This is a genomic window from Aeribacillus sp. FSL K6-1305 (genome assembly GCF_038050115.1).
In the GTDB taxonomy this organism is placed as follows: Bacteria; Bacillota; Bacilli; order Bacillales; family Aeribacillaceae; genus Aeribacillus; species Aeribacillus composti.
The window spans coordinates 1,110,172-1,225,514 of sequence record NZ_JBBOQV010000002.1; the positions used below are offsets into that span (position 1 = coordinate 1,110,172).

Sequence of the window (115,343 nt, forward strand, 5' to 3'; positions counted from 1 at the left end):
TTTAATGTTTTTTCATAAAGAGAGGATAGATTTTCAAGTGTTTGAATTAAAACTGGATTATGTGTAGCCAAAATAATCGAACGATGGAATTCGATATCGGCCTCTGTTGAAATGTCTCCTTCTTCTAAAGATTCATTTTCCATTGTTTTTAAAATTCGTTTCATTTGCTCTAGCTGTTCAGGTGTACGTCGGAGTGCTGCTAAATATGCTGCTTCCGGCTCCAAAATTTTTCTCATTTCAAATAAATATTTAATGCTGTCCACATCATCGCTCTCAATTCGAATACGCTGTAATAATGATGAATTTGTTGATTCTTCTACATAACTCCCGCCGCCTTGACGCGAGGAAATGACACCTGCTGCACGCAGCATACTTAAAGCCTCGCGAATAGGTACTCTACTTACACCGAATTGAGCAGCCAACTCCATTTCTGTCGGCAGCTTAGAGCCTGGTGGAAATTTTCCGATTTCAATTTGTTTCAATAATTCACGAGATATCATTTGTGAAACTTTTTCTTTTTTGGCCATGACTTCCTCTCCTTTCGTAGTTCTAAAATAGGGAATGGACGAAAATTGTATAACAAATTTATTGATTTATATAACAAATTTATAATAATTTTTCAGTAATTTTTTTGAAATTTTAATTTACAACACGCTATTTTATGATTATAACTCAACTTTCGCAGCTCAATTTTGGTAAATAAGCCTTGATATAATTAGGCAAAACTACAATCCATTTACGTAATTGACTTTCGATGAATTTTTTAATCTTTTGATTTACATTTTGAAGTGCATCTTCAAGAATTTCAATGAGTAGTTGAAGTGCAAAGGCCCAATCTAGTTCATCGATTTCATCACAAAGTTCATAAAAAATGCCGCCTAATGTTCGATAATCTGTACTTACTCGGTTTTGCCAAGACAAAACAATGTACCTTGTAAACACAATAGTGGTATGGCTGATCATGGAATCATAAGATCTTCCTTGGAACTCTTTTTGGAGTTTCAATAAGGATTTGACTGTTTTGAAGAATACTTCAATATCCCAACGTATCCCATAAATACGAATGATTTCTTGATCCGATAAAGTACAGTCTGTACTCAAAATAGCTAGCCACTGTCTCTTTTTATTACGATTACGGACAAATACCACTTTAACAGGTACGCCATTTGCCATCGTTGTGTGAATAGAGCGCAAAATACCCTTTTGATGTTGTGATGGTTTAGCTGTTTGGTATAGTTTTTTTAGGCTCACCCATTCACCGTTCACTTGATATCTTTGTTTTGTATCCTTCACCATTCCAATAACATCCAACCCTTGATCCACAATGGACTTGATCAAAGGCTGTTGGGTAAACCATGTATCCATTAAAACGTATGAGGCATCGATTCCTTGAGAAAGTGCCCGTTTAATCATATTGGGAATAACTTCCGGCGCTTTTTGTAAAGCTTCGACACGCCGCTTATAACCGGATGTACGCTTATCGATTCGGTTATCAATCCCATTGATTTGGGAATTCGTAGAGCTTAATAAAGCAAAATCAATAGGCAAAAATGTAGCACCATCTGACCAGCCGAGTGTAAGCATACGAAATCCTTTGTAATAACGCATTTTTTGAGAAGAATGATCGAAACAGCGAGCAAGCAGTTCAACCTTTTTACTGCGATTTCGTTCATAAGATGAGTCGTCCACGATCAGCACTTTCGGACGGTCGTGTCTCGTTAAACTACTTACCTTCATAATGGTGAAAGTACTCAAAACAAGTAAAAACCTGCGCCAATTGTATTGAGGGTTATTTAAGAAGCGATAAATAGCGTTTTTTTCCGGCAAATCTTTAGCTTTTTTACTTTGAAGAAGTCGAAACAAATTTTTGCCTTCAAAAACTAAACTAAAAACTAGCTGGAATAAATAGGCGCAGGAATAACCGAAACCCTTGTTAATTCCCACTTTCCTTAAATATTTTAAGATTTCAAGTTCATCAAATATAGCTTTTACTTCTTTTGGTAGTTGATTGTTCAGTCTGTTATTCGTTATCATAATAAGAGACACCTCACCTGCTTTTGGTAATGTTTTTTCTGGACAATTAAACTATACCAAAAGTTGAGGTGTTTTTTTTGCAAATTTTTATGTCAAGAAGTATTCGAAACAACCAACAAACCCATTAACCGTAAGGCTTAGAAATCCAATTTACTGTGAGAAAGTTGAGATTATAATAATCAAAAAAAATAAAAAACACAAGACATACAACGAAATTTGTATTACTAATTTGTATTACAAATAACAAATTATTAGAACATGTTATTTACATTAGGATCCAACACAAGATGGGGAACCTTTATATTAGCCTGAGAATGTAAACACTTACATTTTTATAAGATTTTTGGCCTTCAGCCTGTGAAATTTAAGATGTGTTGATTCCTAATTGTAAATAAAGTGAAGTAACGTCGTTTCAATAATTTTCGGAACATTTACTTCATTCAATCTATACAGTTTTTTCTATATTCATTTTAAATTTAGGGGGAGTGGGTATGGTGAATGACGCAGTATCTTTGGAAAAGCAAACAGTGCGAAAAGTAACAAGGAGGATTATTCCATTTGTATTTTTCCTTTATATTATTTCGTATTTGGACCGGGCTAACATTGGTTATGCCGCTTTGGAGATGAATGATGCCCTTGGTTTGACCAGCCAGGTTTTCGGTCTGGCAACTGGTATATTCTTTATCGGCTATTTTCTTTTTGAAGTACCAAGTAATATTTTGATGGAGAAGTTTGGCGCCCGTGTCTGGATTGCGCGAATCCTCATTACATGGGGAATTATATCGATGGCGACTGGGTTTGTACAGGAAGCAAGTCATCTTTACATTATTAGATTTTTGCTCGGTGTTGCAGAAGCTGGCTTTTTCCCGGGAATTGTTTTGTACTTAACATATTGGTTTAGGGCAAAAGATCACGCAAAAACCATTGCCATGTTAATGAGTGCGATTCCTGTATCATATATTATCGGTGCTCCACTTTCGACATGGATTATGGACAACATTCATTGGTTCAATGTTGAAGGCTGGCGCTGGATGTTTTTAATTGAAGGTGCTCCGGCTGTGATTTTTGGGATCGTGACCCTATTTTATTTAGCGGATAAACCAGAGGATGCAAAATGGCTCACCGAAGAAGAAAAGAATTGGCTAATTGCTGAATTGGAAAAGGAAAGAGTAAAAGAAGCAGATGGCAAAAAGGGTTCTGCAAAGCATAGCGGACATATAGAAGCTCTTCGTGATGCAAAAGTGTGGTACTTTGCCATTATTTATTTTGTTTATATTGCCGGTACTCTTGGTGTCAGTTACTGGATGCCGCAGATTATTGATGGAATGTCAGCGTCTTTATCTAATACACAAATTGGTCTAATTGCTACCATTCCTTATATTGTTGCTACTATTGCCATGAACTGGTGGTCAGCCCGCTCTGACCGCAAAGGAGAAAGATGGCTTCATGCTGCCTTGCCGCTCTTGGTAGGGGCAATAACATTGATAGGCGCTGGAGTAACACTCCAACCTGTATTGGGCATGTTATTCATCACTTTATCACTTACAGGCATGTATTGTTATAAAGGTCCTTTTTGGGCGCTGCCTACAACAATGCTTAATCCAGCAAAAGCAGCTGTTGGGATAGCTGTAGTAAATTCGATTGGCAATCTTGGCGGTTTTATCGGTCCATATGCAGTAGGAGCATTGAAAGATTTGACGGGAGGAACAAGTGCCGGGTTGTATTTCTTAAGCGGCTTACTTGTGTTTGCTTTCTTTATGTTACTTGTCAAACGAGAAAAACCTAGAGCTGACATCCAAAAACAAGCAGTATAAGTGATGTCTGGCACTGCTCGAAGAGGAAAAGGACAAGGGAGAAAATTCCTTATCCTCAGGCTGTCGAGAAACTTCGACAGCCATTATTTTTATTTATAATCTTTATCAGTTTACCGTGTTAATTTATTATAATATTAGTTAGGAGGATAATAACCATATGAACTACAAATAAAGAGAGTTAAAATGAATATAAATTTGTTGTATTGAGGAACTTGTACCGGAAGATCACCTTTTACGAAAAATAGATCAATACATATATCACTGAAAAGGTTAAGGATTTGTATTGCCCGGATAACGGAAGACCTTCTATTGAGTCTGTTCTCGGTCCGTTAGAGTTTCGGAAGCATTGGAATTTGGCATCGTCGGTTTGAACGATTCGATTCCTGCTGTCGCCCAAGCGCCATTTGGAGGCGTGAAAGAGAGCGGAATAGGCCGAGAAGGGGGACACCATGGAATAGACGAATATTTAGAAGTTAAGTATATTTCGATGGGTGTTTAAACGGGTCTAATGCAAAAGGAAGATAAATAGATAAGAAGCAGATTCATCCGTTTAGGGCAGCAGCCTGAACAGCTTTTCTGCACATTTTTGGCATAGCAGCCCTTGATGAATCTGCTTTTATTATTCATTTTTACAAATTGGACGGAAAAGGAATTTTCCTTCTTTAAGTGCAGCCGCCGAAAGATGTCTTGTAAAAAATTTTTAATAGACGATGCGAAGAATGAAACATAAATTGATGTGGGGTCATACTTGGGCTTCCTCGAATTCGAGTCAGCGGTCTACAATACATTGAATGGAAAAAATGAATGTACAACAATTAAAACATAGCAAGTGATAGACCAATATTTACAGCTTTTAAAGCAATAACGACTCATAAATTCGAATGCGCTGCAGCTGCAAGCGCTGCCTGCCCGAGACTAATGCCGCCGTCGTTAGGCGGAACTTCTTCACCGACCCAGATATGCATATCGCTTTCAAAAAATAACTCTTTCAAATCAGCTAACAAAAGCGAATTTTGAAATACGCCGCCGGACAACACAACTGTGTCAATTTCATAGGCCGCTCCTAAAGAACGAACACTTCTAAATATGCCTTCTGCGACGCTTCGATGAAATGCGCGAGCAATCACCGCTGCATCTTTTCCTTTTAGACGGTCTTCTGCCATTTCCTTTAAAAAAGGACGGTAGTCTAGCTCTTTTCCATTCCACGGGAAAGAATATACCTTCTCTAATGGAGCTGTACGTGCTAAATGCTCCAGCCAAATGGCTGCCTGTCCTTCAAAAGAGATAGGACCGGTAAATCCTAAAAGGGCCGCTGCTGCATCAAACAAACGGCCGACGGACGTTGTTGGAAAGGTGCGCAATTGTTTCTCTACCATCTTCACTGCCGTGAAAAATCGTTCAGGAAACGAAAGCTGCTTGCCGACATTTATTGCCCATTTCGGATCATCCACAAAGAAACCAGCCAGCGCTTGAAGCGGCATGCGTGCCGCCGCATCTCCGCCGGGAAGCATGGCGTAACGAAGATGTCCGCGCCGTTTTAGACCTTCCGCAGCGCTTCCGACAAACAGCTCGCCGCCCCAGATCGCTCCATCGTCGCCAAAACCTGTTCCATCAAACGCCACTCCGATCACCCGTTTGTCCAATGCATTTCGCTCCGCCAGCACGGACGCCACATGAGCGCGGTGGTGCTGGATGCCAATATGTTGATAAGCTTCTAGATTGTGAGCAAAGGCGGTAGATTGGTAGTCGGGATGAAGATCGTACGCCACAATCGTTTCTTGCAATCGAACATCATACATCGACAAAAGATCATGGACCGTTTGCTCAAATGACATATATGCTTCGTATTTCATCAAATCTCCTAAATGCTGGCTCATGATCGCCTGTCCGTTGACCACTAATGTAATGGTATTTTTTAGGTCAGCTCCAACCGCAAGAACAGGCCGATCACTGGGCAATTGGGCAGCAGGAAGCGGCGCATACCCCCGCGCCCGCCGAAGTACAGTAGGGCCAAATGGGCTGACGCGAACGACGGAATCATCGACGCGGCGGGCAATAGGGCGCTCCCCAATAAGCCATGCGTCCGCAATGCCTTCAAGTGCCTTGATCGCTTCTTCATCATCATAGATGATCGGTTCACTGGAACGGTTAGCACTTGTCATTACAAGCACTTCTGGTGCGTCGAAATGAAACAGCAAATGATGGAGAGGGGTGTATGGAAGCATTACTCCTAAATCGGAATTATCAGGAGCTACTCCCGGCAGCAATCGGCGAGCCCGTGCCAACACGATGGGTCGGGCGGAAGATGTAAGGAGATTTTCTTCTTCCGCACATATATCGATAAACGCCCTTGCTGTCTCGAGATCTTTTACCATTAAGGCAAACGGCTTTTCCCCGCGTCGTTTCCGCCTTCTAAGCTCCCATACCGCTTCTTCGTTTTCAGCATCACACGCCAAAAGATAGCCGCCAAGCCCCTTGATCGCAACGATGCGCCCAGAACGAAGGAGCTCGGCCGTTTTTTTGATCGCTTTTTCATCACCATGTATTTCTCCATCCTGTCCCTGCACATGATAATGAGGACCGCAATCGGGGCAAGCAGTTGGCTGCGCATGAAACCGTCGATCCACCGGATCATAATATTCCGCTGAACAAGCCGGACACATAGACCACATATGCATTGTCGTATAAGGCCGGTCATACGGCAGCCGCTCAATGACCGTATATCGTGGACCGCAATCCGTGCAATTGATGTATGGATAAAGGAATCGGCGGTTAGCTGGATCAAACAATTCTGACAAGCATTTCGGACAAACCGCAAGATCAGCAGGAATTTGCACTGTCGGCCGATTATGGAGCGTGCTGGCCAAAATTTCGAAATCAGCTGCTTCTTGTAAAGGCGCATCTTTAATTTCCAAATTGGTTATTTTAGCTGAGGAAGGGTATCGATCTGTAATGTCTTGAACAAATTGTTGAATGGCATCTGCGTCCCCTTCCACATGAATCTCCACGCCGCTTTCTCCATTGCGCACCCATCCGCTGAGCTTCCACCGCTTTGCTTTACGAAAGACAAAAGGACGAAAACCGACCCCTTGCACAACACCATATATTAGAATACGCTGCGCTATTTTCATGATGAATCACCTGCTTTCGTTATAAAACGGGAGATTTTGGAGCTTTCAAACAGATAAATAGAGCTCAGTGGACCGTCCGAACTTTGAATAAGAAAACATTGTCCGTTGAACTTAATGCGCTGGCATTTAGCTTTATTCTCGCATTCTGAACTGAAGGCGTATACATAACAGAACCTTTCATGCCGACATATTCCACTTTCCTAGAGATGTATCCGTTTATTTTGCATGTATCTTACCTAAAGAGAAGAGAGGGGGCGCCCGTTTAAGATAACGGCTTCTCCTCCTTTGCGGACGGCAATGCAACCATGCATCCGCGGCCGGAAACTCCTATTTGAATGACCTGCCCGTCTTCTACTAAGACTGGAACAGTACCTCCTCCCGTCAAAACAACAAGCTGCTTTAATGCCGCTTTGTCTTCTTCGACATCATACTCGACAAATTCTTTTCCGTCCCATAATAAACTTTCCCGCAATTCCTTCGTGTAAGGACATCCTTTCGCACCATAAAGCTCCAGCATCATTTCTCATCCTCCAAAGAGATGATTTATTATTAAGCATTTTCATGATTGATTAACAGATGCGAGGCAACGGATCGCCAATCAGCATATCGATCAAGCGTGTACCTCCATATTGAGAACGTGCTAAAACTGCTTTTTTTGGCTCTGCTTGTATTTCACCAATGCGCTTCGCATTCTCCCCGCCCGGCATGCTTCTAAGTGTTTTTAATGCGATATCGGCATATTCAGGCGAAATGACGGCAAGAAACTGCCCTTCATTGGCAATATGAAGGGGATCCAATCCTAAAATTTCGCAGGCACCGCGCACTGCCGGGCGAACTGGAATTGCCTCTTCATCGAGTATAACAGCTACTTGAGCGTCTCTTGCCAATTCGTTTAATGCCGTAGCTACACCGCCTCGGGTTGGATCGCGCAGCCATCTAAGCCCCGGCGCCGCCGCCTCAATAAGTGCCGATACGAACGGCCAAACCGCCCGAGTATCGGAAGTAAGGTCAGCTTCTAAATCCAACTCCCCTCTAGCCAAGAGAACGGTAATCCCATGATCACCAATTGCACCAGACAAAATGACATGATCACCCGGTTGAACGTTTCTGGACGAAAGAGAAACGCGCGGATCGGTAAGGCCGATACCGGCTGTCGTGATGTACAGACCGTCCGCTTTTCCGTGCTCCACTACTTTCGTATCTCCCCCGACCACAGGCACTCCGACACGTTGAGCTGCCTTGGCGATAGCCGCCACCTCCCGTTCCAACTCCGACGTTGTCAATCCCGCTTCGATAATAAGTGTTGTCACCAAAGCCAACGGCTTTGCTCCTCCCATCGCCAAGTCGTTTATAGTCCCATTGACGGCAAGTTCGCCGATAGATCCCCCTGGGAAGACGAGTGGATTGACAACAAAGCTGTCTGCAGTAAACGCCAATCGGCTCCCATTTGCCTCAACATATGCCGCATCATTTAATTCTGCTGGCTTGTCCCCCATCATATAGGGAACCAACAGTCCTTCGATCAGTCTTCTGCTGGCTTTCCCGCCAGCGCCATGAGCCAATTCGATATAAGAATCAGTAAAATTCACTTTGGCTGTCTTCATGCTTGTTCCTTCCTTTCTTCCTGATGCAACGATTAATTAAGAAGTTCAGTGAGAGTCTCCCAAATCATATAACGTCTGAAAGTAAGCTGATGAACCCTGCCACTGCCCGAAATCGAAACGCATTGTATTTCACCTAACAGGGAAACAATCTATATAATTTCCTCTTTTTTTATTCACCCACTGCTTCTTGCAAATGAACGTAATGATAATAGGCGGCGCATGCCCCTTCTGACGACACCATAAGAGCTCCCACCGGATGTTCCGGAGTGCATTCTTTGCCAAACAGCTGACATTGATGCGGCTTCAATATACCTTTTAATACTTGTCCGCAAGGCGCCATTTGCGGATCACTCACACGAGATCCCTCGACTTGGAAACGAACTTCCGCATCCCACTTGGCGAATTCAGGCCGCAATTTGAGCGCAGACTGCTGAATAGCCCCAAGTCCCCTCCATTCAAAAAGAGAGCGGACTTCAAAAACTTCTTTCATTACATCAAGTGCAGACATATTTCCTTCGTAAGGAACGACGCGGCTATATTGATTTTCTACTTCAAACCGCCCCTCGCGCATTTGTTTTACAAGCATGAGGATCGATTGCAGTAAATCGAGCGGTTCAAAACCGGAGATAATTATCGGTTTTTGGTATTTTTTTGCGATGCTTTCATAAGGACGGGCGCCGATTACAGATGAAACATGACCAGGTCCGATAAACCCATCAATGCGCATATCCGGAGAATCCAATATTGCCTGCATTGCCGGTATAATTAGGACGTGATTGGAAAATACAGAGAAATTGGGCACATCCAATTCACGTGCGCGCATGAGCGTCAATGCTGTTGATGGGGCGGTAGTTTCAAAGCCAATCGCGAACAGCACAACTTGCCGGTCAGGATTCTTCATCGCTATGTTTAAAGCATCTAAAGGGGAGTACACCATACGTATATCAGCCCCTTTAGCTTTTAGTTCGAGAGGCGTTCCATGTTTCCCGGGAACGCGCATTACATCACCGAATGCGGTAAAAATGACGTCCTGCTGCTTGGCAATCGAAAGTCCATTGTCCATACGTCCCATTGGAAGAATACAGACAGGGCATCCCGGTCCATGGACAAGCTCAATGTTTTCAGGCAGCAGATTCTGCAATCCAAATCGAAAAATCGAAAAGGTATGTCCTCCGCAAACCTCCATAAAACGATAGTGATAATCTGGATCGACGAGACGGTGGATTTCTTCCGATATTTTGCGGATTAATTCCGGATTGCGAAACTCGTCAACATATTTCATCGTCGTCATTAAACTGCACCTCCTAAAATTAGATCAACAACGACTGCCTGCATGCATATCGTCTTTTTCGGAACGGGTTTTGATTGACCAATCATATGCCTTTTGTTGCCTTAAGTCTCCAGCGCTGTGTATTAACATGTTTAAACTTTTTCGTTATCAAATTGGTAACCTTGTACTTCCTCGATCGCTTCATCCGATTCATTTAACATGCTTAGCAAATTCAATTGTTCATTTGCTTGTTCTTCACTGATTTTGCTCATCGCAAATCCCACATGAATAAGCACCCAATCTCCAAGAAGGAGATGTTCATTTTTTAATAAGTCAATGTTAATTTTGCGGCGCACACCGCAAACATTCACCACAGCATAATGGCGGTCACCATCTAACATTTCTACAATTTGGCCTGGAATAGCTAAACACATGGATGAATCGCTCCCCCCGATTTGCAATAAATGTGAAAATTTAGATATGTTATTGTCCGTAAAGAAAACTAGAAGTTCATTCGAACACTGAAACTTTTGTTAGAGATTCTTTAGAACAATCATGTAAATTTAAGGCGCCAAATGATGACGCGGTTATTTCCTGAATCAGCAATTGCCAGACGATTTTGATGACACCAAATCCCGTACGGCCAGCAAAGTGAATCCCTTGTTACGGCTTTCCAGCGATTTTCTCCCATTCCTTCGAAATCTGCTTGGCCAATAACATACGAAGCAGGATGATACGCTCCTTTTCGCGGCGACTCAGTAAAAAGAAGGATGCGGTTGTTTGCCGTGTCAGCCACCGCTAGCAAATTGTCGTATTGTGCGATCCCGTAAGGAAACCGGAAGCGCCGGGGTCCTTGCGGTACATGGGGAAGTTCAAATGACTGAGTAAAATCTTGTTGACCGAGAACTAACTCAGCTGGGCGGTCCGTCTCTGGAGGCGGCGTATAACCAAGAATGCGGTGATTGCCCGCATCAGCAACGTATAACGTATTTCCGTCGCCGGCAAGAGCGTGAGGCCAGCGATACGTATCCGTTCCTACGCCTTTTCCCCTATTCTCACTGTTTACATAACCATTCGGTTGACCAAGAATGACATCAGGAACACGCCCATCTTCCGGTAAACCTTTCCATCCTAAAACTCGGCGATTCCCCGTATCCGCTACATAAAACCATTCATCAATGTATGCAAAATTATATGGCCAATAAAATCCAGTCGGACTAACTTTTCCTCCTCGATTCGGGGATGTCCCTGACAGATCCTCTTGTCCCAAGACATAATCGGGAGGCTGGTTATTTATTTTCGGCAATGTTTCCCAAATGAGCAGACGATGGTGCCAAGCATCTGCGACAAATAGCTTTCCTTCAATGACCGCAACGCCAGTCGGGAGATGAAACAGCTTTGGTCCTTCTGTTTCAAAATCAGGCTGACCTAACACGATGTCAGCTGGCGCATGATCATTTTCCGGCCAACTGTACCAAATGAGTACGCGATGGTTGCCGCTGTCGGCCGCTACTACAATATCATCGTCTACATATACTCCCCTTGGTGCATAAAGATGAATCCTGTTTGGATGGGCAGGGGGCAGCACAAGACCGCCTGGGGCCGATCCCCCTAACCACCGTTCGGGATATGCGGTTAACTTAATCGTATCCATATTTTTTCATCCTCTACCCGAACTGGAAAGGGTTCTAGCTGCACGTGAGGTGCCGTCATGCATTCCCCGGTGGATAAATCAAAACGGAAGCCGTGCCATGGACAAGTAATAATAGAGTTGTCCACCAGTCCTCCGTCAAGAGACATCCCCATATGAGGGCATTGATTGCGAAATGCCATTACTTTTCCTTCTGAGCGAACCAGCAAAACATCGAGCTCCTCATGCGAAAAGCGAACAGGACTCCCTTCTTCCAGTTCCGAAGCGGATGGACCTTGCACCCATCCGTTTTGTTCTAAATTTCCAGTATCATTCATAGCGTGAAATGGCATGTAGCCGGAGGTCACTTCCTCTTCGACCATGACAACATGTTCAATTTCTGGAACGCGGGCTTTAATTGCTTCCTCAATCCCATTTTTCAACGTCATAGCGGATAGCGAGCAACCGGAACAAGCTCCTTGAAGGCGGACATAAACTGTATTTCCTTCCACTTTAACTAGCTCCACGCCACCTCCGTGGGAACGCATATAAGGACGCACTTCTTCTAACGCGGCGGCGGTACGGGTAAATAAATCTTGTTTAATGATTCCGTGCATCAAAAACATCGCATAAATAGAAGGGTCTTCTGCAGCTTTCAGCAGCAATTCTTTTCCCGCCTCCGTTTCACGAAACGTGCGAACGAGCTTTCTAAGAGCATGTTCGTGAAAGGCTTCAATGGCTTTTTTCAATTCCATTGCTTTCATCCGGGCGTCTTCTGGCAGACCCTTTATTGAGTCCAGCACGCGATCCACCCGTCCAGCCAAAGCTTGAAAATCCTCTTCCTGCTGAACTTTCATGATCACTCACCTCCAAAAGCCAATGTTTGCTCTAGAGCTTCTTCGGTTTTCCGATACAATAAAGCGGCAAATGTTTGTTTGGCCATCTCCTGCAGCATTTCTTCAACCGTATTACGGTCAACAATGTTAGTAAAATCATTGACGCGATGATTGGCTAAAGCCTGCAAAATGAGGCAAGAGCCCGCTGGATTATCAAGAAGGGCATCGCGAAAGAAAGCGTCCACAAATTCGTTCAGCCAAATTCCCTCACTTTGAGGATTTGCGCGAAGCCGTTCCAGCGCTTTTTGAGCTCCTTCATTGCGCTGGATGATACGTTCACAAAAACGGTCAACCGCCATACCCAACAAAAGATTAAAGTATTGCTGTTCGTGGGGATTCATGCTATCCTTCCTCTCTTTCGCACATTTTACTGTTCCATTTTTTCATTGGCAGCTGCTTGCTTCCGCTTAAGGGCAATTTCCGCTAATACGTCTTCGATGGCACTCGCTGCCTCATGCTCTCCATATTTACGAAACAATTGACTGGCCTCTTCCAACCGAGGTACCGCTCGGGAAAACGCACCTAGATGTGCCAACGCATTCCCTTGATTAGCTAAAACGCGGGCATATGCTATTGGATCGTCTTTAGAGCGGCGTACTTCGAGCACATCTTCATAAAGAGCTACTGCTTCCCAAAGATTATCTTCAAGATGAGAGGATTTTACATGTTGCAGCGCATTGGCTAGATTGACCGTGGCGCTTGCCCAAAGCTCCGGGTGTTTATCTTTTTTAAAAATGCGTAAAGACTCTCTTAATGACTGGATCGCTGTCGCTGTGCGCAAATAGGCGCTGCGGTCTAAAGACGGAATGGCTAAATACGCTAAAGCAAGATTCATATGAACGGTAGCATACTCTTCTGGATAAGTGTCTTTCCGATATACTTTCAGTGCTTCATGATAACATCTGACTGCTTCTAGAAGAGAACCTTTCCGTCCATCGGCGCCAGTTTGATGTACTGTGCCTAATTGAAACCACAGTTCAGCCCTGGCTTCCTGAAAGGAAGACGTTTCTAAAAGAGAGAGGGCTTTCCGGTATCCTTCTACTGTCTCCTTCCCGCAATCACCAAGCATTTGTTTTGTCGCCGCATATTCCGCGTAAAGGCGAGCGGAAAAAACTGGTGACACGTTTTCTACTGTAGCGGCGGCTTCAGAAAGTAGCGAAAGCCCAGTCGGCCAATCTTTTCGTTGAAACGCGTCGTACGCTTGAGTTGCCAATAAAAACGCCCGTATTTCTCCTGACGTATCGCCAAGCGGTGGGGGAGTTTCATACAGTTTCAGGCGCCACGCCGCTGCGTCCAAAAGCAAGGAGAAATCGTCTGGGAGCATTTCTTTGGCTAAAGTGTATGTATATGTTTGTGGATCCAAAATAAAACGGTTATAAGCAGCTTCCGGTCCTTCCGGCAATAATGTTAGCACCTCGTCTTCGCTTTTTCCCTCAATCGCCGCAGCAAAAAAACGCCAGTTCTCCGGCCAACGATCAGGAAAATGTCCGCGGAGAAGAAGGGATATGAATTGATCTGCATTTGGAACAGGTGGTAGAAGAAAAAAACCTGCCGCTCCAGGAAAAACACCGATTGGCTGTGGCTGCAGCACTGTTATTCCCCCTTTTAAAAACTGTAATTGGAAAGACAACGAAACCTCTAAATAACTAAGATCGGCATGTTCTAACGTACTAACGATTTTTGTGCAATTACTCACTCTCGTTTCATTTAGTATGGATATCATCTTATCGTCCTGTCGGCCAGGTCCAAAACTTTTTCTTCATCATGACCATTCAAGTCAAGGGATGAAGCGGCTTATATACTTTTTACTTCTCCGACATCGCACAGGAACAAAAAAGTGGTATGCGAAGCGCTCCATATTGTTCATCCCATACAGCATCGCGAATTCCCGGCTGCACACCTTCGGGCAAAATTTCTTGGACAAACATGCTTCGATCTCCACGAGAATTGCGCAGTTTTAACAGTAATCCGCCCGCTCCCAAATGACTTACCGGCATCACCCACAGTTCTTCGTCACGTATTAAAACGATGGCTGTTCCTGTAGGGAACCGCACCGTTTCTTCGGCGGGAATATGAAGATAGCCAGTTGGTGTCAGTTCAAGCTTCACTTTTTTTCCCTCCTAAGCGATGAAGCAGCTCATCCGCTAAACGATCTAAGGCATTGTCCACCGTTGGAGACAATCCAAATCCGTACGATATGTTTTCGGCTTCGATCAGGAAAACGGTCACTTTCTTCGGGAAGCGGCTTTTTAAAAGCCATCGGCCTAAGGAAATCGCATGATCCCAGCGGAAATCGTGAAGATTAACATCTTTTAGCGGAGGAGTTTCCACCTCTTCACCTGGAATTTCAAAAATCGTGCCCGGTTCATCTCCTGATTTACAGGCATCTACTAGAATCAGTTCCTCTGCATCCCCGATTTGAAAAGCTACATCCATGCCAGCAGTTCCGCCATCAGCCAAACGGACTCCCGGTGGGACCCCATGTTCCCACAATTTGCGGATCAACATGGGTCCCGCCCCATCATCACTTCGCAGCAAATTGCCACATCCAATAATCATAACGTTCATACAAAATTCCTCCTTCTGCAGGCGTACCGTTCCCATTACCATTCTTTGTCTGTTTTACTCGACTATTAGTTTTACAGTTGTATATGAAATGTCTGCTGATATGCTTGCACTGCAGAAAAACACGTCACTTAAAGTTGCATATTAGAGATATCAGCATATATTTATCACTTTATATTTGGCTAACTCTTTATGCGACTTGGCATCATAAGCATGAACGGTGCAAACAAGGCATGAATCATAGCTTTGGGCAATATGAGCCAATTCGACCGGATCTTCAGGATTCTTAATAGGTACGCCGATCATCGCTGTTTCGATAGGTCCGCGCTGACCGTGACGATCACGCGGTCCAATGTTCCATGCTGTCGGAGTGACGACTTGATAATTTTCAATTTTTCCATCTTTAATTTGAATCCAGTCAGCCAAAGCGCCGCGGGCTGCTTCCGTAGCTCCGAATCCGCGTCCTTCAGGCAATTCTTTCGGCTTGATATAAAATTTTTCGTTTAAATCGATTTGCTTCAACCACTTCTTCATGCGCAAATAATATTTCGCGGCTTCGTGAAGGCGAGCCAACACACGCACCATCGAACTTGGCCCGATTTCTTTAATCAAGTTCAAAAAGAGAGGATCATAATCTTGCCACTCCTCAGCACCAGAGCGGCCAGCAATTACTTGGCGGGCCAACGGACCTACCTCCAGAGGAGTTTCTCCGATGCCTGGAATATCATACCGCGGTGCTTTAGCAAACGTATATTTTCCTTCTTTTTGCCCTTCGATCGGATCCACCGGATCGGTTACTCCTTCAAACGGGTGGTAAGAACCGCTGCCGCGATAGAAAGAATGGGTATGATCCTCGCGTATCCGTGCTTGATCAAAATCATGGAAATTTTCCCCATCAAATATTCCCGAACGGGAAATCAGCGCTGCGTTGCGTCCTTCAATCGTCGGATAGCGGTATTGCTGCGGGTTAAAAAAGCTTCCAGTGGCTAAATAGCGGCCCGGCCCCGCTCCGTATTTGTCCAATCCGATTTCCATGCTATAGCGAATGAATAAGCCAAGATCAGAATTGCGATGCTCCGGCTTCTCATCCAGCCATGCAAGAACATCGTCCCAAGTCTTGTTTTCCAGCCAGCGTTCAGCGGAACAACCAAGAAGAACTTTCTCCAGCCAGTTTTCCCGATAATATTCCAAAATCGAGATAGAGCGAGTAATATCGGACAATGTCGGCGAGCTGACAACGCCTCCCGGAACCATGAAGCTGGAATGCGGCCATTGTCCGCCAAAGATCGCGTAAATTTCCACCGGCTTAGCTGAAACAGTGACGCCAATCTCATAATGCTCTCCCTCAAAAGGAGCCCAACGGCGAACCACTTCATCGTACAGCTTAGAAGAAGCGTAATGTCGATGTGTTAAACCAATTGCGAACAAAGCATAAAACCAACGCGGAATGCTTTGAATCGTTTCCGCCGCTTGAGCAATATTGCGGATGAGCGTAGCATTCGGCGGTACTTCCGTCCCCCAAGCCGTATCGAGCGCATAAACTGCTTTCGTTAGATGGCTGCCGCCGCAAATGCCGCAGATCCGAGGAGTAACAATCAAACCGGCCTGCGGATCTTTTCCTTTTAAAATCATCTCGAAACCGCGGAACATCGTTGCTTCCGTCCAAGCATCTACAACAACGCCATCATCAATGGCTACTTTTACATCCAAATCTCCTTCTACACGACCGAGGGAATGTACTTTAATTTCCAGTTTGTTTGTTTTTACAATAGCCTCTTGCTTTTTCATGTTCTTTAGGCACCTCGTTTCTAAAATGGTTTCCATTAAAAGATATCCGAATCGCAGTAAATGGAAATCGCCGATTTCAAACATACAAAATAAGTTTCTTCATGCCTTTGTGTAGACGAGACGGTCACTTTTACCGTTAAGCAACATCAACAAACGGCTTATTCGTGCTTCACTCATATCCGGTTCCACTTCATCTTGATGACAAAAGTTGCGAATTTCGTTAATATCACGGAACAAGCTTCACGTCTTTGTGGAGATGTCACTTTTTCCGTTAAGTAAGATCACAAACGGCTTATTGGTGCTTCACTCATATCCGGTTCCCACTAGATGCTGATGACAAAAGTCGTGATTTTCGTTAATGATCACGGAACAAGCTTCACGTCTTTGTGTAGATAGTCACTTTTTCCGTTAAGTAAGATCACAAACGGTTTATTGGTGCTTCACTCATATCTGATTCCACTTCATCTTGATGACAAAAATCCGAATTTCGTTAATATCACGGAACAAACATATCTTCTTTCGCCCATTTCGGCGCCACAGCACGTGCCAATGCCGCATTCACAGAGTAGCTGAGCGGATCGGTGCCTTGTGGTACTTCTTTTGGAATTGAGCCGAGAACTTTTTGCGTTTTAAATACTGTTCCAGGTGCTAGGTCAAAGAACGGGAACTGAGGCTCCGTACAGCCAATACAAGGCATTCCTGCCCGAGTTTTGGAAGATTGACGGTTCCAAAGAATGCGGTTGCATGGCGAATGAGTCATTGGACCTCGACAGCCTTGCTCATAAAAGAGACATCCTTTTCGCGTACCTTGTCCGAACTCTTCCACCGGCTCTTTCCACTCGAAATACTGCACACGCGTACAGCCCGTTTGGGTAAACGTTTTAAAGAACGTTTGCGGACGTTGAAGATCGTCTAAAACAACATCTTCCAAACGGCCAGTAGCAATGGCTACAAGAATTTGCGTCACCCAGTCGGGATGAGCCGGACAACCAGGAATGTTAATGACTGGGAGTCCACCTTTCGAACGGAACTGTGTACCAAGAAATCCCCCGCGTTCTTCTTTCATATATTGAAGACCAATCGATTCAGACGGATTCGGTTTTGTCGCCGGAATTCCACCCCAGCACGCACAATCACCGATTGCGACAACGTATTGCGCTTTATGGGCGAAATCCCAAATCCAGTTTTTTTTCGGACGGTCCATAAGCATATCATAGTGCCCTGTTCCGTCAGGTCCCTGAATAATTGTCCCTTCTACCACCAAGATATCCAGTGGGATTTCGTCATTGAGAATTTGCTCATAAAGGCGGCGAACTTGCTCACCGAACTCCATCGACAAAGAATGGTGATACAAAATGTTAATGCCAAAATCGGTTACTAAATCAATGACCGTTGGCTCTTCCGCATTTAAAAATGATTGAGTGTTTCCATTGCACGCACCGCCGTGCATCCAAAGGAGATTCACCATTTTCTCCACCTCCAAAAAGTTTTGGGCAAGATTTTTCAATTTCAATACCTTTGCGCAACGAAAGTCAGAAGGTTCTGATATTTTAAAATACATCTTCGTATAGACGCTCTCCTGTTTAGATGTCTCACTGGTGTTTGGCGACTTGTCGGCTTGATTCAAATCGTTTTCTATTTCAACCAAACGACTCAAAATCATAGTCTTTCGCAGCGTTCTATTCATCTAAAATTTTGCTTATAGAGAGCCGGACGAATGAATAAATGCTGATTTATCCGCTTCCAGCTGTGAAATCCATTCGTCAATTCCTTCTCCTGTGCGAGCAGAAACTTCGTGAATGCGAATGCCTGGGCGCACCTCATTCAATGCTTCATAAAATCGTTTTCGCTGAAAATCTACCGCTTCCGCTAAATCAATTTTTGTGATAATCGCCGTATCAGCACTGTTGACAATAGTCGGATATTTTACCGGTTTATCCTCGCCCTCTGTCACGGAAAAAAGAACTACACGCTGGTTTTCTCCCAAGTCATAACTTGCGGGACAGACGAGATTTCCAACATTTTCGATAAAAAGGAAATCAAATGTTTCCAACTCCCAATCTTGCAACGTTCGCTCAATCATTTCCGCTTCCAGATGGCAAACTGTGCCAGTAGTAATTTGACGCACTTTTGCTCCACTTTGCCGCAAGCGGTCCGCGTCGTTTTCAGTTGCTAAATCGCCAACTAAAGCGGCTGTTCGATAGCGTTTGCCAAGGCGGGTAAGCACTTCTGTAAGCAGCGTCGTTTTTCCCGCTCCAGGACTGGAAACGAGATTGACGACATAAACGCCCACATTTTGAAACCGCTTTCTTAATTCTCTAGCAAGGAGATCATTTTTCTTCAAAACATTCTGGCGAATTTCAACAATTCGAGGATTTAAGGTCAAATCATGCATTTTCTTCTCCACCTTCCAATGCGTACAATTCCATCTCTCGTCCCGCAAGGACTTGGCCAGTTTTTGTGCCGCACGTAGGACAGCGCATAGGAAGCGGTTCAGGCAAAATCCGTTCTTCTTGGCAGTTGGGACAGAAAATGGTCACGGGGACATCTTCAATAATAAGTTTAGCCCCTTCCAACGAAGTTCCCTGAACAACCACATCAAAAGAAAATTCTAAGGCTTCTTTTACGACACCTGATAATACTCCAAGCTTTAAAAACAGCGCTTTAACTTTCTTTATTCCCGAATTTTCCGCCGCTTCTGCCGCCAATTCAACTAAGCTTTGGGCAATAGACAACTCATGCATCGCTGATCTCCTTCGATAAGTTTCGTGCAAAATTAAGGACGAAATTAAGTGCAGGCTGTACTTCCGGATCGCTTAATGTCCGCATCAGACCAATAATTCCCACACGTTTTGTTCCCGTTTCCGCTGCTTCTTTAGAGGCTTGATACAATGAACGCGACACCTTTCCAATTACTTGCACCGAGCGCACGTCTAAAACATCGGACTTGATCAACTCTTGAACTTGCGGAGAATCGAGGAATTCTTGCATTTTATGCAACGCGGTTAAAGCATTCTCAAAACGCGTAACATATTCTGGTCTAGATATGCTTTGTCGCAAAAGAACGACAAGTTCATTGATTGAATCAGCAAATTCCGGTCCGCGCTGAAGAAAATTTTCCAGCATATCCAAAAGGAACGTTACATTCTCCAGCTTATCAAGCAAGTGAATTAGCTGCTCCATCGTTCGCGGATCTGAAAGCTTTTCAACCAACAAGTGATCAATGGACGTCTCCATAACCGCTCCTTTCCCGGCCTCCCCCATTTCGATTCCTCCTTCTTGGTTTTTACAGAAAAAAGTGCGTCATTTTGGAAACATTGTTGTCTTTTTTTGCTAGCTGTTAAAATAATAATACAACAATTCAGAATATTTTAACACCATATTTTATAAAAACTATTTCAAGTTTTTGCTTCTTTGCTAATAGAATCATTCGTTGACTATACTGGATATGAAAATATGCAAAGAGGTGAACGAAATAAAAAACTATCAAGTAAAGTTGTTTCAAGAATAGTGGTAAGTTGTGGAATAAAATGATGAAAACTGATCAATACCTTTACCGATAAGGGTTAACTAGAATAGGTTTAGCAAAGAGCTTGAAATTTTAGTATTTTTTGATTCATATTTTCCAAAACCTTATTCGGCTCTACACAAGAAACAGAAAGGAATTTTATGGAACATGGATGGAAGGAACGTATTTCAACTCGATTGAAACGTTCTTAATGCTTTCCAGGAGGGTTTTACACATTGCGTTTGCAAGCTTCTTGAAGTGTTTGACATAAGTCAGCTGTCGATTAGCAAGCATCTTCGCAAATTAGATTAATATAATGCAGCAAAACTTTATTTATCAGCCTCTAAAGCAAATTAGCAGATGGATCCTATATAGACTATAAAATGGGCTTGGACAGTTCTAGTTACTTAAACTATACTGAATGTAACCAATAGAAAGTGTAGCAAAAAATATTTTTCAAAGCGCAGTTTTTGAGCTGCCGTGTGAAAAAATAGCAGGTCAATTTCAAAGCGGGGTAGAATGCAGATGGCAGAAGAAATGGAGATCATTGATAAAATCATATCAGATATTCATTCTGGCAGGTATGAAGCCAATGATAAATTACCATCCGAAAATGAGCTTGCTGACTATTTTAACGTTCCGCGAATGACAATCCGCAAAATATACGAAAGGCTTCAGGAGATGGGATATATTTATTCAAGACAAGGAAAGGGCAGCTATGTAAAAGATCGGCAAATGCAGATTCCGCTTGTTCTTTCCGGGGATGAAAGCTTCAGCAGGAAAATGATTAGACTTGGGCACCATTTCCGATCGAAAAACATTTTTTGCGAAGAAATCGGCTATAATAAAGCAATCTTTCATTCTCTCGGTGCTGAGGAAACGGATCGAATATTTAAAATAGGCAGGCTGCGCATTGTCAATAATCGACCAATTGCCTTGCATATTTCCTACGTGGCGAAATCCGTATTTGATGATATTGATTTGTACGGCAAGGAAATCACGTCCATGTTTGATTATTATCAAAAGAAAGGCTTCACTGAATTTGAATCGAAGTCAAGCGTGTTAAAGGTTTTATTTCCGACTAAATTTTTATGGGAAATTCTTGAATGCACGAGCTTAATTCCGCTTTTAGTGTTGGAGACAGGATGTATCGATAAAAAAACCGGAACGGTGCTTGAACATACAGAAATTTTTTATCGGAGTGATTGCTTTAACTTTGTTATATGAAAAACTTTTGCTTTCGGGTATGTCCGATAAGTCCCTAAAATCCAACAAGTAGAGGAAAACATGCGTTTTTCTCTGCTTGTTTTTATATGCTTTCGATTTTGGATTGAAAGCAGCAGGGGCTGTCCAAAAAGTCAGGGTAACTGACTTTTTGGAGCCCCTCATTTTTCACTTTTTAAAAAAAATGCACAAAAAAATCGTCCTTTCTAGTAAAATGAAGTTACCACACAACATTACAGAAAGGACGATTTTTTATGAGCAATCAAATGATTACTCGTGAAAATTATAACACACAAATGACACTTCCTCTAGATGGAAAAGAAGAAAAAACTCCTGCCAAAAGAAATTTAGCCCCTACTTTCAAACCATATAACAACCGTCAAGTTCAAATGATTTATGATATTGAATCTCTCATACCCGAACATCACGTGGCACGTGTCGTGGACGAAATGGTGGAGGCGATACCAGATAAACAATTGTTTTCTCATTATAAAGGCGGCGGCAGAAGTTCCTATCATCCCAAAATGATGCTGAAAATCATTCTGTATGCTTATTCTCAAAAGGTTTATTCCTGCCGAGGAATCGAAAAACTCGTTAAAGAAAATATTCCTGCCATGTGGCTTTCAGCGATGCAACAACCAGATTTTCGCACCATTAATGAGTTCCGAGGGGAACGGATGAAAGCTTTCATGGATGAGCTCTTTGAAGTCATGATTCTCAAATTGATAAAAGAACATTACATCACGATGGAAAACTACTTTTTGGATGGCACTAAGATCGAAGCCAATGCCAATAAGTATTCTTTTGTGTGGAAAAAATCCACTTTGAAATTCGAAGAGAAATTAAAAGAAAAAATCCAAGAAACACTAAAGCACATTCATGAATTAACCCAATTAGAAGCCGGAACAGGGCAAAAGGAAAGCGATCAACATACAGAGATCACCGAACAAAACCTGGAGGAAACCGCAAAAGAAATAGAAGAAAAAGTTGAAACGCTAACGGAAGAAATCGAAAAGGAGACCGATACATCCATTCGGAAAGAGAAGCGAAAAAAACGCAGTCAATTAAAGAAATCGGTGAAACAAATTCGGGAAGATTTCCTGCCCCGAATGGCAAGATACAAAGAACAAAAGGAAATGTTCGGTGACCGTAACAGCTACTCGAAAACAGACAAAGACGCAACCTTCATGCGCATGAAAGAAGACCATATGAAAAACGGTCAGCTCAAGCCCGGATACAACGTGCAAATGGGGACAGAGAATCAGTTTATCTTGTTTTATACTATTCATCAACGACCGACCGATACACGTTGCTTTATCCCACATATGGAGAAGCTAGCCTCCACTTCATTACCGATGCCCCAAACAGTTATTGCGGATGCAGGCTATGGTAGTGAAGAAAACTATGTATATGCAGTTGGTGATGAGAAAGAGCCCCGTTTTGAGTTTCTAATTCCTTATGGGAGCTATGTAAAAGAACAAACACGTACATACAAAAAAGACATTAAAAATGCCAAAAACTGGACCTATTGTGAAGAGGATGATTGTTTTATTTGCCCGAATGGAAGGAGAGTAACGTTTAAAAAATACCAAAACAAAAAGAATCCATCTGGCTATGAACAAAGCTTCAAAATATACGAATGTGAAGATTGTACCGATTGCCCATTGAAAGCGAAATGCACAAAAGCGAAAGGCAACCGACAAGTTCACTGGAATCCCATCTTCGAAGAAATGAAAGCAAAGGCCAAAACAGCCCTTGAATGTGAAGAGAAAGCCGCTATCTACGCTCGACGCAAAGTCGAGGCAGAAAGTGTGTTCGGTCACATCAAGGGCAATCGGTCGTTCCGCAGATTTTCTTTGCGGGGCCTCGACAAGGTACATGTCGAGTTTGGGATTGTGGCATTAGCCCACAACTTCCTGAAAGTAGCCGGCATCCGCCAGCTACTTTCAGATAAAAATCGAAAAAATATAAAAGCAAGTGGAGAGAAACGAATTGTTTTTCTCCACTTGCTTCATTTTAGGGACTTATCGGACAGCCCCTTTTTTTTGTGCTCATTAACATTTTCTTAAAAATGCGTTTGCAAAAAATTAATAGAATTTACTTTTTTTTAAATTTTTTCCACTTGGCAACAAGATATGCTTAAATCAACGGAAGCAAAAAATCATGATGGAGGGGCGGAAATGGAAAGAAGGCGAAGAACAGAAATTTTAATCAACGGAAATAAGAACGTTGCCGCCACATTGGCACAACAAATTTTAGCTAAGTATGAGGTAAAAACGATTGAAAAGCCGAACAACGGTTTAGTAATGGTAAAAGTTCGGGAAACGGCAAAGAACAGTTTGTTCTACTTAGGAGAAGTTTTTGTCACAGAATGTAAAGTGGAAATTAGCGGGTATATCGGCATCGGCATATTAAAAGGACATGAGCCGGAATTAGCATACCATTTGGCTGTGGTCGATGCAGCTTACAATGCACAATTGCCAGAAACGGAACGATGGAATGAAGTTTTGGTGAAGGAGGAAGCAGCAATTCATGAGCAAAGAAAGAACTCCATCATGAAAATTTTGAAGACAAAAGTAAATTTTGAAACGATGGATGTTTAAAAGGAGCAGAGGTTGAATGAAATTAGATTTTATTCACGATATTCAACGTGCATATCGAAAAGTTGTTGATTCCATGTCTAGGCCCGGATTGATAACAAATTTAAAAGATGAGGCGGCCAAAGTAGATCTTGAGGCTGGCTGTTTTCCCTCGACACTTGTTCTGGCTGCAATGCTTCTAGATACTGAAGTGACCTTTAAGGTAGTTTCCGAGAAGGAAGAAGAGACAACTCGCTGGATAAACCAACTAACCTATGCAAAAGCTGATGCAGCAGAACGCGCTGATTTCGTTTTTGTACTTTATGACAAAGCTGAAGATGAACTTGGGCAAATATTACAGCGAGTAAAAACCGGCAGTCTCATCGATCCCCATGATTCAGCAACCATTATTGTTGAGGCAGATGCTGTTACGGATGGATGCGATTTCAAATTAACAGGTCCGGGCATTGAAGAAGCAAATTATGTAAATGTTTCAGTAAATGGGAATTGGATGGAAGTTCGACAGCAACAAAACGCTGAATTTCCAATGGGGGTTGATTTAATTTTTGTGGACAAAAATCATCATCTCTTATGTCTGCCAAGGACGACGCAAATTTTATCAGAAGGGAGGAAGCTTTGATGGGATATGTGGCAGTGAAAGGCGGAACAATTGCCATTGAGGAGTCGATTAAACGGCTGAAATATGAGCGGTTAAAAAAAGGAGTTGTTCTTGACATTGGCAGAATTGAAGCTGGCCTGCGGGGATTGATTGATCAGGTGATGTCAGAGAGCAGTCTATATGACGAAACCCTTGCGGCGCTAGCGATCAAACATGCTGAAGGCAATCTTGAAGAAGCGGTTTTTCTGCTTCGTGCATATCGATCCACTTTACCGCGCAAGCATTATTCGCAAATAGTTAATACAAAGGACATGAGTATCGAAAGAAGGATTTCAGCTAGTTTTAAAGATATACCAGGCGGCCAAATTTTAGGAGCTACAACTGACTACACTCATCGTTTGCTCGACTTTGACCTCATTGAGGAAACAGATGAAGATGCAGTAAATTGGCTTTCGGCCTATGAGAAGGAAACGCTCGACGAAGTGGATGAAAAACATTTTGGCAAACTGCCAAAAGTAAGTGATTACTTAAGAAAAGAAGGTTTGTTCTCGGAGTGTGTAATGGATAATACAGAGCCTGATGATGTAACGAGAAAAAGCTTGACGTTTCCTTCCACCCGCAGTCAGCGTCTCCAAGTTTTAACGAGAGGCCAGACAGGGGCGGTGACTTCATTAGCTTATGCCGTCATTCGCGGATATGGAAGTCTTCATCCAACAGTAGGTGAACTGCGTGTCGGCTATTTGCCGGTTTACATCGATAGCCCTTTTCATTCATTTAATAGAGAAGACGATGCTTATTATATTGGGGAAATTAAAGCAACGGAAGTCGAAATGTTAATTCCGGAAACTGTTGAGATCGGGGACGGGAAAAAGGAAATTAAGTTTGAAATCGGATATGGTCTTTGCTTTGGTCAAAACGAAACGAAAGCAATCGCAATGGGAATTTTAGACAATAGTTTGGAGAAAGGAAATAGGGACTATCCGACAGGAGACGAGGAATTTGTCCTTTATCATATTGATTCGGTTGAATCCACCGGGTTTATTTCACATTTGAAGCTGCCTCACTATGTCACTTTCCAATCGAAGCTTGATATTGTACGCAAATCAAAAAGCAAGCAAGAAATGTAAAAAGGAGAGGAATTCATGCAAATCCATTATAATTTTGCTTTTTTCGATGAAGGTTCCAAACGGGAAATTCGAAGAGCCACATTAAAAGCAATTGCCATTCCGGGCTATCAAGTTCCATTTGCATCAAGAGAAATGCCGATTGCACGCGGCTGGGGAACAGGTGGACTGCAATTAACCCTTTCTCTCATTGGCAAAGATGATGTTTTAAAAGTAATCGACCAAGGCTCTGATGAATCCGTTAATGCGGTAAACATTAAAAAATTGGTGATGAAAACGGCGGGCATTAAAACGACGGAGGAGACGCAAGAAGCAACGATCATTCAATCAAGACATCGAATTCCAGAAATTCCTCTTACAGAAGGCCAGATACTTGTATTACAAGTACCACTGCCTGAACCGCTGCGCGATTATGAACCGAGCGAATATAATACGAAAAGGCTTCATGCGGAGAAAGAATACAGCGGCGCATGGCTGATGCTTTTTGAACAAATCATGAAATACGGGCATATGGCTTCGGATTTTGATCATCCTGTGATGGTGGAAAATCGGTATGTCATGGCGCCGAGTCCTATACCAAGGTTTGATAATCCGAAAATGCACTATTCAAAGGCATTAATTTTGCTTGGAGCCGGTCGTGAAAAGAAGATATACGCTGTACCACCATACACGAAAGTCGTTTCACTTGCGTTTGACGATTATCCGTTTGAAGTGGAGAGCTTTGAAGATAAACATTGCAGACTGTGCGGCGCTACGGGAGTATATTTGGATGAATTGTTTAATGAGGAAACAGGTGAAACCTACTACCAATGCAATGATACAAGCTATTGTTTATCAAGATTAAATGAGCAATCAGAATCAAGAGGTGTTCAACATGGATGATTTAAGCAATCCAGTATTATCGGTCAAAAAGTTAAACAAACAATTCGGACCTGGATGCAGCCAATGCGGAAAGGCGGATTCCGCCGTTTTGGTGAAAAACTTTTGCCCTGTCTGCGGTACGGTATATGCTTGCCGTGATATTTCGTTTGATCTCTATCCCGGTGAAGTATTAGGCATTGTAGGTGAAAGCGGCAGCGGTAAATCAACATTAATGAGACAGCTATATTTTGATCAAGAGGCCACAAGCGGTGAAGTGTATATCCGATTTTATCATGATGGAAAAAAAAACGTATTAAACGAGTCCTCCCAACAAAAACGGTACATTCGCAACCATCTGATGGGGAAAGTTTACCAAAATCCGCTTCTCGGCTTGCGCATGAACTTTTCCTCCATCGGCAATATTGCTGAAAAATTAATTGCGGCAGGGAACAGGAATGTTGGACAGATGGTGTTAAGAGGACAAGTGCTGCTTGAGGAGGTAAACATTCCGCTATTTAGGATGAAGGAGGAGCCCCAAAAATTTTCGGGGGGCATGCAGCAAAGAGTTCAAATCGCCAAAGCATTGTCGAATAATCCGCCGATTCTTCTTCTCGATGAAGTAACGACCGGTCTTGATTTGTCCGTTCAAGCAAATGTTTTAGATTTGATACGGAATTTACAGAGGGAACTGAAGATAAGCATGATCGTTGTTTCCCATGATTTAGGCGTTATCAGAATGCTTGCAGACAGAACGTTCGTCATGCTGGAAGGAAAAATTATCGAGCAAGGGTTGACCGATCAAATTTTGGAAGATCCACAGCATCCTTATACACAGCAGCTCGTCCATTCATTATTATGATCAATTTTTTGGACTTGTGAGAATGGAGGAAAAAACGTGTATCTCATAACAAACGGAAGAATTATAACGGAAGAAACCATTCTCGATGGTTACGATCTTCTTATTGAAGGAGATAAAATTAGCAAAATTGATGGCAAAGGGAAAATCGCTTGGAAGGAAGGAATGGAAGTAATCGATGCGGCGGGCGGATATGTCGCTCCTGGGTTTATCGATCTTCATTCTGACTATATTGAACATATGGCAGCACCAAGACCGACATCGTTAATGAATTTTCATTTAAGTCTACGCGAAGCGGAAAAAGAATTAATCACCCATGGGATTACAACAATGTTTCATTCACTTTCTATTTATAAAAGCTCGGAATTTTCACATAAACCGATCCGTGAGCCGGAAAATGTCCGGAAATTTATTGAAATGATCCACCAAACTCATCATACAAAGCATTTAATACGACATCGGTTCCATGCACGGTTTGAAATTGACAGCATCGAAGAAGTTGAAAACTTAAAATCGTACATTGCTGAGTGCAAGGTGCACTTAATTTCGTTTATGGATCATACCCCTGGTCAAGGACAATATAGAGATTTAGAAATTTACAGAAAAACGATAAAAGGCTACCAAGAGCTCAGTGATGAAGAGATTGATAGAGTCATTACAAAACATCAGCATAAGGAAAAATTAACACTTGAGGGAATAAAGGAAATTGCAACGCTGGCACAACAAAAAGGTATTGCTATCGCTTCTCATGACGATGACACGTTGGAAAAACTTGAGCTTGTGCAAAGCTTTGGGGCTTCGATCAGTGAATTTCCAATCACCTTGGAAATTGCTAAAAATGCGAAAAAGAAGGGAATGCTGACGGTAGCCGGGGCTCCAAACGTTCTTTTGGGAGGGTCCCACAGCGGAAATTTATCTGCACAAGAAGCCATTCAACACGGGTGTATCGATATTTTATGTAGTGACTATTATCCTCCATCGCTGCTTCATGCTGTTTTTAAAATGGGCGAAAAAAGCGATATCGACCTAGTCGAAATGTTTAAGCTTGTGACGATTAACCCGGCCAAAGCTGTCAAACTGGATGATCAAATTGGATCAATTAAGGAAGGAAAAAAAGCGGATATAGTCATCATCGAAAAAATAGACTTAGATTTTCCGGTTATCACGTCTTGTTTTGTGGACGGCCGTTTAATCTTGAAAACAAATTATAGAATTTAAAGATGATGGAAAGGGAGTTTCTATGATCGAGAAAAAGCTGTCAAAAAAACCTTATATCCATGAACATTGCCAGTTGTTTCATACAGAATTAGGTGAATACACAGAAATAGGAGCTCACAATTATTTAGAAAATGTAAAAATGGGAGACTTTTCTTATACAGGGCAGTTTTGCATTCTGCAAAATGTTGAAGTCGGAAAATTTTCCAATATTGCTGCGATGGTGCGAATCGGCCCAACCGCTCACCCAATGAATCGCCCTACTTTGCACCATATTACGTATCGGAGAAGAATGTATGGAGTCGATACTCATGACGATGAAACGTTTTTATCATGGCGCAAACAACAAATCACCTATATCGGGCATGACACTTGGATTGGACATGGGGCCATCATCATGCCTGGTGTAAAAATCGGCAATGGTGCAGTAGTCGGCAGCGGAGCTATTGTGACAAAGGATGTGGAGCCTTATACAATCGTTGCTGGAATACCAGCCAAACCGCTAAGGCGCCGATTTGATGAGCAAACGGTTAAACGATTGGAACGAATCAAGTGGTGGGATTGGTCGTATGAAACGTTGAAAGAACGAATCGACGACTTGTCTCAACATATTGAAACATTTCTAGATAAGTATGAGGGAAGAAGGGAATTCAGTGGAAAACATTTTAACGGTTGAGAGCCTTTCCAAAACATTTCGATTGCACAACGTAAACAAGGAAATCCACGCAATTAACAAGATTAGCTTTGTTGTAAAAGAAGGAGAATTTGTCGGCATTACTGGTAAAAGCGGCAGCGGAAAATCAACCATTTTAAAATGCATCTACCGCACATATTTGCCTGAAAGTGGAGACATCTGGTACAACTCAAAAAAGTTTGGCCTAATCAATTTGCGAGAAGCAACGGAAAGAGAAATGATTTATTTACGAAAGCATGAGATCGGATACGTATCACAGTTTTTGAATGCTTTGCCGCGTATAACGGCCAGAGAAATAGTAAAACAAGCGATATTAGAAATGGGGCATAACGATAAGTATGCGGAGGAAGAGACAGAAAAAATATTGACGCATTTTGAACTGGATCCTCAGCTTTGGGATAGTTATGTTGCTACTTTTTCCGGAGGTGAAAAACTGCGGTTGAACATCGCTAGAGCAATGGTAAAGCGTCCGAGACTACTTTTATTGGATGAACCGACGGCAAGTTTAGATGATGAATCGAAGGAAAAAGTAAGAGTATTGATGGAGCAGCTCGTTCGCGAAGGGACAACAATGCTGGGAATTTTTCATGATATGTTGTTCATGCAAAACTTATGTGATGTAGAATACCGAATGCTGGACGGGGAAATCATCAAGTATTCTGAAAAAAATCCCTTTACAAAACATTAAAAATTATTTAGTAATTCAACAATATGAATTAACAGTTCCTTTACATTCATCCTTTATATTCAATTATAAATGGAAAAAAATCTATTTTGACAAGAAAAGGGGTAATGAATATGAAAAAAATGATAAGGTTTATGAGCATCGCTTTCATCTTGGTCATCTTTTTATCAGGATGTTCATCATCTGCAGGAACAGAAAGCGATTCCGCTCAAAAAAGCGGCGGCGATACGCTTACAATTGCATGGTACCCGAATGAATCCGGTGAAGATTTGAAAGCGGCACGTGACGAAATCGCTAAGTTGATTGAAGAAGCAACTGGAAAGAAAGTCGAGCATAAGACGACAACTGATTACATTATTGCCATTGAGGCGATTGCAAACGGAAATGCTGATTTAGCGTTTATGGGTGCACAGGGATACATAGAGGCTCATGACAAAAATGAAAAAGTGCTTCCTCTCGTCGTTCCGAGCGGTGAATCCGGCACACTTGATGATGCCATGTACTACAGCTGGCTTGCCGTAAATAAAGGGGATGAAGACGAGTACAAAAGCGGCTCCGGGTTTTCCATTGATAATATAGCTGGAAAGAAATTTTCATTTGTGTCTAACAGCTCCACATCAGGCTTTAAAGTTCCATCGACCGAAATCGTTTCGTACTTTAACAAAAAAGAAGAGTACAAAGATTTAACTGCTGAAGATTTATTAGAAGGCGGCGAGGGCAAGTTTTTCAGCGAAGTGCAATATGGAGGCTCTCATCAAGGGTCTGCGGTTAACTTACTGTCTGGAAAAGTAGATGTAGCAGCATTTTGCGACACATGTGTGAACAACTATATTGAATTAGTTGACGGTGAGCAAAATAAACCGGGAGCGGTATATAAAGTCAAAAATGATGCTGCTGAGCCGTTTCATACTGTGCCTGGAAAGGAATTTGTCTTAATTTCAGTCACACCGGTATTGAATGCTCCGTTTGTTGTCAATACGGAAACCGTATCTGAAGAAGATCGCAAAAAGCTTGTGGAAGCTTTTGTTTCTGATGAAGTAGCCAACAATACGAAGATTTTCGTGCCGGAGGATTCTGATTTTAGCGGTTTGTTTACGAAAAAAGCTAATGAGCGTTTCGTTGAAGTAGAGGATTCTTGGTTTGATCCGATCAGAGAATTGTCTAAATAAGGATTTGGTGAGGGATAAACGATGACAGCCATTTTAACATTAAATAACGTGTCAAAACGTTATGGAACCAATACAATGGCGCTTCAAGACATGAACTTTTCTGTAAAAGAAGGGGAATTCGTTTCGATTATTGGTCCATCGGGGGCGGGGAAATCAACCCTCCTCCGGTGCATTAACCGCATGATCGAAGCGTCTAGCGGTGAAATCATATTTGATGGTGTCGACATTTTAAAGCTTGGCAAAAAAAGCTTAAGAAAAGTAAGAGCAACCATTGGAATGGTCTTTCAACATTACAATCTTGTCACTAGATTAAGTGTCATTGAAAACGTGCTCCACGGAAGGCTTGGCTATAAGTCAACTTTGGCAGGAGCATTCGGCTTTTACAGCGAGGAGGAGAAAAGACAGGCAGTTCATATTCTCGGATTATTGGGGCTGGAGGATCAAGTGTATAAACGGTGTGATCAGCTAAGCGGAGGACAAAAACAGCGCGTCGGAATTGCCAGAGCCTTAATTCAAAATCCGAAAATGCTATTGTGTGATGAGCCGATTGCCTCCTTAGATCCAAACTCAGCCAAAATCATTATGGATCATTTAAAAAATATTTCTTCTACACTCGGAATTACTTGTATTGTCAACCTGCACCAAGTCGATGTCGCTTTGAAATACTCTGATCGAATTATCGGTATTAATAAAGGAAAGAAAGTGTACGATGGCTCGCCGAAACAAATAACAGAAGATATTGTTCGCAATATTTATGGGTCTGAAGTAAAGAATCTGATTCTTTAATGTAGGTGAAGATCATGCAAGCAGATATCTTTGTAAAAAGAAGAAGAAGCTTCTCCTTATTTTTTTTATTGTTAATTGTGTTAACGTATCTTTCTATGTTTATAACAGATTTTCAGCTTGTGAAAGGATTCACCTCTGTCGCAAAGGCAGTAGAGTGGGGAGTGACAAATTTTTTTCCTGATGCAAAAGCGATGGAAAAGCTTCCGGATATTTTAAGTAAATTACAAGAAACAGTTTTAATATCAGTCGCTTCCACGACAACTGCAGCTATTTTTGCTACTTTTTTCGCAATATGCGGTTCGAAGACGACGAAAGTGAATGGTTTATTAAGTGCAATAAGCAGAGGAATTGCAACTGTTTCTCGTAATATTCCGGTGGCTGCATGGGCATTGATTTTGCTCTTTTCTTTTGGACAAAGCTCCATTACCGGGTTTTTTGCTTTGTTCTTCGCATCCTTTGGTTTTTTAACGCGAGCATTCATAGAAACGATCGATGAAGTAAGCAATAGTTCCGTTGAAGCATTACGGGCGACCGGCGCCCAATTTTTTCCGATCATTTTCCAATCGGTCATTCCATCCAGCCTGCCCCAAATGATCAGTTGGGTATTATTTGAAATTGAAACGAATATTCGCAGCGCGACTTTAGTTGGAATTTTAACCGGTACTGGAATTGGTTTTTCTTTTGACTTGTATTATAAAAGCTCCAATTATAGTGCAGCGAGTTTGGTTGTCATGACTATCGTACTAACAGTATTTGTCATTGAATATCTTTCGAATTTGATAAGAAGGGTCATTTTATAACAACGATGAATGAAAACTTAAGGAAGAAAGGGTGATGATATGAATAATGAATGGTTGATGAAAACTGGAAGCACTCTGAAAGACAGCGGAAAATTAACGCATTCTTCGAAAATAAAAGTGAAACCGTTGACGAAGCAGGCAATTGCCATCCGGCTGACATTGACAGCATTATTCGTTATTACTGTTTATGGCTTTACCGTGTTTGATTATGGCGATACAAATTTCATGTCTGGATTAAAAGAAACGTTTGCGAATTTTAAAACAATGTTTTTCGAAGCAAGCTTTTCGCGTTTAACTATAACAGAAGCAATCTATCAAGTGTTGATAACTTTGGGGCTTGCTTTTTTGACGACAGTGTTCGGAGCTGTTATTGCACTTTTTCTAGGGCTGTTGGCAGCACAAAACTTATCAAATAAAGTTGTTTCCAATAGCATTAAAGCTTTTGTCGCATTTATTCGCGCCGTTCCTACTGTTTTGTGGGTGCTGATTTTCTCCGTTGCTGCTGGTCTGGGAAGTGTTGCAGCTGTTATTGGCATGACGTTTCACTCCATTGGCTATTTGATTAAAGCATATTCTGAATCATTCGAAGAGCTGGATGAAGGTGTGATCGAAGCATTAAAGGGCTGCGGGGCCAATTGGTGGCAAATTGTGTTTCAGACGGTAATCCCCTCGTCAATGACATATTTAATTTCTTGGACGTTTATGAGATTTGAGATTAACTTTTCCGTTGCCGTTGCGATGGGTGCTGCCGCAGGAGCAGGCGGGATCGGATTTGATTTGTTTATGGCGAGCGGATTTTATTTTGATTTAAGGGAAATTGGAATGATTACTTACTTCATTCTTGTTTTAGCGATCATTTTCGAATTTGTTTCGACAAGAATGAAGGTAAATTTGCGTGAAACTCATTAATTATTTTATAAAAACAGTGAAAGCAGGTGTTGACCGTAATGATTGATTTACATTGTCATTCAAATATATCAGATGGCTCAATGAGTCTATTTGAAGTAATTTCTCTTGCGAAAGAAAAAGGAATCACCCATTTGGCAATTACGGACCATGATACGACAAAAGGATTAAAGGAAGCGAAATATATAGGAGAGCAGCTCGGAGTAACCATTATTCCAGGGATCGAGATTTCGGCTTATGACTATAAAAGACAACGGAGAGCCCATATTTTAGGCTTTTTTGTGGAACCGCATCACGAAGCGATTGAAAACCTGTGCAGCCCGCTGTTAAAGATGAGACACCTAGCATCATATGAAATGACGAAAAGAATTATGAAAGCAGGTTTTAACATTTCATGGGAAGAAGTAGAACAATTCGCCAAAGACGGCACAGGGGTATACAAACAGCATATTATGCATGCTTTAATAAACAAAGGATACGCTGACAAAATCTATGGCGATCTATATGATAAGCTTTTTTCAAAAGGCGGGGAAGGAAAGCCGCAAGGATTAGCGCACATACCTATACAGTATGTCGATGTGGAAGATGCGATTGTTGCCATCCGCGAGGCGGGCGGTCTGCCGGTACTTGCCCATCCAAAACAATTCAACAATTTTGATGCAATCCCCGAGTGGGTTGAGATTGGCTTAGAAGGCATCGAAGCAGTTCACCCTTTGCATGGACCTAAGGACGAAGAACTTGTCAAATATTATGCGGACCAATTCGAGCTGATCGAAACAGGAGGATCTGATTTTCACGGCTTTTATGGAAATTTTGAACTAGGCAGCAAAGATGCCGGAATGGTTCGATATGAAAAACTTCTCGAACGCTATCAAAAGCTATGTGAAAGCAAGAAAACATTATCGTAAATGTAAGAAGCTCTCAACTTTCATTTTTTTTGGAGCCAAGTTAGGAATATAATTCGGGCATAAAACGCTTCTCTTTTCAATAATAATATGTTCCGTCATTAACAGTGGGAAACAGATGAATATTAAATTGATTCTTTATTTCGGCGATTATTTTAACAACAATTTACAGCCTTTTGCCTTCCGATTATTATCGTTTTGAACGGATAAAGGACTTACATATAAAAAAAGTCCTTTATTCAATTTCTTTTCTCCCTTTTCATTTTTCCTGCCAAATTGCAGCGTGCAAGAGCTCCCTCAGCAATGAGAACAATAACTGCGGCTTTTTTGACAATTTTTACTTTTTTGCCTATCATTAGGCTTTCGGCTTTTCGGTTTGGAAGATAGAATACAGAAACTGACAACTTATTAAACATTCCGTTTTGCGTTCATCCTTCAATTATGATTTTCTGTAAGGGCTTCAACAAAATTACTGGTAAAAGAATCTCATGTTAAAGAGAAGCTCTGTCAATCTATTCCCCCTCATCTTTCAGCGCTTGAAGCTACTTCAACGGCAAAAGGCAACCTGCTCCAGTTCACTTTTTGTAACTCTCTCATGTAATCGTCAAATCATCTCTGTAAAATGGACGCTTATTAAAAAAGCGCGAGCATTTCCCCTAAAATAAAATTTATCAGAATATGGGATTTTTTCTATTATTTATGATATATTCAATTTAGATAAAGAATGGGCTCGAAATGGTAAATTAAAAAAATCGAGTGATGGCGAAATAAGTTTTTGCCATCGCCCTAGATTTTAAATTCAGGGGGCAGTATGTTAAAATCTAATCTATTTTATTCGAATTTCAAGTTGAATTTTAGGCGCTATGTCAATAGATTTCTTTTTTTCTTTCCGTTTGGGGAAAATTTATTGAATCAAAAAATTTTACTAGTTTTATTTGTTTTCATTTTTGGAGTATACAATTTTATCCTATATCATTTAGTAGAACTGATCATTCCTTATTTTTCTCAAGCAGCTGTTTTGTTAGTCAATTTGCTAGTATTATGGAATTTAATCAACAATCTTCGTTCTTCTCACGATATTTTGCAAAGGTTTGTTTATCCGGAAGATTTTCTCTTACTATACTCCGTTAAAACAGATCCAAAAGATATATTATTGGTAAGATTTTTTACGCAAATCATTTTCAAGTCACTGTTTTCGACTCTTTTCTTTTTATATCCAATCCTGTTCTACGTTTTAAATTTTGCAGAAGAATCAATAACTTCTAGGCTATTGTTATTTGTATCTTTTCCATTTTATGTTCTTTTTTTAATTGGGGTCATCAGTTTTTATTCTTCAGGATTATACATAATATATTCAAAGTTTTTGCATGTTGTTTTTCAGTCAGCTGTGAAAAGTGTACTTTCTTTCGTTTTTGTTATGCTTTTATCATTTCTGTCTACGATTGTATTTGGCTGGTTAGGCTTCAGCTACTTTTATGAGGAAAACTTTATAGAATCAATCATTCATTCTATTTCTAGATTCAATCTTGATGTGATTTTGACTGGTTATGTGCTGCCTACTAATTGGTTATTTAATACACTAATGGAAGTAGATTACTTTATCTATTATCAACCATTGTTGTTAATTATTGGAATCATTCTAATTTATATTTCGTTTCTTATTGTAAATAAATATTTAGACGTAAAAGATATGTCGCAGCTTTCCAATGAAAAAACAAATGTCAAAATAATAAAAAACAGATCTTTTCATAACTTTATTGATAGAAAACTAAAAAAGCTTTTATCAAGGAAAGTTTTGGCGGTTATGAAAAAAGATTTCATCGCTTTCACTCGAGCGAATTTTTTAATAAAAAAGAGGTTTTATTTATCTATCTATATGCTGGCTTCCGAAATCGGAATATTGTTCGGGTTAGGAATGATGCAAAATTGGTTTGAATTCCCGGCTCTTTTCGTAATATATCCGATCATCTTTGCAGTTTCGTTAAATGTCTCGTTTTTAGGAGACGGATTATTAGGGATTACATCAGCTGATGCTGAAAGGGAGAACTTGCTTTTATATAAAGGGTCAGGCTCTTCTTTGAACCAGTTAGTCGTAAGCAAGGCGATTTTACATGTTATTCCTATTTTGATTGTCATGAACGTTTTATTTATATGTGTTGTCTCGTTATTTCATCTGAAACTAAGTACTGTCATTATGATATTTGTCCTTGTAAATACTACCGCTATTATCATCAGCAGTGCTCAAATTATTGGAACGTTTTTGTATCCGCGTCTGGATTGGGAACATATTGAAGATGTTGGCTCTTCCGTTAAAGCTTCTGTTTTTGAACACACGATTCTTGGAATTGTTTTAATATTAAATTTAGAAATATATGGACTGTTAGGGGTTCTTTACTGGAAAAACTACATCAGCAGCATTCTTTTTAATGTGTTGGCAATCTTAGGTTCTTCCTTGCTATTCATAAGCTTTTTTATATTCTTTTACTTTTGGATTAAACGAGTCGGTACTTCTCATTGGGAGATGAGCAGATGATTATTAAAAATGTTTCAAAAAGGTATAAGGAGTATGATGTATTAAAATCAATTAATATTACATTAAAAAGAGGAGAAATATATGGATTATTAGGGCCAAACGGTGCTGGGAAGTCCACTTTGCTTAAATGTATAATCGGATTGGTCACTCCAGACTCTGGAAAAATATTTATTGACGGTAAGACAATTGATGATGATCGATCCGAATTTTTACAATACATAGGTTATGTGCCGGACACACCTTTTATTTATAATTATCTTACTCCAAAGGAATATTTAGATTTTATAGCTGATCTGCAGCAAGTACCCGATTCGCAAAAAACTGACCGTATTCAAATGTTGTTAAAAAATTTTTCACTAAAAGATAAGGAAAATGAAATGATTTCAACTCTTTCCTTTGGTATGAAGCATAAGCTGTCTGTTGCCGGTGCTATCATTCATGAACCGGATGTGCTTTTACTAGATGAGCCGCTAAGCTCATTTGATCCTCCGACAACAATGTTTATGAAAAAGTTTTTAAGGGAATACGCAGATAGTGGAAAAATTATTTTCATGTCTACTCATTTAGTGCATGTTGCTCAAAATCTATGCGATCGTGTAGGAGTTTTAATCAATGGGGAAATATTAAAGGAATACACGAACATGAAAAACATAATAAATTTCGAAAATATGATTATTAACGATATGGAAGAGATTGGTTAAATGAAAAACGTTCTACTGCGAAATAAGCGGGTTTTATCAGTAGCGTTTATAATATACGTGATTGGAATTATCATGGGTACTTTTTTTAGCAATATCTTACCTGTAGAAAGACAGGAACCAAATGTTGGGCGTACTATATTTGATTATTTTATACATAACGTACTTGCGGATGTTTTCATAAGCTTTACTATATTTACGTTTGGAATTTTTACTGCTGCTTTATTACTAGTCAATGGTTTTTTAGTTGGTGTATCTATCATGCACAGTCTTCAACATGGGAACGATCTAATTTATATTGTAACAGCCCTAGTTCCACATGGTATATTTGAGATTCCTGCTATGATTATTGCGGGTTCTATTGGGTTTAAACTGATTGATGCGGTCATTGCCAAAATTAGGGGAGAATCAAATTCCGTTTTTTTAAAGGACATCTTTACATTCTTTTTTCTAATGATCATTTTGACATTTATCGCTGCCGTTGTAGAGGCTAAGATCACTCCATATTTAATGGCCCAACTTTCATGAGGAGGTGTAAAGCATATGCTATGGGAAAAACTAAACTTAGAAAAATTACTGAATGATTCGAATAATGGGTCAGATGATGAAGAAAATGAAAAAAGCACATGGTTTATACCCGTTTTTTACGTTTCCATATTATTAGCTTTATGTATAGCATTTATTGAGATAAAACTCATTTTAATCACTCTGTTTGCTCCTGCCATTATCGTCATAATGTGGAAGCCGCCGTTTAAAAATAAAAAAAGGCTCTTCCGAATTATATCATTCATATATCTTTTATTTCTAACTATTGTTACGATATGGTGGTTCCAAGGTTGAATTTACGAAAGTTTGTAAAGATTGTATCTTATGATGCTCACAAATTTTCATTTCATCTAATATATTGAAGTCTAATTCGTGATTTTGATAGAAATATACATTTCTGACAGATTTCGCCGCAGCCATAATGTAAAAGACAATAAAAGCTGCTCGAAGCACAAACAGGGGCTGTCCAGCAAGTCAAAATCCACTGAAAACGAAACATCATAAGGGGCTTGTCTAAAAAGTCCATAAAAACAGAGCGAATGGAGAAAACAATGAGTTTTTCCATTCGCTCTGTTTCCTTATTTTTGAAATTGGTTTGGGAATTTGCGGCCCATTTCAGTATGTTGTGGGCCATTGCCACAATCCCGAATTCTGTTCGGACTTTATGAAGCCCCCGTAACAGAAATCGAGTGAAACGCAAATTGCCCTTGATGTTACCGAACACACTTTCGACATCCACTTTACGCTTCGCATAAAGAGCTGCCTTTTGTTCGTCACCAAGAGCTGCTTTGGCTTTCGCTTTCATTTCTTCATAAATCGTGTTCCAATATACTCGACGATTTCCTTTGGCTTTCGTACACCCATTCTTCAACGGGCAATCCGTACAATCTTCACACTCGTACACTTTCAAATCTTGTATGTATCCAGATGCATTTTTTCTTTTTTGATAATACTTGAATACGACTTTCCGATTGTTCGGACAGATAAACTCAAGTTTGACAGAGTACACTAAAGAAAAGCCCGAAAATACTGGTGTTTTGGACTTTACCCACAACACGTACCACTACACTTGTTAGTGGCACGTGTTTTTTTCTAATACTCTAGGAGGCGCTTGTGTGACAAGTGCTTCAAATGCTAGATTTGCTTGACCTTGTAATTCTGTACGAACGATTTGCTCTTCACCATTCACGCGTATTTTCGAGGCCTTCATCTGGCTTACATCATGCAAAATATCCTTTACACTTGTTTGGCATCCTATTTCTTTTAGCTTATAGGCCAAAAAGGATTCCATGACAAGCGCAAGGAAACAAACCATGATATGGCCTCGAATACGAGATTCCACTCGATGGTACATCGGGCGAAGTTCTAGATTCGACTTCAGGTTACGAAAGGCTTGTTCCACTCTCCACAACTCTTTATAGGCAAGTGCTGCCTCTTCATCCGTTAATGACGAGTTGGTCCGAATGGCGTACTTTCCGTCAAACTTTTCGTCATTGGATACCTTCTCTTCATCAATTTTGGCCGATGCTTTTTCTATCGTTAAAAACTTGGAATACGCACGGTTTTTGACGAGTCCAGATGGACCGAGTTCATCAAGCTTCGATTGAAGGTTTTCTAACACGACTTGACGACTCGCTCGATCACGTTCTTCAGCGTCCGGATTGTAACAGAGTACATACGTTTCGCCATCGATTTTCTTTGACTTCACTTTTAGATTCGGGAGAACCTTCTTATATGGCCCACGGATGGATAATAGCTCTTGGGCTTTCTTCGACTTTCGTAATTTGACACCCACAATATATTCCATGCCCAGTTCACGAATTTGATCTAAGTTGGCTTCACTAACCATTCCGCGGTCTCCCACTAGAATGACTTTCTGAATAGGATAGCGCTTCTTCAGATCTCCAACCACCATGCCAAATGTCTTCGTATCATGCATGTTTCCAGGGAAGACTTGATGCCCAATCGGAATCCCTGTTTTGGTCATTAATAAGCCAATCACGACTTGTTTTCGATCTCCACGATGATCTTTGGAGTAACCATAGTGAGCCAGCAGTTCGTCTGCTTCCTCTCCTTCGAAATAGGTGCTTGTCGTGTCGTAAAACACGATATCTACTTCTAATGAGGTTAAATCGGTTAAATGTCCATAAAGTTGTTCCTCAATTTTTTCTTTTTGTTCACTTAAGAAGTCTAATGCACGATAGTAGTGATGGAGTTGAATGTCTGAAAGACCTTCTGCATAAATCGTGTCGATCCATTGTTTGAAGATATAATGCTTACTATTGGGATCCATGAGACGGTTTAACACCATAGCAAAAATGGCTTCGTCATACCGAGAAGCAGCCTCGGAATCATCCATGATTTTACGTAATAGCCGACCAAGCCCTAACTTTTCCCATACCTTTCGGAACAGATAAACCGGCCCAAACTCTTTTGTCCAAAGCACGGAGACAGAAGAGGAAGAGCCTTGCCCGTGAATTCGGTCAAAGTAACGCTCTGAAAATTTGGCTAATCCCTCGATTATGTTATCGACAGAGCCATTCTCTAATAAATGTTCTAACCTCCCTAGATTACAAAGCGTTTGTTGCCGAACTTTATTGTCTACACGAAATGTACGACATATTTGTAGATATTGACGAACAGAACCATTTTTATTTTTTTGCTTATTAATTCGAATATACATAGCACTAATAGTATAACATATATTACATATTATTGGATATACAAAAGTTATCCACATAACACTACATAATGATTATATTTTCGATAAAAAAAGTGGATAACTATTGGTATAATCACCTTTAGTTATCCACATGTAGTGAAATGGTGTCAAACTTGAGATAAAGCAATCGTCTTCTTCGATGTATTTCCAGTTTTGTACTTTTGATAAATCCTTTTTAAACTTTTTACTTTGTTCCTTCAAATAGGTTTGGTATGGGGCTAATAATTCAAAACGAGGTTCTTTTTCTTCGCCAATCGCATATAAATAGTTTTCTTCACTCGCATATCCTGCATCGGCAATGACATACTTGAGTTTCTTTTCCTTCGGCATCGATTCCAATAACTTTTCCATAAATGGTTGGAAACAGCGAGTATCTCCTGGATTTTGATAAATTTCAAATCCCACGATAAATTGATGTTGTGTGGCGAGTTGAACATTATAACCCGCCTTGAGTTGGCCGTTTTTCATATGGTCCTCTTTCATTCGCATAAAAGTGGCCTCATGGTCGGTTTTCGAGTAGCTATTTCGTTCACCTAGAATCTGTTTTTGTACTTTGTATTTTCGTAATCGTGGAAGATAATCCGTTTGAATCGTTTTCAGTTGTTTGGTGAGTTGGGATTTTTTAGAGCGAAGTTCTTTTTTTCTTTCTTTGTCTTCTTCCTGTTTATAATCTTTTTCCAAAGCTTCTATTCTCTCAGAAAGTTGTGCCGATGATTTTTCTAATTCTTCTTCTAATTGTTCTTCTTTTAATTCCTCCAAGGCGATTTGGTGCGCTTCTTGTAGAAACGATTGAATTTTGGCTCGTAGTTTCTGATCATATTTTTCTACGGATTTTCGCCATACAAACGTATATTTGTTGGCATTCGCTTCTATTTTCGTACCATCCACAAAAATATGGTCGAGGTCGATAAGTCCTTGTTCTACTAGTTGAAGGACAAATTGTTCAAATACAGAATCCATCATGTTTGACATACGAACACTACGAAAATCATTTATTGTGCGATGGTCAGGGGTTTGCAATCCCGCCAACCACATCATCGGAAGATTTTCTTTCACCATTTGCGCTATTTTCCGACTTGAATAAACATTTTGAGTGTACGCATATAAAATCACTTTCAATAACATTTTAGGGTGATAGGGTGCACGACCCCCACCAACATAATGAGTATACAACACTTCATCCGGAATCGATTCCACCATTTCATCCACTAAACGGGCGACATGATTTTCAGGAATATACATTTCGATATCTAAAATGCTCATGACTTGACGATTGCAATAAGGTTGGAAAACTAGTTTTTTGCGTTTCTTATTCTTTTGAACCTCTATTTTTTGAATACCCTCTAGAGTCATTTCTAATTGCGTGTTATAATTTTCTTGAATAGTCATTTGATTATTCATAAGAAATCGTCCTTTCTGTAGAATGTTTTTTGGTCAATTTCATTCTATAAAAAAGGACGATTTTTTTGTACCCTAAAAACAGAAAAAAGGGCTGAGCCCAAGGTCGATTCAATCGACTTTTCGGACAGCCCCTTTCTAAAACATTAAAGGGGCGTCTATAAGCCGGAAAATCGACTTATTAGAAAGCCCCTTAAAAATTTGTTTCAGTTTGCTGGATAGGCAAAAAGATTGGCCCGGAAAATCTCCGATAGTCAATGATTGATATTGATAAATGCAGTACAATAAAGGATTCTTAAAGAAAGCGCTATCGAATATATTTCTAACAAACTCTTAAGCTATGGCGTCCGCCGCTGAAGTGTATGTTAGAAAGAAAATACTTTATATGATCATCCATCCGCACTTTGTGACATTATACGGAGTAAGCGGGGGAGTCATCTGTATAGTCTCCATTCCCTAGATCAAGTCGTAATCTGACCGAACCGTTTCAACGTACTATAGACTGCTGACTCGAATTCGAGGAAGCCTAAGTATGAACCCACATCTTGGAACGGAAATATTTGCGTAGCCCAATATCCGCCAATCCCGTTTTTGTGATCAATCCAGTAAAACAGGTTAGCCAATCCCGACCACATCAATTGGCCTGCTGGACGACCTGTAGGGGTAGGTTCATCGTTTACCTGGAATGTATAAGACCACGACTTTTGTACGCCGGGGTAGAACTCTCCGTCATTAGCCAGCGTTGGATCGGACGAAATCCATCCGCCGCTCTTCAATTCCCCAAGTCCGTTTTGAGACATTTGCGCGACTGTTTCTGGTTTGAGTACACCCGCACCGTCATTCAGAATCATTCGGATAAACTTCGTGTATTCGCCAATGCTCGCATACAAACCATGTCCTCCCATATCCATTTCTGGAGATTGCGGGAGAATAAGCTCAGGTTTTGGTGTGAGTTGACCATCCTGACTGCGGCTGTGGATGGTTGCGCGGCGTTCCATCATCGACGGTGATAACGTGAAACCGATGTCGGACATGCCGAGTGGGGCAAAAATACGCTCTGCCATCACTTCGCCCAGTCGTTTACCGGATACGGCTTCAACAACTTTACCAACCCAGTCGATGTTGACGCCATAGTTCCAGCGTTCACCTGGCTCGAATAGAAGCACGCTCTTTACAGAGTCAAATGTACTAGTGAGAATGGAAGGTACTCCCTTTGCTTCACGGTATTTTCGATCTTCATGACTGAAGAACTCGTAGCCGAAGCCGGCAGTGTGAAGCATCAACATGTTGATCGTAACGTCGGTTTTTGCTTCCCTTAGTTTTGGCTGCCCGTCTTTGTCAAACCCTTCGAGAACTGGAATCTCGGCAATCTCAGGTACATACTTCTTGACCGGATCGTCGAGACTGACTTTTCCTTCCTCGACCAATTTCATCAATGCCGTACCGGTGATGGCCTTCGTGGTCGAAAAAAGAGCGAACACTGTATCGGTGGTCATCGGTGTTTTCTTTCCAAGATCGCGTACACCGGCTGCCCCCTCATAGATGTTTCCCTCCCGGTCAGTTACCATTGCAACTACACCAGGGGCTCCTCCAGCCCTGCCTACAGCGGTATCCAACACCTTGTCAAGAGTTTCCTTGAGAGCATCCTTTACTGCTTGTCTTGTCATATCTTTACCCTCTTTAAGCGCTTACAATTTTAATTATTTAAAAAATTTTCTGTATTTTCAAAACAAACTATATCACGCTCAAACAGAGCCTGTCAAATTTTATTGTGTTGAGCGCTTTTTCATTGTCTTTTTTGAAGCTGTATCAGCAGCGAATTCAGCATTGAAGGCTAAGTTCAAGTACTACAACCGAAAAGGCAGAGAATTTTTAGATTCCACTGTCGGCAAGGATTTTCGCATTGAACGAAATGTCCTTTAGCGTCCTCAAAAGGGGCATATAAAATATTTTGCGATTATTTCCGGGATCAATCTCATTTGGAAAAATAAACTGAATTTTTTCATCTGTGTGGGAAACTGCTAGTAAACTCGGAAAATATCACGTCCGCAATGATTTATATAATATGATAACACATGTGATATCTAAACAAAAAAGAGTGTATTTAGCAAAGAATATGAATAAATCGTAAAAAATTTACAAACAATTTACATTCTAAGTTGGGAATGATGCATAATTGCGATTTGAAGCCGCTTTTTCATTTCTTATTTTTATTTTTTCATTTACAGAATGTTTACAAAAGTTCAAACCGCCTTTAAGTGTTCCTTAACAAATCTTTTCTAAACTTAAGATAGATGAAAAGGAAGTGGATATACATATTCCAATTGCTTGTCAGAATCAATTGTTGATTCAGGAGGAAGTGATTTTCATGGACTTAACTCACGAAATCTTTCTCTAATCGGCAATGTAAAAATGAATCTCTCCATTTCATTAAAAAATAAGAAAGGAGGAAATCAGTTCGATGAATATACGCTTTGCTTCTACACTTGCATGGGCATTTCCGGTTGAGGAAGTGATTAGGCTGGCAAAGGAGTTAAAATTTGTCGGTGTTGAGGTTTGGGCAGAGCATGTGTGGAAATATGAAAGCATGCCTAAACGAATCCGGCAGGTCAAAGAAGAAACAAACATGCAGCTGACGATGCACGCAGCAAGCTGGGATTTAAACTTAAGCTCTCTAAATAATGGCATTCGCAAGCAGTCCGTTCATGAAATTATTCGATCTATTGAGCTGGCTTCACAAATTGGGGCTGATAATATTACATTTCATCCAGGAAAGCTGACTCTTGCGGATTCAGACGTTTCTATCCATGAAGAGCTTTTGTTCGAATCAATGGAAGAACTTGATCGAAAAGCTAGACAAGAAGGACTCACGTTATCGTTAGAAATGATGGAATGGAAGGCGAAAGAGTTTATTATTAAACCAGCCGCCGTAAAAAAAATGATTGTACCTTTTTTCTCGCAAATTCAAACGACATTTGATGTCGCCCACATTCCATTACACGCAGACATTTTTTCTATCTGGAATGAAATGCCGGAGGTAAACAAAATTCATATTAGTGATGCAACAAAAGAAATTCTTCATTTACCGTTAGGTGACGGTGATATCGGAGAAGAAATATTAAACAAATTTTTAACTATCGAGAATATTCCAGTAATTATTGAAGGGTTTGATGCTTCAAAAGATTTGATGGTGTTAAAGAAAAATGTACTGTATGCAAAACGGAACGGAAATCGATTGAAGGAGGTCGTCCGTTGAGAATTTTAGTTACAAACGATGACGGAATTTTTGCGCCAGGAGTCGAAGCACTTGTAGAAGTTCTTCAGCATTTTGGTGAAGTTTATGTCGTTTGTCCCGACCAAGAACGAAGCGCAGTCGGCCATTCCATTACTCTCAGAACACCATTAAAAGTGAAACCTGTGGAAATATTCTCTGGAACGAAAGGGGCATGGGCCGTAAACGGTACTCCGGCCGATTGCGTCAAACTTGGGATGGAAGTACTGTTAAAGACTCCGCCTGATATTTTGTTTTCAGGTATTAATCTTGGTCCGAATTTAGGAAGGGATTTATATTACTCTGGTACATTGGCAGGTGCGGTTGAGGCTTCTCTTTACAACGTTCCAGCCGTATCAGTATCGTTGAACGAATTTGATGAAGCGAAGGTAAATTATTTAAAAACAAAACAGCTTTTGTATAAAGCGGTTGAAATTATTTTACAAAACCGAATTCCTAAAGGAGTTTTTTTAAACATCAATTTACCGAATATTCCGATTTATCTTTGTAAAGGTGTTGAGGTAGTTCCTTTAGATTTGACAGTTTCCCGTTATCGATACGTAGGGCTAAACGATCCGCACGGTCAAGTATATTTTTGGTTAAAGGATGAATTAAACCAATTAGTAAACCTCAACGAAAACAGTGATTATTTAAAGCTAAAGGAAGGTTATATTACCGTTTCACCTGTGGAGTTTCCCGTTCATCACAAACGGAAAATGGAACAGATTGAACGCTGGTTTCGAAAATGCTCTTTAAATTTCTTAAAAGAGGGTAAGGAGGAACATTCCAATGCGTAAATGGTTGTCCGCTTTCACTATATTCACATTACTTTTTGTATTAGCTGCCTGTGGCAGCAGCAATAATGCCTCATCAAGCAATGATGTAGAAACGCAGTCAGAACAAAAGAAGGAAGTCTCAGGGGAACTTAATTTCTATACTTCACAGCCTGATGAAGATGCTCAAAGATTAGTGACAGCTTTTAATGAAAAATATCCTGATGTAAAAGTCAATACTTTCCGGTCAGGAACGGAAGAAGTGATTGCAAAATTACAAGCTGAAAAAGAAGCTGGAAACATTCAAGCAGATGTTTTGCTTGTTGCAGACGCTGTAACGTTTGAAAGTTTAAAAAATGACGATCTTTTACTTTCTTACAAATCAAAAGAAGCAGAACAAATTCCGGGTCAGTTTATTGACAGCGACGGCATGTACACAGGCACAAAAGTGATGGCAACTGTTCTTGCAGTGAACACAAATAGTGTGCAAAACATACCTGATAGCTGGAATTTATTGACGGAAAGCGACGCAAAAGGAAAAGCGATTATGCCAAGCCCGTTTTATTCAGGAGCAGCTGCATACAATCTTGGAGTGTTTACAAGACAAAACGATTTAGGATGGGAGTTCTTCAAGCGTTTAAAAGAAAACGGAATGGCTGTTACGAAAGGGAATGGCGGTGTGTTAAAATCGGTTGCTTCAGGGGAAAAGCCATACGGAATCGTTGTTGATTATCTCGCTGCGCGTGCCAAAAAAGAAGGTTCACCTGTAGAATTCATCTATCCGAAAGAAGGCGTTCCTGTCATTACTGAACCGATCGGTATTATGAAGGATACAAAAAATGAAGAAGCAGCTAAAGCTTTCGTAGATTTCGTTTTATCAGAAGAAGGACAAAAATTAGCAGCTGAACTTGGATATACACCGATTCGCCAAGACGTTAATGCTCCAGAGGGATTAAAAACGATTGATGAGTTGAACGTACTGAATGCAGACATATCTGAGCTTTATCAATCTCGTGAAGAAGATAAAGCAAAATTTGGTGAAATATTTGGTCAACAATAATTAAAGGAGAGAGGACGATGTTTCCTGGTAAAGAGCAAACAAAAGGGATGACGAGGAGCACGTCCTCGTTTTCTCGTTTCTTCCCATTGAAAAACTTGTGGATGGGTTTCGGGTTTTTACTGATTATTTTATTTTTTATAGTTCCCGTTTTTCGCCTTATCTTATTAAGTTTAACAGAAGAGGGTGCCGTCTCATTTTCGAATTACTCAGAAGTGCTGAAAGAAGAACAAACATGGATCACTGTGAAAAATACGCTTTATATCGTCATCGGTTCTACTTTGGTTTCACTTATTTTAGGGATTGCGATGGCATGGGTTATCGCCTATTTAAACATTAGCGGGAAAAAATGGATGCAGCTGTTTATCTTTCTTCCGTTTATTATTCCTTCATACATTACAACACTTGCATGGGTTCAGTTTTTTAGCGGCAATGGACCAATTGCAACTGTTCTTCATATGCTTCCGGGAGATTGGAAGCTGCCAAACTTGTATAGCATAGGTGGAATCATTTTTATTTTAGGTTTGTCTCATTATCCGCTTGTATATTTACTAACGGTGGAAGTGTTTAGAAAAATTCCTCTGGAGCTTGAGCAAGCGGGACAAACATGCGGTGCTAAAAGAGGAACTATTATTCGTAAGGTCATCCTTCCGCTAGCATTGCCCGGGATTTGTAGCGGCGGGATGCTCGCTTTTTTATCAAATCTTGATAACTTTGGGATCCCTGCTTTTTTAGGTATCCCGGCAAACATTCGTGTGCTAAGTACGTATATTTACGAAGAAGTCGTCGGATTTGGACCGGCTGCCTTTGCAAGAGCGGCCGTTCTATCGATTTTGTTGGGAGCAATTGCTTTAATCGGACTGTCTATTCAATGGCTTCTTTTAAGGCGAAGCCGTGTAATTGAAACGGTCAAACGGGATAAAGAACCTCGCATTCATTTGTCGTTGACGTGGAAGCGTTTGATCGAAATAGCCGTTTGGGCACTTTTGTTGTTCACGAGTTTCGTTCCGTTCGTTTCAATGGGTACGACATCATTAATAAAAGCTTACGGGCTCCCTTTTCAATTAGAAAATTTATCACTGGAAAACTATCGATACATTCTATTTTCTGATCCAAAAACAATGTCAGCGATCAGCAACAGTATGAAGCTTGCGATCTTAACGACAATTGTCTCATTGATTGTCGGAACGGCCATTGCGTATCTTCGCTATAAATCACCAAATAGATGGACCAAGTTAGTAGAGCTGTTTGTAACGATACCTTACGCACTGCCGGGGACTGTCTTTGCTCTCAGTATGATCTTTTCATGGATGCAGCCGTTGCCAGGATGGAACCCGGGTATCTACGGCTCCATTTGGATTTTAATTATTGCCTACATTACAAGATTTATCATTTTACAGGTTAGGGGAAGCTACACGGCGCTGACACAGGTAGAGCCTTCCATTGAAGAAGCTGCTCGTACGTCAGGGGCTAAACCTTTGGTCAAATGGCGGCGAATTCTCATGCCGCTTCTTTTGCCGGGTATCATTGGCGGAGCCTTGTTGGTCTTTTTAACCTCTTTGACCGAACTGACAGTTTCCAGCCTTCTATGGTCTACAGGAGCCGAAACGGTGGGAGTTGTTATTTTCAACTACGAACAGGCTGGATATACCACTTATTCCACAGCATTTTCAAGTTTAATTGTTTTAGGAATTTTGTTCGGCAGTTTTTTGTTTATCAGTCTTGAAAAAGTTTGGAGACGAAAGGTGTTGAAAACAAAATGATTCGGCTTGATGGGATTTCAAAATCATATGGGGCTGTCACAGCTTTGCATTCCATTGATTTAACAATCAAGGATGGAGAATTTATCGCCATTTTGGGACCTTCTGGTTGTGGAAAGACTACATTATTAAAATTACTGGCCGGTTTTATGAAACCGACAAGCGGAACCATTACGATAAATGATACTGTTGTTGCTTCAGCGGAAGCCGTCCTCCCGCCGGAAAAAAGGAACATAGGGATGGTTTTTCAATCGTTTGCCTTATGGCCGCATATGACAGTATATGAGCATGTTCAATTTCCTTTAATGCATCATTCGTTTGCTCCAAAGGCTGATAAGGAGCAGCGGGAGGAGAGAGTGAAAAATGTTTTACGAATGGTTGGGTTAGAGTCGCTAGCCCAACGATATCCTCATGAACTTTCCGGCGGACAAAAACAGCGGGTGTCTTTAGCACGTGCAATTGCGCCAGAACCAGGTCTTTTATTAATGGATGAGCCTCTCAGTGCTTTAGATGCTGAACTTCGAATGGAAATGAGAAAGGAGATTCAACACATTCATCGTCACACAAATGCTTCCATTGTATATGTTACCCATGATCAAAGCGAAGCATTTGCGATGGCAGATCGAATTGTCGTAATGAATCGTGGGAAAATTGAACAAATTGACCGGCCGGAAATGATTTTTACAAGGCCGGAGACAGAATTTGTTGCAACTTTTGTAGGCAAATGCAATTTAATTCAAGGTAAATGGGAGGAAAAAATGTTTATTCCGAAGCCATTTCCTAATGAAAAATGGCCGGATATAGGAGTATCTATTAATTTGAAAAAAAAGGGTCTATATCCTGTCCGTCCGGATCAATGGGCGCTGTCTAAAGCAAAAGAAGGTTCTTCGCATGGGGTGGTAAAATTTGTTCAATATCAAGGAAAAGAAATGTATTACATCGTACAAGTAGGTGAAGAAGAATGGACGGTACATGAATTGATTCAACATACTTCCCGCTTTCAAGTTGGAGATCCGGTCAATCTCGTTCTTCAAAATACTGTAATAAAAAAAGAAGCAGTTCTTGTATAACATAAAAGATTCAAAGGTTCTGTGTAAATTTGATTTCTCTTGATGGTGATTGAGTTTGATCTAATCTGCTTGAAAGTACCCTCTCAAATGAGATGGGTGCTTTTTTGTCATTTTTTATAGATTTAAAATTTTATATATTTAGAATAGATCAAAAAATGGAATAGGGTAAAGACATGAAGTCAAAAAAGTAAGTAGTAGTGTTATCGTTGTGCGGTTTATTTCTGCTTGTCAGTCTATCTGCTTTTTATTTTTTAAACAGTGAAGAAAATGTCAGACAAAAAGATCAAGAGTCAACTAATGAAGCCAGATCCCTAACAAGCCAAGCAGGATAGAAGTTCATACTTGCCTGATCTGTGGGTTAGAGTGTTGAAAAAAATTTAAAAACTTGAGTGAAAGTTTTGTGAATAAAATTTACAAAGATGTATTGATAGTGGTCTGAATATATCTTAAACTTAGGTGGTAATAAAAAGTATTTTAGTAAGTAATTTACTGTTAATGGCTAAAAGAAATAAAACAAGCTGTCTTTTCTTTTAGTGTGCTTTAGCAGTCGGCTTTTTAACGTTTGCACTGTGCTCACTCTCTTCAGCGTTTCCAGCTGCAGATCGTGAAAGTGTAGCGGCGGTTGTCTTAAACGTTGTTGAAGCTGGCGGAGCTATTACTGCACTCGTTTCTATTCCAACAGCAGTTGGTTCAGACGGACGTTCATTGAGCGCTGCAGCAGGTTAAGAAGCAATTCGTTAATATCTAAAGAAGGAAATCAAGAAAAGTGATTATCGCTTGAAAGTCAAACTATTTTTCGATGAAGAATTTTCATACTTTGAAATACAGGTGAGAGAATGTTAATAAAGCTATTATCACTTATGCTATCGATTCGAATGGAACAGCAATATTCTGCTGTCATCGAATTCATTATTAAAAAAGCGCCCTTTTTAAGAAAACTTAGTTCAAAACAGTATATGATGTTTTCTTTTATTCTTGATATTTTGCTTGCCTTCGTCATCGTATCCGTTTTGTACAAATGGCTATACTCCCAGCAATATCGCCAGCAATGGGAGAGTGGTTTCATTGTCTTTTTTCTTCTTTATTCAATTTTTAAGGGAGCCGGAGCTTATCGAAGAACTCATATTCCACCGTTTATGGATCTTATTCAGGCTGCTCCAGTCTCGTTCAAATCAATACATATCACATTTATTGCTTTAGAGCTGGTATGGAGCATTTTTACAAATTCCAGCCTATTTTTTGTTTATATTTTATTTCAATCACGAATTGCGGAATCATTAGATGCTTTATTCTGGATGAAGCAGTTGAATATTTTGCTGCTGGGCGCTCTGTTGTTTATGACGAGCAATAAACTTGCAGGTGCCTATATTCATAACATTGTAGTAAAAAAAATAGGGTGGGTCCGTTTTGTATTTTTCGCCTCTGTCTCAACTGCTTTTTTTATGCTGGGGCGCGTTCTTGTGTCAGGTCTTCTAGTCCCTATTTTCAAAACATTTAAGGATAATTTTCCATCCTTTTTGGCTGCAGCTGAAGATGCAGCTTGGGTCAATCTATCTCAGCAGCTGATCAATCTATATGGGAATAAAATAAACTCCTTTCAAAAGAGTTTATTTTCAGACGGCTCTTTATATTTGCAGATTGAACATTTTATTGGCACTCCATGGATGTTAGGGCCTCTGATTTTCCTTCTAGTTGGCGTACTTTCCTTGCCTGTTAAAATGATTCCAACTGAAGATCATGGAGAGATTAAGAGATTTCGTGACTTTTTTCACTTCTATCTACAGCTGCTGCATTGGGTACGTTCTATTTTTTTGCCGAAGAATGCACTGATTTATAAAGATCTACAAATCATACGTGAAAAAAGATGGCTGCTCTCAAAAGAATTTTTTAATTATATGGTCTTATCTTACGAAGCTTTTTTTTATATAGGTTTCTTTACTGCATGTATGTCAGCGACAGGGAACACGGCTCTCCAAATACAGCTATTATTTACATTGAACTTGATGGTTTTGGCTAACCAAGCAATGGAAATGAGAATGTTGACTCCTTCTTTCTTTTCTTTTAGCACCGAAAAAAGAAACATATGGATGTATCAACTATCATTTTCTTCGTTAACTGAATTCTTTTGGGCAAAATTGAAATTGTTTTATTGCCTATATTTAATTCCATCTTTCTTTTTGACGATCGGGAATATAATGATTCTTACGTATTTCCAAATAGCTGATCTCAGGATGATCATTCCTTTTATTGGAATAACTATCTCTTTTTTCGTTTTTCCATTTATTCAATTATACTTGTTTCCATTTATCACCAAGTTTCATTTTATTCATGAATACGAGATTGGAACAACAGAAGAAGAGGAAAGCATAGTAAATAACGGCCAAGCTTTTATGAGGAACTTTCTCGTCATGCCTTTTATTTATTACTTGCTCGCATCACTATTTATTGGTGTATTGAGGGAAGCGGCAGGTGTTGTCAACTACATATCTGTTCTATATTTTATGATAGTTTCAGCCATTTGCCTAATTGTTTGTAAGAACACAATGAAAAAAGGAATTGACCATGTTGAAAAAGTTAAAATCCTTTCTATTACTGAATAAGTGATTGCCTCGCTGGGACTGATTTATTTCTTGTTTTTGAACTCGCTGCTATATACTCGCAATGAGTGCATTCCAAATTTACAACTAGGAAACAATTTTTCTTTTGCAGTTATTTTTATGTTAGAGAGCTATCAATGTTTGGAATTGGTTCGTTGACTTGATGGAAGATGACCGCAGTCACTTTGTTTTACAACGATTCTCATAGGGAAATCACGACTTATATGACCGCTGTCATGTAGGACTTACCTTTTTCTCACACAGTGCTTGAAATACCGGGACTATTTATTTTTTCAGTCAAAAGTACTTATCCCTTTATCTGATATTTCTGCTTTATTACGGAATAGTTTCTTACGCTAAAAGGAAGCAGAATAGGAGCTGTGGCGTATTGTCACGCTTTATTGGATTATTAGCTGTTTGTTGATTATTGGAGGATTTCTATATGGTTAAGCTTCAAGTTTCACAACTGTCTTTTCAGTATGAACAAACTGCAGAAAAAGGAGCATTGCTGGAAAATGTTTCTTTTCAATTACAGGCAGGAGACCGAGCATGTATCATCGGAAAAAATGGCAGCGGCAAATCAACTTTGCTAAAGCTAATAGCAGGATTAATCCAACCGGATTCAGGCGGCATTTTATTAAATGGACAGTATAAGCCTGGAACAGATCGTTTTAAAGAAGCAATGGCCTATATTCCTGATAAACCTCTTGTTTATGATGCATTAACTGGATTTGAAAATAAGGAGCTTATTCTTTCACTTTGGAGGATCAAAAAAGAAAAAAGAGCTGCATATGAAGAAAGATTCCAAGAGCTTTGTGAACAGTTTGATCTGACACATGCTTTGCAAAAGCCGGTCAAACATTACTCTCTAGGCATGAAATATAAACTATTCCTTATTAGTATGTTAGCAAGATCACCTGAGTTGATTATTTTGGATGAACCTTTTACTTCATTAGACGAGGCCTCACAAAAGCAGTCAATCATGATGCTGAAAGAAGCGTTCAAGGAACAATGCATTTTATTTACAAGTCACCAGCGATATATTTATGCCGAATTAGGCAGCCGATTTTTTCTGCTTGAAAACAGACAGCTAAAGGAGATGAACCTCATATGAAAACTTATTCTCTCATTATGATCGCAATCAGTTTAGTCGTGATTTTGGCAGTATTCGTGCTGAAAATAACAGCATTGCTTGTCGGAAAAATTCTTCTAGCCGTTGCTGCTGCTTTTTTGGTCTCCTCACTGATTCGTTTAATAAGTCTCAAAAAATAAAACCTGCCGACAGACAGCATTTCGGAAATTTGTACAGAAACAGGTGAAGTTTTTTGAAGGCACTGCGGATTGCCTCCCGGATTCAACAGTGAAATCTTACAGAACTAAAGCAGATGGCAGCATCGAGGAAAAGAAATTGTTCGTTAAATAATCAAACAGAGGGGAAGACAGAAAAACATTTTTGTTTTAAAATATTAAAACCAAGTATATAATGAAGAAAAGATGTTAAAGGGGCGTGAATACATGAAAAAAATCGTTGCCCTGACAATTTTTATTTTTATAAGTATTACCTGTTTATACATTTCCAGTGATCGTTCCAGTCAAACTATAAATGCTGTACACGAAATTAGCGCCATCGATCATTTGGCAGAAAATTTTGCTCCGATTGATGGACCAGATATAGGAAAAGACTCTTGGTTTGATATTGCCAGTTACATTTTTATAGCGTTAAGCACCACTTATTTCTGCTATTGCTTTGTGCAATCTGTCAAAAGGCGGTTTTTGCTGAATCCCGTCTTTTACGAATCGAATTATGTGGTCTCACCTGCTTGAATGAAGCATAAACAAATCATTCAAAGGATGAGTACCATGATTTGGTTGCGTATGTTATTGACAGCATTTTTTTCAATTACAGCTCTCTCTTTATGGTCTTATCAAGGATTTGAAATTTTCAACGCGTTTATTGACTTTTTTAGAAAAAATTAATGGATTGAAGAGGGTTAAAAAGAACTCTCCTTTCCTATCAGCTTGCGGAAAAAGAAGTATTTTTTCTCTGCAAGCTTTTTTATTGTTGAAAATAGCCCACTGTACACATAGATAAGTCGTCGTTCTTACGTGGCCGATCTGAAAAAAATCAAGTAATGGGGAAATTTAAAACATATTAAGAGAGCCGAGAGCTGTGCAAAAGAATCCGGCCAGCTTGTCCTCTGAATGAGAGAGGCAAGCTGGCCTCATTTTTTTAAATCGCTATGGATAAAATGGCAAACTGAAAATTATTGTCGCAGGGATTTAACGGCTTTTTTTAAAATATTCCAGAGTTTTCAATCAAAATTTTTTGAAGCGGTCCTGTGAAACAGCGCTCCCTTTTTCCAATACTCATAAAAAGTTGATCGATTAGTTAAAAATACACCAAATAAAATCAAGAAGGCGCCGATCAGCGTAATGGGTTTCATGATTTCATTTAATAATATGTAGCCGGCGATTAGGGCGACAAGAGGCGAAATGTAAAGCCAAGTTGACGGAAAAACCGGATTTGTTTTTGAAACAAGCCAATAATACAGCCCGTGGCCGACGATGGAGCCGATGATGATTAAATAGAGCAGTGATAACACCGTTTCATAGCTTGCCAGCAGCAGCCATTTGCCTTGTTCGCCCGTTAAAAAGGATACAGCCAATAAGAAAATGCCGCCGTAAAACATTTGTACGGCATTTGAAAGAAACGGCGAGATATCCGGATGTTTGCTTGTAAACATTTTTGCCCGAACTGTCCCAAGTCCATAAAACCACTCGCTTAATATGATCATAAAGCAAGCCAAAACCCACATGCCGGAGACAGACAAAGAGAACCCCGGTGAAGAGATCAGAAAGACGCCTATTAAAGCAGCCGCCATCCCTGCTAATTGTTCTTTTTTGATCGGTTGTTTATTCTCTCTTGCCTGATGGAGCAGCACCATCATCGGGCCTGTTGCAGATAATACAGCAGCTAGTCCGGACGGGATGAATTGCTCAGCCCAATATAATGAAGCAAAAGTGATAAAAGTTAAGCAAAAACCGTTAAACACGAGCGAAGAGGAAAATAAAACGGTTTTCAATCGATAGTTCCGCATTTTAAAGACGGCCATCATAATCACCCCAGCGGCAAAAAATCGCATTCCCGCTGAAAAAAACGGCGGTGCCCCTGCTTCAATTCCGATTTTGATAGCTAAAAAAGTTGTTCCAAAAATTAAGCATATAAAACAGTAATTCAAAATAACCACGACGAATAACTCCTTTTTGTTAAGTTTTTTGATATTATAACGACAACGGTATATAACAGTACAATGCACTGTATAACAGTTATGCGCTTTTATCTTTTGTCTTCTATGTAATGGGAGGGGAGACAATGCAATTATCGATTAATAAAAAATTAAGCACCCCATATTATGAACAAATCAGCAGGCAAATCGAAGAACGGATTCAATCGGGCATGCTTCTTCACGGTGAAAGGCTTCCTTCTTTAAGATCGTTAGCAAATGAACTTAATGTAAGCTTTCTGACGGTGCAAAAAGCCTACAAACTGCTGGAATTGAAAGGATATATACAGATTCAGCAAGGTAAAGGTGTTTTTGTTGCAGCGGGAAAGAAAAAATCATATGAAAAGCACTCTGAATCTTTCGGCTGGCAGCATCAGATGAAGATGAATGGAACAAGATCACAATATCTCGCCTATCGTGAAAAAGAGATTTATGACTTTTCCCAAGCAGTCTTTTATCCAAGGCTGCTTCCATCTCACTTCCTTGTTCAAGAAATGAAAAAAATATTGGAGCAGCATCCCCTTGTGTTGTCGACATATGGTCCTATTGAAGGAGATGAAGAATTAAGGTATGAAATTGCCAATTACTTATTTAACTTCCATCACTTATCTGTTAAACACGACAAAATGATCATTACAAGCGGTGCACAGCAAGGAATTGACTTAGTGGCGCAAACTTTGTTAAGTCCAGGGGATGTTGTGATGGTTGAAAGCCCTTGTTATGGTGCGGCCATTGATGTGTTTGTCAATAAAGGATTTCAAGTCGTATCGATTGGAGTTGATGAAGAGGGACTGAAAGTGGATGAATTGGAGGATAAATTGCAGGTGCATCAACCAAAACTATTATATGTAAACCCAACCTTTCAAAATCCTACTGGAACATGCATGCCGGAAAAGAGCCGCAAGCAATTGGTAGAACTAGCAGAAATGTACCATTTTTTAATTTTAGAAGACGATTCGTTCAGCGAAGTTTCATTTGACAATATTACGGTGCCAAAGCCAATAAAATTCTTTGATAAAAACGGTCACGTCATTTACCTTAAAGGATTTAGCAAAACAATTGCGCCTGGCATTCGCATTGCGGCTGTCATTGTGGATGGGGTTTTATTCGACTGGTTGTACGGCACGAAAACGACGATGGATATCGGAAGCCCGCTCTTACCGCAAAAAGCGTTGCTTCCCATTTTGCGAACGGAGCGGATGAAAAATCATATGGAAAAACTAAAAATTGCACTTGAATTAAGAAGAAATACGGTTCTTGACGCATTCAAAAATTTAGAGGAAGTAATGATTTATAAACCAAAAGGCGGATTGAATGCCTGGATTAAACTTCCATCCATGATTCAGCCAATAAAATTGCAAGAAGCAGCTCGGAAAAATAAGATTTCTTATTTGCCCGGAAGCGCCTGTTTTCTTCATGAACCGAAACAACATTATATTCGCATCAGCTATTCTTATTTGAGCGAGCATGATTTGCAAGTCGGTATCGAAAAGCTGGTGGACATTTTGCAAAATATGATGGCAAATTATAAAAAAGAGATGTGACACATTTGACGCATTTGAGCTGCCGTTCATGTAATGCTGCTCGCTCGTTTCTTTTTTAAGAGAGCAGCGCAAGCAAGAGCGGCACTGTAGCAATGCTGGCCAGCGTGGTGGTTAATGTGCTGAATGAAACTAAATCTGGTTCTGTTTGAAATTGAACAGCAAACATTGTCGTGTTGGCTGCAGTAGGCATAGATGCAAGAATGATTAAAATTTTTGCAAGCAAGTCTTCAAGCGGAAGACAAAGAATAATACCAATTGAAATAATAGGCGATATGATCATGCGAATGATAAAGATGGAAGCGACGTCGCCAGCTTTTACACTTTTTAGCTGGATGTTGGCGAGCTGCATTCCGAGAATGACCATAATGGTCGGAATCGTTGCATCGGCAATCAAACCGACAGGCTGCATGATGAAATCAGGCACCGGAACATGCAGGATTTGAAGCAAAATGCCGGCAGCTGAACCGTATAAAACGGGCATTTTCACTATTTTCATAAGGGCGCTTTTTATGCTGCTGTCTTCTTTGCTGCCAATGGCAGCGTAGTAAAGACCGATCGTATTCATTAAAAAGGACTGGATAACCATCATGATGACTGCATAATCAAAAGCAGTTTGACCAAAAACAAACAATATAATTGGGGCCCCATAGTTGCCGCTATTCATGAAAACAGCTGATAACATCATGGCAGACTCTATCGATTGCGGCAATTTTTTTAATTTACTTACAATTTTTACGATAACCATTAATATGAAACATAAAAGCAAGCAAAATATAAGAATATAAAAATAATCAAGTGTAATTTTGTTTGTATAAAATGTCCGGAAGACAAGAAACGGATACATTAAGTATGTCGTCATGACCGAAATAGATTTAATGTCAAAGCCAATTGTTTTTTGCCCTACATATCCGACTGCAAAAATGATAAAAGCCGGCAATACAATCAGTACAAATTCCATAACCTTTTCACCACTCTGCGTAAAATGAACAAACAATAGAGCATTGAGCAGATGCCCAATGCTTTATCACGTAAAGTTAAAGCTGAAATATGAAAGCACGCCAATTCTTTTTTAGATAGTTGCAAAGTTCAAATCGGCTGCCACCTTGCCTGTTCCGTCCATATTCTTCTTACACAAAAGGATAAAATACCATTCTTCCTAAAAATACCCAAAACATTTGAAAGCCCAATTGTTGAGATCACTGTATTAAATTGGTATAAGCAACATCTATTTCAAATAATAAAGCAAAAGCCCAGTTATTAGCAACAAATTTAAAGATTCACAGAAGAAAGCCGAATAAAATGTAAAAGTTATATTGGTAAGGAAAATGAAAAACAACTTTATTTTTTGTCTCATCACCATATTCTGTGATGTTCACACAATTCCGGCAATAAGTTAGCGAGATTGATACTCAATCTAGAGTAGCTCCTTCGCTGGACAATAATGAATTACATCAATTCGTCTGCGATTTTTCGAAAAATCTATTACAAAGTACAAATCCAAAATCGGAAACAAAAACATTCACCTTATCAAACGGAGAAAAAGTCGATGTATTTTTTGATGTAAATATTCCTCCGATTGAATTAATCATTTTTGGTGCGGGTCATGATGCCATTCCTTTAGCAGAGTTTAGTGTTAGATTAGGATTTAATACAACCGTAGTCGATCCAAGATCAGCCTATCTAACAGAAGCTCGTTTTCAGGTGCGAAAAGAATTTTAGCAGATGCAAGCTCAATTCCCGAAAAGGTAAAAGTCAGTTCCAAATCGTATGTGGTCATTATGAACCATCATTTGGAACGAGATATAAATGTTCTGAAACATATACTTCATACGGATGCAAGGTATATTGGGATTTTAGGTCCGCGTTCTAGATGCCAAAAAATATTTAAAGCTCTTCAAATAGACGACATTGACCAATATGATCACATATTTAATCCCGTTGGATTAGATATTGGTTCGGAGTCTCCTCAGGAAATAGCGTTAAGTATTCTTGCTGAAATCATTGCTTTTCGAAACAAGCGTGCGGGCGGATTTTTGCGTAAGAAAAAAGACCGTCAGTTAGTATCATGAGCAACTCATAAATAAAATAATCATTTTAATATTCCTAATATTCCCAATATTCAAAATAGTTATCCCTCTTTAAGGAGGTGATTGCAAGGATTACAAGGACAAATGATCCTAATCAAAAAATAATTAAGAAATAAAAAAACAGAGGAGGCGACAAAATGGTTACTGTAAAAAAAGGTTTAGGTGTAAGTTTGAAGCGTAAAGAAGACATAAGACTTTTGACTGGTAATGGACAATTTACCGATGATATTGAAAAACCAGGCATGTTACATTTGGCCATTGTACGGAGTCCTCATGCTCATGCACGTATTGTAAATATTGATGCAAGCAAAGCGAAAAAACTGCCTGGAGTAGTAGCTGTTCTAACGGGAGAAGAGGCACTTCAATATTCAGGACCACTTGTACCGACGATCAATATATTTAACAAAGTACCAGAAGTGTATGCGATTGCCTATAAAAAGGTTCGCTATGTCGGTGAGCCAGTGGCCGTTATTGCTGCCGAAGACCGATATATTGCTGAAGATGCAGTCGATCTTATTGAAGTAGAATATGAGGTTTTACCAGCTGTTGTGACGATTGAAGATGCACTGGAGCCAAAGGCGCTTCTTTATGAAGAATGGGGCGATAATAAACAATTAGAATCGAGAACCACTATCGGTGATATAGACGATGCATTTGCCAATTCGGAATATGTCCTTGAAGAAACCATTACACATAACCGCTACACCGGAACTCCGATGGAGTCTCGTGTATGTATTGCCGAATATAATCCTGGATCTAAAAAGATGACAGTTACATGCTCGACACAGGCACCTTCTCAAGTACGTACGCTGATTGCCCAGACATTGCAAATGCCTGAGCATAATATACGAGTTATTGCCCCGGATGTTGGCGGCGGTTATGGCACAAAGTTGCAGGCAAATGCAGAAATCATTGCTTGTATCATGGCGCGCATGCTTGGCAAGCCGGTTAAATGGACGGAAGACAGAGTAGAGAATATTCTAACTGGAGTTCATTCTAGAGACTATACTTGCACGGTGAAAATTGGGTTCGACAAAGATTTTCGCATCACAGGACTTCAAGCGAAGCTGATTGGAAATATTGGGCCTGAACCCAATCGTCTCAAAACACGAACAAATCAATATTTGCGGGGGCATTTGATGTTTTTGACTACGTGTTTGACTACGTTTAATTATAATTCTTGAACACTTAAACCTTTAAACGCTCGTCCTAATGCTATTTCACCGATTTGTTTAATTGTGTTCCTTCCATCATTCATCGTATAGAATTTAACCCCTTTAATTTTTACATCTTCTGTTTCATCCTCAAACATGATTTCAGCTTCATGTTCATTTCGGCTTTCAGAGCCTACCTAACGCTATCCAAGGCTTGATTAGCCATACGGACAACGTGAAATTTATATACAACCACTTTAGCTTGTGGAAGAACGGTATATACTGCATCTTTATAAGGTTTCCACATATCCATTGTGACGTATTCAATGTAAAGTCTGTCTCCTATCTCTGTAAGGCGTTGAATGACTGTTTCCTTGTTACGATTAGTCTTAATATCGAAAATGGTTCTACGCTCTACGTTGGTCAATACAAGACGAGGTTTACGGATGATATATATTTCATCAATCCCAAGCCATTTAGGAGTCTCAAATTGGTATTGTCGTGGGCAAATCCATGATTAGTTGCTTTCGTGAGTCATGTTTGTAAAGTTTGTCAAATCCACATTCTGGACAACGTTCGGGTGGATCTATTGCTTCCACTTTAAACATCATATCGGTTTCATTTTCCTGCGATGGTTCAATTGCTTTAAGGTCTGGTAGAAATAATAGATCCGTCATTTTGTTTGTCCTTTTCTGTCCTTTAGTCGTACATAGTCACAATTATTCCATCCATATTGTCACCTGAAATCTTATACTCTTGATTTTTCGGTATATGAATAGTCATGTTTTCGGAAAACGAATGATAAGAAACGGTATATTTTTTACCATCAAATTCAGCAGTAACTTTCTTTTTCTCTTTGAGATAATCCAAATACTCTTCTAAAACAAAATTCTTTTCCTTCATAATCACGCTATGAGGTAAACCAACATAGCGAATATGCCAAGGTTCGTATTGAATTCCCGTAATGTCCGTTTTATCCTCTGGATAACGTAAAATGAATCCGTATTTCCAAGCATTTTTTTCTATCCATTCTCCTTCAGGTGCTTTATCCATCGTCGTTTGAGTAGTTCCTACATCAAGCGCTAACCCCATATTATGTTCGCTATATCCGGCAGGCAAAGCAACATCAGGGCCCAATTCTTCATAAAGTTTCCTTTGCTCATCTAAGGTTCGATAGCCACTAGTAATCCAAAAATTATCAACTCCCTCTTTTTCTGCGGCAGCAATCATTTCCGAAAATTCATGTGCTATATCCTCTGACAAATAAATATTGTTATATAACAATCCATATCCCTTCACCAATTCATTGTGTGTAAAAAGGTTCACGACATCTGTTTTAATACCTTCTTGGCGAACAGGATATTCACTATTGACCAAAAGCAGATTACCTTGATAGATTTGTTCTTCTGTAATCTTTATTGTTTGGATATTATCAAAATCCTCTCCTTTATCATTTTCCTGTTGAATATCTTCTCGTACTTCTACTTTTGGTTCAAAAAAAGAGCCATTAATTATGAAAACAAAACACAAGCCCACTATAAATAAAATTAAAAATCCCCACTTCTTCATTTTTAGCTTCCTCCTAATTCTTCCTTGTTTAAAAGAATAGCTAAAACTTTTTAAAAAAAGAGTGGGGTAAATCTTAAATTTTTCTTAAATCAAGTATTTGAATTTATTCCATCTCCATTATTTCTTAATGTTTGACTTCCCTTTGGTAAACGGACTTCAAAAACTGTCTGAGTTACACTACTTTCAACAGTAATTGAACCGTTGTGTTGCTCCACAATATTCTTCGCAATAAACAATCCAAGACCAGCGCTATTTTTGTTTTGAGTTCTTGCTTTGTCTCCAGTATAGAGCATATCAAATAGATGCGGGAGGTCCTCCGGAGGAATACGATCACCATAATTCACAACTTGTACAACAACTTCCTCCGACTCAATAAAGCCGTTAATGTCTACAAACTGACCGTCGTAACCATACCGAGTCGCATTCATCAAAAGATTTTCAAACACACGTGCTAAAAGCTCTCCGTCACCGATAATAGGTAAGTAGGGAGGCAAGTTCATTCGAGCGGTCAAATTATTTTTCGTGAAGACAGGATATAATTCTTCTTTCAATTGATGAAGGAGGTCACTTAAATTAATGTACTTTTGTTCAATTGGCAACATGCCATAGTTCATTCTCGTTATTTCGAATAATTCATCAATTAGACTTTCTAAACGTTGAGATTTAGTAAAAGCAATTGTCAAAAAATGTTTGACTTGTTCCTCCGTCAAATTCTCATCATTAAGGATTAAATCTAAATAACCTAATACGGAAGTGAGCGGTGTACGCAGATCATGAGCTAAATTTACGACTAACTGATTTTTACTGCTTTCCGAAAATTCCCCTTTTTCAATGGCCTGTTTCAATATTTCACTAGCCAAATTAATATCTTGCGCAATATCCCTAAATTCGTCATTTGAATGAATTTCAACACGGTGACTAAAGTTGCCATTAGCGAGATGATGAATACCGTTTGAAATCTTATTAAAGTAGGTCAAATAGCGCCTAGTGAGTAAAAAGAAGAACAATATCGAAAGTGGGATAAAAATTAGTAAAAAAAAGTTAATGTCCCCAATTTGTCTAATGATTTGGCGAAAATGGGCTAACGGACTTTCATAATCAACTACAGTGTAATAAAAAAATTGAAGGACTTTATAAATGATATACGTGATTGTACCCGAGAGAAACATACTTAAGCCAAATGTTATAATCATTTTTGCACGAAAACTTCTTGAGAATTTAGCCATTGAATGTATACCCAACGCCCCACACAGTTTTAATCCATTTGTTTGTTCGTTTATTTTCTCTAAGCTTTTTCCTTATTGTACGAACATGGACCATAACGGTATTACCGCCCTCAAAGTATGCTTCGCCCCACACCTGCTGAAAAATATCTTCTACACTGTAAACCTTCTTTGGATGACTAGCCAGTAAATACAAAATATCAAACTCCTTTGGTGTCAGCTCAATGTTTTCACCATATAGAGTAACCGTGCGTTGATCAAGGGAAATCACTAGTCCACCAAATTCCAAGTTCGTATTATTATCATTTTGGGGATGATTCAGCTTTATAAAGCGTCGTAACTGAGCATTTACCCGAGCAACCAATTCAATAGGGGTGAAAGGTTTTGTTATATAATCATCAGCTCCAATTACAAGCCCTTGTACTTTATCAAAATCAGAAGTTTTGGCACTTACAAAAATGATAGGCATATTATATTGTTCGCGAATACGACGAGTTACCTCATATCCATCCATTTTCGGCATCATAATATCCAAAATCAGCAACTCAAATGCCTGATTCTCCACAACACGAACTGCCTCTTGTCCATCTGATACTTTAACAACATGGTACCCTTCTTTTTCTAAATGGAACGCAATAAGATCAGCAATTTCCTCATCATCTTCAGCAATTAATATCGAAATATCTCTCATCTTCCCACTCCCTCTATATACTTCGTTTTTCTTCAAAATGCTCCTGTTTTCTTAGAATTGCTCAAACTTCGTTTTTTGAATGTATTTGTGGACAGAGCTTATGCAAAGAGTGCAGAATATTCAAACGGGGTTTAATCCATCCTAACAGCCAAATTGTGAACATTTGGTTGAAAAAAGATATGACCTTGCCCTATTCTCCACACAACTTATGGTCGCTCACCCTCCCATGTATCACGGGATGCGGTGAGACGCCGTTACACGTGATGCACCGTTATTTCGCTTCGGATTAAAAACCGGAAGTTAAAACCCGTTTGCCCGATGCCTTTAGAGATGTAGTACGTTCCGTACGCATTATGGTGCAAGCCTTTGTAAATCCCCATCGCCGGAAGCGGACCCATCGGCTTCAGTTTAAACAGAAACGGAATGTTAAACTGTTTTCCGTGAAAGTGGCCGGCCATTAAGTAATCAAACCGTCGGTTGATTGTCAACACGACATTCGGATCGTGGGTGATGACAACATTCGGTAAATCGCTGTCAACATTCCGAAACGATTGGTCCACATCACTGTGGCCGCTCACGAAATCGTCAATGCCGATCAAGGTGAACTCGTCAAGTCGAACCGATTCGTTTCGAAGCACTTGAATGCCGTATCTTTCAATTTGCTTTACTAAATTTCCCACGGAAGGCTGCTTATAGTCGTGGTTACCCAGTACCGCGTACGTCGGCCGTCCGCTTCCCTGAAACACCTCCAAGTATTTTTTCAATCGCGGCATCTGTTTTGCTTTTTTAGTAAAGTCACCGGTTAAAAAAATGAAGTCGGGATCTTCCCTTTGAATGATGTGCCTCAGTTTCTCCTGGCTGATTCTTAACCGTTCAACGTGAAAATCGCTAATTTGCAACACCTTTTTATTTAACCCGATCGGATGGCGCACGCGCTCAATTTTTAGCCACTGCGTCGGGAGAATGAACAAACAGTAAAATAACAGAATGACGATAACAAGTAAAAGGTATGACATGAGGGCTTCTTATCTCCCAACAGGATTAGGATGAGGTTCTCTAGTTAAATTATACCCACCCTAGCCTTTCGTCAAGACGGCCGAGCACGAATATCGTATGTACCAAGATATTTCCGGGCCGTATGCCGCCTTCATCCCGAACCGGGTTTACTGTTATAATACGCCGACAAAATATTTTTTCCTTCTCTTTTTGTTACGACGACGAAAAAGGCCATCCTGGACGGACAGCCCTTCCTGTGTCAATTATCGGAATACTCCCCGACAACTTACCGGCCGGCACTCAATCGCAGCTTCAACAACCACACGACCACGATCGCAATAACGACGCCAACCATCCCGACCCATGTAATGGATGACAGAGACACCCGGTCGACCACAACACCTCCGATTGCGGCGCCCGCAGCCATGGACAACTGCATCATGGATTGGTTCAGGCTCAGCATGATGCCGGAATAATTCGGTTCAATCCTAACGAGATTGGCTTGCTGCGTCGGGCCGGAGGACCATGCCGCGAACGACCACAAGATCAGGAGGATCACGACCGACAGCCACGATTGCATGTTGGCCGCGGTCAGCGAGAGGAGAATCAGCGCGATGACGTGCAGGAGCATCCCCCATGACAGCGTCGGGAATACCCCCCATTTATCCGTGCTGAAACCACCGAATTTGGATCCGATCAAGCTGGCGATGCCGAATGCGAGCAGCACGCCGCTCAGCATCTCTTCTCCCAACCCGGCAACCTCCAGCAAATACGGCGAAATGTAGGTGTAGGCGATTGAGTATCCGCCAAGCCAGAAAAAGGTGATCGCAAGCCCCAACGCCACATTTTCGTTTTTCAAGAAGGCAAGTTGCCGGGACAACGGCATCGGTTTATCCCCCTGAACCCGAGGGATGCTGGCGTACAGAACGATCATGGCCGCCAGACCGGCCAGTGCCAGCAGACCGAAAACAGCTCGCCACCCGAATTGGGCTGCAACGACGCGTCCGAGAGGCACGCCGATAATCAGGGAAGCCGTAAAGCCCATCACTACAGTGGCAATCGCGCTGCCTTGTTTGCCAGGGGCGGCAATTTTCGCGGCAATGTCCAAAGCGGTGACGACAGTCATTCCCGCGCCCAGCGCCATGATGACCCGAGCTGCGAGAAACGATGTATAGCCGGGCAAAGCGTAGGAAAGCACATTTCCCAATACGAAGACGCCAAGTGCCCACACCAGCAGTTTCTGTCGTTCCGACTTGGCCGTGAGCGCCATTAGGATCGGGGTGCCGATGGCGTACACAAAAGAAAAAATCGTGATGAGCTGCCCTGCTGAAGTAACGGAAATTTTCATGGTATCCGAGATCATATCCAGGATACCGGAAATAATGTACTCGGATGTCCCCACTAAAAATGAAACCAGTGCCAATAAATAAACTCTCCACGTGCTGGACAATGCATTCCACTCCTTTTTATATATACATATCCCGATATGTCGATTTAATGGGTCAAATAAATACTGAATACGTGTGAGGTATTCAGTCCGCTATTCAAAGATTCTGATTCAAGAAATTTGCCAATTCCTTTATTTTCTCTTCATTCCGTTTGTAGTACGTGTATTTGCCGATCCGGTTGGTTTGAATCAGTCCGGCCCGCTGCAGAATGGACAAATACTGCGAAACCGTCGACTGTGTCATATTCAACTTATCCGTCACCTGACTGACACACACCCCGATTTCCCGCATATCCACTCCTTCTTGGGGCACAAAATGTGTCTCAGGCTCCTTCAGCCATTGCAAAATCTGCAGCCTCGACTCGTTAGACAACGCCTTGAACACTTCAATCAGATCCATACCATTTATTATATCTACATTTCTCGATATGTCAAGTATGTTAGATCCAGCAATGTTAAATGTTTCAGCCCATTCTTTTCTAAACTCGCCATTAGCAACTTTCAAGCTATGTAAATCTGTAGAAACGACAACATTTTGACTACGTTTAAATGAAATGTATTGACATTCCATGAAAAAGAAAAAGTGCCAAATTCCTTTCATATCAAGGATTTTGACACTTGATGAAAATCAGTGAAACGATATGGTGGAGCATATTGGGGTTGATGGAACTTGCCATGCACCGGGAACCCCTGCTCTATCGGTTGCAGGTGCTTATTTTCCAGGTCCATATAAAGTGCCTGTTTATGACGTAGAAATCATTGGGGTCGTTTCAAATAAAGCGCCTTATGGTGCGCACCGCGGATATGGAAAGGATATTGCCAATTATCCTATTGAGCGGATGATGGATATAGCAGCTCGAAAACTTGGTATATCACCAGAAGAATTAAGACGTCGCAACTTTATAAAGAAAGACGAATTTCCTTATCAACAAATTTCTGGACCGCTTTATGATAGCGGAGATTTTGATAAACTTATGGATCTCGTAATGGATAAAATTGATTATCAAAACTTTAAAAAGAAACAATTAGAGCTTCGTAAACAAGGCAAGTACATTGGACTTGGAATCGCCGCTATGCTTGAGCCGTCTGGCGCTGCTGTCTTTAATGGCATATTTAATGGTTATCAGGCAGCAACTGTACGAATGACGCCTGAAGGACATTTCCAAGTATTAACCAGCCATCAGAACATAGGTCAAGGGGTTGAAACAACGATTCCACAAGTTGTTTCACAAGTTATGGATGTAGATATAGACGATATTCGATTTGTTTATGGAGATACGGATATTACGCCGTACGGATTAGGTCCATTTTCTTCCAGAGGTGCAACGTATACTGTTTCTGCCGTATATGAAGCTGCCAAGATGTTAAAGGAGAAGCTTTTAAAAATTGCCGTTTATCTGCTTAAGGAAGATCCGGAAAATCTTGAAATGGCAAATGGAACAGTAAGGGTTAAAGGGACGACAAATCCGGAAGCAGCCATCAGTTTAAAAGAAATCGGCAATAAAGTTTATCTATGGCCGGGACCTTATGCGACAGTGCCGGAAGGAATAGATTGCAATTTAGAAGCAACCTATACATGGACGAGTAAAGTAGTGAAGTGGGAGCCTGATGAACACGGGCGAGTCAATCTTTATACGACACATCCGACAGGAGTCTTTGTTGCTCTAGTAGAGGTTGACATTAAAACCGGGCTTGTGAAAGTAGACAAATTCGTTGTTTCCCATGATTGCGGCACAATTATCAATCCTATGATTGCAGATGGACAAATTGCCGGCGGCATCGCACATGGAATTGGCGGCGTGCTGTTAGAAGATCTTGCATATGACAGCAACGGATTCATGACAAACCCTGATTTTCAGCATTATTTATGTCCAACTGTAATGGATGTATCAGATATCGAAACCATTCACATGCAATCCCCATCACCTTTTACACCGCTTGGTACAAAAGGAATGGGAGAAGGCGGAACGATTCCGTCTCCAGCAGCAGTAGCGAATGCGGTAGAAGACGCTTTATCACCTTTTGGTGTAATTGTAAAAGATTTACCAATTACTCCTGAACGAGTTTTAGAATGGATTAAGCAAGGGGAAATGCAAAATGTCAAATCATAATTGGGAAATATACCCTTTGGTGCTTGGAGAAGCAGATGTATCAAAGGTATTAGATACATTTTGGTCGCTGAGCCGCGACCAATCGATGGTAACGGTGCCGATTTTAGCTTGGCTTTTAGTTCCGACATTTAATGAAGAGCCAATTTTAGTGGACACCGGTTTTCGAGATGCTGAACGCTGCCAGACCGTTCATGGCTTAGGTCCTCATCGGACAAAACCTGAATGGAGCCTTCGCACCCAATTGAAGAACCATGGCTTTACAGCTGAAGAGATAAAAAAGGTAATTCTAACTCACCTCCATTATGATCATGCAGGAGGATGCGCCGAATTTCCGAATGCAAAATTCATCGTCCAACGCACTGAATTGCAGGCTGCTGCGGCACCAATGGTATCTTCGCAGCTGAAAATCGGGGGAGGGGCGTTATTTTATGACAGAAAAGACATTGCAGAATTAATTGACCCATTGTGGCCTCAAGTTCATTTGATCGAAGGGGATACAGAAATAGCTCCTGGGGTGAAATGTGTCTTATTCCAAAACACTCATACGCCAGGCAGCCAAGCAGTATATGTCCAAACTGAATTCGGCACCGCAGTTATTCTTGGAGACATTGCTAGAAATGTTGAATTAAATATTAATCAAGAAATTCCACCTGGATTAATTTACGATTTAGAGGCTACCTATCGAGCGATGATTCGAATTAAGAATGAGGCTGATATTGTTCTTCCTAGTCATGATTATGACGTAGTAAAAAAATATAGGAACGGACTAAAAGAAGGGACGTCAGTTCATGAAAATTAAAGGAATTGAACGAGTGGCCTTGCAGGTAAAAGACATCGATCAATCGATCACATTTTTTTCGAAGCTCTTCGGAACAACTTTTCAGCGGCAAAATGTGCAAATAAACGATTCCGTGATAAAAGTGGCTTTTTCTCCGTTAGGAATTGAACTTTTAGAAGAGACAGATTTAGAGAAAGAATCATTGAGAAGCTTTCACCTTCGTGTGGAGAACATACAAGACGTTCATCCTGCTGTTTTGGAAGCTGGAGGTGAGATTCTCGCGCACTTTACAGTGGGAGAAATGGAACATATGATTGCAAAAATTGGAGATTTTCGAATTGTATTTGTATCTTACGAAGGTAATGATTCTTTGAAAGCGTTATCTTCCGGAAAATGATAGGTTAGGGGGAAGAATGAATGAAACCAGTTCCATTTGAATATGTGGCTGTTAAAAGTGTAAATGAAGCGATAACCGCACTCGAAAAGTACGGAGACAATACAGTCATCATCGCTGGAGGACAAAGTCTGATGCAGGAAATGAATTTAAGGCAGGCACGTCCTTCATGTCTGGTTGATATAAATGGGATCACAGATCTTGATTATATTGAAGAAACGGGTGATGCCATTAAAATCGGAGCATTAACAAGACACCGCACCGTTGAAAAGTCTGAAATTGTAAAACGAAATTGTCCTTTGCTTCAGGAAGCCGTTACCCATATTGCGCATTTCCAGATCCGCAATCGAGGTACGATAGGAGGAAGCCTGAGACAAAATCCGCCAGGCGCTGAATACGGAGTCGTTGCTCGTGTGTTAAATGCTCAGTTTGTCATTGCCGGTCCTGATGGCAAACGCGTACTTTCCGGAAAAGAGTTTTTCGTCAGCCACTTTAAAACAGCAGTGAAACAAAATGAAATCATTGTCGAGATCATATTCCCAAAATTAACAAAAGATACGGGATATGGATTTTTGGAAGTAACAAGAAGACATGGACATATTCCCATTGTTTCAGCAGCGGCGACTCTTCAGTTAAATGAAGATGACACGGTGAAAGATGCGCAGGTAGCTTTAGGGAATGTCAGCCCTCAAGGTGTCCCTTACAAAGTGCAATCTGTTTCACAATTGATTGGGAAACCATTTACTCAGGAAATTCTTGATCAACTAGCAAACGATATAAAGAATGAAGTCAATCCAGATCCTGAAGCAGATGCAAAAGCTGGCTATACATTGCAGCTTTCGAGAATTATGGGACGCCGTGTTTCTGAAATTTCCAGTGCTGAGTATCGAAAAGAAGCGTCATCCGTATTGAGTATTCGGGCTTTACAAAAGGCATACCAACAAATTAAAGGAACATTTCAGTAATGAAGAAAAATAAAAAGTCCCCTTGGTTTTGATAAGGGTTTGAGGCCGTTTCCCTAACGAAAAAACCAAAGAGGACTCACTTGTATTATAACTCGATGAAAAAATTAAGCAAATGACACTAGTAACAGTCATTACCTGCATTCCTCTTTTTCGAAAAGAGCTCGAGATGATCGCTGCTCGTTTCATTTTCGAAATTTCAATCATTGACTTTGAACCATTGAAGAAAGGTCATTTGTAGGTGTTGAATCAGACAAAATGACCGCTATAAAAGGCTTGATCATACCGAGAGCCGGCGGTCTTCTTTTTACGAATGCTGTCACCACCGATCGCTGCGGCTTTAATTCGGAATACAGACGAATTTTTGTAAGTGTACGGAGAACATGTTCGCCTTCACTCGCGGTTACACCGAATGGTCCCAATAGAGCGACCATGAGACAAATGTAAATTCAAGGGGGTCATAACGGGATGTTTCACTTCCTCATAGATAAGAAAACATCCCTTTACCCATATTTCTTCATATAGCATTTGTGCGGGGTTTGAAAAGTTTTAAAGAAAATGTGAGGAAACAATAAATAAATAATGAAAAGTAGGGGGAGGAATTTACATGATAGATAAAACTACTCGCAAAAAAATCACGGTCACTGTCAATGGAACGGTATATGAGCGTGAAGTGAATGTTCGGACATTACTAAGTGACTTTCTCCGGAGAGAATTAGGTTTAACGGGAACACATGTTGGTTGTGAACAGGGGGTATGCGGCGCTTGTACGATATTGGTGGACGGTCAGGCAGTCCGTTCCTGTTTGCTGTTAGCGGTTCAAGCAGATAATCGCTCCATTACCACCATTGAAGGAATAGGAACGCCTGATCACCTTCATCCGATTCAGGAGGCTTTTTGGGAAAATCATGGTTTGCAGTGCGGGTTCTGTACTCCAGGATTTGTGATATCTGTTTACGAATTTTTAAAAGAAAATCCTGATCCATCCGATGAAGAAATTCGTGAAGCGTTGTCCGGTAATTTGTGCCGTTGTACAGGATATCAAGGAATTATTAAATCGGTAAAAGCAGCTGCAGAAAAATTAAAACAATCGGAATTGGCTGGTTAAATAAATAATCAGGGGCTGTTCTGATGAGTTCCTAAAATGAAGGATTTGGGAGAAATACTACTGTGAAGGACAAAAATAATGGAATCAAATTTGTACATGTTCTCATAGAGGCAATGAAGTCCAACAAGAAGCAATTGTATGTGCTGAATGTCCGTTATAAAACTTTTGAAGAACTTAATTCAGAAAGAGAGCATAAGAAAAGTCCTTCATAAGCCTTCTGAAGGATATAAACAAGATAGGAAAAATGGTTCTGATAAGTTCCTAAAATGAAGGGGCTCCAAAAAGTCAGTTAACCCTGACCTTTTGGACAGCCCCGTAGTTTTTCAAACGACTAGGAAAATCGCCTCTGCTTTAGATGAGATTGTGACTCATTCTTAAAGCCTATCTATGTTCGTAATTGACTTTAACCATAATAAAATCAAGATTCTAGCAAAAGCATATCTGTATGGTGATGGAATACAAGGAGGTTTATGGAAATGCAAGAGCTGCTTCAAACATACCACTTAAATGAAAACAATTTCAATTGGGATAAAAACTGGTTCATACAAGCATGGCGGATTATGAACACGATACGTGTATTTGAAGAAAAAAGCATTCAAATTTACAAAAAAGGACTCATGGGTGGATCACTTCACTCATCTATTGGCCAAGAAGCTGTAGCAGCTGGAGTTTGTATGAATTTGAAAAAAGACGATTATATTTCCATTACGTATCGGGGGCGTGGTCAAGCATTAGCAAAAGGGGCCGATCCTTTTCAATTATTTTCCGAAATTTTAGGGAAGAAGACAGGCTATTGCAAAGGAAAAGGGGGCCCTATGCATATTACATCTCAAGAGCTTGGGATATTAGTAGCGAATGGCATCGTCGGTGCAGGTATTCCAATTGCTGTCGGAGCAGGTTTATCCATCAAAACGTTGAAAAAGAATCAAGTTTCTGTTGCGTTTTTCGGAGATGGGGCGACAAACCAGGGAGCATTTCATGAAGCTCTAAATTTGGCTGCGATCTATAAACTGCCGGTCGTTTTCGTTTGCGAAAACAATCTATATTCAGAAATGACGCCAATTAAAAATGCTGTATTAAATGAGCATTTAGCAGAAAGAGGACTGGCCTATCGCATTCCGTCGATCATCGTGAATGGAAATGATGTGCGAGCTGTATATGAGGTTGCAAAACAAGCTGTGGAACGGGCGCGTTCAGGTGAAGGGCCTACCTTTATAGAAGCCAAAACTTATAGATTGTTAGGACATATGATCGGTGATGCGGAGACGTACCGAACAAAAGAAGAAGTGGAGGAATGGAGACAAAAAGAACCGATCAGATATTTTCGGGATGTATGCTTAAAACAAAATGTATTGAACGAAAAAGAATTAGATGAAATACAACAACAAGTCATACAAGAAATTGACATTGCATATGAACGTGCGATGAAATCTGAAGAACCTGAAATGGAGGAGATCTTTAATGATGTCTACTAATAGAATCATCAGTTATGCCCAAGCAATCAATGAAGCTCTTAAAGAAGAAATGGCATTAGATGATAGAGTAATCCTTTTAGGGGAAGATATTGGTTCATATGGCGGCGTTTTTAAGGTGACAAAAGGTTTGTTTGATGAATTCGGAAAAGAACGAGTCATCGATACACCTATCTCTGAAACCGGATTTATCGGAGCAGGAGTTGGGGCAGCGATGACGGGGTTAAAGCCGGTCATTGAGATTATGTGGATTGATTTTTCGCTAGTAGCGATGGATCAAATTATTAATCAGGCAGCGAAAATGGCCTATATGTCTGGAGGACAAACGAGCGTTCCGATGGTAATACGTACACAAGGCGGCGGGGGAAGAGGAAATGGCGCCCAGCATTCGCAAAGCCTTGAAACATTATTTGCACATATTCCGGGGCTCAAAGTCGTTGCTCCTTCTACCCCTTATGATGCGAAAGGATTATTGAAATCATCCATCCGGGAAGGAAGTCCGGTCATATTTATTGAACATAAAATGCTTTACTCTCAAAAAGGAGAAGTTCCGGAAGAGGAATATACGATTCCTTTAGGAAAAGCAGATATTAAAAGGTCTGGAAAGGATGTTACGATTGTTACGCTGTCAAGAATGGTACAGTTTTCGCTTGAAGCTGCAAAAGAATTAGAAAAAGAAGGAATCGATGCTGAAGTAATTGATTTGCGTACTCTTGTTCCTCTAGATATAGAAACAGTTAAGGAGTCAGTAAAAAAGACGAACCGAGTAGTTGTTGTGCATGAAGCGACTCGTTCTTACGGCTGGGGAGCTGAAATTGCTGCCAGAATTCAAGAGGAGGCTTTTGATGATCTGGATGCACCGGTACAACGAGTGGGGGCGGAAGATGTTCCTGTTCCATATAACTTAAATTTAGAAAAAGAAATGCTCCCGCAAACGAAAGATATCATTCAAGGAGTAAAAAAATCTTTGTATTTACAATTGGAAACAGTGTAATGGCACAGTACAACAATTATTTGAAAGCATTTTGATAAATAATTGCAATTTCACTAGCATTGCAGTAATTAAATCTGATGATTCAAAATGCTAAGAATGTTCAATTTTTTATTGATTTCGAAACAAAAAAATCCTTTACAATGGAAGTACAGGTGGTTCCTGCCCAAATCCAATCGTAAAGGATAACCTTTATGGACAAGAATACACTAATTTCATCATTTGGTAAATGGGTTTCACCCATAAATATTCAAAAACTTAGCGAACAAGTCAAAGAATTGAAACAGGACTATTACACAAAAAAGCTGACAACAGAAGCCTATATTAAACTTTTATTGGTAGCCCAGCTGCTCGAATTTAAGAGCTTAGAGGAAATGAGTGATGCACTTGTAGACGAAGATCTTCAAAAAGCACTCGGATTTGAATCGATAAGTGCCTCTCAGCTATCCCGAAAAAACAATCAGATCCACCCACTAATTCTTGCAAATTTGTTCTTGGATCTTGTTTGGAAAATTCAACGGTACCATTATAAAAACGGAAAGAATATGCCACTGAAAATCATTGATTCAAGTACACTCCCGTTGAATTTGACCCATTATAAATGGGCAAAATTCCGGAAAACAAAAGCTGGTGTAAAGCTACACTTACGGCTCGTTTTCATGGATAAAGACACCGTCTATCCTGAAAAAGCAGTGATTACGACAGCAAAAGAACATGACCGAAATCAACTCGAAGTCCTAGTGGATGATCAAGAAGCCATGTATGTGTTTGACCGCGGTTATGTGGACTATGAACGTTTTGATCGGATGACAGATGATGGCTATTTCTTCGTTTCAAGACTGAAGAAAAACGCAGTCATTCGTGAAGTCTATACATTTTCACTTCCTGATGATTGTCACGTTCTATCCGATAAAATGGTCTACATTGGTACCACACAAAATCGTACTGAAAATGTCTATCGTCTACTAGAAGTTATGGACACAAAAGGGAACTTACTTCGTTTCATCACCAACCGATTTGATTTAAAACCAGAAGAGATAAGTGATATTTACCGATCTCGCTGGGCTATTGAACTCTTTTTCAAATGGCTCAAGCAACACGTAGAAATTAAGCACTTTTATGGAATGAGTGAAACAGCTATTCAAAATCAAATTTTCTTAGCCCTGATCACGTATTGCTTACATGTTCTCATTCAATTGGAGATGAAAAGTAAGAAATCCCTACTTCGAATTACTCGTTGGTTAAAGAGAGCTCTGTGGAAACCAGCTTATGTTTGGTTGCGAAAATTTGATGGGCGAGCCAGTCCATAATCTCCCTTTTGTCGTTGTCGCTCTGGTTTAACTGTATATATTTACCAAATGGGCAGTGCCACCTTTCTTTAGGTTTTGTCTTTTTGGCACAAATTCACAAAAATTGATTAACAGAAAATTCTGACTATATTTATGCAATGCTAATGTTGCAATTTATAAACACAAAAAGATGCTATCTATGTGTTATGACGAAGGAGGAAAAAAGGTGCGGCAGGAAATTGTACTTCCTAAATTGGATTCATCAATGGAAGAGGCTCGTATAGTTTCATGGGAGGTCAAAATTGGTGATACCATTAAAATAGATGACCCAATTTTAATTGTAGAAACTGAAAAATCCAGTCTTGAGGTTGAATCGGAAGTAGAGGGAACGTTAGAAGAAATTGTTGTGGATGAGGGTGAAACTGTACCAGTAGGAACTCAGATAGCATAAATAACGCTCTTGGAGAGCTTTACATGAGGGTGAAACTGTACCAGTAGGAACTGTTCTTGCATATGTATCGAGTGGTAAGCATTCCACCGATCAAAAAGGCAGTTCCGATCATAATCCTGTAAAAGAAGAGAACATCTCACTAGGAAAGACTGAAAGAATCCGAGTTTCTCCAGCAGCTAGAAGACTTGCAAAGCAGCGCGGAGTAGATCTAACCAAAATTAAAGGTTCGGGACCAAGGGGAAGAGTGATTCTGAAAGATGTGGCGGAAGCTGCTGCAAATGTAGTGAATCAAAGTGTTAAAATAGAAAATAAAGTCATAGCATCGATACATGCTAAAGGAAAAAGGGTTAACCTTACAAGTATGAGAAAAACGATTGCGCAGCGAATGACCGCAAGCTTTATGAATGTTCCTCAATTCCAAATCAAGAAAAGAGTCGATGTATCATCCATTGTACAATTGCGGCAGGCAGTAGTTTCAAGCATTGAACATTCGGCAGGCGTTCGTTTATCATTTAATGATTTTCTCATACAGGCGGTGGCTTTAACATTGAAGAAATTCCCGAGGGTAAATGCCTCATTCATAGATTCTGAAGGAGATCCTTATATTTTGGAGCATGAAGATATTAATATTGGTCTAGCGGTTGCTATTGATGACGGTTTAGTTGTTCCCGTCATCCATCAGGCAGATCAATTGTCCTTAATCGAGATTGCAGAAAAAAGAACAGAATTGGTTGAAAAAGCGAGAAAAGGCTTATTGAAGCCTGAAGAAATGCGTGGAGGAACTTTCACAATCTCCAATCTTGGCTCAGTTGGAGTTGACGAGTTTGTGGCAATCGTAAATCCTCCTGAAACCGGCATCTTAGCAGTTGGAAATATAATAGAACAGCCTGTTTTAACGAATCGTCATGAAACTTTGATAAAGCCGATGATCACATTAAATGCTTCATATGATCATCGTACAATTGATGGCGCCTACGGTGGAAGATTTCTCGCTCAATTATGTGATCAGCTGCAATCAGGTCAATGGAATATCTTTTCAACAGTAAAATAATGAAATCATTAGGAAGAAAAGGACTTATTTTTATCATGCTTATAACGTTGCCATGATGAGCATTCGAACATTAAAACAATTTTTTCGGAGAAGGACATAAAGCAAAGCTTTTAATCATGCTATCTTTGACACTGATCTGAGGAGCAGGAGATGGTGCACATCGAAAATATTGTCTGAAGATTTAGAATGACTAGACATAATTTTCAACTTGATAGAAACATATAATAGGATTTCCGGCCATCTCCTTTTTATAAACCAAGGTCAGCAGGTTTTATAAGCAGTACCGGAGACAGTACCAGAGTATCACGCATTTTTGAAAATAAGCTTGCTTGAAAAATTGAAACAAATGACGGAGTTTTAGATGGAGTCTTCTCCATCCTCCGCCATTTATATTTTTAGGCGGTAACTAAAAAACAAGTGAGAACTGATTCATCAACGCCTGTATCAAAAAGTTTCAAAAATTCGGAACAACTTGAAATTTTCATGAGAAGCTTTTTCTCCAAAATAATGTTAGCATGATAGGAGAGTGTAAAAATGGGCAATATGAACAAAATAACCGATACCCTTCAGCGTCCTCTCCGTGATTTGCGCATTTCAGTTACTGATCGGTGTAATTTTCGCTGCCGCTATTGTATGCCAGCAGAGATTTTTGGTCCTTATTTTCAATTTCTCAAAAATGATCAGTTGCTCAGTTTTGAGGAAATAACTCGACTGGCTCGCATTTTTGCCTCACTTGGCGTCGAGAAAATTCGCCTATCAGGGGGAGAGCCGTTGCTGCGCAAAGAGCTGCCGAAGTTAATTGAAATGCTCGGTTCTATAGAGGGTATTTCTGACATTGCTTTGACTACGAACGGTTCTCTTCTTGCCAAACATGCGAAAGCGTTAAAGGACGCTGGTCTTCACCGTGTCAACGTTAGTTTGGACAGCTTAGATGATAAAGTTTTTCGCCAAATGAACGGCGGCCGCTGTGACGTCAAAACAGTTCTTGAAGGGATTGAAGCGGCCGCAAAGGCAGGTATGAAGGTGAAAGTGAATATGGTTGTACAAAAGGGGATCAATGATCAGGACATTGTGCCCATGGCGCGTCACTTCCGCGGGACCGGACATGTTTTACGCTTTATTGAATTTATGGATGTAGGAAATAGCAACGGCTGGAATCTTACACAAGTGGTATCTAAGCAAGAAATTTTCGAACGTGTGAACGCTGAAATGCCGTTAGAACCAATCCCGTCCAATTATTTTGGAGAAGTAGCCTCTCGTTATCGCTATCGCGGCACAAATGAGGAAATAGGCATTATTTCTTCCGTAACGGACTCTTTTTGTTCCACGTGCACAAGAGCTCGACTCTCAGCGGACGGCAATCTTTACACCTGTCTATTTGCTTCGCAAGGGACAGATTTGCGGGCGCAGCTCCGCAGCGGGGCAAAGGATGAAGAAATTAGGAATCTCATTCAGGATGTTTGGAGCCGTCGAGCTGATCGTTACTCTGAAGAAAGATTTAACAATACAACGATGCCGAACAAAAAGAAGATAGAGATGTACTATATTGGAGGATAAAACAGAGCGGGGGGAGAAAAGAACATATATTTCAGCTAATCGCTATGATAACAACGAAATTGTCGGTCGATTGAAGGGACAAAAGAACGTATTTTTCAACTAATGAAAGGCGCAGGATCATTTCAAAATATACAGGTGGTGATTGCATGTTATATATCCCGAATTCTTCCCCTATCCCATTTGAAGAAGCACAACGTCTTATTCTTTCTACGATACGTCCCCTTCCGGTTATGACCATACCTCTGTCTAAAGCTCTTGGGTACTATCTAGCGGAAACGGTAAGGGCAGATCACGATGTCCCTATGTTTGACCGTTCCACTGTAGACGGTTACGCTCTGCGTGCGGAGGATGTGATCAATGCCAGCGCTTCTGACCCGGTAAAGCTGAAGGTTTTGGAAGAGATTCCCGCTGGATATTTACCTCAACAAAAAATTACCCAAGGTACGGCCAGCCGCATTATGACGGGAGCACCTATCCCCGAAGGTGCAAACGCAGTCGTTATGGTAGAGAAAACTGAGAATGCAATGGAAGATAGCGAAAGCGTTTTGGTTTATCAATCGGTTAAAATTGGCGACGCTATTGCCAAAAAGGGACAAGATGTTGAAGAAGGGAAGGACGTCCTCACACAAGGGACGCTTTTAGGACCAATTGAACTGGGTCTGCTCGCTACATTCGGGATTGCATCTGTTCCGGTTTATGCGAAGCCTAAGGTTGGTATTCTTTCAACGGGAAGTGAATTATTAAACGTAGACGAGCCGATCGTCCCTGGAAAGCTTCGTGACAGTAACGGCGTAATGCTGGCCGGTCAAGTGAGTCAAGCAGGAGGTGAACCGGTTTATTTCGGGATTGCCCCGGACAAAGTAGAAGAGCTAGAAAAAAAGATGCTAGAGATTCTACAGCAGGTGGACATTTTAGTAACAAGCGGAGGCGTGTCCATGGGCGAATATGACTTCCTTGGAAAGGTATTTGAAAAAATTAATGCGAAAGTGATATTCTGGAAAACATTAGCTCGCCCTGGAATGCCAGTTTTGTGCGGAGTATGGCAGGATAAGCCGATTTTTGCTTTGGCAGGAAATCCAGCTTCGTCTTACGTCAATGCCCATCTTTATTTGCTGCCTGCTATACGCTATATGAGCGGTTCTAAGGATCCGCTGCCGAAACGGGTAACGGTTGTATGTGACGAGGCAATTGAAGGGAAGCAAATGCTTCACACCCGGTTTTTACGAGGATTAACGTACGTTTCCCCAACCGGTGAACTAAGAGTGAAAATATCAAAGAAACAAGCTTCTAATGTTCTGTCCAGCTTTCTGGAAAGCAATTGTCTCGTTAAAGTGCCTGGGGGAAAAGGATTTAATGCAGGTGAGAAAGCGGAAGTGTATTTGCTGGGTGCGGTTGAGGAATTGAGACAGTGACAATGAGTCTGGGGGAGAGATGGTTTGAAAAAGGTTGGAGCAATTATTTTAGCAGCCGGAATGTCAAAACGGATGGGAAAACCAAAGCTGTTATTATCTCTAGGTGGGAAGCCATTATTTCGCTACTCTGTGAACACCGCTACCGCAGCTGGCTTAAAACCAATTGTATTGGTCGGCGGCAAACATATCGAAGAGCTGCGCAAACACACATCTGATTTAACAGAAATAGAAATCATTGAGAATTGGGATTATGAATCCGGCATGGCTTCCTCTCTTAAAGCAGGGATTCAGGCTTTAAAGGGACGAACGGATGCAGTCTTCGTATTTTTGGCAGACCAGCCCTTTGTACCTCCAATAGTTATAACTAAATTACTAGAATCTTATGATCAATATCGAAAAGAAGGTGTCCGCATTTTCCGCCCTAAGTATAATAATGTGCTTGGACACCCTGTATTGTTTGATGCTGAATTATTTGATGAATTTGAGCAAATTCAAGGTGATGAGGGAGGAAAATCAATTGTCCAAAAACATTATTCCAGCTTAATGGCTGTACCGTTTGAAAATTCAGAATGGGGATTTGATATTGACACCACAGAGGATCTGCTCAAACTAAAAAGGATTGCGCCAAAATATATTAAACAAAAATAGGGATAACAATAGATTCATTGTTGTCCCTTTTTAAATTTGTGTAACGGTCGTTGTACTTGAAGAAGTGCGTGGTCTTTTTCAATCAAGAATTTCCCGGTTCAACAAGATCGACCGAGACTTTAGAAAATTTATTGCAGGAGTCCCATATTGAAATCGATAAACAAACATCTCTGATGGGGTCTATATATAATTCGTATCTTAATAAGGCTCTTTATGATTGTTGAGAAAATTGTATCTTAGTTATCCGGTATTTGAAATTGCAAGCAAATCCTTCCTTGATCATCATTCATTAGGACACTTGTGCGAGTGGTCCTCATCTCTTTGCACCGCTGAGTACGAATGCGGTTCTTCCATTTCGTTTTAATTTCTCCCGTTCATTCAGATGGTTTATACTTGACAGTTTCTCAAAAATGGTATTAAATTTGCATTAAGGAAAAATATATGGTATAACAACAAAATTTAAACTCAATAAAATAAATATGTGTGAAGGAATTTTTTTTAACATAAAGTTTGCCCTAAGGCAATATTTATAACTATGGTAAAAAAGAAGGTGAATGAAAAAATTTCCTATTTGTACAACATGAAGCCGGCAACTTTCTGTAAAGTATTAAGCCAAACGGTAAGCTGAATGGCGAAGCTGAAACAAATCAACTAGCGAAATGAAATTCATGTCTGTAAGTGTTTTGGCATTTATTCATTGATTTCGTTTTTTTAGTTTTGTTTCTTCTCAGGAATAAAAACAAATTGAGGTTACATATAGGAGTTTTCTATAAAAAACGGACAATGTTTGATTCCTGAATTCACAATTTGCCAGAATGGTTGTCGATATTTAATAGAAATCGTTCACCAATAAACTAGAGAGATGGGCTGACTTAAAAATCAAATCAATTCATAAAAATAAAAGGAGAGTGCGAAAAAATGAAAAATGTTATGAAAAAAATGGGGTGCTTATTCTTAATTAGTGCCTTGCTGGTGTTAAGCGCGTGTAGTTCTGGACAAAAAGCATCCAAACGATCAAAAGATGGAAAAATTAATGTCGTCACAACGATTGCACAAATTGGCGAGCCGTTGTCTGTAATCGGCGGCGATCGTTTAAATGTCAAAAGTTTAATGGGGCCGTCTGTAGACCCTCATTTGTATAAGGCTACTCAAAGTGATATGGAAACTCTTGAAGAAGCAGATATCATTTTTTACAACGGATTGCATTTGGAAGCGAACATGGTTGAAATATTTGAAAAGATCTCTGAATCAAAACCTGTTCTTGCAGTCGGTGAAACCATTCCTGAAGAATCTCTTTTAAAGGATGAAAAAGGGGTAGTTGATCCTCATATTTGGTTTGATCTGGACCTTTGGCAGCAGGCATTGGATGCTGCGGTTGAACAATTAAAAGAATTCTCTCCGGAAGACGCAGATTATTTTGAAGAAAATAAAAAGAAATATTTTGCTAGATTAGCTGATTTGAAAAAAGAAGCCGAAAAGCTTGCGGACATTCCAGAAAGTCAAAGAGTTCTTGTCACAGCGCATGATGCTTTCGGATATTTCGGACGAATGCACGGCATTAAAGTAGTTGGTCTTCAAGGACTTAGCACTGATTCCGAAATCGGTATTACAGATATTCAAGATACGATTGACATTATTAAAAAGTACAAAGTTCCTGCCGTATTTATCGAATCAAGTATTAATGAAAAATCGATCAAGGCTGTCATAGAAGGAGCGAAAAGTGAAGGAATTAACGTTACATTAGGCGGGGAGCTTTACTCTGATGCAATGGGTGAGGAAGGAACAGAAGAAGGAACTTATATAGGAATGTATCGCCATAATATCAATACGATTTATGAAGCATTAAGCGAAGGAGGAAAATAGCATGGCTGAAGCAGTGCTTCAAGTAGAGAATCTGTCCGCTTCCTATCGAAAAAATACAGTGCTCTTCGATGTGAATTTTGTAGTGCAGGCTGGTTCGCTAGTGGGAATCGTCGGTCCGAACGGTGCTGGAAAGTCGACGCTTTTAAAAACAATATTAAATCTTCACCCTTCCTTAACGGGATCAGTGAAATTTTTCGGATTGCCATTCAACAAGGTCCAAAAAAGGATCGGTTATGTACCACAGCGAGGTTCGGTTGATTGGGACTTTCCAACAAACGCATTGGATGTTGTCACTATGGGACTATATGGGCAAATCGGATGGCTGAAGCGGCCATCCCGATTGCATAAACAAAAAGCATTCGAGGCCTTGGAAAAATTAGGGATGGCTGATTACGCTGACCGTCAGATAAGCCAGCTTTCTGGCGGTCAACAGCAGCGTGTGTTTTTAGCACGCGCATTAGTGCAAAATGCCGACTTGTATTTTATGGACGAACCGCTGGCTGGTGTTGATGCAGCAACAGAACGGGCTATTATGACATTGCTGAAAGAATTAAAAGCTTTAGGAAAAACGGTCATGGTCGTGCACCATGATTTGCAAACAGTAGAAGATTATTTTGACCATGTTCTTTTATTAAATCGCACCGTCATTCAGTACGGAAAAACGAAGCAAATTTTTACTAGAGAAAATATTTCGCGAACTTATGGAGGAGACTTGCGCTGGTTGAGAGAGGAGAGTCTTCATGTTCACAATCCTATTAAATAGCAACACACAATGGGTGTTATTTAGCACGATGATTTTTGGGATTGCTGCTGGAACAATGGGCTGTTTAGCCTATTGGAAGCGGCAAAGCTTAATGAGCGATGCCTTAGCTCATGCAGCATTGCCCGGTGTTGTGATCGCCTTTCTTCTACTTGGAGAAAAAAACTTATTTGTCATGATCATTGGAGCATCCATCAGCGCTTTGATTGGAGCATCATTTATCCAATGGATACGTTCATCAACTAGAATTTCGGCAGATACGGCGATGGGAATGGTGCTGTCTATTTTTTTTGGCTTAGGAATCATGCTCCTGACAGTTGTGAATCGGACGTCAGGCGGAAATCAGAGCGGTTTGGACAGTTTTATTTTCGGTCAGGCCGCCTCGATGGTCAGATCAGATGTCACTACAATGTTAATCCTAGCTTTGGCGGTTATTTTGATTGTATTCATTGCATTTAAAGAATGGAAAATATATCTTTTCGATCCGGAATTTGCAAAAGGATTAGGACTGTCACTTAAATGGATGAACGGATTATATACAACGATTCTTGTCACAACGATTGTCATCGGGATTCAAGCTGTAGGAGTTATTTTAATTGCCGCCCTGCTGATTATCCCGTCAGTAAGTGCCCGCTATTGGACACAGTCTTTTCAACGGATGATTATCATATCAGCTCTGTTTGGGGGAGCGGCTGGAGCATTAGGAACATTCATCAGTGCATTGGGAAGAGGATGGCCTACAGGACCTTTTATCGTCATTGTGGCGTCTGCGCTGTTTTTCTTATCGCTTTTCTTTGGCAAAGAGAAAGGGATTCTGGTCAAGTATTTACAATTGAAAATGCAAAAAAGATTAGTGAATATTCATACCAGTAAGGCCTTAAGAACAAAAGGGGTAGAATAACCATGACTTATCATGCTATGTGGATTATCGTAACTGCTTCTTTAGTAGGGCTGTCCTGCGGCTTAATAGGTGTATTTCTGATACTCAGGAAAATGGCGATGATGGCTGATGCAATTAGTCATACGGTTCTGTTAGGAATTGTCATCGCTTTTATTATTACGCGTGAATTAAGCGGAACTCATATGCTCATTGGTGCTATATTTGCAGGACTATTGACAGCTTTTTTAGTGCAGTGGCTTCATTCTTTAGACGTTCAGCAAGATGCAGCAATAGGAATTGTGTTTACGACGATGTTTGCTATCGGCGTTATTTTAATAGCGACTTCTGTAGGAAATGCACATTTAGATGTTCAACATGCTTTAATGGGGGAAATCACCTTTATACCTTGGAATAAAATGTCACTTCCTCTAATTGGCGAGGTTCCGAAGGCTACAGCATTGCTGGCTCTCGTTTTGTTTGTTGTTTTATTTGTTCTTGTCGCTTTTTATAAAGAATGGAAAATCACTTCATTTGATCCTGCGCTTGCTGCCAGCTTAGGGATTCCTGTTTTACTCATGCATTATGTATTCTTATGCTTAGTATCGATCACAACAGTTGCTTCTTTTGATGCGGTCGGCGCAATTATGGTCGTTGCGATGTTAATTACTCCAGCTGCCTCGGCTTATCTTTGGACAGATAGACTTTCTATTATGCTAGTATTAAGCGGATTATTTGGCGTAATATCTGCTGTAGCGGGCTATTATATAGCAGCTTGGGTCGACACTTCTATTTCTGGCTCAATGGCATTTGCCACAGGATTAGTGTTTTTCATAAGCTTTTTGTTTTCTCCGAAACATGGATGGATTGCGAGATATTTGCGATTGCATAAAACTGTAAAAAAGACAGGATGAAAATCGGCTATTAAATTGTCTTTCATAACGGTTGATCTCCTCCATACGCTTGTCTTATGGTGCTTTTATATAGTAAACTTTGTATGATGAAGATATTAATGGAGGATAACCAATGCCAACCCCGAGTATGGAAGACTATATTGAACAAATATATTTGCTAATTGAAAATAAAGGCTATGCGAGAGTGTCGGATATAGCAGAAGCGTTATCTGTACACCCTTCTTCCGTTACAAAAATGGTGCAGAAGCTCGACAAGGATGACTACTTAGTTTACGAAAAATATAGAGGGTTCGTCTTAACGCCGAAAGGAAAAAAAATCGGAAAACGCCTCGTCTACCGGCATGATCTGTTAGAGCAATTTTTGCGGATTATTGGCGTCAAAGAAGAAAACATCTATCGCGACGTGGAAGGAATTGAGCACCATTTGAGCTGGGATGCTATTGACCGAATAGGGGATCTGATTCAATTTTTTGAAAAAGATAAAAGTCGAATCATAGAATTGCAGCAATTGCAAAATTTGAATGAAGAAAATGAAGAAAACGACTTCTAACATTAAACGACTTCTAATTTAGAAGTCGCTTTTTTTGTGCATGTAAAAATTTTTGTAAAAATTGTAAAAATTTTGTTGATTGATTCGTTATTCCTATTTATAATTTTCTCAAGAGATATAAAAAAAGAGGAAAAGAGGATTATGATGAAAAAATGGGGATTCATATTACTAGCTTTTATTTTGTGGATAGGAGTGATGCCAAAGCCGTCATCAGCTGCACAACAAGCATCTTTTGAGAAAGAACTGAATCAATATTTAGAGGAAGTAAGTAAACAAAGAGGTTTCAAAGTTACAAGAGAACATATCGAATTTTCGTTAGCTCAATATGAAGAAAAGATCGAAAATTTTGATTCTGTTGAAGAACTTCGTGATTTTTTAGGAGAGGTCATTCAAAAAGATTTAAGCAATTTAACCGAAATATATGACGAATTTAATTTAAATGAAGCCAGTTTGCGCCAGCTGCTTCAAGAACACGGTGAAGATCTAGATGAGTATGTGTTTGTAGAAAATTTGTATGATGCCGTCATGCTTTACATAGAGCGTGATCCAAATTTTGATAAAAATTTGCAAGACTATTTGGCGAAAATTAGTAGTATTAGAGGATTTCCTGTGACGATTGACCATATTAATAGATCTTTGAGTTTATATGAGAGAAAACTGGAAGACTTTAAAACCGTTAAAAGTTTAGAAAGATTTTTAGGAGAAGTTATTAAAAAGGATTTAAGCAATTTATCCTATATTTATGATGAATATGATTTAAATGAAAAGGAGTTGCGCCAGCTGCTTCAAGAACACGGAAAAAAATTGGAGGATTACGTTTTTCTAGATGATTTGGAAGAGGATGTTATAACATTTTTAAGTGAAGAATGGGATGCTGGTGTAGAAGACGAGCTCCTTTACGATTTATTAACGGTTTTTGAGCAGGAATACGGATTGACAAAAGAAGAAATCGAGCGGTTAAAGAACCATTTGCGATCAATTGAAGAGCATCTTATGAAAGAAGAGACAATTATAGCTTTGTTGGACTTGGCGGATCGGATGATGGCTTTTGAAGGGTTTGATGAAGCGACAGAGCTTACAAAGAGCCAAATCGAGGAGTTAATTTCGATTTTTAAAGATTTTCAACGTATTTTTAAAATTAAAGTTACATTTTCCCTTGTAAAAGATGGGTCTGAAAAGGAGCTTTCGCTGTTTGATCTATTTAACTTGAAAGAATTGATCAATGCAAAATTGAAAATCAACATATACAGTGAAAGTGGAGAATTTTTGGCTGATCTCCTCATTACCGGAGAAATCGTTGATTCAGATACGTTACATCGAACTGGGCAAACGATTCGTCACGGCGCTCAAGAAGCCAAAAGTGTGAAACAAGAGAAAAACGTTTCGCAAAAAATAGAAAAAAAGCTAAAAGCTGTAAAGGACAATGAGCATAAAACAGTAAAAGGTGCAAAATTGCCGAAAACAGATTCCGGCTATGGCGTGAATGCTATTGTAGGATTGTTCATTGTTTTAGCGGGATTTTTAATTTTTAGGCAAGCAAGGAAGGTTTAATATGCTGGAAACTACAAAAAGAAGCAGCCGAAACAAGCGGTTGTTTCTTCTTTTCTTTGCATCAATGATTATATTAGCCGGCCTATGGTTTTCAGCCGCAAACAGCTATAAACTTTTCAAAGGAATGCTACTGCCTGAGACCCATTCTGAAACGAAACAGAAGGCGGAAGCTGCACAGCCGGCCCCAGAAAAAAATACGAAGGCAGAAAAGGTTTTATATCCGACACGACCTAAAATTGGGGAGCAAATAGGAGAGCTGTTTATTCCAAAACTAAATGCAGTACTTCCGATATACCATGGAACGAACGAAGAAGAGCTTGAAAAAGGGGTCGGTCATTTTGCAGGAAGCGTATTGCCAGGAGAGGCAGACAATTCGGTTCTTTCCGGTCATCGCGACACCGTGTTTCGTAGGCTAGGGGAAGTAGGAAAAGGAGACGAGTTAATCGTCACAACTTCAGCTGGAGAATTTACTTATAAAATCTATAAGGTTCGGATCGTTGATAAAGACGACCGGACCGTGATCGTTCCGAAACCGAGGGCTACGTTAACTGTCAGTACATGTTATCCGTTTCATTTTATCGGCTCCGCGCCGGAACGATACGTGCTCGTAGCATATCTTGTTTCCGAGAAGTTGAAAAAATAATCTGTTATCTTGACCTATCATAATGTTTCCTATTCCCGTCTTCCGGTGGGAAAACTATCATAAAAACGGCTTTAGCCCTGTGTTCTAAAGGGCTAAAGCCGTTTATAATCGACTGTCTGACAGGGGAAGGTTTCCCCCTAAAATTTGTTATCATGTGCATTTTTCAAGACACTGCATTTTTTTGACAGAGTTACGAATGAGTCTTTTAATGTCCTTATTTTACGGACTTTCTACCATATCCTTGTTATTTTTATCGCTTTTTTCTTTTCTGTTTTTATTCATAAAAGAAAATATGGTGAGCAGTGCTAAGATGACAAGGCAAACAGTAGAACCGATCATATTTTTCTTATTAAAGATAAAAGAGAAAAAGATGACCAATAATGAAACGGTGGCTACTATCGTTGTGTATGGGAACCATTTTACTTGGAAATATGGTTTCTCCTTATACTGAGAACGAAGCTTTAGCTGAGCCAGACAAATGCTTGTCCATAATAAAATAATCGTAAAACCAGGTATCGTCATTAAATAGCTGATGACTCGGTCTGGAGTCATATAAGCTAACAATACCCCAAATAAAATACAGATAGCCGTAACGGTAATACAGTTGATCGGTATTCCTTGTTTGGAAATCTTTAAAAATCTTTTTGGCGCTTCACCGCTTTGAGCCATGGAATATAATGTTCTGGAAGTTGCGTAAATCCCTGAGTTCGCCGCTGATAAAACAGCAGTAATAAGGACAAAATTCATAATATGAGCGGCTCCAGGAAGACCTGTGATGCTCAATACTTGGACAAATGGACTGTCTTCCCCTGTCACTTGATTCCACGGCATTAAACCACAAATAATAAGAATAGGAAGCATATAAAAGAGAATAACTCTCCACATCGTTCCTTTAATGACTTTTGGCAAAACCTTTTCTGCATCTTTTGTTTCTGTGACCGCAACACCGATTAACTCAGCCCCACCGTATGAAAACATGACGACTAAAAAGGCGCTTAACATTCCTCCAATTCCATAAGGAAAGAACCCGCCGTGTGCCGTATAGTTAGAAAAAGGATCATCAATATTGCTCGGAATAATTCCAAACAAAATGCCAAAGCCTAATAAAATGAAAGCGATTAATGCGAAAATTTTAATTCCTGCAAACCAAAACTCAATTTCACCATAGTACTTTACTTGAAACAAATTCATTCCAATGATTAAAACCATACAAAGGAGACTTAAAAGCCATAACGGTACGGTTGGAAACCAATATTTCAGAAAGCTTCCTGCTGCTAAAATTTCAACAACGGTGACAACAATCCAATTGATCCAATAAAGCCATCCTACAATAAAGGATATATGGAAGCCAAAAGCTTTATAAACAAGATGCTGAACGTTTAAGTTCGGATAAACAATCGCCATCTCAGCCAGTGCCGTCATGACAATAAATAATAAAAGGCCTCCTAATAAGTAAGCTATTACAACACTTGGGCCGGCAATATTTAATGTATCTGAGCTCCCTTTAAAAATTCCTGTTCCAATCATGCCTGCTAGCGCAATAAACTGAACATGTCGAGGTAATAACCCTTTTTTTAATGTTTGATCTTTTTCCATGGTGTTCATGCCTTTCTGTCCATTATGAAAAATATACTAGAATAACTGGCAGCATACTTTTTTACTTAATCGCTTTTCAGGTTTTACGCTTTTCTGCGTTTAAGTAAAAAAATAAATATGTTTCTAGTATATAATATTCTTTCGATTCATCAAAGAATAATGAAAAAACTCATTGCTATAAAACTGTTACAATTTATGGTAAATAGCAATACTCTTGAACTTCGAAGATATTTACGGAGCAAAGATAAGGTCGATTCTTCCTCTATTTAGTAGGAACTTATTACGATCTGTTCGATAAAACACTTACTAAATGAAGAGGAATGTTATGAAGGTCCGCAAATCTTTTTCAAAACAGGGGTACTATTCTAAAAAGTGTTTTATTTTAAGAGTAGTTCAAATAAGTGTTATAATTTTTTTGTAAAAAAAATTGTCTGTTGCCGACAAATTCCACCACAAAAATCTTCTCGTCATCCGTATAATCTTAATCGTGTATTATTTATAGATTACCTTCTATACAGGTTAGGAGGAGACGGAAATGGGAGATCAATATCAGACGCGTATGGAGAAACGTCAAAAAAAGAAATCAGCTTCTAAAAAATCTCTGCTCATAAAAATCATGACAGCCTTTATGCTTGCGATTATCGTAATGATGACTGCGGGCGGTATCGTGGTATTGTCTTACATTATAAGCGCCCCTGCACTAGACCCGAAATTACTGAAAGATCCGTTATCCTCAACCGTTTATGATATGTATAATGAAAAAGTGCGAGATATTTCAGGAAGCGAACATCGGAAAATCATCAAAATCGAAAATATACCGAAAAATGTACAAAATGCGTTTATCGCAACAGAAGATGTGCGGTTTTTTGAGCATAATGGAATCGATTTTAAACGAATCGCAGGTGCAACCGTTGCGAATGTAAAAGAAGGATTCGGCGCTGAAGGCGGAAGTACGATTACCCAGCAGGTAGTCAAAAATTCATTCTTAACGCCTGAAAAAACGCTCAAGCGAAAAATACAAGAAGCTTACTTGGCTGTTCAGTTGGAACGACGCTACTCAAAAGAAGAAATTCTTGAAATGTATTTAAATAAAGTGTATTTCGGTCAAGGAGCATACGGGGTTGCGACAGCGGCAGAAACATATTTTAACAAATCCGTGAAAAAGCTGACGATTAGTGAAGCGGCGCTGTTGGCGGGGCTGCCGCAAAGACCGAGCGAATACGATCCATTTAAAAATCCGGATTTAGCTGAAAAAAGAAGAAATATAGTATTGTCGTTAATGAGGAAGTATGGCTTTATTACCGAAAAAGAAGAGCAAGATGCGAAAGCGATCCCGGTTGAGAAATTATTAAAGAAGAAAAAAGAAGGGCCGAAATATCAAGCGTTTATCGATCAAGTCATCAAAGATATAGTTGATGCCGGAATATCGGAAAAGGATATCTATACGGGCGGTTTAAAAATTTATACAACCCTTGATCCGGATGCTCAAAAATTTACAGAAAAAGTGCTGACAACTGATCAATACATTTATTATCCAGACGATCAGTTCCGGGCAGGAGTCGTGCTACTTGATACACAGACTGGCGCCGTCAGGGCAATTGGCGGAAACCGCAACTCAGATCAAGAAGTACAAAGAGGTTTTAACTACGCAACACAAACGAAAAGACAGCCAGGTTCGACGATTAAGCCGATCTTGGATTACGGCCCGGGAATCGAACATTTCAAATGGTCTACATATAAACAGTTCATTGACGAGCCGCTCACCATCCATGGCAAAGAAATCAAAAACTGGGACGGTCAATATCGCGGCAGTATATCGATGCGAAAAGCGTTACAATGGTCTTACAATATACCGGCTGTAAAAGCATTTTTGGAGGTAGGGGAAGACCGGGCAAAAGAATTTGCGGAAAAACTCGGAATCCCGCTCGATCAGATCTATCCTTCATATGCGATCGGAGGCTTTAATAAAGGTGTGTCCCCGCTTCAATTGGCTGGGGCGTATGCCGCTTTTGGAAATGAGGGCGTTTATCATAAGCCTTTTACGGTAAGGAAAGTAGTGTATCCAAACGGTAAAGAAATCGATCTTTCTTCCAAACCGGTGAAGGCGATGAGCGACTATACCGCCTACATGATGACCGATATGTTGAAAACCGTCGTGAAAGAAGGAACAGGGCGACTGGCGAACATCCCAGGACTTCCACTAGCAGGAAAAACAGGAACAACCAACTTGCCGGAAAATATACGAGGAGATGGAACATCTGATGCCTGGTTTGTCGGCTACACGACTCGTTATGCGGCTGCGGTTTGGACGGGATACGACCAGACGACTCAGGAAACGTATGTGACAAACGAGAAGGCGAAGATTTCAAGACTTATTTTTAAAGAAATCATGTCTCACGTTTCTGAAAAAATAGAAACACCTGATTTTGAAAAACCGGACAGCGTCGTCGAAAGAGTGGTTGGCGGCCGAACTGAATTATTTGTAAGGGGAACTCCAATCCCAGCAATTCCAAAACAAAAAGAAAAGGATAAAAAAGAGGATCAAAAACAGGATCAAGTAAAAGATAATGAACAGGAGCAAAAACAAGAAGAGGAAAATCAGGAGCCAAAAGAAGAGAACAATCAAAATGACATGGATAAAGAGCAGCAAGAAAATTCTGAGGACAACAAAGAGCAGCCTGAAGATAATGAGATAGAGCAGCCAAATCAGCCTCCTGCCAATGAACAGCCGCAGCCACAACCGCCAGCTAACAACGGCAGCGACCAAGGAAACGGCCAAAAACCATCAGGAGGAAATAACGGAACTGACGGATCAAATAATAGTGGAAACGGCGGCTCGAATAGCAACGGGAATGACAGTGGATCAAGCAGTAATAATGGTCCAGGAAAAGGAGCTGGCACAACCAATCCGAACGGAAAATCACAATCTGAAAAGCAATCAACGGATAACGGCAGTCCATAAACAAAAGGGTTGAAAAAACATACTAACAATAGTAGTGCAGACCACGTCCATGGTTTGTGCTGCTATTTTTTTATAGATTCTACGTGAATTATTGAGGTGCCCTTGCAGCGCGCCTCGTATGAAAGTTAGATCGCAAGCTGCGTTTATAATCCTTTTCTTGAATTGTTTGATTATCAGAATGGGAAATGAGCCTTAAAAATTAGTAAATAACCTTTTACTGATATACTTCTAATTTAATAGTTTTATTCAAGAGATAACTGCATTATTCTAACAATTCATTATAAAGAACGATTTATTTGTAAAAAAAATAAAAATATTTTTAAAAAAGGGGTTTACAACATGATAGAGTTCAATTATATTTAAGTTGTGTTCGTTATAAAGAACGCAGTCTTAATTATATTTCTTATGAGGAGGATTTAAAAAATGGGTATTAAACAAAAGTTGGGAATGGGTGTAGCAACTGCGGCTTTAGGTTTATCTTTAATCGGGGGAGGTACATATGCCTACTTTAATGATGTTGAAACCTCCAATAACACATTTGCAGCAGGTACATTAGATTTAACTCTTGATCCGCAAACAATTATTAATGTCAACAACTTAAAGCCTGGGGATTGGATGGAGCGTGAATTCACATTAAAGAACAGCGGAAGTTTGGGTATTTCTAAAGTTCTTCTTGAGACAGATTATACTGTAACGGATGCGAAAAATGACAATAACGGCGATGATTTCGGCAATCATATTAAGGTGCAAATTTTAAAGAATGTGAGCAATAAGGAAGTTATTGTTTATGAAAAAACGTTGGCACAGCTTAAAAATCTAAAGCCGGATTTAGTGCAGGATGAATGGCTCTGGTGGAATATTGGCGGTTTAGATCCAAATGAAACGGATAAGTTCAAAGTTAAATTCGTCTTTGTAGACAACAATCAAGATCAAAATCGTTTCCAAGGCGATTCTTTAAAACTAACTTGGAAATTTGACGCGAAGCAAGAAGCAGGTGAAGCAAGATAGCTATCAATATAGGGGAGAAGGCGGGGAACTGCCAACTTCCCTTGATTGCTAAAAGTTGAAACGGTGGTGAGAGAAATTCGGTACTCACGAGTAAAAAAATTTGGGCAAAAGAAAATGCATTTGATAATAATGTTCAAAATCGTCGCAATTTGTTACTTTCTTTTCATAACATTCAACTTTGCTAGTTCCTACACCGGGGCCAGTTTTAATAAAACAGTAGCCATAACCGGTTTTCTTGCTGCAACAATTCCTGAAGAGGACAAATCCATTCTGCTGCGCTTTGTGGACGATAAAGACAAGGTCATTCAATCGTGCGGGAAAGTTCGAATATCTTCTGTTGCTCAAAATGAAGGGGATGATTTAGCGGAAGCATTGCATTATGAAATATATTTCATTGCTCAAGGAGATCCAATGAATGGAGAAAAAATAAGTCAAGGAAAGATTCCAGCATTAAAAAGTAAGAGTCAATTCCAATTAGCATACAATGCCGAAAAACCTGGAAATTATAAATTTAACGTTTTAATGAATACAAATGATGATGTTTGGAGCAAAAACATTCAAGTAATTTGCAAAAAGAACGAACAACTTGATCAACCTGCGAATGACTCAGATCAAAACCTTAATGAAGATAAGGCAGCTCAACCATCCGAACATTCGAAACAAGAACAAAAACAACTTCCAGTGGAAGAACCTATACGGGAAAATAATGGGAAAGAAAACGAAGTAAAGAAAGAGCAATCCAACGAAACGTTAATGAAAGAAAATGAGAATCAAGAAAATCATTCAAAAGATGAAATGAAAGAAAATGGAGCGCAACAAATAGAACAGAATAAAACCGAAACAAAATCAAATGACATTCACCTGAAAGAACAGCAATCAGCAAAACAAGAACAAGTTTCAAATGCTTTAGAGCAAAACGAACCACCTTTACAGTAAAGTGATTACAATTATTTCATTACGTTTTGTGTCTTGAGCAAAGCGAAAGGAATGGGTAAAAAAATGAAAAAAGTTGTTAAATGGATCAGCAACACGATATCGGTCATGCTGCTGGCTTCATTAATCATCATGTTATTCACAGTCATTTCGTCAAAAGCTTCAGGCGGGGAGCCTAAATTTTTCGGACATCAATTAAAAATTGTTCTTTCAGGATCAATGGAACCTAGTATACAGACTGGTTCCGTGATCGTTGTAAAACCTGAAAAAGAAACGGAAAAATACAAAGAAGGCGACATCATTACATTTCAAGCAGATGAAAACGTGTTTGTAACACATAGAATTATAAAGGTTGTCAAAAATGGCAATGAAGTTATGTACCAGACAAAAGGGGATAATAATGAGGAAGCAGATTCCGAACTTGTGTTAAGTAAAAATGTTGTTGCTAAATATACAGGCATTACCATCCCATATATTGGCTATTTTATGAATTTCGCCAATTCTAAACAAGGAAGCGTTATTCTTTTAATCATACCAGGCATTATTCTGTTCAGCTACTCATTAATCAGCATTTTTCGGGCACTTGCAGAAATTGATAAAAATTTGAAGCAATCAACTGCAAAAGAAGACTTCAACCATTCTCAAAATCAATAATGGAGGAAATACATGGTCAAATCAATTGGACGATGTTTCATATGTTTTTTATTTGTCTGGCTCATAATGCAAGTTCAAAATTTCAGCGCTGAAACACAAATAGGTATCGCTTTAAAAAATCTTCATTCAAACCATATGCTATTTCAAGCAGAAAACATGAAACCAGGCGATTGGGCTGAAAGAACGGTCATTATCGAGAATGTTGAAAATGCTGATATACAATATAATACTTTAATTGAAAATATAAAAGGATCAAAAAAATTATTTGATGCTTTAACTTTAGAGGTTAAAGATGGTCAAAAAAATCTTTTGTTTAAAGGATTGTTAAAAGATTTTAAAGGTTTTACACCGCGAAATATCCAAAGTTCCAAAGAAGACCAGTTGACATTTTTAATCACATTTCCTGAACAGTTAGGAAATGAATATCAAGGGTTAGAAACTTCTTTTAAAATTGTTTTTCAGGCAAATTCTTCTTTAGGCAGTATTCAAACGTATGGCAGCGGGAATAATGAAGGTTTACTTTTGCCAAATACTGCGACAAACTTTTATGCATTTATTCTTGTTGGGATAATGTTTTTCGCGATGGGAGCCATTTTTTTCTTTCAAAAACGAAATAAACATAAAGATCAGCTTCATGAGTTATGAAGCGCTTGGAGGAAGCGGTGTACAAAAAATATTGTCCTAATTGTCTGCGTTTTTCATATAGCAGCTGCTCTGAAAGAAAATGGTTGTGCCCATCATGTCGTTCTGATCTTACTTCCATGGAAGGAATATTCTGTCGCAATGTATTAAAATATTCTGCCGCCCTTGCGGAATATAAGCAAAAAAATCATAACCGAAGAGAGGTTCATTTTTCTAAACAAATATAAAAATTTTAGTTAACATTTAGATCTTTCTTTTCCTGTAATTTCCATTTTTTTGTAAATTCTAAAAACTGACGGAATTCTTCTTTCGATACTCCGGAATTCATTGCTTCCTGTACTAATAACATCCATTCAGGATCAAGAACATTCGTATTTTCTTCATTTTCCCCATTTATTAATGTATTAACAGGAACATCTAAAACGGATGATATTTTTTCCAAGAAATGGACAGAGGGGTTTGATTGAAGATTCCGTTCGATAGAACTTAAATAAGATTTTGCCACCCCTGCTTGTTCAGCCAGTTCAGATAGCGTAAGACCTTTGTTTTTTCTAAGCTGCTTTATGCGATCACCAATCATCATGATCATTTCACCTTCCTTTAACGGTTCTATGTCAATTATTGGGTGTACTTGATGTGAAGAGCACCTCTTTTATATGTATGAAAGTTAGATAAGTGAGCATAATATCTTATTTCTGAGTCGATCAAAGTTGCGAATACCATAAGAAATTCGTTTCATCACTTTAATTTTATTGTCAATCCCTTCTAAATAACCGTTGGTGTAGGGATAAATAAATGAATGGATAATTTCTTTTTCCCAGCTTTTAAAGATTCGTTTCTCATTCAGTCCCGATTTATCAATAGCTTAATACAGCAGTTCTAAGTTTGACCTTGCATTTCGCTCATTATTTTGTGTCATCTATTTTTTAAAGACTTCTATCACTTGGTAAGCTTTCCTTAAATCGGGGGCAACTCTAAATAATATTGAGAGTTCCTGTTTACGTGTGATGAGCTTTTTTTTCGATTTATGGAAGAGAAACCGCAACTTTTTCATCGAGTTTCGATCTTTGTCTTGGTTCGAGTGCCCAAAAGTTTTGGCGCGCATAATGGAATTGATCCACGATGATAATCGAATTTTGAAAGAGTTGTTGGGCCAAAATTTTATACGGTTGCCACATATCCATGACTACCATTTGAATACGATAAATCGGTAAAGAGCGAAAATAATCTTTTAACTTGGACCAACTTTCAGTCTTGAATGACATCCAATACCTTGTAGCCTTGAGGGTCACCAATGACACATTGATATGTTCCTTTTTCGGTTGTCCACTTGATCTCATCAAGGGCTAAAATTCGTGGTAATGAGTGGCTTTCATAAGTATCATAACGGTCAAAATATCGAATAACCGTTGAGTATCATCATCCAATATCTTTAGACACTTCCTTAAAATTGGCCGTTCTCCTTTTGATAAGAAGAGCTTGAAGGACAAATTTCGTATGACGCTGATAACGCCCTAAAAGGCATATAATTCAAAGAAACGTTTTCCGCAAGATGTACATTTATAACGACGCTTTTTCAGAATGAGGTACGCATACATTCCACGAAACTTGATATCTCGAATCTTCTGCAGACATAATCATGAATGGATCTTGCCTCTTCCAGCATTGAGGGCCATGTTGATAACAAGGTTTGGTTTCGAGAAAAATTCAAGGTGCGTATCTGTCTCCACAATCTTTGACGCCATTACATTTTCCAATCCAATCAGCTCTGGGATGCAAATAGTCTTGCATTTACGAAGTCTCCTTTTTAATGAGGTTTTGCCACTTTCATTATAAAAGAGAGCATTTCGTAAATGCTTTTTTATTTTTTAAGAAATTTCTTCTACCTCAACATTTGGTATAGAACCCTTTTAACCCAAATGTTTGTTTTTATTTAGAAACAACATAATCGCAATTAAAAAAAGTAAACGTAAAAGTCCAATTTTAAATCAAATTCATTTGCAAATGCATGAAAATACAAAATATTAATAAGGGAAAGCTCCATTCCGAAGAAATGACTAGAAAACATGTTTCCCCTATTCAGAATCATTTTACATCACTAAGTCGAACCATGTCTACTTATGCCGAATAAATCTTTGGCTATTCATACTTATTATATTCTCTTCTAAAAGCTGCTACCCCTTTTTTATTAATTCAAAATTAACGTTTTCTGCTCGTCAAGCTAAATGGGGGAAAATGGAGAAAAATTTCGTTGAAATTGCCGTATTGCTTTTTTATTAACTACCGGCAATTAATCGGCATAAATCCAGGTAAAGAGGCTGTAAACATTTAAGGGATTCGGAGATTTAAACTGCATGGAAAGCCGAAAAAAGCTACTTTTTCCGTTTTTGCTTCTCTTTAAATGTTTTAAAAACATCTCGTGTTTGCTTCATATATTTATAAATGCTGTAAGGCTTTTTTATGATCCGGATCGGAAGGGAAAGCAAAAATTTACTGAGGTCATTCCGGTATTCCTCTGTAATCTCAGCCGGTTTATGAACAATTTTTTCATACACCTCATGGTAAAATTCGTTTAATAAATCAATTTTTATTTCAACTGTGTGATGGCAGTTTGCACATTCTATCCTTGAAATTTTATCGTTAATGTAAGTAATGATGTGATCTTGTTCCTCATTGCAATGAATACAAAATAACGTTGCTTCCATTTCTTTAATTTCCACGTTCTTCACCTCTTTTTATGAAGGATGAATTCTCCAAAATCCTTCTCTACACTAAGTATATTATTCAAAGCTGCATTCATTTCCTTCTATAAAAATGTTTCTAAATGCCAACAATTGATAAAACATCTTCAACGATTTAAATCATTATAACCAAATTTTAATATGTATTTCAAAGTATAAAAAGTTTGAAAAATACTTTCAAGAATTTATTGACTTTTTAAACATCTGGAATATAATAAGGATTACAAACGATTAACAAATGTTATAAGTCGTAACAAATGTTACAGGGTACATGCACATACGACAAAAAATTGCCTAGAAGGAGCTGGAAACATGTCTATTTATCAAGAGTTGCTTTCACGGGAACGTGACGGCCAGCCAATTAAAGTAGGTGTTGTTGGTGCAGGTCAAATGGGATTCGGTCTGATTTCCCAAATCTCACGCATACCTGGCATGGTAGTCAGAGGGATTTGTGATGTCAATATTGAAGCGGCAGAAAGAGCTAGCAGCTATTATCAATCGAAATTAACGAAAAAACATCCTGTTCTTGTCAGCAGTGATTACCGAAAAGTGATTCAATCTGATGAAGTAGAAGTCATTGTAGATGCTACAGGGGTTCCTGAAGTTGGTGCAAACATTTCACTGGAAGCATTAAGATCTAGAAAACATTTAGTACTGCTTAACGTTGAAGTAGATATTACAATTGGATCAATTATGCACAATTTGTTTACATCAGCCGGATTAGTTTATACAGGATCTGCGGGAGATGAACCGGCAGCAACGCTTGAACTGTATGAGTTTGCGAAGACAATGGGTCTTGAAGTGCTTGTTGCTGGGAAAGGGAAAAACAACCCGTTCATACCAAACGCCAATCCGGATACATGCAAGGAAGAAGCTGCTCAAAAACATATGAGCGCCCATATGCTTGCAGCGTTCCAAGACGGCACAAAAACAATGGCTGAAATGAATTTATTAAGCAACGCTACAGGCCTCATTCCAGATAAAGTTGGTATGCACGGCGTGGAAGCAAATTTGGAAACGGTTGCCGACAAGTTGAATTTACAAGAAAACGGCGGTGTTTTAAGTCAATTCGGAGTAGTTGAATATGTAAACGGATTAGCACCGGGCGTGTTTGTCATTGTGAAAAGCGAATTAGAACCTGTAGATGCAGAATTAAGATATTTGAAAGTTGGCAAAGGCCCTCATTACGTTCTTTACCGGCCTTATCATCTAGCAAGTTTAGAAACTCCTATTACGATTGCAAAAGCAGTATTGCAACACGATACATCGATTCATCCATTAGGGGCGCCAGTTTCAGAAACAGTCGCTGTTGCCAAGCGCGATATTCAAGCAGGAGAAGCCATTGATGGCATCGGCGGCTACTCAGTAAGAGGCGTGCTTGAAACTCATCAAGAGATGAAGAAAAATTCACACATCCCAATCGGTTTAATCAGTGGAAACATTGTTGCAAAACGTTCCATTAAACAAGGTCAATTTTTAACATTAGATGATGTCGAGTTAGATCCATCTACAACCGTTTGGAAATTAAGATCTCTTCAAGATCATCTTTTTTCTAACTAAAAATGCATTTGTGCGGCGCAAAGGGGGTGATTCTTTTTGAAGCTTGCAATCATTTTATCCATGATTTTGCTCATTCAATATGTGGCGACGATTATACAAGTCAGACATTATAAAAAATATGTCGACAAAATTGTAAGCCATTACAAAGGCAAAGAAGGGTATTTTTTGTACTCAGGCATGAATCGGCGAAAATTTAGTCCCGGCGCTATGGCAATGATTGTAGTGAACAAAGATTATGTTATAGAAGATTGCTATATTCTAAAAGGTATTTCAGTTTTCTCAAAGTTTAAAAAATATGAAAAATACATTGGCCATCATGTAGCTGAAATTTTGGATGATCACCATGAATTCACAGAAAATGCTGCAGGAAGGAAGAGGAAAATCCCTTCATTTTTGGCGGCTTTATCAATGGCGGCCGAAAATGCTATCGTTTCCATTTCAAAGAAAAAGCTTTCAATATAAAATGTGCTGAAAGGAGAAGTGAAAGATGGAATGGTTGAAATGGATTGGTGAACATTTTATCGGAATGTTCCAGGCTGGCGGAGAAACGTTTATGGGTATGTTTACAGGCATTATCCCGACTTTGGTTGTTTTGCTTACATTTACTTATGCAGTTATTAAATTTATTGGTGAAGAGCGGGTTAATAGAGCGATACAATTTGCTTCGAAGTATATGCTGTTACGATATACTGTCATGCCGATATTATCAGTATTGCTGTTAACAAACCCGATGTGTTATACGTTCGGACGCTTTTTGCCAGAAAAGCAAAAACCGGCGTTTTATGATTCAGCTGTATCGTTTGTTCATCCGGTGACGGCGTTGTTCCCGTATGCAAACGCAGGAGAATTATTTGTCTATTTAGGAATAGCCAACGGAATAAAAGAAGCCGGCTATTCTATGTCAGAGCTTGCTGTCCGTTATTTTCTCGTAGGGATCGTAGTTATTTTATTGCGCGGAATTATTACGGAATATATAACAAAATTTTTGGCGCGCAGAATGGAAGCGAAATCTTAAATTTTGGACAAAGATGAAAGCGAGTTCAAATTTTAAAGAGGAGGAGAACATATGTCAAAACGAGCTGTTTTTGTTGCAAAAGGTTCTGGCGGCTGGGGAAAAGGTTTGCGCATTGAGCCAAAAGGAAAGAAACAAAAAGTTGTATCTATTACAGGCGGCGGCATCCATCCTGTGGCAGCGAGAATAGCCGAATTAACTGGTACAGAGGCTGTAGATGGTTTTAAAAATTCAGTTCCGGAAGATGAAATGATGTGTGTCGTGATTGACTGCGGCGGAACAGCCAGAATTGGTTTGTATCCTATGAAAAGGATCCCAACCGTTGATATTCTCCCGTCTTCACCTTCTGGTCCTTTGGCAAAACATATTACTGAAGATATTTTTGTGTCGGGTGTTACTGTGAAGGATATTTATCTTGCGGACGAAGCAGAAGAACAAAACATTCAGACGGATGCTTCGGAAACGGAGCAGCAAGAAGACAGTCCAAAATTCAATGTGAAGGATAAGGAAGCATTTAAAGCTCAATACGAACAAGTAAAAAAGGAACACCGTGAAAACAATGAAAATATATTAATGAAGTTTTCAAGAGGAATAGGAAAAGTAACTGGTACTTTTTATCAGGCGGGACGCGATTCTGTTGATATGCTGATTAAAAATATTATTCCATTTATGGCTTTTGTTAGTATGTTAATAGGTATAATTAATTATACGGGAATCGGTGATTTGATCGCTAATACTCTTTCTCCTCTTGCCAGTTCTTTATGGGGATTGATCGTCATCGTTATCGTATGTACAATCCCGATTCTGTCACCGGTGTTAGGTCCTGGAGCTGTTATTGCGCAAGTCATTGGGGTATTAATTGGAAGCCAAATTGCAGCGGGCAACATTCCGCCTCAATTTGCTTTGCCGGCTCTATTTGCCATTAATGGCCAAGTGGGTGCGGATTTTGTCCCTGTCGGTTTGTCTCTTGGAGAAGCGAAGCCAGAAACGATTCAATACGGTGTGCCAGCTGTATTGTACAGCCGTTTAATCACAGGAGTTCTTGCAGTTTTAATCGCATATGCCGCAAGCATCGGCATGTATCAATAATGAATAGGATTTCAAGGAGGATCATAAGATGTCGAAAACGATTATTCGTGAAATCGGTACTCTAGTCCCATCATTTGAAGAAGAAAAAGTTTTAATTCTCTTTGGACCTAATGCTCCTCAAGAGCTTAGAGAAGTATCTGTTATTCATGAATTTGAAGGCGATGTGTCGGATGAGCCGCTTGTTGAGGGCGGAAAAATTATATGGGGCGATCAAGAATATTTCATCACAGCAGTCGGCTCGGCAGCAAACAAAAATTTAAAGGAATTAGGCCATATTTCGATCTATTTTTCCAAACCAAATGAACATGTGCTTCCAGGAGCTGTTTTTGTCGAGCCTTTTACATTCCCACATATCGAAGTTGGAAAAGAAATTCGCTTTGAAAAATAACAATTTTCTTTCTGTTACCATTATAATTTAATACGAACCTAGATTTTATAGAAAGAAGTGGGGAATTATTGGAAGATAGAAGGCTGCTTGTGAAAATTTCTCATATGTATTATGCGGAAGGAGCTACACAATCAGAAATCGCAAAAGTGTTCGGTGTAAGCCGGTCGCTGATCTCAAAATATTTATCAAAAGCAAGAGAATTGGGAATTGTTGAAATTAAAATTCATGACGGCTCCCATCATCCTCTCATGAATATAGAAGCAAGAATTGAAAAAAAATATGGACTTCGGGAAGTCATTTGCGTTCCGAATCTAGGAAACGGACCGGATTTGGAAAATATCGGGGAATATGCGAGCAAATATTTATTAAGGATATTGAAAGACGGACAAATTGTCGGGGTTTCTTCTGGCACGACATTGCTTTCTGTTGCGAAGCAGATGCCAGCTAACCTTAATTATTCCTCCACGACCTTTGTTCCGATTGTAGGAGGAATGGGGGATGAACGGGTAGATATACATGCCAATGTTCTTGTTTCGATGTTTGCTGAAAAATTGAAGGCAAATTATAAGCTTCTCCATGCCCCTGTGATGGCTGACAGCAAAAAAGATAAGGAATTGTTTATGACCCAAACATCTATACAAAGCATTTTTAACCTTGCCGAAAAAGCGGATATCATCCTTGTAGGAATCGGCGGTTCACCTAAACACTCAACCATTACGAGATCAGAGCTGGGAAAAAAGTATAGACAATATTTTAATGAACTCGATGCTGTTGGCGATATTTGCTATAAGTTTATCGATGAAAACGGAAGTGCCCCTTCAAATATTTGGAATGATAAAATCATTTCTTTTAATATTGAAAAATTAAAAGAAATTCCGTTTGTTATTGGAGTGGCAGCAGGACTGGAAAAAGTCGATGCGATCAAAGCCGTTTTAAAAGGGAAGTTAATAAATGTGTTAATTACAGATGAAAAAACAGCGGAAATGCTTTGACCTAAAAAAATTAATCATATGTGTAAGATGGGGTTCGATAAGTCCCTAAATAAATCAAGTAAAAAACAATAAACCGTTTTTCTCTGGTTGATTTCGATTTTGTCTAAAAGAGCTGAGCTGCCATAACTACAAATTGGCAGCCATTTTTTTTGCATAAAACATGGTTGCAGCCCCTCGATTATCTTTAGTTTACCAAACAAAAGAAAGAAGCTTGAGTACTTCCACTATTTTGAAAGGCTCCAATAAATAAGCTTATATAGATATTCCTTGACTATTTTCGGAAAAAACTCTATATTTATTACAAAAGTAACTATAAAGAACAAATGTAAAGGAGAGGTGGAAGAAATGAGCAATCATGCATTTCCAGCATTTATAACGAATGAAAAATTAGTTGAATTGTATAAACAAATGTGGCTGATACGATATTTTGATGAAAAAGTCGACCAATTTTTTGCAAAAGGAATGATTCATGGAACGACGCACCTTTGTGTAGGACAAGAAGCAACAGCAGCCGGAGCCATTGCTGTTTTACAAGAGAAAGATAAAATTACCAGCACGCACAGGGGCCACGGCCATTGCATTGCTAAAGGTGCAACAGTCGATAGAATGATGGCCGAACTGTTTGGCAAAGTGACCGGATACTGTAAAGGGAAAGGCGGTTCCATGCACATTGCAGATGTGGAGAAAGGAAACCTAGGGGCAAACGGAATTGTCGGCGGCGGCATACCACTGGCAGTCGGTGCGGCATTAACTTCAAAGATGAAAAATGAAGGATATGTTGTATTGTGCTTCTTCGGAGATGGTGCAGCAAATGAAGGAAGCTTCCATGAATCGCTAAACCTTGCTTCCATTTGGGATCTTCCAGTTGTGTTCATTTGCGAGAACAACCAATACGGAATGAGCGGATCTGTGAAAGAAATGTTCAATATTGAAAATATAGCGGATCGTGCACAAGCATACGGTATTCCAGGAAAAGTAATCGATGGGAACGACATGCTTGAAGTGATGAATACTGTTCATGAAGCGGTTGAACATGCCAGATCAGGGAAAGGTCCTGTGCTGATTGAAGCAAAAACATACCGATGGAAAGGCCACTCAAAAAGCGATGCCAAAAAATACCGCACTCGTGAAGAAGAGCAAGAGTGGAGAAAAAAAGATCCGATCAAACGGTTTAAAGAGTACTTGCTTGAAAAAGGAGTATTAACAGAAGAAAAGGCTGAACAGCTGAGAGAAGAAGCTTTCCAGGAAATTGAAGACGCTGTTAAATTTGCGGAAAACAGTCCAGAACCGTCTGTTGATACATTGCTTGAAGACGTTTATGCGTAAATTTAAGGAGGGGAAAAGCGATGAGAGAGATCACTTATTTAGAAGCAGTTCGAGAAGCAATGAGTCAAGAAATGAGAAAAAATGAAGATGTTTATATATTAGGCGAGGATATCGGGGTTTACGGCGGTGCATTTGGTGTCACGCGGGGGATGATCGAGGAATTTGGTCCGGAACGTGTGAGAAATACGCCAATTTCTGAAGCGGCAATCGCTGGTGCGGCGATCGGATCAGCACTGACAGGCATGCGGCCGATTTTGGAGCTTCAATTTTCAGATTTCATCACAATCGCTATGGATCAGCTTGTGAACCAAGCTGCAAAGCTCCGGTACATGTTTGGAGGGAAAGGGAAAGTTCCGATGGTTGTAAGAACTCCTGCCGGATCAGGTACAGGCGCAGCTGCCCAGCATTCTCAAAGTTTGGAAGCTTGGATGGCGCACATTCCGGGGCTGAAGGTCGTACAGCCGTCAACAGCTTACGATGCAAAAGGATTATTAAAAGCGGCGATTGACGATGATAATCCAGTTATTTTCTACGAACACAAACTCCTTTACAAAACAAAAAGCCACGTTCCAGAAGAACAATACTCGATTCCATTAGGAAAAGCGGATATTAAACGGGAAGGCAAAGATGTGACGATTGTTGCAACAGCGATTATGGTGCATAAAGCATTAGAAGCGGCAAAAGAGCTTGAAAAAGAAGGAATTGACGTCGAAATTGTCGATCCAAGAACGCTTGTCCCGCTGGATGAAGAAACGATCGTCGAATCTGTGAAAAAGACAGGAAGAGTCGTAGTCGTTCATGAAGCTGTAAAACGTGGAGGATATGGCGGGGAAATCGCAAGTGTCATTGCAGAGAGCGAAGCCTTCGATTACCTTGATGCCCCAATTAAACGCCTTGGCGGGCTGCCTGTCCCTATTCCTTATAATCCGAATTTGGAAAAAGCAGCTGTCCCGCAAGTACCGGATATTATAAAAGCAGTAAAAGAAACGGTTCAATTTAAATAAAAAGGGGGGAGAACCGATGGCAAAAGAAATTTTTATGCCGAAGCTGAGCAGTACGATGGAAGTCGGGACACTCCTTCAATGGTTTAAAGAAGAGGGAGAGTCCGTTGATATCGGCGAACCGTTATTTGAGATAATGACCGATAAAATCAATATTGAAGTTGAGGCATATGACAGAGGAATATTGTTGAAAAAATATTTCCAACCGGATGACCAAATTCCGGTCAATCAAGTGATCGGATATATCGGCGAACCGGGGGAAAAGGTTCCTGACGAGCCGCCGGCTTTATCAGAGGAATCAAACGAACAATCCGTTGAAAAGACTGAACAGTCTGAAACAAACGAAGACGCTGTCGAAGTAAAAAGCAATGAGAATGGTAAAGTACGAGCCACACCTGCCGCAAGACGTTTAGCAAAAGAAGCGCAAGTGGATCTTCGAAACATTGTAGGAAGCGGGCCAAAAGGACGCATACACCTTAAAGATGTGAAGCAATATTTAGAAACAGAAAAGGCACAACCGAAAGCATCGCCGCTAGCAAGAAAAATTGCAGAGCATGAGAATATAGACTTGAAGGCGCTTCAAGGCTCAGGTGCAGGAGGCAAGGTGATGAAACAGGATGTTATCAACGCCATTCAAGCATCAAGTCAGAAAGCTCAGCAGCCTGAAGTCCGGAAGAAACTATCCGGATTGCGGAAAGTGGTTGCCGACAGAATGGTGCAAAGCGCATTTACTGCTCCACATGTTACATTGGCCAGCGATATTGATATGACAAAAGCAATCGAAATGAGAACAGCGCTTCTTCCGGTTGTCGAAAAACAAACTGGATTCCGTTTAACTTATACAGACATTATTATCAAAGCAGTCGGTACAGCTTTATCACGATTCCCTGAAGTGAACGTTCATTTGGAGCATGATGAAATCATTTATAAAAATGAAGTTAATGTTGGAGTGGCAGTTGCGGTAAAAGACGGTTTAATGGTGCCGGTAATTAAACAAGTTGAGCAGAAAGGATTGGCCGCTATTTGTGCAGAAGCAAAAGATTTAAGCAAACGTGCAAGGGAACAAAAACTCCGGCCTGACGAGCTTAAAGGCTCTACCTTTACGATCAGCAATCTCGGCATGTATCCGATAGATGTATTTACACCGATTATTAATCAGCCGGAAATAGCCATTTTAGGTGTTGGTAGAACCCAAGAAAAACCTGTAGTAGTCAACGGGGAAATCGTCATTCGGCCGATGATGACAGTCAGCCTGTCTTTTGATCACCGTGTAATAGATGGAGCACCTGCTGCAGAATTTTTGGCTGAAGTAAAACGCATTCTTGAAAACCCGTATGAAATGATCTTATAAGGAGGGGGCTCAATTTGACAAAATCGTATGATATTGCAGTAATTGGCGGTGGACCAGGAGGCTACATGGCAGCACTTCATGCAGCTCGGTTTGGAAAAAAAGTAATGCTAGTCGAAAAAGATTTTTTGGGCGGCACATGTTTAAATAGAGGCTGCATCCCTTCCAAAACATGGTTGAAAAACGCTGAAATTATTGAGGCAATTGAATTATCAAGAGAATGGGGAATTCAAACGGACAACATCACGATTTCATTAGACAAAATGAAAAAGCGCAAAGACGAAGTCATCTCCCGTCTCAGAAACGGTGTTATGTTTTTGTTAAAGCAAGGAAAAATTGATGTATATGAGGCAGAAGGCTTTGTAGAAGAAGGAAATATTGTAAAAGTAGTTTCGGATAAAAAAGAGGAACGTGTTCAAACAGACAAAATTATTGTGGCAACCGGTTCATCTCCTTCCGTTCCCCCAATAGATGGACTGGACTCTGCGTCTTTTTATACAAGCGATACCATTTTTGATATTGAAAAAATACCAAGCTCCCTAACCATAATTGGCGGCGGAGTCATTGGGGTGGAGTTAGCTACTATTTTTTCCAGTCTAAAAACAAATGTAACGATCATTGAAATGGGCGGACGGATTATTCCAACTGAAGATGCTGACGCCTCCAAAGCGCTTGCTAAATCGCTGCAGAAAAAAGGAGTCCAAATTTTAACAGATGCGAAAGTAACAAGCGTGAAACAAAACGGAGACAAAACCATTGTCGAATGTCTAAATGAAAAAGGCGAATCGGTATCGGTAGAAGGGGAGGCGCTTTTAGTAAGCGTTGGAAGAAAACCTAATTTATCTGCCGTTCAGGCAGTAAAGCTAGAACAAAACGGGTCTTTTATTAAAGTGAACGAAAAAATGGAAACGAGCTATCCGAATATTTATGCTGTCGGCGATGTCATAGGAGGATATCAGCTGGCGCATGCGGCATATATGGAAGGAATTGTTGCCGCATCGAACGCAGCAGGCTGTGAACGGAAAATGGATGAAAAAGTTGTTCCCAGGTGCATTTTTACGCTTCCAGAAGTAGCTAGTGTTGGCTTGACAGAAGAGGAGGCCGAGCGCAAAGGGCTGCAAGTAAAGGCTGAAAGATTTGATCTTGCCGGAAATGGAAAAGCGCTTGTTTCTGGCGACACATCAGGATTTATAAAAATAGTGTATGATGAAAAATATGGAGAAATAATTGGAGTCACAATGGTTGGCCCTCACGTGACCGAAATGATTTCAGAAGCTTCCTCTTTCATATCCCTGGAAGGCACTGTAGAAGAACTGGCCAATATGATCCACCCTCACCCAACCATATCTGAATCGTTTTTTGACGTCGCAAGAAACATTATAGACAAAAGTAAAAAATAATAGCGTGATGTAAAAAGGGCTTATTTACAATTGTTATACTAATTAACATTTAGTAAAACAAATTTGTAAATAAGCTCTTATTTTTTCTAATTTAATTAAAAAGTATTGACTCGATAATTCTAACAATTTAAAATATTATTAACAAATGTAATATTAAAGAACTTTTGGAAAGGAGATGAGAATTCCAAATGATTGTCTTTCCTTATAAAGCAATAGGGAGATGGTTTTATGGAGAAGTTTGTACATCTAGATGAAGATATCATTTGCTTGGATGTCGATAAAAAAACGAATGAAGATGTAATTACTTATATGTTTGAAAAAATGAAAAAAAAGAATTATGTGAAGGAATCGTTTCTTAAAGCTGTTTTAAGTAGGGAAAAAGTATATTCTACTGGTTTACCTCTTGAAAATATGGGGGTAGCGATTCCACATACGGATCCCGAACATGTTAACATTCCAACTGTTGGTGTTGCAGTTCTTCGTGAACCTGTGACTTTTCAAATGATGGGAAATCCATCTCAATCTGTAGAAGTAGAAATAGTTTTTATACTAGCAATTAAAGATCCTAATAAGCAGCTAACAATGTTAGAAAAATTGATGGAAATGTTTCAAAATAATGATGAAATGTTTAAATTAAAAAATGCCAGGGAAAAAGCTGAAATATACAAAATATTAGATAATAAATTTAATTTTTAATATTTTAAAATGTAAGCGTTTTAAATACCTTATTTATTACAGGGGGTGGGTGAAATGATTAAACAAGCTGTTGATTTTATTCTTGATTTAGGACCATCCATCATGTTGCCTATCATAATGACAATTTTCGGATTGATTTTAAAACAAGGATTTAAAAAATCATTTCGGGCTGCTTTGACAATTGGAATTGGTTTTGTTGGAGTAAACCTTGTCATTACTCTTTTAACTAATTCATTAGGTCCAGCTACAGAGGCAATGGTCAAAAAACTTGGTTTGGAGTTGGGAATTTTAGATGTTGGCTGGCCGATAGGTGCAGCTATTTCATTTGGTACTCCAGTCGCTCCACTTATGATTCCTTTAGTACTAATTTTAAATGTTATTTTATTGTCGATTAATTTTACTAAAACTTTAAATGTTGATATTTGGAACTTTTGGCATTTAATTTTTGCAGCTTCTGTTACTTATTATGCTTATGACAATATGATACTTGCATTGTTTGTAGGTTTAGTGGTTTCTGCGATTACATTAAAACTAGCCGACTGGACAGCACCAGCTGTTGAACACCATTTTGGCTTAAAAGGCGTGTCTTTAGCACACTCGGAAACGGTCAATTTTGCCCCAATCACTTACGCAACAAATAGAATATTGGACAAAATACCGGGAATTAACAAAATTCATGCAGATCCTGAAACTTTAAGTAAAAGATTTGGAATATTTGGGGAACCGTTGATGATGGGGCTAATTTTAGGAATGCTAATTAGTATCCTTGGAGGCTACGATTTAAAGGGAATTTTAACACTTGGCGTACAAATGGCAGCTGTGTTAGTTCTTTTGCCTCGGATGGTATCCCTCCTTATGGAAGGGCTGATCCCTATCTCTGAAGGCGCAAGAGATTACATTAATAAAAAATTTCCTGGAAAAAACGTATATATTGGATTAGATGCTGCTATTGTAATTGGTAATCCAGCAAATATGGCAGTAGCTTTAATTATGGTTCCTATAACGATTCTTTTGGCCGTGATTCTTCCATACAATCAAATGTTACCATTTACAGATTTAGCGGTTCTGCCTTTTACCGTCATTTGGGCTGTAGCAGCAGCTAGAGGAAATATTGTTAGGGGATTAATTAATGCTATCATTACGATCATGATTGTTCTTTTTATAGCAACGAATTTAGCGGAATTGGCAACAACAATGGGAAGAGCAGTAGGTTTTGATTTTCCTGAGGGAGCTTCGTTGATTTCTGGTATTGATTTAGGATCTCATGTTATTCCTTGGATCATCGTTCGTTTACTGGACCCAACAAATCCTTATTTTATTGCTGCAATTATATGCGCAGTACTATATGGGTTGATTTGGTATTGGGTGAGAAATGATATCAAAAAGCAATTCGCAAAGGAAATGGGAATCTTGGAAGAGAATAATAAAAATATAGAATAGCAAAAAATATGAGGGAGGAATAAATTTGGCACAGAAAAAAATTTTAGTATGTTGCGGAACAGCTGTTGCCACTTCTACTGTAGTAGCCAAAAAGATTGAAGAAGTTTTAAAAAATAAAGGATTCAATGTAGCTGTTGAACAATGCAAGGCTGCAGAAGTGCCTGTAAAAGCTGAAAATGCTGATGTAATCGTTACGACAACACCAGTAAGTAATGTTGGGGATGTGCCAGTTATTCAGACTGTCTCTTTTTTAACGGGTGTTGGGATTGATGATGATATTAACAAAATTATTGAATATTTAAACAAGTAACATGTATCTGGAAAAAGAGTTAGATTTCAAATTCCTTAAAAAGAAATCTAACTCTTCTTGTGCGCCCGGCATGGGTGTAATCTATAGGGTGAAAGTCCCGAGCTGCGAAGGCAGAAGTAGCAGTTAGCTTAACGCAAGGGTGTCCGTGGTGACGCGGAATCTGAAGGAAGCGAGCGGCAAACTTCCGGTCTGAGGAACACGAACTTCATATGAGGCTAGGTATCACTGGGTGAGTTTGCAAGACAAAACAAAGCCCTTTCTGCCGAAGGTGATACAGAGTAAATGAAGCAGATGGATGGAAGGAAAGATTACACTCTTACCCGGGGAGGTCTGGCGGATATGTGAAGTACGCTTCATAACCTACTTAGTGATAAGTAGCTGAACAGTCAGAAGTCAGCAGAGGTCATAGTATTAGTTGGTCTAGAACAACTAAGAAGGACCGAACAATTAAGAGAGAATAGCCCTTGGCATTCAGTGAGTCATGATGAACACAGAAAACGTAGTACCTCACTTGAGGGAGGAAGCGGTGAATCCCGTGGGAGATCTCTTGGAGGGTGGAGTGACCACTGGCATAAAGAGAACAGCTATTCACGGAAGTTATAAAGACTTGCGTCAATTATCTTAATTGAACCGCCGTATACGGAACCGTACGTACGGTGGTGTGAGAGGACGGGAGTTAATCGCTCCCTCCTACTCGATTCAATTCGGAGGTTGTTATGAAAAAGTATAGGTATAGTAAATGGATGGTTTGCAGTAAAAATTTTGTTCCTTTGATTTTAATGGTTGGTTTGTTTGGTTATGGGATATATGGCTATCTTATTGATGAACATAATGAATTATATAAACTATTAATCATTGTTATGCCTTTTTTAATATTATCCTCCGTTATTGGTTTACAATTTCCTTCTTCTATCACGGTAACGAAAGAAGGAATTTTATTTGAAGGATTTGGCAGACAGCATAAATATGATTGGAGTGAAGTTAAAAATGAAATGAAAATAAAAAAATATGATTTTGCTGGCCAAATATACATTCGCATAGGTAACCAGCGAATATTTGGCGGAAGATATTGGATTTCATATAAAATGGACGGTTACTCTGAATTATTAAGTGAATTAATAAATAGAGGTGCTCGCGTACTTTAGTGGAGGAGATCAATATGAAAGCTGCTGTCTTTTATGATAGGGAGGATATAAGGTATGAAGAAAGACCAATTCCTCAAATAGGTGAAAATGAAATTCTATTAAAAATGAAGGTATGTGGTGTATGTGGAACTGATATTCATAAAGTAGTCGATGGAACTGTACCGCCTAATACAGTATTAGGGCATGAAGTAGCAGGGGAAATTGTACAAGTTGGTAAAAATGTTACACAATTTGAAGAAGGAGATCGTGTTTTTGTTGCCCATCATGTACCATGCTTCACCTGTCATTATTGTAATAGAGGAAATTACAGTTTATGTACTCAGTTTAAAGCAACAAATCTAGATCCTGGTGGTTTTTCAGAATATATTCGAGTCTCTGCTGTTCATGTAAAACATACAATGGGAAAATTGCCATCTGCTATGAGCTTTGAAACAGGAGCTTTTGTAGAACCAGTTGCTTGTTGTTTGCATGGATTTGAGTCCATTGCATTAAATCCTGGAGATACAGTTTTTATAATGGGGGCAGGTCAAATAGGGTGCATTCAAATTCAATTGGCAAAATATTTCTTAGCTGACAGAGTAATCGTAAGTGATATTAACCCATTTCGGTTAAACAAATCATTAGAATTTGGTGCGGACTATATCATAAATAGCAAGAATGAACATGTGAGGGACAGAATAATGGAAATAACAGATGGCCAAGGGGCAGATGTAGTTATTATTTCAGCTGGTGTTAATCATCTGTTGACGGAAGCAATGGAATGTGTAGGCAAAGGTGGGACAATATTAGTATTTGCTCCGTTTAAGAGGGACCTTGTCCCATTACGGGCGGATAGGTTTTTTCAAGACGAAATTAAACTTGTTGGCTCCTATTCATCCAATCCATATAATTACGATAAAGCATTACAACTACTTAAGATGGGTGTTGTAGAAGCGGATAAGATGATCACACATCGTTTCCATTTATCACAGCTGAATGAAGCCATTCAATGTGCACACAGTACTAAAGAGAATGTGCTAAAAGTATTGATTAAATCGTAATAAATGGTGGTGAAAAATCCTTTGGAAATAAAGTTAAAAAATAAAGTTGCGATCGTGGTTGGAAGTAATTTTATTTTTGGGAAAGAGATATGTTTAGCACTTGCTTTATCTGGCGCTGAGGTATGGATTCATCATTTTAATGAGGAGGACAAAATTGAGCAAATTTCTAAAGAAATCTCCTCGCTCGGCGGAACAGCAAAGGTCATCTCAGGCGACTTAAGGAAACTAGAAGAGGTTCAAAAAGTTATTTCAAAAATTGCAAAGAATAGTGGAAAAATTGACATTTTAATCAATAATATTCATGTTTTGTCAAAAGAAACAATTGAGGATTTAGATCCTAATGATTGGATTGAAACGTTGGAGTTCAACCTTGATATTCCGTTCTTATGCAGCAAGGAAGTGATTCCACACATGCTAAGAATTGGGGAGGGAAACATTATTAACATTTCAGCAACCGCGGCAGTCACCGGTGAAATCGGCCCCCATTATGCAGCGTCGAAAAGCGCATTAAATTCAATGACTAAAGGATTGTCTAGGGAATTCCGTGAATTTGGAATACGTGTAAATAGCATTTCTCCTGATATCGTTCAAACATCAACATCATTGTCTTCTCTCAGTAAAGCAGTTGCAAACACAGTTTTGTTTTTATGCTCTCCATATGCAACACATTTAAAAGGCGAAATAATTTTCCTTGGAGAGGAGGAAAATATTCATTGAATAGAGAGAATGTATTGGTAATTGGAGGAGCGGCGGGCATTGGAAAACAGATTGTTTTAGACTTTGCCGGAAGGGGAAAAAAAGTAGCAGTAGCTGATATTAATAAAAAAGCACTTGATCAACTAATCAATGAAAGCGGAAGACCAAATGACATTTTTAGTTTCGAAGTAGATGTATCGAACTGGGAAAGCGTTCAAAATATGATGACAAAAGTTAAAGAAACTTTAAATTCGATTGATATTTTTGTTTATTCTGCAGGGATTACGAAACAAGTTTCTTTTTTGAATATTGATTGGGCATCGTGGAAAAAAACAATAGCTGTAAATTTACATGGACTTTTTTTCAGTACAAAAGCAGTGTTGCCATTAATGAAAAATAAAAATGGGGGTAGTATTATAATCATTGGATCTGGTTCTGCCATAACCGGTTCAGGCGGAGGTATCCATTATGCTGCTTCAAAAGGTGGTGCTTTTGGATTTATGAGATCTTTAGTAGGAGAGCTAGGTAAAGAAGGAATTAACATAAATGTGATTGCTCCTCGTGTAATTGAATCGGACATGCTTGACCGCTTGTATCCTTCAGAGGGATCCAAAAATACTCTAAAAAAAGAAATTCCGATAGGCAGACTAGGTAAACCTTCTGATATTTCAAATCTCACTAATTTTTTGTCTAATGAAGAATCAGCATATATTCATGGACAAATCATTATTGCAGATGGCGGGAGAACATTTAGACCAAAAAGCGGTTAAGTTCACTTGATTAGTTTTGAACTTGATCATCTATTTCTTGAGCTTTACAAGAACCATTTTTTCATCTTAAAAATAATGGTCAATATTGTATTGGGGCAACTTTATGTTCAAAAAACAATAGCTATATGT

110 protein-coding genes and 5 pseudogenes (1 of these 115 running past the window's edge) are annotated in these 115,343 nt (G+C 39.7%); 76 read left to right on the forward strand and 39 right to left on the reverse strand.

Features of this window, described 5'->3' with window-relative positions:
- Together NST97_RS15250 and NST97_RS15255 are read right to left on the reverse strand one after the other, a co-directional pair.
- Nucleotides 1-527: the 5' portion of a FadR/GntR family transcriptional regulator gene (locus NST97_RS15250; protein WP_063387623.1), read on the reverse strand. 181 nt of this gene lie to the left of the window's left edge; 527 of the gene's 708 nt are visible here — the first part of the coding sequence; the start codon lies at nucleotides 525-527; the stop codon falls past the left edge of the window.
- A gap of 145 nt (nucleotides 528-672) precedes the next feature.
- Complete coding sequence (locus tag NST97_RS15255; protein WP_094245809.1) at nucleotides 673-2,034, reverse strand: IS4 family transposase; 1,362 nt, start codon at nucleotides 2,032-2,034, stop codon at nucleotides 673-675.
- Nucleotides 2,035-2,525: 491 nt separating this feature from the next.
- Between NST97_RS15255 and NST97_RS15260 the strand changes: the two genes are divergently transcribed.
- Both NST97_RS15260 and NST97_RS15265 read left to right on the forward strand, forming a co-directional pair.
- Nucleotides 2,526-3,848 carry an MFS transporter gene (locus tag NST97_RS15260; protein ID WP_339195645.1) on the forward strand — a complete coding sequence of 441 codons (1,323 nt, stop codon included), beginning with the start codon at nucleotides 2,526-2,528 and terminating at the stop codon, nucleotides 3,846-3,848.
- Nucleotides 3,849-4,182: 334 nt separating this feature from the next.
- A pseudogene (locus NST97_RS15265) lies at nucleotides 4,183-4,347 on the forward strand (aldehyde dehydrogenase family protein); the annotation flags it as partial.
- A 370-nt stretch (nucleotides 4,348-4,717) separates the two neighbouring features.
- Here the strand turns inward: NST97_RS15265 and hypF are convergent.
- The 16 genes from hypF to NST97_RS15345 form a co-directional block, all read right to left on the reverse strand.
- Nucleotides 4,718-6,979 carry a carbamoyltransferase HypF gene (hypF, locus tag NST97_RS15270; RefSeq protein ID WP_341343405.1) on the reverse strand — a complete coding sequence of 754 codons (2,262 nt, stop codon included), beginning with the start codon at nucleotides 6,977-6,979 and terminating at the stop codon, nucleotides 4,718-4,720.
- Nucleotides 6,980-7,241: 262 nt separating this feature from the next.
- Nucleotides 7,242-7,499: a Uxx-star family glutaredoxin-like (seleno)protein gene (locus NST97_RS15275; RefSeq protein ID WP_242513756.1), complete on the reverse strand. Its 258-nt coding sequence runs from the start codon at nucleotides 7,497-7,499 to the stop codon at nucleotides 7,242-7,244.
- A gap of 49 nt (nucleotides 7,500-7,548) precedes the next feature.
- Nucleotides 7,549-8,583, reverse strand: coding sequence for a hydrogenase expression/formation protein HypE (gene hypE / locus NST97_RS15280; protein WP_063387618.1), 1,035 nt, complete (start codon nucleotides 8,581-8,583; stop codon nucleotides 7,549-7,551).
- Nucleotides 8,584-8,752: 169 nt separating this feature from the next.
- Complete coding sequence (gene hypD, locus NST97_RS15285) at nucleotides 8,753-9,874, reverse strand: hydrogenase formation protein HypD (protein ID WP_242513757.1); 1,122 nt, start codon at nucleotides 9,872-9,874, stop codon at nucleotides 8,753-8,755.
- Nucleotides 9,875-10,005: 131 nt separating this feature from the next.
- Entirely contained in the window at nucleotides 10,006-10,287 is a 282-nt protein-coding gene (locus NST97_RS15290; protein WP_063387617.1) for a HypC/HybG/HupF family hydrogenase formation chaperone, read from the reverse strand.
- 119 nt (nucleotides 10,288-10,406) lie between these two features.
- Nucleotides 10,407-11,507, reverse strand: coding sequence for an NHL repeat-containing protein (locus tag NST97_RS15295; RefSeq protein WP_339194115.1), 1,101 nt, complete (start codon nucleotides 11,505-11,507; stop codon nucleotides 10,407-10,409).
- Nucleotides 11,489-12,340 carry a NifU family protein gene (locus NST97_RS15300; RefSeq protein WP_339198553.1) on the reverse strand — a complete coding sequence of 284 codons (852 nt, stop codon included), beginning with the start codon at nucleotides 12,338-12,340 and terminating at the stop codon, nucleotides 11,489-11,491. The genes NST97_RS15295 and NST97_RS15300 overlap by 19 nt, the downstream gene beginning before the upstream one ends.
- Nucleotides 12,341-12,342: 2 nt before the next feature.
- On the reverse strand, nucleotides 12,343-12,720 hold the full coding sequence (locus NST97_RS15305) for a hypothetical protein (RefSeq protein ID WP_063387614.1): 378 nt from the start codon (nucleotides 12,718-12,720) through the stop codon (nucleotides 12,343-12,345).
- Nucleotides 12,721-12,746: 26 nt separating this feature from the next.
- Nucleotides 12,747-14,102 carry a tetratricopeptide repeat protein gene (locus NST97_RS15310; protein WP_341343406.1) on the reverse strand — a complete coding sequence of 452 codons (1,356 nt, stop codon included), beginning with the start codon at nucleotides 14,100-14,102 and terminating at the stop codon, nucleotides 12,747-12,749.
- Between the two features lie 82 nt (nucleotides 14,103-14,184).
- A complete protein-coding gene (locus NST97_RS15315; protein WP_327856906.1) occupies nucleotides 14,185-14,487 on the reverse strand; it encodes a hydrogenase maturation protease in 303 nt (100 codons plus the stop codon).
- Complete coding sequence (locus tag NST97_RS15320) at nucleotides 14,477-14,947, reverse strand: hydrogenase maturation protease (RefSeq protein WP_339210911.1); 471 nt, start codon at nucleotides 14,945-14,947, stop codon at nucleotides 14,477-14,479. The genes NST97_RS15315 and NST97_RS15320 overlap by 11 nt, the downstream gene beginning before the upstream one ends.
- Nucleotides 14,948-15,097: 150 nt before the next feature.
- Nucleotides 15,098-16,732, reverse strand: coding sequence for a nickel-dependent hydrogenase large subunit (locus tag NST97_RS15325; RefSeq protein WP_130156518.1), 1,635 nt, complete (start codon nucleotides 16,730-16,732; stop codon nucleotides 15,098-15,100).
- A 496-nt stretch (nucleotides 16,733-17,228) separates the two neighbouring features.
- Nucleotides 17,229-18,389, reverse strand: coding sequence for a hydrogenase small subunit (locus NST97_RS15330; protein ID WP_339194123.1), 1,161 nt, complete (start codon nucleotides 18,387-18,389; stop codon nucleotides 17,229-17,231).
- Between the two features lie 42 nt (nucleotides 18,390-18,431).
- Complete coding sequence (hypB, locus tag NST97_RS15335) at nucleotides 18,432-19,127, reverse strand: hydrogenase nickel incorporation protein HypB (protein WP_063387610.1); 696 nt, start codon at nucleotides 19,125-19,127, stop codon at nucleotides 18,432-18,434.
- The gene (hypA, locus tag NST97_RS15340) at nucleotides 19,120-19,476 is read right to left on the reverse strand and encodes a hydrogenase maturation nickel metallochaperone HypA (RefSeq protein ID WP_063387609.1); all 357 of its coding nucleotides are present in this window, start codon (nucleotides 19,474-19,476) and stop codon (nucleotides 19,120-19,122) included. The genes hypB and hypA overlap by 8 nt, the downstream gene beginning before the upstream one ends.
- Nucleotides 19,469-19,996: a DUF1641 domain-containing protein gene (locus NST97_RS15345; RefSeq protein WP_063387608.1), complete on the reverse strand. Its 528-nt coding sequence runs from the start codon at nucleotides 19,994-19,996 to the stop codon at nucleotides 19,469-19,471. Before NST97_RS15345 ends, hypA begins: the two co-directional genes overlap by 8 nt.
- 460 nt (nucleotides 19,997-20,456) lie before the next feature.
- On the opposite strand from NST97_RS15345, the pseudogene NST97_RS19360 reads away from it, so the two are divergent.
- The 16 genes and pseudogenes from NST97_RS19360 to NST97_RS15425 form a co-directional block, all read left to right on the forward strand.
- Nucleotides 20,457-20,552: pseudogene (locus tag NST97_RS19360) on the forward strand (ArsR family transcriptional regulator); the annotation flags it as partial.
- Between the two features lie 213 nt (nucleotides 20,553-20,765).
- Entirely contained in the window at nucleotides 20,766-21,467 is a 702-nt protein-coding gene (locus tag NST97_RS15355) for a GntR family transcriptional regulator (RefSeq protein ID WP_327847872.1), read from the forward strand.
- 293 nt (nucleotides 21,468-21,760) lie between these two features.
- Nucleotides 21,761-23,533, forward strand: coding sequence for an IS1182 family transposase (locus NST97_RS15360; RefSeq protein WP_445684618.1), 1,773 nt, complete (start codon nucleotides 21,761-21,763; stop codon nucleotides 23,531-23,533).
- Between the two features lie 111 nt (nucleotides 23,534-23,644).
- On the forward strand, nucleotides 23,645-24,067 hold the full coding sequence (gene phnG, locus NST97_RS15365; protein WP_341343408.1) for a phosphonate C-P lyase system protein PhnG: 423 nt from the start codon (nucleotides 23,645-23,647) through the stop codon (nucleotides 24,065-24,067).
- Nucleotides 24,068-24,083: 16 nt separating this feature from the next.
- A complete protein-coding gene (phnH, locus tag NST97_RS15370) occupies nucleotides 24,084-24,683 on the forward strand; it encodes a phosphonate C-P lyase system protein PhnH (protein ID WP_339198566.1) in 600 nt (199 codons plus the stop codon).
- On the forward strand, nucleotides 24,683-25,789 hold the full coding sequence (locus NST97_RS15375; protein WP_341343409.1) for a carbon-phosphorus lyase complex subunit PhnI: 1,107 nt from the start codon (nucleotides 24,683-24,685) through the stop codon (nucleotides 25,787-25,789). Before phnH ends, NST97_RS15375 begins: the two co-directional genes overlap by 1 nt.
- Before the next feature lie 15 nt (nucleotides 25,790-25,804).
- The gene (locus tag NST97_RS15380) at nucleotides 25,805-26,668 is read left to right on the forward strand and encodes an alpha-D-ribose 1-methylphosphonate 5-phosphate C-P-lyase PhnJ (RefSeq protein WP_063387915.1); all 864 of its coding nucleotides are present in this window, start codon (nucleotides 25,805-25,807) and stop codon (nucleotides 26,666-26,668) included.
- Nucleotides 26,661-27,506, forward strand: coding sequence for an ATP-binding cassette domain-containing protein (locus tag NST97_RS15385; RefSeq protein ID WP_063387914.1), 846 nt, complete (start codon nucleotides 26,661-26,663; stop codon nucleotides 27,504-27,506). Before NST97_RS15380 ends, NST97_RS15385 begins: the two co-directional genes overlap by 8 nt.
- A gap of 36 nt (nucleotides 27,507-27,542) precedes the next feature.
- Nucleotides 27,543-28,721, forward strand: coding sequence for a phosphonate metabolism protein PhnM (phnM, locus tag NST97_RS15390; RefSeq protein WP_341343410.1), 1,179 nt, complete (start codon nucleotides 27,543-27,545; stop codon nucleotides 28,719-28,721).
- A 22-nt stretch (nucleotides 28,722-28,743) separates the two neighbouring features.
- Nucleotides 28,744-29,394 (forward strand): DapH/DapD/GlmU-related protein, encoded by a 651-nt coding sequence (locus tag NST97_RS15395; RefSeq protein ID WP_340789496.1) that lies wholly within the window; start codon nucleotides 28,744-28,746, stop codon nucleotides 29,392-29,394.
- Nucleotides 29,372-30,100, forward strand: coding sequence for a phosphonate C-P lyase system protein PhnL (locus NST97_RS15400; RefSeq protein ID WP_340789498.1), 729 nt, complete (start codon nucleotides 29,372-29,374; stop codon nucleotides 30,098-30,100). Before NST97_RS15395 ends, NST97_RS15400 begins: the two co-directional genes overlap by 23 nt.
- A 110-nt stretch (nucleotides 30,101-30,210) precedes the next feature.
- Complete coding sequence (phnD, locus tag NST97_RS15405; RefSeq protein WP_341343411.1) at nucleotides 30,211-31,266, forward strand: phosphate/phosphite/phosphonate ABC transporter substrate-binding protein; 1,056 nt, start codon at nucleotides 30,211-30,213, stop codon at nucleotides 31,264-31,266.
- Nucleotides 31,267-31,287: 21 nt separating this feature from the next.
- Nucleotides 31,288-32,052 carry a phosphonate ABC transporter ATP-binding protein gene (gene phnC, locus NST97_RS15410; protein ID WP_327863418.1) on the forward strand — a complete coding sequence of 255 codons (765 nt, stop codon included), beginning with the start codon at nucleotides 31,288-31,290 and terminating at the stop codon, nucleotides 32,050-32,052.
- 14 nt (nucleotides 32,053-32,066) lie between these two features.
- Nucleotides 32,067-32,852, forward strand: coding sequence for a PhnE/PtxC family ABC transporter permease (locus NST97_RS15415; protein WP_341343412.1), 786 nt, complete (start codon nucleotides 32,067-32,069; stop codon nucleotides 32,850-32,852).
- A gap of 57 nt (nucleotides 32,853-32,909) precedes the next feature.
- Nucleotides 32,910-33,761 (forward strand): PhnE/PtxC family ABC transporter permease, encoded by an 852-nt coding sequence (locus NST97_RS15420; RefSeq protein WP_341343564.1) that lies wholly within the window; start codon nucleotides 32,910-32,912, stop codon nucleotides 33,759-33,761.
- A 38-nt stretch (nucleotides 33,762-33,799) separates the two neighbouring features.
- A complete protein-coding gene (locus NST97_RS15425) occupies nucleotides 33,800-34,666 on the forward strand; it encodes a PHP domain-containing protein (protein WP_339198586.1) in 867 nt (288 codons plus the stop codon).
- Nucleotides 34,667-34,902: 236 nt separating this feature from the next.
- Here NST97_RS15425 and NST97_RS15430 read toward each other — a convergent pair whose 3' ends face one another.
- On the reverse strand, nucleotides 34,903-35,079 hold the full coding sequence (locus tag NST97_RS15430; protein ID WP_339198589.1) for a hypothetical protein: 177 nt from the start codon (nucleotides 35,077-35,079) through the stop codon (nucleotides 34,903-34,905).
- Nucleotides 35,080-35,570: 491 nt separating this feature from the next.
- Here NST97_RS15430 and NST97_RS15435 point away from each other — a divergent pair, with 491 nt between their 5' ends.
- Genes NST97_RS15435 through NST97_RS15450 form a run of 4 tightly spaced genes read left to right on the forward strand, consistent with a single transcriptional unit; the run spans nucleotide 35,571 to nucleotide 38,734 of the window.
- The gene (locus tag NST97_RS15435; protein ID WP_341343413.1) at nucleotides 35,571-37,196 is read left to right on the forward strand and encodes a hypothetical protein; all 1,626 of its coding nucleotides are present in this window, start codon (nucleotides 35,571-35,573) and stop codon (nucleotides 37,194-37,196) included.
- Nucleotides 37,193-37,897, forward strand: coding sequence for an ABC transporter ATP-binding protein (locus NST97_RS15440; protein WP_094245049.1), 705 nt, complete (start codon nucleotides 37,193-37,195; stop codon nucleotides 37,895-37,897). The genes NST97_RS15435 and NST97_RS15440 overlap by 4 nt, the downstream gene beginning before the upstream one ends.
- On the forward strand, nucleotides 37,898-38,422 hold the full coding sequence (locus NST97_RS15445; protein WP_117017242.1) for a stage II sporulation protein M: 525 nt from the start codon (nucleotides 37,898-37,900) through the stop codon (nucleotides 38,420-38,422).
- A 15-nt stretch (nucleotides 38,423-38,437) separates the two neighbouring features.
- Nucleotides 38,438-38,734, forward strand: coding sequence for a hypothetical protein (locus tag NST97_RS15450; RefSeq protein WP_063387903.1), 297 nt, complete (start codon nucleotides 38,438-38,440; stop codon nucleotides 38,732-38,734).
- A 52-nt stretch (nucleotides 38,735-38,786) separates the two neighbouring features.
- Here the strand turns inward: NST97_RS15450 and NST97_RS15455 are convergent, their stop codons facing one another.
- The 4 genes from NST97_RS15455 to NST97_RS15470 all read right to left on the reverse strand — a co-directional run bounded on the left by NST97_RS15455 (nucleotide 38,787) and on the right by NST97_RS15470 (nucleotide 44,227).
- Nucleotides 38,787-39,497, reverse strand: a complete 711-nt coding sequence (locus NST97_RS15455; RefSeq protein ID WP_341343414.1) for a transposase — start codon at nucleotides 39,495-39,497, stop codon at nucleotides 38,787-38,789.
- Nucleotides 39,498-39,512: 15 nt separating this feature from the next.
- The gene (locus tag NST97_RS15460; RefSeq protein ID WP_157727865.1) at nucleotides 39,513-41,123 is read right to left on the reverse strand and encodes an IS1634 family transposase; all 1,611 of its coding nucleotides are present in this window, start codon (nucleotides 41,121-41,123) and stop codon (nucleotides 39,513-39,515) included.
- Nucleotides 41,124-41,195: 72 nt separating this feature from the next.
- Nucleotides 41,196-42,563, reverse strand: a complete 1,368-nt coding sequence (locus tag NST97_RS15465; RefSeq protein ID WP_341343415.1) for an IS1182 family transposase — start codon at nucleotides 42,561-42,563, stop codon at nucleotides 41,196-41,198.
- 458 nt (nucleotides 42,564-43,021) lie between these two features.
- Nucleotides 43,022-44,227, reverse strand: coding sequence for a serine hydrolase domain-containing protein (locus tag NST97_RS15470; RefSeq protein ID WP_341343416.1), 1,206 nt, complete (start codon nucleotides 44,225-44,227; stop codon nucleotides 43,022-43,024).
- 794 nt (nucleotides 44,228-45,021) lie between these two features.
- On the opposite strand from NST97_RS15470, the gene NST97_RS15475 reads away from it, so the two are divergent.
- From NST97_RS15475 to NST97_RS15515, 9 genes are all read left to right on the forward strand, one after another.
- Entirely contained in the window at nucleotides 45,022-45,816 is a 795-nt protein-coding gene (locus tag NST97_RS15475) for a sugar phosphate isomerase/epimerase family protein (protein WP_341343417.1), read from the forward strand.
- The gene (gene surE / locus NST97_RS15480) at nucleotides 45,813-46,628 is read left to right on the forward strand and encodes a 5'/3'-nucleotidase SurE (RefSeq protein ID WP_066248180.1); all 816 of its coding nucleotides are present in this window, start codon (nucleotides 45,813-45,815) and stop codon (nucleotides 46,626-46,628) included. The genes NST97_RS15475 and surE overlap by 4 nt, the downstream gene beginning before the upstream one ends.
- A complete protein-coding gene (locus NST97_RS15485; protein ID WP_341343418.1) occupies nucleotides 46,621-47,664 on the forward strand; it encodes an ABC transporter substrate-binding protein in 1,044 nt (347 codons plus the stop codon). Before surE ends, NST97_RS15485 begins: the two co-directional genes overlap by 8 nt.
- A 17-nt stretch (nucleotides 47,665-47,681) precedes the next feature.
- Entirely contained in the window at nucleotides 47,682-49,424 is a 1,743-nt protein-coding gene (locus NST97_RS15490; protein ID WP_341343419.1) for an ABC transporter permease, read from the forward strand.
- Entirely contained in the window at nucleotides 49,421-50,491 is a 1,071-nt protein-coding gene (locus tag NST97_RS15495; RefSeq protein WP_341343420.1) for an ABC transporter ATP-binding protein, read from the forward strand. The genes NST97_RS15490 and NST97_RS15495 overlap by 4 nt, the downstream gene beginning before the upstream one ends.
- Nucleotides 50,492-51,327: 836 nt before the next feature.
- The gene (locus NST97_RS15500) at nucleotides 51,328-53,091 is read left to right on the forward strand and encodes a hypothetical protein (RefSeq protein WP_341343421.1); all 1,764 of its coding nucleotides are present in this window, start codon (nucleotides 51,328-51,330) and stop codon (nucleotides 53,089-53,091) included.
- A 439-nt stretch (nucleotides 53,092-53,530) separates the two neighbouring features.
- Nucleotides 53,531-54,202: an ABC transporter ATP-binding protein gene (locus tag NST97_RS15505; protein WP_341343422.1), complete on the forward strand. Its 672-nt coding sequence runs from the start codon at nucleotides 53,531-53,533 to the stop codon at nucleotides 54,200-54,202.
- Nucleotides 54,199-54,360 (forward strand): hypothetical protein, encoded by a 162-nt coding sequence (locus NST97_RS15510; RefSeq protein WP_341343423.1) that lies wholly within the window; start codon nucleotides 54,199-54,201, stop codon nucleotides 54,358-54,360. The genes NST97_RS15505 and NST97_RS15510 overlap by 4 nt, the downstream gene beginning before the upstream one ends.
- A 243-nt stretch (nucleotides 54,361-54,603) precedes the next feature.
- A complete protein-coding gene (locus NST97_RS15515; protein ID WP_341343424.1) occupies nucleotides 54,604-54,912 on the forward strand; it encodes a hypothetical protein in 309 nt (102 codons plus the stop codon).
- Between the two features lie 488 nt (nucleotides 54,913-55,400).
- On the opposite strand, the gene NST97_RS15520 is transcribed toward NST97_RS15515, so the two are convergent.
- Nucleotides 55,401-56,336: a DMT family transporter gene (locus NST97_RS15520; protein ID WP_327847856.1), complete on the reverse strand. Its 936-nt coding sequence runs from the start codon at nucleotides 56,334-56,336 to the stop codon at nucleotides 55,401-55,403.
- A gap of 125 nt (nucleotides 56,337-56,461) precedes the next feature.
- On the opposite strand from NST97_RS15520, the gene pdxR reads away from it, so the two are divergent.
- The gene (pdxR, locus tag NST97_RS15525) at nucleotides 56,462-57,916 is read left to right on the forward strand and encodes a MocR-like pyridoxine biosynthesis transcription factor PdxR (protein WP_341343425.1); all 1,455 of its coding nucleotides are present in this window, start codon (nucleotides 56,462-56,464) and stop codon (nucleotides 57,914-57,916) included.
- A 55-nt stretch (nucleotides 57,917-57,971) separates the two neighbouring features.
- Here the strand turns inward: pdxR and NST97_RS15530 are convergent, their stop codons facing one another.
- On the reverse strand, nucleotides 57,972-58,874 hold the full coding sequence (locus NST97_RS15530) for an AEC family transporter (RefSeq protein ID WP_063387889.1): 903 nt from the start codon (nucleotides 58,872-58,874) through the stop codon (nucleotides 57,972-57,974).
- Between the two features lie 653 nt (nucleotides 58,875-59,527).
- Between NST97_RS15530 and NST97_RS15535 the strand changes: the two are divergent.
- Nucleotides 59,528-59,985 (forward strand): annotated as a pseudogene (locus NST97_RS15535) (XdhC family protein).
- Between the two features lie 155 nt (nucleotides 59,986-60,140).
- Nucleotides 60,141-61,187: a xanthine dehydrogenase family protein molybdopterin-binding subunit gene (locus NST97_RS15540; protein ID WP_339198617.1), complete on the forward strand. Its 1,047-nt coding sequence runs from the start codon at nucleotides 60,141-60,143 to the stop codon at nucleotides 61,185-61,187.
- On the opposite strand, the gene NST97_RS15545 is transcribed toward NST97_RS15540, so the two are convergent.
- The 8 genes and pseudogenes from NST97_RS15545 to NST97_RS15580 all read right to left on the reverse strand — a co-directional run bounded on the left by NST97_RS15545 (nucleotide 61,175) and on the right by NST97_RS15580 (nucleotide 67,483).
- Entirely contained in the window at nucleotides 61,175-61,315 is a 141-nt protein-coding gene (locus tag NST97_RS15545; RefSeq protein WP_212967284.1) for a hypothetical protein, read from the reverse strand. The two genes, NST97_RS15540 and NST97_RS15545, sit on opposite strands and share 13 nt — an antisense overlap.
- 38 nt (nucleotides 61,316-61,353) lie before the next feature.
- Nucleotides 61,354-61,834: pseudogene (locus NST97_RS15550) on the reverse strand (transposase); the annotation flags it as partial.
- 22 nt (nucleotides 61,835-61,856) lie between these two features.
- Nucleotides 61,857-62,726, reverse strand: a complete 870-nt coding sequence (gene vanY, locus NST97_RS15555; protein WP_339198620.1) for a VanY-A/VanY-F/VanY-M family D-Ala-D-Ala carboxypeptidase — start codon at nucleotides 62,724-62,726, stop codon at nucleotides 61,857-61,859.
- A gap of 89 nt (nucleotides 62,727-62,815) precedes the next feature.
- Nucleotides 62,816-63,952 carry a sensor histidine kinase gene (locus tag NST97_RS15560; protein ID WP_306068156.1) on the reverse strand — a complete coding sequence of 379 codons (1,137 nt, stop codon included), beginning with the start codon at nucleotides 63,950-63,952 and terminating at the stop codon, nucleotides 62,816-62,818.
- Nucleotides 63,945-64,640, reverse strand: coding sequence for a vancomycin resistance response regulator transcription factor, VanR-F/VanR-M family (gene vanR / locus NST97_RS15565; RefSeq protein ID WP_212967287.1), 696 nt, complete (start codon nucleotides 64,638-64,640; stop codon nucleotides 63,945-63,947). Before vanR ends, NST97_RS15560 begins: the two co-directional genes overlap by 8 nt.
- Before the next feature lie 254 nt (nucleotides 64,641-64,894).
- Nucleotides 64,895-65,656: a metallophosphoesterase gene (locus NST97_RS15570; RefSeq protein ID WP_339198627.1), complete on the reverse strand. Its 762-nt coding sequence runs from the start codon at nucleotides 65,654-65,656 to the stop codon at nucleotides 64,895-64,897.
- Nucleotides 65,657-65,922: 266 nt separating this feature from the next.
- The gene (locus tag NST97_RS15575; protein WP_339198630.1) at nucleotides 65,923-67,086 is read right to left on the reverse strand and encodes an MFS transporter; all 1,164 of its coding nucleotides are present in this window, start codon (nucleotides 67,084-67,086) and stop codon (nucleotides 65,923-65,925) included.
- 94 nt (nucleotides 67,087-67,180) lie between these two features.
- The gene (locus NST97_RS15580) at nucleotides 67,181-67,483 is read right to left on the reverse strand and encodes an ArsR/SmtB family transcription factor (RefSeq protein WP_339199948.1); all 303 of its coding nucleotides are present in this window, start codon (nucleotides 67,481-67,483) and stop codon (nucleotides 67,181-67,183) included.
- A 241-nt stretch (nucleotides 67,484-67,724) separates the two neighbouring features.
- Here NST97_RS15580 and NST97_RS15585 point away from each other — a divergent pair, with 241 nt between their 5' ends.
- From NST97_RS15585 to NST97_RS15680, 20 genes are all read left to right on the forward strand, one after another.
- Nucleotides 67,725-69,194, forward strand: a complete 1,470-nt coding sequence (locus NST97_RS15585; RefSeq protein WP_341343426.1) for a xanthine dehydrogenase family protein molybdopterin-binding subunit — start codon at nucleotides 67,725-67,727, stop codon at nucleotides 69,192-69,194.
- Nucleotides 69,181-69,993, forward strand: a complete 813-nt coding sequence (locus NST97_RS15590; RefSeq protein ID WP_341343427.1) for an N-acyl homoserine lactonase family protein — start codon at nucleotides 69,181-69,183, stop codon at nucleotides 69,991-69,993. The genes NST97_RS15585 and NST97_RS15590 overlap by 14 nt, the downstream gene beginning before the upstream one ends.
- Nucleotides 69,983-70,369 carry a VOC family protein gene (locus NST97_RS15595; RefSeq protein ID WP_066246958.1) on the forward strand — a complete coding sequence of 129 codons (387 nt, stop codon included), beginning with the start codon at nucleotides 69,983-69,985 and terminating at the stop codon, nucleotides 70,367-70,369. Before NST97_RS15590 ends, NST97_RS15595 begins: the two co-directional genes overlap by 11 nt.
- Nucleotides 70,370-70,389: 20 nt before the next feature.
- Entirely contained in the window at nucleotides 70,390-71,331 is a 942-nt protein-coding gene (locus NST97_RS15600; protein WP_066246956.1) for an FAD binding domain-containing protein, read from the forward strand.
- A gap of 604 nt (nucleotides 71,332-71,935) precedes the next feature.
- Complete coding sequence (locus tag NST97_RS15605) at nucleotides 71,936-72,436, forward strand: (2Fe-2S)-binding protein (RefSeq protein ID WP_063386354.1); 501 nt, start codon at nucleotides 71,936-71,938, stop codon at nucleotides 72,434-72,436.
- A 476-nt stretch (nucleotides 72,437-72,912) separates the two neighbouring features.
- Nucleotides 72,913-73,911: a thiamine pyrophosphate-dependent dehydrogenase E1 component subunit alpha gene (locus NST97_RS15610; protein ID WP_144597185.1), complete on the forward strand. Its 999-nt coding sequence runs from the start codon at nucleotides 72,913-72,915 to the stop codon at nucleotides 73,909-73,911.
- Nucleotides 73,901-74,902: an alpha-ketoacid dehydrogenase subunit beta gene (locus NST97_RS15615; RefSeq protein ID WP_339210936.1), complete on the forward strand. Its 1,002-nt coding sequence runs from the start codon at nucleotides 73,901-73,903 to the stop codon at nucleotides 74,900-74,902. The genes NST97_RS15610 and NST97_RS15615 overlap by 11 nt, the downstream gene beginning before the upstream one ends.
- A gap of 191 nt (nucleotides 74,903-75,093) precedes the next feature.
- On the forward strand, nucleotides 75,094-76,209 hold the full coding sequence (locus NST97_RS15620) for an IS4 family transposase (protein ID WP_341343428.1): 1,116 nt from the start codon (nucleotides 75,094-75,096) through the stop codon (nucleotides 76,207-76,209).
- 205 nt (nucleotides 76,210-76,414) lie between these two features.
- Nucleotides 76,415-76,639 carry a biotin/lipoyl-containing protein gene (locus tag NST97_RS15625; protein WP_340732735.1) on the forward strand — a complete coding sequence of 75 codons (225 nt, stop codon included), beginning with the start codon at nucleotides 76,415-76,417 and terminating at the stop codon, nucleotides 76,637-76,639.
- A gap of 157 nt (nucleotides 76,640-76,796) precedes the next feature.
- Nucleotides 76,797-77,690, forward strand: a complete 894-nt coding sequence (locus NST97_RS15630) for a dihydrolipoamide acetyltransferase family protein (RefSeq protein WP_341343565.1) — start codon at nucleotides 76,797-76,799, stop codon at nucleotides 77,688-77,690.
- A 534-nt stretch (nucleotides 77,691-78,224) separates the two neighbouring features.
- On the forward strand, nucleotides 78,225-79,247 hold the full coding sequence (gene moaA / locus NST97_RS15635; RefSeq protein WP_066246949.1) for a GTP 3',8-cyclase MoaA: 1,023 nt from the start codon (nucleotides 78,225-78,227) through the stop codon (nucleotides 79,245-79,247).
- A 146-nt stretch (nucleotides 79,248-79,393) separates the two neighbouring features.
- On the forward strand, nucleotides 79,394-80,659 hold the full coding sequence (locus NST97_RS15640; RefSeq protein WP_341343429.1) for a molybdopterin molybdotransferase MoeA: 1,266 nt from the start codon (nucleotides 79,394-79,396) through the stop codon (nucleotides 80,657-80,659).
- A gap of 24 nt (nucleotides 80,660-80,683) precedes the next feature.
- Nucleotides 80,684-81,307, forward strand: coding sequence for a nucleotidyltransferase family protein (locus NST97_RS15645; RefSeq protein WP_339210941.1), 624 nt, complete (start codon nucleotides 80,684-80,686; stop codon nucleotides 81,305-81,307).
- A gap of 918 nt (nucleotides 81,308-82,225) precedes the next feature.
- Nucleotides 82,226-83,170 (forward strand): metal ABC transporter solute-binding protein, Zn/Mn family, encoded by a 945-nt coding sequence (locus NST97_RS15650; protein WP_327873645.1) that lies wholly within the window; start codon nucleotides 82,226-82,228, stop codon nucleotides 83,168-83,170.
- Nucleotide 83,171: 1 nt separating this feature from the next.
- A complete protein-coding gene (locus NST97_RS15655; RefSeq protein WP_063386349.1) occupies nucleotides 83,172-83,933 on the forward strand; it encodes a metal ABC transporter ATP-binding protein in 762 nt (253 codons plus the stop codon).
- The gene (locus tag NST97_RS15660; protein WP_066246943.1) at nucleotides 83,911-84,831 is read left to right on the forward strand and encodes a metal ABC transporter permease; all 921 of its coding nucleotides are present in this window, start codon (nucleotides 83,911-83,913) and stop codon (nucleotides 84,829-84,831) included. Before NST97_RS15655 ends, NST97_RS15660 begins: the two co-directional genes overlap by 23 nt.
- Before the next feature lie 2 nt (nucleotides 84,832-84,833).
- On the forward strand, nucleotides 84,834-85,721 hold the full coding sequence (locus tag NST97_RS15665; protein ID WP_063386347.1) for a metal ABC transporter permease: 888 nt from the start codon (nucleotides 84,834-84,836) through the stop codon (nucleotides 85,719-85,721).
- A gap of 112 nt (nucleotides 85,722-85,833) precedes the next feature.
- Nucleotides 85,834-86,271 (forward strand): transcriptional regulator MntR, encoded by a 438-nt coding sequence (gene mntR / locus NST97_RS15670; protein WP_063386346.1) that lies wholly within the window; start codon nucleotides 85,834-85,836, stop codon nucleotides 86,269-86,271.
- Between the two features lie 141 nt (nucleotides 86,272-86,412).
- Entirely contained in the window at nucleotides 86,413-87,822 is a 1,410-nt protein-coding gene (locus NST97_RS15675) for a processed acidic surface protein (RefSeq protein WP_327848481.1), read from the forward strand.
- 1 nt (nucleotide 87,823) lies between these two features.
- A complete protein-coding gene (locus tag NST97_RS15680; RefSeq protein ID WP_232515652.1) occupies nucleotides 87,824-88,465 on the forward strand; it encodes a class D sortase in 642 nt (213 codons plus the stop codon).
- Nucleotides 88,466-88,684: 219 nt separating this feature from the next.
- On the opposite strand, the gene NST97_RS15685 is transcribed toward NST97_RS15680, so the two are convergent.
- Nucleotides 88,685-90,061 (reverse strand): amino acid permease, encoded by a 1,377-nt coding sequence (locus tag NST97_RS15685; protein WP_341343566.1) that lies wholly within the window; start codon nucleotides 90,059-90,061, stop codon nucleotides 88,685-88,687.
- A gap of 535 nt (nucleotides 90,062-90,596) precedes the next feature.
- Here NST97_RS15685 and NST97_RS15690 point away from each other — a divergent pair.
- The 5 genes from NST97_RS15690 to NST97_RS15710 all read left to right on the forward strand — a co-directional run bounded on the left by NST97_RS15690 (nucleotide 90,597) and on the right by NST97_RS15710 (nucleotide 96,263).
- Entirely contained in the window at nucleotides 90,597-93,023 is a 2,427-nt protein-coding gene (locus tag NST97_RS15690; RefSeq protein WP_341343430.1) for a PBP1A family penicillin-binding protein, read from the forward strand.
- 423 nt (nucleotides 93,024-93,446) lie between these two features.
- Nucleotides 93,447-94,031, forward strand: coding sequence for a CalY family protein (locus NST97_RS15695; RefSeq protein WP_094245059.1), 585 nt, complete (start codon nucleotides 93,447-93,449; stop codon nucleotides 94,029-94,031).
- A 66-nt stretch (nucleotides 94,032-94,097) separates the two neighbouring features.
- Complete coding sequence (gene tapA / locus NST97_RS15700; RefSeq protein ID WP_144597196.1) at nucleotides 94,098-94,967, forward strand: amyloid fiber anchoring/assembly protein TapA; 870 nt, start codon at nucleotides 94,098-94,100, stop codon at nucleotides 94,965-94,967.
- Nucleotides 94,968-95,030: 63 nt separating this feature from the next.
- Nucleotides 95,031-95,618 (forward strand): signal peptidase I SipW, encoded by a 588-nt coding sequence (sipW, locus tag NST97_RS15705; RefSeq protein WP_094245061.1) that lies wholly within the window; start codon nucleotides 95,031-95,033, stop codon nucleotides 95,616-95,618.
- A gap of 12 nt (nucleotides 95,619-95,630) precedes the next feature.
- Nucleotides 95,631-96,263 carry an LPXTG cell wall anchor domain-containing protein gene (locus NST97_RS15710; protein WP_144597198.1) on the forward strand — a complete coding sequence of 211 codons (633 nt, stop codon included), beginning with the start codon at nucleotides 95,631-95,633 and terminating at the stop codon, nucleotides 96,261-96,263.
- Nucleotides 96,264-96,492: 229 nt separating this feature from the next.
- On the opposite strand, the gene NST97_RS15715 is transcribed toward NST97_RS15710, so the two are convergent.
- From NST97_RS15715 to NST97_RS15725, 5 genes and pseudogenes are all read right to left on the reverse strand, one after another.
- Entirely contained in the window at nucleotides 96,493-96,840 is a 348-nt protein-coding gene (locus NST97_RS15715) for a helix-turn-helix domain-containing protein (protein WP_094246424.1), read from the reverse strand.
- Nucleotides 96,841-96,927: 87 nt separating this feature from the next.
- A pseudogene (locus tag NST97_RS15720) lies at nucleotides 96,928-97,083 on the reverse strand (transposase); the annotation flags it as partial.
- A 202-nt stretch (nucleotides 97,084-97,285) separates the two neighbouring features.
- Nucleotides 97,286-97,600 carry a transposase gene (locus NST97_RS19365; RefSeq protein ID WP_144597200.1) on the reverse strand — a complete coding sequence of 105 codons (315 nt, stop codon included), beginning with the start codon at nucleotides 97,598-97,600 and terminating at the stop codon, nucleotides 97,286-97,288.
- 174 nt (nucleotides 97,601-97,774) lie between these two features.
- Nucleotides 97,775-97,891 carry a transposase family protein gene (locus NST97_RS19370; protein WP_144597273.1) on the reverse strand — a complete coding sequence of 39 codons (117 nt, stop codon included), beginning with the start codon at nucleotides 97,889-97,891 and terminating at the stop codon, nucleotides 97,775-97,777.
- Nucleotides 97,892-98,632: 741 nt separating this feature from the next.
- Nucleotides 98,633-98,980, reverse strand: coding sequence for a hypothetical protein (locus NST97_RS15725; RefSeq protein WP_063386339.1), 348 nt, complete (start codon nucleotides 98,978-98,980; stop codon nucleotides 98,633-98,635).
- A 333-nt stretch (nucleotides 98,981-99,313) separates the two neighbouring features.
- Between NST97_RS15725 and NST97_RS15730 the strand changes: the two genes are divergently transcribed.
- The 17 genes from NST97_RS15730 to NST97_RS15810 all read left to right on the forward strand — a co-directional run bounded on the left by NST97_RS15730 (nucleotide 99,314) and on the right by NST97_RS15810 (nucleotide 115,214).
- On the forward strand, nucleotides 99,314-100,561 hold the full coding sequence (locus NST97_RS15730) for an NAD(P)H-dependent oxidoreductase (protein WP_340789546.1): 1,248 nt from the start codon (nucleotides 99,314-99,316) through the stop codon (nucleotides 100,559-100,561).
- Nucleotides 100,562-100,597: 36 nt separating this feature from the next.
- Nucleotides 100,598-101,023 carry a transcriptional regulator GutM gene (locus NST97_RS15735; protein ID WP_339198660.1) on the forward strand — a complete coding sequence of 142 codons (426 nt, stop codon included), beginning with the start codon at nucleotides 100,598-100,600 and terminating at the stop codon, nucleotides 101,021-101,023.
- Nucleotides 101,024-101,048: 25 nt separating this feature from the next.
- On the forward strand, nucleotides 101,049-101,576 hold the full coding sequence (gene srlA / locus NST97_RS15740; protein ID WP_066246929.1) for a PTS glucitol/sorbitol transporter subunit IIC: 528 nt from the start codon (nucleotides 101,049-101,051) through the stop codon (nucleotides 101,574-101,576).
- Nucleotides 101,577-101,627: 51 nt separating this feature from the next.
- Nucleotides 101,628-102,662 carry a PTS glucitol/sorbitol transporter subunit IIB gene (gene srlE, locus NST97_RS15745; protein WP_327848374.1) on the forward strand — a complete coding sequence of 345 codons (1,035 nt, stop codon included), beginning with the start codon at nucleotides 101,628-101,630 and terminating at the stop codon, nucleotides 102,660-102,662.
- 28 nt (nucleotides 102,663-102,690) lie between these two features.
- A complete protein-coding gene (locus NST97_RS15750; RefSeq protein WP_063386335.1) occupies nucleotides 102,691-103,050 on the forward strand; it encodes a PTS glucitol/sorbitol transporter subunit IIA in 360 nt (119 codons plus the stop codon).
- 89 nt (nucleotides 103,051-103,139) lie between these two features.
- On the forward strand, nucleotides 103,140-104,042 hold the full coding sequence (locus NST97_RS15755) for a sugar-binding transcriptional regulator (protein ID WP_339194163.1): 903 nt from the start codon (nucleotides 103,140-103,142) through the stop codon (nucleotides 104,040-104,042).
- Between the two features lie 345 nt (nucleotides 104,043-104,387).
- Nucleotides 104,388-105,368 carry a pyruvate dehydrogenase (acetyl-transferring) E1 component subunit alpha gene (pdhA, locus tag NST97_RS15760; protein ID WP_341343431.1) on the forward strand — a complete coding sequence of 327 codons (981 nt, stop codon included), beginning with the start codon at nucleotides 104,388-104,390 and terminating at the stop codon, nucleotides 105,366-105,368.
- 20 nt (nucleotides 105,369-105,388) lie between these two features.
- Nucleotides 105,389-106,372 carry an alpha-ketoacid dehydrogenase subunit beta gene (locus tag NST97_RS15765; protein WP_339198665.1) on the forward strand — a complete coding sequence of 328 codons (984 nt, stop codon included), beginning with the start codon at nucleotides 105,389-105,391 and terminating at the stop codon, nucleotides 106,370-106,372.
- 16 nt (nucleotides 106,373-106,388) lie between these two features.
- Nucleotides 106,389-107,720, forward strand: a complete 1,332-nt coding sequence (locus tag NST97_RS15770) for a dihydrolipoamide acetyltransferase family protein (protein ID WP_066246925.1) — start codon at nucleotides 106,389-106,391, stop codon at nucleotides 107,718-107,720.
- A gap of 14 nt (nucleotides 107,721-107,734) precedes the next feature.
- A complete protein-coding gene (gene lpdA / locus NST97_RS15775) occupies nucleotides 107,735-109,117 on the forward strand; it encodes a dihydrolipoyl dehydrogenase (protein ID WP_341343432.1) in 1,383 nt (460 codons plus the stop codon).
- 228 nt (nucleotides 109,118-109,345) lie between these two features.
- The gene (locus NST97_RS15780) at nucleotides 109,346-109,813 is read left to right on the forward strand and encodes a PTS sugar transporter subunit IIA (RefSeq protein WP_066246921.1); all 468 of its coding nucleotides are present in this window, start codon (nucleotides 109,346-109,348) and stop codon (nucleotides 109,811-109,813) included.
- 54 nt (nucleotides 109,814-109,867) lie between these two features.
- Nucleotides 109,868-111,253: a PTS galactitol transporter subunit IIC gene (locus tag NST97_RS15785; protein WP_066246919.1), complete on the forward strand. Its 1,386-nt coding sequence runs from the start codon at nucleotides 109,868-109,870 to the stop codon at nucleotides 111,251-111,253.
- A gap of 25 nt (nucleotides 111,254-111,278) precedes the next feature.
- Nucleotides 111,279-111,563 carry a PTS sugar transporter subunit IIB gene (locus NST97_RS15790; RefSeq protein WP_066246917.1) on the forward strand — a complete coding sequence of 95 codons (285 nt, stop codon included), beginning with the start codon at nucleotides 111,279-111,281 and terminating at the stop codon, nucleotides 111,561-111,563.
- Between the two features lie 716 nt (nucleotides 111,564-112,279).
- Nucleotides 112,280-112,708 (forward strand): hypothetical protein, encoded by a 429-nt coding sequence (locus tag NST97_RS15795; RefSeq protein WP_341343433.1) that lies wholly within the window; start codon nucleotides 112,280-112,282, stop codon nucleotides 112,706-112,708.
- A gap of 14 nt (nucleotides 112,709-112,722) precedes the next feature.
- On the forward strand, nucleotides 112,723-113,748 hold the full coding sequence (locus NST97_RS15800) for a zinc-dependent dehydrogenase (RefSeq protein ID WP_341343434.1): 1,026 nt from the start codon (nucleotides 112,723-112,725) through the stop codon (nucleotides 113,746-113,748).
- Between the two features lie 21 nt (nucleotides 113,749-113,769).
- Nucleotides 113,770-114,465 (forward strand): SDR family NAD(P)-dependent oxidoreductase, encoded by a 696-nt coding sequence (locus NST97_RS15805; protein WP_165381940.1) that lies wholly within the window; start codon nucleotides 113,770-113,772, stop codon nucleotides 114,463-114,465.
- Nucleotides 114,462-115,214: an SDR family NAD(P)-dependent oxidoreductase gene (locus tag NST97_RS15810; RefSeq protein WP_066246911.1), complete on the forward strand. Its 753-nt coding sequence runs from the start codon at nucleotides 114,462-114,464 to the stop codon at nucleotides 115,212-115,214. The genes NST97_RS15805 and NST97_RS15810 overlap by 4 nt, the downstream gene beginning before the upstream one ends.
- The last annotated feature ends 129 nt before the right edge of the window (nucleotides 115,215-115,343 follow it).

Excerpts from the sequence above, each read along its gene's own strand:
- NST97_RS15710 (WP_144597198.1), top strand. The coding sequence starts at position 95,631 with ATGGTCAAATCAATTGGACGATGTTTCATATGTTTTTTATTTGTCTGG.
- NST97_RS15255 (WP_094245809.1), bottom strand. The coding sequence starts at position 2,034 with ATGATAACGAATAACAGACTGAACAATCAACTACCAAAAGAAGTAAAA.
- NST97_RS15440 (WP_094245049.1), top strand. The coding sequence starts at position 37,193 with ATGATTATTAAAAATGTTTCAAAAAGGTATAAGGAGTATGATGTATTA.
- NST97_RS15260 (WP_339195645.1), top strand. The coding sequence starts at position 2,526 with ATGGTGAATGACGCAGTATCTTTGGAAAAGCAAACAGTGCGAAAAGTA.
- NST97_RS15600 (WP_066246956.1), top strand. The coding sequence starts at position 70,390 with ATGAAACCAGTTCCATTTGAATATGTGGCTGTTAAAAGTGTAAATGAA.
- NST97_RS15515 (WP_341343424.1), top strand. The coding sequence starts at position 54,604 with ATGAAAAAAATCGTTGCCCTGACAATTTTTATTTTTATAAGTATTACC.
- NST97_RS15580 (WP_339199948.1), bottom strand. The coding sequence starts at position 67,483 with ATGGATCTGATTGAAGTGTTCAAGGCGTTGTCTAACGAGTCGAGGCTG.
- NST97_RS15310 (WP_341343406.1), bottom strand. The coding sequence starts at position 14,102 with ATGATATCCATACTAAATGAAACGAGAGTGAGTAATTGCACAAAAATC.
- NST97_RS15300 (WP_339198553.1), bottom strand. The coding sequence starts at position 12,340 with ATGAAAGTTCAGCAGGAAGAGGATTTTCAAGCTTTGGCTGGACGGGTG.
- NST97_RS15680 (WP_232515652.1), top strand. The coding sequence starts at position 87,824 with ATGCTGGAAACTACAAAAAGAAGCAGCCGAAACAAGCGGTTGTTTCTT.
- NST97_RS15530 (WP_063387889.1), bottom strand. The coding sequence starts at position 58,874 with ATGGAATTTGTACTGATTGTATTGCCGGCTTTTATCATTTTTGCAGTC.
- NST97_RS15360 (WP_445684618.1), top strand. The coding sequence starts at position 21,761 with ATGACACTTCCTCTAGATGGAAAAGAAGAAAAAACTCCTGCCAAAAGA.
- NST97_RS15345 (WP_063387608.1), bottom strand. The coding sequence starts at position 19,996 with ATGGGGGAGGCCGGGAAAGGAGCGGTTATGGAGACGTCCATTGATCAC.
- NST97_RS15540 (WP_339198617.1), top strand. The coding sequence starts at position 60,141 with ATGGTTACTGTAAAAAAAGGTTTAGGTGTAAGTTTGAAGCGTAAAGAA.
- NST97_RS15620 (WP_341343428.1), top strand. The coding sequence starts at position 75,094 with ATGGACAAGAATACACTAATTTCATCATTTGGTAAATGGGTTTCACCC.
- hypF (WP_341343405.1), bottom strand. The coding sequence starts at position 6,979 with ATGAAAATAGCGCAGCGTATTCTAATATATGGTGTTGTGCAAGGGGTC.
- hypD (WP_242513757.1), bottom strand. The coding sequence starts at position 9,874 with ATGACGACGATGAAATATGTTGACGAGTTTCGCAATCCGGAATTAATC.
- NST97_RS15420 (WP_341343564.1), top strand. The coding sequence starts at position 32,910 with ATGAAAACTGGAAGCACTCTGAAAGACAGCGGAAAATTAACGCATTCT.
- NST97_RS15320 (WP_339210911.1), bottom strand. The coding sequence starts at position 14,947 with ATGAACGTTATGATTATTGGATGTGGCAATTTGCTGCGAAGTGATGAT.
- NST97_RS15275 (WP_242513756.1), bottom strand. The coding sequence starts at position 7,499 with ATGATGCTGGAGCTTTATGGTGCGAAAGGATGTCCTTACACGAAGGAA.
- NST97_RS15750 (WP_063386335.1), top strand. The coding sequence starts at position 102,691 with ATGTCGAAAACGATTATTCGTGAAATCGGTACTCTAGTCCCATCATTT.
- NST97_RS15560 (WP_306068156.1), bottom strand. The coding sequence starts at position 63,952 with ATGGCTAAATTCTCAAGAAGTTTTCGTGCAAAAATGATTATAACATTT.
- NST97_RS15495 (WP_341343420.1), top strand. The coding sequence starts at position 49,421 with ATGATTCGGCTTGATGGGATTTCAAAATCATATGGGGCTGTCACAGCT.
- phnD (WP_341343411.1), top strand. The coding sequence starts at position 30,211 with ATGAAAAAAATGATAAGGTTTATGAGCATCGCTTTCATCTTGGTCATC.
- NST97_RS15660 (WP_066246943.1), top strand. The coding sequence starts at position 83,911 with ATGTTCACAATCCTATTAAATAGCAACACACAATGGGTGTTATTTAGC.
- NST97_RS15490 (WP_341343419.1), top strand. The coding sequence starts at position 47,682 with ATGTTTCCTGGTAAAGAGCAAACAAAAGGGATGACGAGGAGCACGTCC.
- vanY (WP_339198620.1), bottom strand. The coding sequence starts at position 62,726 with ATGAAGAAGTGGGGATTTTTAATTTTATTTATAGTGGGCTTGTGTTTT.
- hypB (WP_063387610.1), bottom strand. The coding sequence starts at position 19,127 with ATGCATGATTTGACCTTAAATCCTCGAATTGTTGAAATTCGCCAGAAT.
- pdxR (WP_341343425.1), top strand. The coding sequence starts at position 56,462 with ATGCAATTATCGATTAATAAAAAATTAAGCACCCCATATTATGAACAA.
- NST97_RS15765 (WP_339198665.1), top strand. The coding sequence starts at position 105,389 with ATGAGAGAGATCACTTATTTAGAAGCAGTTCGAGAAGCAATGAGTCAA.
- NST97_RS15655 (WP_063386349.1), top strand. The coding sequence starts at position 83,172 with ATGGCTGAAGCAGTGCTTCAAGTAGAGAATCTGTCCGCTTCCTATCGA.
- NST97_RS15295 (WP_339194115.1), bottom strand. The coding sequence starts at position 11,507 with ATGGATACGATTAAGTTAACCGCATATCCCGAACGGTGGTTAGGGGGA.
- NST97_RS15545 (WP_212967284.1), bottom strand. The coding sequence starts at position 61,315 with ATGTTTGAGGATGAAACAGAAGATGTAAAAATTAAAGGGGTTAAATTC.
- NST97_RS15770 (WP_066246925.1), top strand. The coding sequence starts at position 106,389 with ATGGCAAAAGAAATTTTTATGCCGAAGCTGAGCAGTACGATGGAAGTC.
- NST97_RS15615 (WP_339210936.1), top strand. The coding sequence starts at position 73,901 with ATGTCTACTAATAGAATCATCAGTTATGCCCAAGCAATCAATGAAGCT.
- NST97_RS15325 (WP_130156518.1), bottom strand. The coding sequence starts at position 16,732 with ATGAAAAAGCAAGAGGCTATTGTAAAAACAAACAAACTGGAAATTAAA.
- NST97_RS15690 (WP_341343430.1), top strand. The coding sequence starts at position 90,597 with ATGGGAGATCAATATCAGACGCGTATGGAGAAACGTCAAAAAAAGAAA.
- phnH (WP_339198566.1), top strand. The coding sequence starts at position 24,084 with ATGAAATTAGATTTTATTCACGATATTCAACGTGCATATCGAAAAGTT.
- NST97_RS15380 (WP_063387915.1), top strand. The coding sequence starts at position 25,805 with ATGCAAATCCATTATAATTTTGCTTTTTTCGATGAAGGTTCCAAACGG.
- NST97_RS15665 (WP_063386347.1), top strand. The coding sequence starts at position 84,834 with ATGACTTATCATGCTATGTGGATTATCGTAACTGCTTCTTTAGTAGGG.
- NST97_RS15585 (WP_341343426.1), top strand. The coding sequence starts at position 67,725 with ATGGTGGAGCATATTGGGGTTGATGGAACTTGCCATGCACCGGGAACC.
- NST97_RS15460 (WP_157727865.1), bottom strand. The coding sequence starts at position 41,123 with ATGTATATTCGAATTAATAAGCAAAAAAATAAAAATGGTTCTGTTCGT.
- moaA (WP_066246949.1), top strand. The coding sequence starts at position 78,225 with ATGGGCAATATGAACAAAATAACCGATACCCTTCAGCGTCCTCTCCGT.
- NST97_RS15470 (WP_341343416.1), bottom strand. The coding sequence starts at position 44,227 with ATGACAAGACAAGCAGTAAAGGATGCTCTCAAGGAAACTCTTGACAAG.
- NST97_RS15415 (WP_341343412.1), top strand. The coding sequence starts at position 32,067 with ATGCAAGCAGATATCTTTGTAAAAAGAAGAAGAAGCTTCTCCTTATTT.
- phnG (WP_341343408.1), top strand. The coding sequence starts at position 23,645 with ATGGAAAGAAGGCGAAGAACAGAAATTTTAATCAACGGAAATAAGAAC.
- NST97_RS15785 (WP_066246919.1), top strand. The coding sequence starts at position 109,868 with ATGATTAAACAAGCTGTTGATTTTATTCTTGATTTAGGACCATCCATC.
- NST97_RS15445 (WP_117017242.1), top strand. The coding sequence starts at position 37,898 with ATGAAAAACGTTCTACTGCGAAATAAGCGGGTTTTATCAGTAGCGTTT.
- NST97_RS15595 (WP_066246958.1), top strand. The coding sequence starts at position 69,983 with ATGAAAATTAAAGGAATTGAACGAGTGGCCTTGCAGGTAAAAGACATC.
- srlE (WP_327848374.1), top strand. The coding sequence starts at position 101,628 with ATGTCAAAACGAGCTGTTTTTGTTGCAAAAGGTTCTGGCGGCTGGGGA.
- NST97_RS15510 (WP_341343423.1), top strand. The coding sequence starts at position 54,199 with ATGAAAACTTATTCTCTCATTATGATCGCAATCAGTTTAGTCGTGATT.
- mntR (WP_063386346.1), top strand. The coding sequence starts at position 85,834 with ATGCCAACCCCGAGTATGGAAGACTATATTGAACAAATATATTTGCTA.
- NST97_RS19365 (WP_144597200.1), bottom strand. The coding sequence starts at position 97,600 with ATGAGATCAAGTGGACAACCGAAAAAGGAACATATCAATGTGTCATTG.
- NST97_RS15640 (WP_341343429.1), top strand. The coding sequence starts at position 79,394 with ATGTTATATATCCCGAATTCTTCCCCTATCCCATTTGAAGAAGCACAA.
- NST97_RS15475 (WP_341343417.1), top strand. The coding sequence starts at position 45,022 with ATGAATATACGCTTTGCTTCTACACTTGCATGGGCATTTCCGGTTGAG.
- NST97_RS15605 (WP_063386354.1), top strand. The coding sequence starts at position 71,936 with ATGATAGATAAAACTACTCGCAAAAAAATCACGGTCACTGTCAATGGA.
- NST97_RS15795 (WP_341343433.1), top strand. The coding sequence starts at position 112,280 with ATGAAAAAGTATAGGTATAGTAAATGGATGGTTTGCAGTAAAAATTTT.
- NST97_RS15375 (WP_341343409.1), top strand. The coding sequence starts at position 24,683 with ATGGGATATGTGGCAGTGAAAGGCGGAACAATTGCCATTGAGGAGTCG.
- NST97_RS15430 (WP_339198589.1), bottom strand. The coding sequence starts at position 35,079 with ATGTTTAATAAGTTGTCAGTTTCTGTATTCTATCTTCCAAACCGAAAA.
- NST97_RS15355 (WP_327847872.1), top strand. The coding sequence starts at position 20,766 with ATGGCAGAAGAAATGGAGATCATTGATAAAATCATATCAGATATTCAT.
- NST97_RS15695 (WP_094245059.1), top strand. The coding sequence starts at position 93,447 with ATGGGTATTAAACAAAAGTTGGGAATGGGTGTAGCAACTGCGGCTTTA.
- hypE (WP_063387618.1), bottom strand. The coding sequence starts at position 8,583 with ATGAAGACAGCCAAAGTGAATTTTACTGATTCTTATATCGAATTGGCT.
- NST97_RS15730 (WP_340789546.1), top strand. The coding sequence starts at position 99,314 with ATGTCTATTTATCAAGAGTTGCTTTCACGGGAACGTGACGGCCAGCCA.
- NST97_RS15425 (WP_339198586.1), top strand. The coding sequence starts at position 33,800 with ATGATTGATTTACATTGTCATTCAAATATATCAGATGGCTCAATGAGT.
- vanR (WP_212967287.1), bottom strand. The coding sequence starts at position 64,640 with ATGAGAGATATTTCGATATTAATTGCTGAAGATGATGAGGAAATTGCT.
- NST97_RS15395 (WP_340789496.1), top strand. The coding sequence starts at position 28,744 with ATGATCGAGAAAAAGCTGTCAAAAAAACCTTATATCCATGAACATTGC.
- NST97_RS15685 (WP_341343566.1), bottom strand. The coding sequence starts at position 90,061 with ATGGAAAAAGATCAAACATTAAAAAAAGGGTTATTACCTCGACATGTT.
- NST97_RS15505 (WP_341343422.1), top strand. The coding sequence starts at position 53,531 with ATGGTTAAGCTTCAAGTTTCACAACTGTCTTTTCAGTATGAACAAACT.
- NST97_RS15305 (WP_063387614.1), bottom strand. The coding sequence starts at position 12,720 with ATGAATCCCCACGAACAGCAATACTTTAATCTTTTGTTGGGTATGGCG.
- NST97_RS15570 (WP_339198627.1), bottom strand. The coding sequence starts at position 65,656 with ATGTCATACCTTTTACTTGTTATCGTCATTCTGTTATTTTACTGTTTG.
- NST97_RS15385 (WP_063387914.1), top strand. The coding sequence starts at position 26,661 with ATGGATGATTTAAGCAATCCAGTATTATCGGTCAAAAAGTTAAACAAA.
- hypA (WP_063387609.1), bottom strand. The coding sequence starts at position 19,476 with ATGCATGAGTTGTCTATTGCCCAAAGCTTAGTTGAATTGGCGGCAGAA.
- NST97_RS15780 (WP_066246921.1), top strand. The coding sequence starts at position 109,346 with ATGGAGAAGTTTGTACATCTAGATGAAGATATCATTTGCTTGGATGTC.
- NST97_RS15465 (WP_341343415.1), bottom strand. The coding sequence starts at position 42,563 with ATGAATAATCAAATGACTATTCAAGAAAATTATAACACGCAATTAGAA.
- NST97_RS15800 (WP_341343434.1), top strand. The coding sequence starts at position 112,723 with ATGAAAGCTGCTGTCTTTTATGATAGGGAGGATATAAGGTATGAAGAA.
- NST97_RS15675 (WP_327848481.1), top strand. The coding sequence starts at position 86,413 with ATGATGAAAAAATGGGGATTCATATTACTAGCTTTTATTTTGTGGATA.
- NST97_RS15590 (WP_341343427.1), top strand. The coding sequence starts at position 69,181 with ATGTCAAATCATAATTGGGAAATATACCCTTTGGTGCTTGGAGAAGCA.
- pdhA (WP_341343431.1), top strand. The coding sequence starts at position 104,388 with ATGAGCAATCATGCATTTCCAGCATTTATAACGAATGAAAAATTAGTT.
- NST97_RS15715 (WP_094246424.1), bottom strand. The coding sequence starts at position 96,840 with ATGATTGGTGATCGCATAAAGCAGCTTAGAAAAAACAAAGGTCTTACG.
- phnC (WP_327863418.1), top strand. The coding sequence starts at position 31,288 with ATGACAGCCATTTTAACATTAAATAACGTGTCAAAACGTTATGGAACC.
- NST97_RS15450 (WP_063387903.1), top strand. The coding sequence starts at position 38,438 with ATGCTATGGGAAAAACTAAACTTAGAAAAATTACTGAATGATTCGAAT.
- NST97_RS15610 (WP_144597185.1), top strand. The coding sequence starts at position 72,913 with ATGCAAGAGCTGCTTCAAACATACCACTTAAATGAAAACAATTTCAAT.
- sipW (WP_094245061.1), top strand. The coding sequence starts at position 95,031 with ATGAAAAAAGTTGTTAAATGGATCAGCAACACGATATCGGTCATGCTG.
- srlA (WP_066246929.1), top strand. The coding sequence starts at position 101,049 with ATGGAATGGTTGAAATGGATTGGTGAACATTTTATCGGAATGTTCCAG.
- NST97_RS15650 (WP_327873645.1), top strand. The coding sequence starts at position 82,226 with ATGAAAAATGTTATGAAAAAAATGGGGTGCTTATTCTTAATTAGTGCC.
- NST97_RS15290 (WP_063387617.1), bottom strand. The coding sequence starts at position 10,287 with ATGTGTTTAGCTATTCCAGGCCAAATTGTAGAAATGTTAGATGGTGAC.
- NST97_RS15485 (WP_341343418.1), top strand. The coding sequence starts at position 46,621 with ATGCGTAAATGGTTGTCCGCTTTCACTATATTCACATTACTTTTTGTA.
- NST97_RS15500 (WP_341343421.1), top strand. The coding sequence starts at position 51,328 with ATGTTAATAAAGCTATTATCACTTATGCTATCGATTCGAATGGAACAG.